This window comes from Motilimonas thetidivivens, from assembly GCF_046452435.1.
In the GTDB taxonomy this organism is placed as follows: Bacteria; Pseudomonadota; Gammaproteobacteria; order Enterobacterales; family CBDFNC01; genus Motilimonas.
On sequence record NZ_JBKFDK010000008.1, the window covers coordinates 1 to 115,343 of the forward strand.

General features: G+C 45.5%; 103 protein-coding genes (1 of these 103 running past the window's edge). 60 read left to right on the top strand and 43 right to left on the bottom strand.

The window, feature by feature from the left end; translation table 11 throughout:
- Positions 1–279: 279 nt before the first annotated feature.
- From ACK8OT_RS07910 to ACK8OT_RS07930, 5 genes are all read right to left on the bottom strand, one after another.
- On the bottom strand, positions 280–567 hold the full coding sequence (locus ACK8OT_RS07910) for a type II toxin-antitoxin system RelE/ParE family toxin (RefSeq protein WP_410195960.1): 288 nt from the start codon (positions 565–567) through the stop codon (positions 280–282).
- A complete protein-coding gene (locus ACK8OT_RS07915; RefSeq protein ID WP_069522155.1) occupies positions 564–845 on the bottom strand; it encodes a type II toxin-antitoxin system Phd/YefM family antitoxin in 282 nt (93 codons plus the stop codon). Before ACK8OT_RS07915 ends, ACK8OT_RS07910 begins: the two co-directional genes overlap by 4 nt.
- Positions 846–1,959: 1,114 nt before the next feature.
- The gene (locus ACK8OT_RS07920; RefSeq protein WP_410195961.1) at positions 1,960–2,172 is read right to left on the bottom strand and encodes a DUF3565 domain-containing protein; all 213 of its coding nucleotides are present in this window, start codon (positions 2,170–2,172) and stop codon (positions 1,960–1,962) included.
- Positions 2,173–2,182: 10 nt separating this feature from the next.
- The gene (locus ACK8OT_RS07925) at positions 2,183–3,052 is read right to left on the bottom strand and encodes a DMT family transporter (protein ID WP_410196084.1); all 870 of its coding nucleotides are present in this window, start codon (positions 3,050–3,052) and stop codon (positions 2,183–2,185) included.
- Positions 3,053–3,139: 87 nt separating this feature from the next.
- Positions 3,140–3,553: a bactofilin family protein gene (locus tag ACK8OT_RS07930; RefSeq protein WP_410195962.1), complete on the bottom strand. Its 414-nt coding sequence runs from the start codon at positions 3,551–3,553 to the stop codon at positions 3,140–3,142.
- 144 nt (positions 3,554–3,697) lie between these two features.
- On the opposite strand from ACK8OT_RS07930, the gene modA reads away from it, so the two are divergent.
- From modA to modC, 3 genes are read left to right on the top strand one after another with little or no spacing between them, the layout of a single operon-like run.
- The gene (gene modA / locus ACK8OT_RS07935) at positions 3,698–4,468 is read left to right on the top strand and encodes a molybdate ABC transporter substrate-binding protein (RefSeq protein WP_410195963.1); all 771 of its coding nucleotides are present in this window, start codon (positions 3,698–3,700) and stop codon (positions 4,466–4,468) included.
- Positions 4,469–4,489: 21 nt separating this feature from the next.
- Complete coding sequence (modB, locus tag ACK8OT_RS07940) at positions 4,490–5,185, top strand: molybdate ABC transporter permease subunit (RefSeq protein ID WP_410195964.1); 696 nt, start codon at positions 4,490–4,492, stop codon at positions 5,183–5,185.
- Positions 5,182–6,288 (top strand): molybdenum ABC transporter ATP-binding protein ModC, encoded by a 1,107-nt coding sequence (gene modC, locus ACK8OT_RS07945; RefSeq protein WP_410195965.1) that lies wholly within the window; start codon positions 5,182–5,184, stop codon positions 6,286–6,288. The genes modB and modC overlap by 4 nt, the downstream gene beginning before the upstream one ends.
- Positions 6,289–6,333: 45 nt before the next feature.
- On the opposite strand, the gene ACK8OT_RS07950 is transcribed toward modC, so the two are convergent.
- Complete coding sequence (locus ACK8OT_RS07950) at positions 6,334–6,768, bottom strand: MAPEG family protein (protein ID WP_410195966.1); 435 nt, start codon at positions 6,766–6,768, stop codon at positions 6,334–6,336.
- Between the two features lie 418 nt (positions 6,769–7,186).
- Between ACK8OT_RS07950 and ACK8OT_RS07955 the strand changes: the two genes are divergently transcribed.
- The 3 genes from ACK8OT_RS07955 to trpB all read left to right on the top strand — a co-directional run bounded on the left by ACK8OT_RS07955 (position 7,187) and on the right by trpB (position 9,355).
- Positions 7,187–7,591: an NUDIX domain-containing protein gene (locus ACK8OT_RS07955; protein WP_410195967.1), complete on the top strand. Its 405-nt coding sequence runs from the start codon at positions 7,187–7,189 to the stop codon at positions 7,589–7,591.
- 73 nt (positions 7,592–7,664) lie between these two features.
- Complete coding sequence (locus ACK8OT_RS07960; RefSeq protein ID WP_410195968.1) at positions 7,665–7,967, top strand: hypothetical protein; 303 nt, start codon at positions 7,665–7,667, stop codon at positions 7,965–7,967.
- A gap of 164 nt (positions 7,968–8,131) precedes the next feature.
- Entirely contained in the window at positions 8,132–9,355 is a 1,224-nt protein-coding gene (trpB, locus tag ACK8OT_RS07965) for a tryptophan synthase subunit beta (RefSeq protein ID WP_410195969.1), read from the top strand.
- A 61-nt stretch (positions 9,356–9,416) separates the two neighbouring features.
- Here the strand turns inward: trpB and ACK8OT_RS07970 are convergent, their stop codons facing one another.
- Together ACK8OT_RS07970 and ACK8OT_RS07975 are read right to left on the bottom strand one after the other, a co-directional pair.
- Complete coding sequence (locus tag ACK8OT_RS07970) at positions 9,417–10,040, bottom strand: HD domain-containing protein (RefSeq protein WP_410195970.1); 624 nt, start codon at positions 10,038–10,040, stop codon at positions 9,417–9,419.
- A 128-nt stretch (positions 10,041–10,168) separates the two neighbouring features.
- Positions 10,169–10,423: a hypothetical protein gene (locus ACK8OT_RS07975; protein ID WP_410195971.1), complete on the bottom strand. Its 255-nt coding sequence runs from the start codon at positions 10,421–10,423 to the stop codon at positions 10,169–10,171.
- Positions 10,424–10,800: 377 nt separating this feature from the next.
- Here ACK8OT_RS07975 and ACK8OT_RS07980 point away from each other — a divergent pair, with 377 nt between their 5' ends.
- Both ACK8OT_RS07980 and ACK8OT_RS07985 read left to right on the top strand, forming a co-directional pair.
- Positions 10,801–11,754 (top strand): AraC family transcriptional regulator, encoded by a 954-nt coding sequence (locus tag ACK8OT_RS07980; protein WP_410195972.1) that lies wholly within the window; start codon positions 10,801–10,803, stop codon positions 11,752–11,754.
- Positions 11,755–11,987: 233 nt separating this feature from the next.
- On the top strand, positions 11,988–12,440 hold the full coding sequence (locus tag ACK8OT_RS07985) for a DoxX family protein (protein ID WP_410195973.1): 453 nt from the start codon (positions 11,988–11,990) through the stop codon (positions 12,438–12,440).
- A 373-nt stretch (positions 12,441–12,813) separates the two neighbouring features.
- Here the strand turns inward: ACK8OT_RS07985 and ACK8OT_RS07990 are convergent, their stop codons facing one another.
- The 4 genes from ACK8OT_RS07990 to ACK8OT_RS08005 all read right to left on the bottom strand — a co-directional run bounded on the left by ACK8OT_RS07990 (position 12,814) and on the right by ACK8OT_RS08005 (position 14,296).
- Positions 12,814–13,152 carry a hypothetical protein gene (locus ACK8OT_RS07990; RefSeq protein WP_410195974.1) on the bottom strand — a complete coding sequence of 113 codons (339 nt, stop codon included), beginning with the start codon at positions 13,150–13,152 and terminating at the stop codon, positions 12,814–12,816.
- A gap of 126 nt (positions 13,153–13,278) precedes the next feature.
- A complete protein-coding gene (locus ACK8OT_RS07995; protein WP_410195975.1) occupies positions 13,279–13,557 on the bottom strand; it encodes an LIM domain-containing protein in 279 nt (92 codons plus the stop codon).
- Positions 13,558–13,672: 115 nt separating this feature from the next.
- Positions 13,673–13,897: a hypothetical protein gene (locus tag ACK8OT_RS08000; RefSeq protein ID WP_410195976.1), complete on the bottom strand. Its 225-nt coding sequence runs from the start codon at positions 13,895–13,897 to the stop codon at positions 13,673–13,675.
- 51 nt (positions 13,898–13,948) lie between these two features.
- The gene (locus tag ACK8OT_RS08005) at positions 13,949–14,296 is read right to left on the bottom strand and encodes a hypothetical protein (RefSeq protein WP_410195977.1); all 348 of its coding nucleotides are present in this window, start codon (positions 14,294–14,296) and stop codon (positions 13,949–13,951) included.
- 611 nt (positions 14,297–14,907) lie between these two features.
- On the opposite strand from ACK8OT_RS08005, the gene ACK8OT_RS08010 reads away from it, so the two are divergent.
- The 3 genes from ACK8OT_RS08010 to ACK8OT_RS08020 all read left to right on the top strand — a co-directional run bounded on the left by ACK8OT_RS08010 (position 14,908) and on the right by ACK8OT_RS08020 (position 16,520).
- The gene (locus tag ACK8OT_RS08010) at positions 14,908–15,264 is read left to right on the top strand and encodes a VanZ family protein (RefSeq protein WP_410195978.1); all 357 of its coding nucleotides are present in this window, start codon (positions 14,908–14,910) and stop codon (positions 15,262–15,264) included.
- A gap of 27 nt (positions 15,265–15,291) precedes the next feature.
- Positions 15,292–15,684, top strand: coding sequence for a GFA family protein (locus ACK8OT_RS08015; protein WP_410195979.1), 393 nt, complete (start codon positions 15,292–15,294; stop codon positions 15,682–15,684).
- Between the two features lie 137 nt (positions 15,685–15,821).
- On the top strand, positions 15,822–16,520 hold the full coding sequence (locus ACK8OT_RS08020; RefSeq protein WP_410195980.1) for a VC0807 family protein: 699 nt from the start codon (positions 15,822–15,824) through the stop codon (positions 16,518–16,520).
- 100 nt (positions 16,521–16,620) lie between these two features.
- On the opposite strand, the gene ACK8OT_RS08025 is transcribed toward ACK8OT_RS08020, so the two are convergent.
- Positions 16,621–17,523 (bottom strand): LysR family transcriptional regulator, encoded by a 903-nt coding sequence (locus tag ACK8OT_RS08025; protein WP_410195981.1) that lies wholly within the window; start codon positions 17,521–17,523, stop codon positions 16,621–16,623.
- A gap of 115 nt (positions 17,524–17,638) precedes the next feature.
- On the opposite strand from ACK8OT_RS08025, the gene ACK8OT_RS08030 reads away from it, so the two are divergent.
- Positions 17,639–17,914 (top strand): DUF1330 domain-containing protein, encoded by a 276-nt coding sequence (locus ACK8OT_RS08030; protein WP_410195982.1) that lies wholly within the window; start codon positions 17,639–17,641, stop codon positions 17,912–17,914.
- Positions 17,915–18,018: 104 nt separating this feature from the next.
- Here the strand turns inward: ACK8OT_RS08030 and ACK8OT_RS08035 are convergent, their stop codons facing one another.
- On the bottom strand, positions 18,019–18,870 hold the full coding sequence (locus ACK8OT_RS08035; RefSeq protein ID WP_410195983.1) for a delta-class carbonic anhydrase: 852 nt from the start codon (positions 18,868–18,870) through the stop codon (positions 18,019–18,021).
- A gap of 295 nt (positions 18,871–19,165) precedes the next feature.
- Here ACK8OT_RS08035 and ACK8OT_RS08040 point away from each other — a divergent pair, with 295 nt between their 5' ends.
- Positions 19,166–21,328 (top strand): exonuclease domain-containing protein, encoded by a 2,163-nt coding sequence (locus ACK8OT_RS08040; protein ID WP_410195984.1) that lies wholly within the window; start codon positions 19,166–19,168, stop codon positions 21,326–21,328.
- Here ACK8OT_RS08040 and ACK8OT_RS08045 read toward each other — a convergent pair.
- A complete protein-coding gene (locus ACK8OT_RS08045; protein ID WP_410195985.1) occupies positions 21,325–21,846 on the bottom strand; it encodes a hypothetical protein in 522 nt (173 codons plus the stop codon). The two genes, ACK8OT_RS08040 and ACK8OT_RS08045, sit on opposite strands and share 4 nt — an antisense overlap.
- A gap of 219 nt (positions 21,847–22,065) precedes the next feature.
- Here ACK8OT_RS08045 and ACK8OT_RS08050 point away from each other — a divergent pair, with 219 nt between their 5' ends.
- Positions 22,066–22,356, top strand: a complete 291-nt coding sequence (locus ACK8OT_RS08050; protein ID WP_410195986.1) for a GNAT family N-acetyltransferase — start codon at positions 22,066–22,068, stop codon at positions 22,354–22,356.
- A gap of 17 nt (positions 22,357–22,373) precedes the next feature.
- Here ACK8OT_RS08050 and ACK8OT_RS08055 read toward each other — a convergent pair whose 3' ends face one another.
- From ACK8OT_RS08055 to ACK8OT_RS08070, 4 genes are all read right to left on the bottom strand, one after another.
- A complete protein-coding gene (locus tag ACK8OT_RS08055) occupies positions 22,374–22,874 on the bottom strand; it encodes a protein disulfide oxidoreductase (RefSeq protein WP_410195987.1) in 501 nt (166 codons plus the stop codon).
- Positions 22,875–22,877: 3 nt separating this feature from the next.
- Positions 22,878–23,630, bottom strand: coding sequence for a DsbA family protein (locus tag ACK8OT_RS08060; protein ID WP_410195988.1), 753 nt, complete (start codon positions 23,628–23,630; stop codon positions 22,878–22,880).
- A gap of 9 nt (positions 23,631–23,639) precedes the next feature.
- Positions 23,640–25,754, bottom strand: coding sequence for a protein-disulfide reductase DsbD family protein (locus ACK8OT_RS08065; RefSeq protein ID WP_410195989.1), 2,115 nt, complete (start codon positions 25,752–25,754; stop codon positions 23,640–23,642).
- 172 nt (positions 25,755–25,926) lie between these two features.
- The gene (locus tag ACK8OT_RS08070) at positions 25,927–29,055 is read right to left on the bottom strand and encodes a response regulator (protein ID WP_410195990.1); all 3,129 of its coding nucleotides are present in this window, start codon (positions 29,053–29,055) and stop codon (positions 25,927–25,929) included.
- A 589-nt stretch (positions 29,056–29,644) separates the two neighbouring features.
- Here ACK8OT_RS08070 and ubiE point away from each other — a divergent pair.
- From ubiE to ACK8OT_RS08110, 8 genes are all read left to right on the top strand, one after another.
- Positions 29,645–30,415 carry a bifunctional demethylmenaquinone methyltransferase/2-methoxy-6-polyprenyl-1,4-benzoquinol methylase UbiE gene (gene ubiE / locus ACK8OT_RS08075; protein WP_410195991.1) on the top strand — a complete coding sequence of 257 codons (771 nt, stop codon included), beginning with the start codon at positions 29,645–29,647 and terminating at the stop codon, positions 30,413–30,415.
- Positions 30,416–30,424: 9 nt separating this feature from the next.
- Entirely contained in the window at positions 30,425–31,039 is a 615-nt protein-coding gene (locus ACK8OT_RS08080) for a ubiquinone biosynthesis accessory factor UbiJ (RefSeq protein ID WP_410195992.1), read from the top strand.
- Positions 31,036–32,673, top strand: coding sequence for a ubiquinone biosynthesis regulatory protein kinase UbiB (gene ubiB / locus ACK8OT_RS08085; RefSeq protein WP_410195993.1), 1,638 nt, complete (start codon positions 31,036–31,038; stop codon positions 32,671–32,673). Before ACK8OT_RS08080 ends, ubiB begins: the two co-directional genes overlap by 4 nt.
- A gap of 99 nt (positions 32,674–32,772) precedes the next feature.
- Positions 32,773–33,018 carry a twin-arginine translocase TatA/TatE family subunit gene (gene tatA / locus ACK8OT_RS08090; protein WP_410195994.1) on the top strand — a complete coding sequence of 82 codons (246 nt, stop codon included), beginning with the start codon at positions 32,773–32,775 and terminating at the stop codon, positions 33,016–33,018.
- Positions 33,019–33,024: 6 nt separating this feature from the next.
- Positions 33,025–33,456 (top strand): Sec-independent protein translocase protein TatB, encoded by a 432-nt coding sequence (tatB, locus tag ACK8OT_RS08095; RefSeq protein WP_410195995.1) that lies wholly within the window; start codon positions 33,025–33,027, stop codon positions 33,454–33,456.
- Complete coding sequence (gene tatC, locus ACK8OT_RS08100; RefSeq protein WP_410195996.1) at positions 33,457–34,215, top strand: twin-arginine translocase subunit TatC; 759 nt, start codon at positions 33,457–33,459, stop codon at positions 34,213–34,215.
- Positions 34,216–34,995, top strand: a complete 780-nt coding sequence (locus ACK8OT_RS08105) for a TatD family hydrolase (protein ID WP_410195997.1) — start codon at positions 34,216–34,218, stop codon at positions 34,993–34,995. It abuts the gene before it with no gap.
- A gap of 16 nt (positions 34,996–35,011) precedes the next feature.
- On the top strand, positions 35,012–35,149 hold the full coding sequence (locus ACK8OT_RS08110) for a hypothetical protein (RefSeq protein ID WP_410195998.1): 138 nt from the start codon (positions 35,012–35,014) through the stop codon (positions 35,147–35,149).
- Positions 35,150–35,378: 229 nt separating this feature from the next.
- Here ACK8OT_RS08110 and ACK8OT_RS08115 read toward each other — a convergent pair whose 3' ends face one another.
- From ACK8OT_RS08115 to ACK8OT_RS08140, 6 genes are all read right to left on the bottom strand, one after another.
- Positions 35,379–39,302: an AsmA family protein gene (locus ACK8OT_RS08115; RefSeq protein WP_410195999.1), complete on the bottom strand. Its 3,924-nt coding sequence runs from the start codon at positions 39,300–39,302 to the stop codon at positions 35,379–35,381.
- Positions 39,303–39,491: 189 nt separating this feature from the next.
- Positions 39,492–39,767 carry a peptidylprolyl isomerase gene (locus tag ACK8OT_RS08120; RefSeq protein WP_410196000.1) on the bottom strand — a complete coding sequence of 92 codons (276 nt, stop codon included), beginning with the start codon at positions 39,765–39,767 and terminating at the stop codon, positions 39,492–39,494.
- 154 nt (positions 39,768–39,921) lie between these two features.
- On the bottom strand, positions 39,922–40,920 hold the full coding sequence (locus tag ACK8OT_RS08125; protein ID WP_410196001.1) for a DUF6929 family protein: 999 nt from the start codon (positions 40,918–40,920) through the stop codon (positions 39,922–39,924).
- Between the two features lie 284 nt (positions 40,921–41,204).
- Positions 41,205–42,866: a L,D-transpeptidase family protein gene (locus ACK8OT_RS08130; RefSeq protein WP_410196002.1), complete on the bottom strand. Its 1,662-nt coding sequence runs from the start codon at positions 42,864–42,866 to the stop codon at positions 41,205–41,207.
- A gap of 42 nt (positions 42,867–42,908) precedes the next feature.
- Entirely contained in the window at positions 42,909–43,175 is a 267-nt protein-coding gene (locus tag ACK8OT_RS08135) for a hypothetical protein (RefSeq protein WP_410196003.1), read from the bottom strand.
- An 89-nt stretch (positions 43,176–43,264) separates the two neighbouring features.
- Positions 43,265–44,107: a hypothetical protein gene (locus tag ACK8OT_RS08140; RefSeq protein WP_410196004.1), complete on the bottom strand. Its 843-nt coding sequence runs from the start codon at positions 44,105–44,107 to the stop codon at positions 43,265–43,267.
- A gap of 236 nt (positions 44,108–44,343) precedes the next feature.
- Here ACK8OT_RS08140 and yjeH point away from each other — a divergent pair, with 236 nt between their 5' ends.
- From yjeH to ACK8OT_RS08160, 4 genes are all read left to right on the top strand, one after another.
- The gene (yjeH, locus tag ACK8OT_RS08145) at positions 44,344–45,597 is read left to right on the top strand and encodes an L-methionine/branched-chain amino acid transporter (protein ID WP_410196005.1); all 1,254 of its coding nucleotides are present in this window, start codon (positions 44,344–44,346) and stop codon (positions 45,595–45,597) included.
- 90 nt (positions 45,598–45,687) lie between these two features.
- The gene (hemB, locus tag ACK8OT_RS08150; RefSeq protein WP_410196006.1) at positions 45,688–46,713 is read left to right on the top strand and encodes a porphobilinogen synthase; all 1,026 of its coding nucleotides are present in this window, start codon (positions 45,688–45,690) and stop codon (positions 46,711–46,713) included.
- A gap of 12 nt (positions 46,714–46,725) precedes the next feature.
- Positions 46,726–47,604, top strand: coding sequence for a LysR family transcriptional regulator (locus tag ACK8OT_RS08155; RefSeq protein WP_410196085.1), 879 nt, complete (start codon positions 46,726–46,728; stop codon positions 47,602–47,604).
- A gap of 345 nt (positions 47,605–47,949) precedes the next feature.
- On the top strand, positions 47,950–48,843 hold the full coding sequence (locus tag ACK8OT_RS08160; RefSeq protein ID WP_410196007.1) for a cation diffusion facilitator family transporter: 894 nt from the start codon (positions 47,950–47,952) through the stop codon (positions 48,841–48,843).
- Between the two features lie 50 nt (positions 48,844–48,893).
- Here ACK8OT_RS08160 and gppA read toward each other — a convergent pair whose 3' ends face one another.
- The gene (gene gppA, locus ACK8OT_RS08165) at positions 48,894–50,387 is read right to left on the bottom strand and encodes a guanosine-5'-triphosphate,3'-diphosphate diphosphatase (protein ID WP_410196008.1); all 1,494 of its coding nucleotides are present in this window, start codon (positions 50,385–50,387) and stop codon (positions 48,894–48,896) included.
- A 76-nt stretch (positions 50,388–50,463) separates the two neighbouring features.
- Complete coding sequence (rhlB, locus tag ACK8OT_RS08170) at positions 50,464–51,741, bottom strand: ATP-dependent RNA helicase RhlB (RefSeq protein ID WP_410196009.1); 1,278 nt, start codon at positions 51,739–51,741, stop codon at positions 50,464–50,466.
- A gap of 110 nt (positions 51,742–51,851) precedes the next feature.
- Between rhlB and trxA the strand changes: the two genes are divergently transcribed.
- The 8 genes from trxA to ACK8OT_RS08210 all read left to right on the top strand — a co-directional run bounded on the left by trxA (position 51,852) and on the right by ACK8OT_RS08210 (position 61,355).
- On the top strand, positions 51,852–52,178 hold the full coding sequence (trxA, locus tag ACK8OT_RS08175) for a thioredoxin TrxA (protein ID WP_410196010.1): 327 nt from the start codon (positions 51,852–51,854) through the stop codon (positions 52,176–52,178).
- 236 nt (positions 52,179–52,414) lie between these two features.
- Positions 52,415–53,680 (top strand): transcription termination factor Rho, encoded by a 1,266-nt coding sequence (rho, locus tag ACK8OT_RS08180; protein WP_410196011.1) that lies wholly within the window; start codon positions 52,415–52,417, stop codon positions 53,678–53,680.
- A gap of 126 nt (positions 53,681–53,806) precedes the next feature.
- Complete coding sequence (locus ACK8OT_RS08185; protein ID WP_410196012.1) at positions 53,807–54,937, top strand: hypothetical protein; 1,131 nt, start codon at positions 53,807–53,809, stop codon at positions 54,935–54,937.
- A gap of 389 nt (positions 54,938–55,326) precedes the next feature.
- Positions 55,327–56,808, top strand: coding sequence for a 4-hydroxy-3-polyprenylbenzoate decarboxylase (gene ubiD, locus ACK8OT_RS08190; protein WP_410196013.1), 1,482 nt, complete (start codon positions 55,327–55,329; stop codon positions 56,806–56,808).
- Between the two features lie 33 nt (positions 56,809–56,841).
- Entirely contained in the window at positions 56,842–57,105 is a 264-nt protein-coding gene (locus ACK8OT_RS08195) for a 2Fe-2S iron-sulfur cluster-binding protein (protein WP_410196014.1), read from the top strand.
- Positions 57,106–57,120: 15 nt separating this feature from the next.
- Positions 57,121–57,816: an NAD(P)H-flavin reductase gene (fre, locus tag ACK8OT_RS08200; RefSeq protein WP_410196015.1), complete on the top strand. Its 696-nt coding sequence runs from the start codon at positions 57,121–57,123 to the stop codon at positions 57,814–57,816.
- 508 nt (positions 57,817–58,324) lie between these two features.
- Entirely contained in the window at positions 58,325–60,118 is a 1,794-nt protein-coding gene (locus ACK8OT_RS08205; protein WP_410196016.1) for a choice-of-anchor I family protein, read from the top strand.
- A 223-nt stretch (positions 60,119–60,341) separates the two neighbouring features.
- Complete coding sequence (locus ACK8OT_RS08210) at positions 60,342–61,355, top strand: FAD-binding oxidoreductase (RefSeq protein WP_410196017.1); 1,014 nt, start codon at positions 60,342–60,344, stop codon at positions 61,353–61,355.
- Between the two features lie 12 nt (positions 61,356–61,367).
- Here ACK8OT_RS08210 and ACK8OT_RS08215 read toward each other — a convergent pair whose 3' ends face one another.
- From ACK8OT_RS08215 to ACK8OT_RS08230, 4 genes are all read right to left on the bottom strand, one after another.
- On the bottom strand, positions 61,368–62,672 hold the full coding sequence (locus ACK8OT_RS08215; protein ID WP_410196018.1) for a hypothetical protein: 1,305 nt from the start codon (positions 62,670–62,672) through the stop codon (positions 61,368–61,370).
- Positions 62,673–62,825: 153 nt separating this feature from the next.
- Positions 62,826–64,274, bottom strand: a complete 1,449-nt coding sequence (locus tag ACK8OT_RS08220; RefSeq protein WP_410196019.1) for a dihydrolipoyl dehydrogenase — start codon at positions 64,272–64,274, stop codon at positions 62,826–62,828.
- Between the two features lie 127 nt (positions 64,275–64,401).
- Positions 64,402–65,130, bottom strand: coding sequence for a glutathione peroxidase (locus tag ACK8OT_RS08225; RefSeq protein WP_410196020.1), 729 nt, complete (start codon positions 65,128–65,130; stop codon positions 64,402–64,404).
- Positions 65,131–65,265: 135 nt separating this feature from the next.
- The gene (locus ACK8OT_RS08230; protein WP_410196021.1) at positions 65,266–68,502 is read right to left on the bottom strand and encodes a transporter substrate-binding domain-containing protein; all 3,237 of its coding nucleotides are present in this window, start codon (positions 68,500–68,502) and stop codon (positions 65,266–65,268) included.
- A 200-nt stretch (positions 68,503–68,702) separates the two neighbouring features.
- Here ACK8OT_RS08230 and epd point away from each other — a divergent pair, with 200 nt between their 5' ends.
- The 4 genes from epd to ACK8OT_RS08250 all read left to right on the top strand — a co-directional run bounded on the left by epd (position 68,703) and on the right by ACK8OT_RS08250 (position 74,026).
- Positions 68,703–69,737, top strand: a complete 1,035-nt coding sequence (epd, locus tag ACK8OT_RS08235) for an erythrose-4-phosphate dehydrogenase (protein ID WP_410196022.1) — start codon at positions 68,703–68,705, stop codon at positions 69,735–69,737.
- A gap of 324 nt (positions 69,738–70,061) precedes the next feature.
- A complete protein-coding gene (locus ACK8OT_RS08240) occupies positions 70,062–70,340 on the top strand; it encodes a hypothetical protein (protein WP_410196023.1) in 279 nt (92 codons plus the stop codon).
- 12 nt (positions 70,341–70,352) lie between these two features.
- Positions 70,353–71,276, top strand: coding sequence for an immunity 49 family protein (locus tag ACK8OT_RS08245; RefSeq protein WP_410196024.1), 924 nt, complete (start codon positions 70,353–70,355; stop codon positions 71,274–71,276).
- A gap of 1,157 nt (positions 71,277–72,433) precedes the next feature.
- The gene (locus tag ACK8OT_RS08250) at positions 72,434–74,026 is read left to right on the top strand and encodes an alkaline phosphatase (RefSeq protein WP_410196025.1); all 1,593 of its coding nucleotides are present in this window, start codon (positions 72,434–72,436) and stop codon (positions 74,024–74,026) included.
- Between the two features lie 126 nt (positions 74,027–74,152).
- Here the strand turns inward: ACK8OT_RS08250 and ACK8OT_RS08255 are convergent, their stop codons facing one another.
- The gene (locus ACK8OT_RS08255) at positions 74,153–76,165 is read right to left on the bottom strand and encodes a methyl-accepting chemotaxis protein (RefSeq protein WP_410196026.1); all 2,013 of its coding nucleotides are present in this window, start codon (positions 76,163–76,165) and stop codon (positions 74,153–74,155) included.
- Between the two features lie 679 nt (positions 76,166–76,844).
- Positions 76,845–77,288, bottom strand: coding sequence for a DUF3010 family protein (locus tag ACK8OT_RS08260; protein WP_410196027.1), 444 nt, complete (start codon positions 77,286–77,288; stop codon positions 76,845–76,847).
- A 949-nt stretch (positions 77,289–78,237) separates the two neighbouring features.
- Between ACK8OT_RS08260 and polA the strand changes: the two genes are divergently transcribed.
- Complete coding sequence (polA, locus tag ACK8OT_RS08265) at positions 78,238–81,000, top strand: DNA polymerase I (protein ID WP_410196028.1); 2,763 nt, start codon at positions 78,238–78,240, stop codon at positions 80,998–81,000.
- A gap of 415 nt (positions 81,001–81,415) precedes the next feature.
- Here the strand turns inward: polA and yihA are convergent, their stop codons facing one another.
- Positions 81,416–82,066: a ribosome biogenesis GTP-binding protein YihA/YsxC gene (gene yihA, locus ACK8OT_RS08270; protein ID WP_410196029.1), complete on the bottom strand. Its 651-nt coding sequence runs from the start codon at positions 82,064–82,066 to the stop codon at positions 81,416–81,418.
- 143 nt (positions 82,067–82,209) lie between these two features.
- Here yihA and ACK8OT_RS08275 point away from each other — a divergent pair, with 143 nt between their 5' ends.
- From ACK8OT_RS08275 to ACK8OT_RS08310, 8 genes are all read left to right on the top strand, one after another.
- Positions 82,210–82,833 (top strand): c-type cytochrome, encoded by a 624-nt coding sequence (locus tag ACK8OT_RS08275; protein WP_410196030.1) that lies wholly within the window; start codon positions 82,210–82,212, stop codon positions 82,831–82,833.
- 125 nt (positions 82,834–82,958) lie between these two features.
- The gene (locus ACK8OT_RS08280; protein WP_410196031.1) at positions 82,959–83,597 is read left to right on the top strand and encodes a class I SAM-dependent methyltransferase; all 639 of its coding nucleotides are present in this window, start codon (positions 82,959–82,961) and stop codon (positions 83,595–83,597) included.
- A gap of 3 nt (positions 83,598–83,600) precedes the next feature.
- Positions 83,601–84,173, top strand: coding sequence for a Der GTPase-activating protein YihI (yihI, locus tag ACK8OT_RS08285; RefSeq protein ID WP_410196032.1), 573 nt, complete (start codon positions 83,601–83,603; stop codon positions 84,171–84,173).
- The gene (locus tag ACK8OT_RS08290) at positions 84,174–84,623 is read left to right on the top strand and encodes a DUF2489 domain-containing protein (protein WP_410196033.1); all 450 of its coding nucleotides are present in this window, start codon (positions 84,174–84,176) and stop codon (positions 84,621–84,623) included.
- 151 nt (positions 84,624–84,774) lie between these two features.
- Positions 84,775–86,142: an oxygen-independent coproporphyrinogen III oxidase gene (gene hemN, locus ACK8OT_RS08295; RefSeq protein ID WP_410196034.1), complete on the top strand. Its 1,368-nt coding sequence runs from the start codon at positions 84,775–84,777 to the stop codon at positions 86,140–86,142.
- A gap of 599 nt (positions 86,143–86,741) precedes the next feature.
- The gene (locus tag ACK8OT_RS08300; RefSeq protein ID WP_410196035.1) at positions 86,742–87,881 is read left to right on the top strand and encodes a sugar efflux transporter; all 1,140 of its coding nucleotides are present in this window, start codon (positions 86,742–86,744) and stop codon (positions 87,879–87,881) included.
- 62 nt (positions 87,882–87,943) lie between these two features.
- Complete coding sequence (gene coaA / locus ACK8OT_RS08305) at positions 87,944–88,900, top strand: type I pantothenate kinase (protein ID WP_410196036.1); 957 nt, start codon at positions 87,944–87,946, stop codon at positions 88,898–88,900.
- Positions 88,901–89,068: 168 nt separating this feature from the next.
- The gene (locus tag ACK8OT_RS08310) at positions 89,069–89,530 is read left to right on the top strand and encodes a DUF4357 domain-containing protein (RefSeq protein ID WP_410196037.1); all 462 of its coding nucleotides are present in this window, start codon (positions 89,069–89,071) and stop codon (positions 89,528–89,530) included.
- A gap of 87 nt (positions 89,531–89,617) precedes the next feature.
- Here the strand turns inward: ACK8OT_RS08310 and ACK8OT_RS08315 are convergent, their stop codons facing one another.
- The 4 genes from ACK8OT_RS08315 to ACK8OT_RS08330 are packed head-to-tail and all read right to left on the bottom strand — an operon-like array spanning position 89,618 to position 92,897.
- Complete coding sequence (locus ACK8OT_RS08315; RefSeq protein WP_410196038.1) at positions 89,618–90,199, bottom strand: TetR/AcrR family transcriptional regulator; 582 nt, start codon at positions 90,197–90,199, stop codon at positions 89,618–89,620.
- Between the two features lie 58 nt (positions 90,200–90,257).
- Positions 90,258–91,649 carry a sensor histidine kinase gene (locus ACK8OT_RS08320; RefSeq protein ID WP_410196039.1) on the bottom strand — a complete coding sequence of 464 codons (1,392 nt, stop codon included), beginning with the start codon at positions 91,647–91,649 and terminating at the stop codon, positions 90,258–90,260.
- Positions 91,630–92,307, bottom strand: a complete 678-nt coding sequence (locus ACK8OT_RS08325; protein ID WP_410196040.1) for a winged helix-turn-helix domain-containing protein — start codon at positions 92,305–92,307, stop codon at positions 91,630–91,632. Before ACK8OT_RS08325 ends, ACK8OT_RS08320 begins: the two co-directional genes overlap by 20 nt.
- 35 nt (positions 92,308–92,342) lie before the next feature.
- On the bottom strand, positions 92,343–92,897 hold the full coding sequence (locus ACK8OT_RS08330; RefSeq protein WP_410196041.1) for a PepSY domain-containing protein: 555 nt from the start codon (positions 92,895–92,897) through the stop codon (positions 92,343–92,345).
- 219 nt (positions 92,898–93,116) lie between these two features.
- Here ACK8OT_RS08330 and ACK8OT_RS08335 point away from each other — a divergent pair, with 219 nt between their 5' ends.
- The gene (locus ACK8OT_RS08335) at positions 93,117–94,988 is read left to right on the top strand and encodes a permease (protein ID WP_410196042.1); all 1,872 of its coding nucleotides are present in this window, start codon (positions 93,117–93,119) and stop codon (positions 94,986–94,988) included.
- On the top strand, positions 94,972–95,478 hold the full coding sequence (locus ACK8OT_RS08340; protein ID WP_410196043.1) for a L,D-transpeptidase family protein: 507 nt from the start codon (positions 94,972–94,974) through the stop codon (positions 95,476–95,478). Before ACK8OT_RS08335 ends, ACK8OT_RS08340 begins: the two co-directional genes overlap by 17 nt.
- Before the next feature lie 31 nt (positions 95,479–95,509).
- On the opposite strand, the gene ACK8OT_RS08345 is transcribed toward ACK8OT_RS08340, so the two are convergent.
- The 3 genes from ACK8OT_RS08345 to ACK8OT_RS08355 all read right to left on the bottom strand — a co-directional run bounded on the left by ACK8OT_RS08345 (position 95,510) and on the right by ACK8OT_RS08355 (position 97,053).
- Complete coding sequence (locus ACK8OT_RS08345) at positions 95,510–95,770, bottom strand: DUF1289 domain-containing protein (RefSeq protein ID WP_410196044.1); 261 nt, start codon at positions 95,768–95,770, stop codon at positions 95,510–95,512.
- Between the two features lie 135 nt (positions 95,771–95,905).
- Positions 95,906–96,484, bottom strand: a complete 579-nt coding sequence (locus ACK8OT_RS08350; RefSeq protein ID WP_410196045.1) for a YceI family protein — start codon at positions 96,482–96,484, stop codon at positions 95,906–95,908.
- A gap of 2 nt (positions 96,485–96,486) precedes the next feature.
- On the bottom strand, positions 96,487–97,053 hold the full coding sequence (locus ACK8OT_RS08355) for a cytochrome b (RefSeq protein WP_410196046.1): 567 nt from the start codon (positions 97,051–97,053) through the stop codon (positions 96,487–96,489).
- A 431-nt stretch (positions 97,054–97,484) separates the two neighbouring features.
- Here ACK8OT_RS08355 and ACK8OT_RS08360 point away from each other — a divergent pair, with 431 nt between their 5' ends.
- From ACK8OT_RS08360 to ACK8OT_RS08370, 3 genes are all read left to right on the top strand, one after another.
- Positions 97,485–98,858, top strand: coding sequence for an OprD family outer membrane porin (locus tag ACK8OT_RS08360; RefSeq protein ID WP_410196047.1), 1,374 nt, complete (start codon positions 97,485–97,487; stop codon positions 98,856–98,858).
- A gap of 170 nt (positions 98,859–99,028) precedes the next feature.
- Complete coding sequence (tnpA, locus tag ACK8OT_RS08365) at positions 99,029–99,463, top strand: IS200/IS605 family transposase (RefSeq protein WP_410195513.1); 435 nt, start codon at positions 99,029–99,031, stop codon at positions 99,461–99,463.
- A gap of 224 nt (positions 99,464–99,687) precedes the next feature.
- Entirely contained in the window at positions 99,688–100,647 is a 960-nt protein-coding gene (locus ACK8OT_RS08370) for a hypothetical protein (protein ID WP_410196048.1), read from the top strand.
- Positions 100,648–100,675: 28 nt separating this feature from the next.
- Here the strand turns inward: ACK8OT_RS08370 and rlmA are convergent, their stop codons facing one another.
- Complete coding sequence (gene rlmA / locus ACK8OT_RS08375) at positions 100,676–101,524, bottom strand: 23S rRNA (guanine(745)-N(1))-methyltransferase (RefSeq protein WP_410196049.1); 849 nt, start codon at positions 101,522–101,524, stop codon at positions 100,676–100,678.
- Between the two features lie 148 nt (positions 101,525–101,672).
- On the opposite strand from rlmA, the gene ACK8OT_RS08380 reads away from it, so the two are divergent.
- From ACK8OT_RS08380 to ACK8OT_RS08400, 5 genes are all read left to right on the top strand, one after another.
- Positions 101,673–102,158 (top strand): GNAT family N-acetyltransferase, encoded by a 486-nt coding sequence (locus tag ACK8OT_RS08380; protein WP_410196050.1) that lies wholly within the window; start codon positions 101,673–101,675, stop codon positions 102,156–102,158.
- A gap of 122 nt (positions 102,159–102,280) precedes the next feature.
- Positions 102,281–103,075, top strand: coding sequence for a LysM peptidoglycan-binding domain-containing protein (locus ACK8OT_RS08385; protein WP_410196051.1), 795 nt, complete (start codon positions 102,281–102,283; stop codon positions 103,073–103,075).
- A 33-nt stretch (positions 103,076–103,108) separates the two neighbouring features.
- On the top strand, positions 103,109–104,581 hold the full coding sequence (locus ACK8OT_RS08390) for a tetratricopeptide repeat protein (protein ID WP_410196052.1): 1,473 nt from the start codon (positions 103,109–103,111) through the stop codon (positions 104,579–104,581).
- Positions 104,568–106,139 carry a GGDEF domain-containing protein gene (locus ACK8OT_RS08395; RefSeq protein WP_410196053.1) on the top strand — a complete coding sequence of 524 codons (1,572 nt, stop codon included), beginning with the start codon at positions 104,568–104,570 and terminating at the stop codon, positions 106,137–106,139. Before ACK8OT_RS08390 ends, ACK8OT_RS08395 begins: the two co-directional genes overlap by 14 nt.
- Positions 106,140–106,572: 433 nt before the next feature.
- Positions 106,573–107,850, top strand: coding sequence for a peptidoglycan DD-metalloendopeptidase family protein (locus tag ACK8OT_RS08400; protein ID WP_410196054.1), 1,278 nt, complete (start codon positions 106,573–106,575; stop codon positions 107,848–107,850).
- Between the two features lie 32 nt (positions 107,851–107,882).
- Here the strand turns inward: ACK8OT_RS08400 and ACK8OT_RS08405 are convergent, their stop codons facing one another.
- The gene (locus tag ACK8OT_RS08405) at positions 107,883–109,079 is read right to left on the bottom strand and encodes a GGDEF/EAL domain-containing response regulator (RefSeq protein WP_410196055.1); all 1,197 of its coding nucleotides are present in this window, start codon (positions 109,077–109,079) and stop codon (positions 107,883–107,885) included.
- Between the two features lie 116 nt (positions 109,080–109,195).
- On the opposite strand from ACK8OT_RS08405, the gene ACK8OT_RS08410 reads away from it, so the two are divergent.
- The 3 genes from ACK8OT_RS08410 to nirD all read left to right on the top strand — a co-directional run.
- Complete coding sequence (locus tag ACK8OT_RS08410; RefSeq protein ID WP_410196056.1) at positions 109,196–112,450, top strand: ATP-binding protein; 3,255 nt, start codon at positions 109,196–109,198, stop codon at positions 112,448–112,450.
- Between the two features lie 234 nt (positions 112,451–112,684).
- Positions 112,685–115,255 carry a nitrite reductase large subunit NirB gene (gene nirB, locus ACK8OT_RS08415; RefSeq protein WP_410196057.1) on the top strand — a complete coding sequence of 857 codons (2,571 nt, stop codon included), beginning with the start codon at positions 112,685–112,687 and terminating at the stop codon, positions 115,253–115,255.
- Positions 115,252–115,343, top strand: the start of a protein-coding gene (nirD, locus tag ACK8OT_RS08420) for a nitrite reductase small subunit NirD (protein WP_410196058.1). The gene runs 244 nt beyond the window's last position; only the first 92 of its 336 coding nucleotides appear in the window; its start codon is at positions 115,252–115,254; the stop codon falls past the right edge of the window. Before nirB ends, nirD begins: the two co-directional genes overlap by 4 nt.

Consider the following 115,343-nt stretch of genomic DNA (forward strand, 5'->3'; position numbering starts at 1 on the left):
TTTAAAACACTAAATGTTGAAATGCTTAGCTTGGAAAGTATGAAAAAAAGGTACACAAGCAATATTGAAAGCTTTTGGCATTTTTTTCATGCTATTGCCACATTGCCAGACAAAAAAGGTTATTCACTTTTTACTACTAATACATAGTCCGCCTTTGCCTTGTATGGCGAATTTATATGCTGTAAACAGAGGTTTAGCTGTCTGCTAAAATATTGATGGGTGTCCGGCCTTTTGTAATGCTTAACTGATTCTCGCCTAACGAACTGTTGTAAAACAGTTTTACACGTCATCTTCCGATAAAATTTGACGACAATTACGAACTGTTAGCACGCGAATTTCGTGACTTAAACTGTAGATAATACGGTAGTGACCAAAGATGATTTCGCGATAATTCGTATGGGGCATTTCAGCAACAAACCGCCCCATTTCAGGCATACTTCCAAGGAGTTCAGTTTTATCAAAAACTTCGTTTACCCACCTCTCTGCCGCAGGTGGATTATCCAAAGAAATAAACTCAGCCGCATCACCTAGTTTCTGAAGTGCTAATGGAGACCACACTACTTTCATTTCTTAATGCGGCCAAGTACTTGAGCGCGCGCATCATCATTGGAAATACCGAGACCAGAAGCTAACTGAGCTTCTGCTGTGCGCATTTCTTCCAGTAGTTCGATTTTCTCTTGCATTGCTTCATACTCAGCAACATCTAGAACAACAGCAACACCTTTACCACGTTGCGTAATAACCAATGGGCGACGAGTCTCATTGATTTGTTTGATGTATGAAGCGACACCGGCACGAAACTCAGACAAAGGCTGAATATCTTGATCGAAATGAATACGACTCATATTGAACTCTCATCAGTACAAAATAACGTACAAATAATAGTTCAACAGGCCCTTTTGAGCAAGAAGTTGATTCTGTGTTATAACGTTGCGCTCAGCCGCAGACAAAAATGGCACTTGTTATAGCTATCAGCTTAACGTCTCTAGACTACGTTTTTGGATATCTAAGCGATGTATATTTAACTTATCTGTTTTTGTAAGGGCGTTAAATCGAACATGCTTACAATCATCTTCAGCACTCTGATATATCCCTTCTGTCCAAGTAATATCACCAGGCTCATTAAATAGCTCGGTAGCTTGATTAGTTTTGATATTGAATATGGTGATCCCACATCCCGCTACAACAACCGAGCTTCCATCACATGATATTACAGCTGAATCTGGATCGCCGTAAACCCAAGCTATGCATAGATCTGCTTCTTCATACTCGATTAGGCTTTTACAAGTAGACTTATCCTTCAAATACACAGACTCGAATATGGAATAGACTTTGTAGTCTTTGCTTTCTGCAAGATATCTAATGGTCAAAATATCCTATCCGTGGCTATAACAGCTGTACTATACGGAATTCCGTTAAGATCCTGCTGAGTAGCTCGCAACACCCCATAATCCCGCATAAATAAATTATTATTACTCAGCCAGTTAATAACACCTTGCCACCCCATAACAAGCCGCACAGAGGAAAGACAAAGCGAGCATGAGTTTAGCGAGCCAAATAGGGCTGGTTAAATTTCTGACTGTACGTTTTTTGCAGTTATATATCAAAGCGTTAGACAGTCGCTGTGAACAAAGCGAGAATTTTTTGAATTATTTAGCGAGCCAAAAAGACTACATGGGGCGGAGCTGTATTTATACAGCGAAACAGCGCGTTAAGGGCTGCTTATTCGCGATTTAAAAATCGCTTCTACTGGAAATCCACATCAGTAGGAGCAGCAGTCATGCTGCGATAAACCCATCGCCACCGGAAATTGCGCATCGGTAGGAGCTGTATTTATACAGCGAAACAGCGAGTTAACGGCTGCTTATTCGCGATTTAAGAATCGCTTCTACTGGAAATAGCACATCGTTAGGAGCAGCAGTCATGCTGCGATAACCCCATCGCCCATGACTGAAGCGTCTATTTGGCTAGCTGGTCTTTCGGTGCGCCTTGGTCGCACTTGATGCAGTTAAGCCTATGCCCCAACATCTTGTTGCGACTGGCTTGGGTTAGCACCCAAGGTCGCATTTGCCACGGCGGATCGTGTCTCACATGCTGAAAATGGCCGCAGCTTAGCTTGGCAACCCAATGCGCTTCTTCATCCAAATGATAACCACAAATAGCTTGTTGCATGGTGTTTTCCTTAGCCTTGAAGCTTTCGATTCAGCCATTGCTGGGTAAGCAGGGCGGTAATGATGAGGCCAAGGCCGACCAAGGTTGAGGCATAGATAGGCTCGCCGATGATCCAGTTAAGTAAAAACAAGGAAGCAAACGGCGAGACAAAAATTAAATTGCTGATGCTGGCGGTGTGTTCGGCGTATTTCATGGCATTAAGCCAGCATACAAAGGCTAAACCCATTTCAAACACGCCAATATAGATGGCGCCCGCCCAGCCTTGCCAAGCACTGAAGTCAAATTCACCGAGATAGCAATTCACCGCGATGATAAAGGGTAAACTCAAGAGAAAGCAGCAGAGTAAGGCCACAATTGGATCGCCATGTTGGCGCGTGTTTAAGATCCAATACAGCGCCCAAAGCAAGGTGCTGGCCAGCGCTAACGCTACGCCCAGCGGGTTATTAAAGTTCAAAGCCAGTAAATCACCTTGAGTGGCAATCACTAACACCCCGCCGTAACCCAATAAGATCGCTAGGCCATCGGCCTTAGTTAGTTTTTGGCCTAATAAGGGCACGGCGAGCAAGGTAAGGCTAATTGCCCAAGTGTAATTAAGGGCTTGCGCCTGTTGGGCGGGTAATAAATCGTATGCCTGAAACAGCAGCAAGTAATAGCACAAGGGGTTTATTAATCCTAGCAGTAGCATCAGCCTGCCTTGTTGCTTAAGTAATGATACAACTTGAGGTAACTTTTTTTGCTGCCAACAAATGCCCGCCAGTAGCACTATGCTGGTCAGGCTTGCCACTAAGATCATCTGAATCGGGCTGAAATAGGCTAGGGTGACTTTAAATGCAGTGGCCACGGTTGACCACATGGCAACGGCTGCTAACGCAAAAAGCACGGACGTTTTTTGATTTTTAATGATTGGAGATGCTGACAAAATAAAAGCCCAACAATAGAACTGTGTTGGGCAGGATATCAGGCTAAATCACGCTTTGGCGACTTTTTTATCTTCTTTGCCATTTTTGTCTTTATTGCTTTGGTCAAACTCGACTACCTTGTGCTCGCCGGCATTTTTTTGTTTACGCACGCCAAAGAACTGGCCGCCTTTGTCGATGCGAATATCGGCACTAAATAATTCGCCGCTGACTATGCCTTTGTTTTCAATGTTTAAAATGTCGCAGTGGATCTCGCCTTCAATGTTGCCAGATACAAACACCTCATTGGCTTTCAGTATGCCCTTAAGAATGCCGTTGCGGCCTAAGGTAACATTGCCCTCGCAGGTTAGATTACCTTCAACCGCACCGTTGATCATCACTTCGCCCTGCAGGTTTAGATCGCCAGCTATGGAGCAATTCTCCGAAATGTAGGTTAAGCCTTCTTCTTTAGTCTTTTTAAACATGTGCTTATTTTCTTTGCTTGATTTGTGAGAGAGGCGACTAGCTTACAAAGTGAGCTAAATTTAGGCAATCGACCAAGTTTAAAAGTGAGGTATAGTTAGGGTTTTACTAATCGCTCGTTCTTGCTTTGATACTAGGTTGCCTAAATGTTGATAAAACAACTGACTAAACAAATGGCTAAAGTGATGTTATTGCTAATTTTCGCTGCTTTTTCAGTTCAAGCAGAGCCGTTAAAAGTACTGGTTGCGGCATCATTACAGCCTGCCATGACGCAACTGATCAGTCTTTATCAACAAGCTAATCCCAAGCAAGAGATAGCCTTGATAGTGGGGGCGTCATCGGCCCTAGCAAGGCAAATAGCGCAAGGTGCACCGGCAGATATTTATGTTTCGGCCAATCAGCGCTGGCTCGATTATTTAAACCAGAACACTGCTCGAGTGCAGCAGCAAGCTAGCCTAGTGGGTAACGAATTGGTGCTGGTGAGTAAAAAAGCACACCCGAACTTTAATATAACGCAGCTATCAGATTGGCAAAGTGCATTAGCGGGTCAGCGTTTAGTTCTGGCCGATCCACAGCATGTGCCAGCGGGGATTTATGCTCAGCAAGGGTTAACTTCTTTGGGGTTGTGGCAGGATTTAAATCAGCAAGTGGCCTACGGTAAACATGTGAGGGCGAGTTTGGCACTGGTAGAGCGAGGCGCCGCTCCGCTAGGTATTGTTTATGCCAGTGATGCGTACTCTTCGGATTTAGTGGAGCAAGTAGCAATATTTCCGGCTGAGTCTCACGAGGCGATTGTTTATCCTGCGGCGCGGTTATCCAATGCGCCTGAGGCGGTGATGTTTTATCAGTATTTATGGTCAGATCAGGCTAAGGCAACTTGGCAAGCGTTTGGTTTTTCTGAGCCAGCTAAACAATAACGAAGCGGGGACGGTACAAGCGTGCTATTAACAGAATTAGAAAGCCAAGCCTTATTACTTAGCCTAAAAGTGGCTGGGGTGGCGGTAATGGCAAGCTTGCCCCTTGGCTTAGTCGTGGCTTGGTTGTTATCTCGTTATCAGTTTTGGGGCAAGCGTTTGCTCGATAGTCTCGTTCACTTGCCCTTAGTGTTGCCGCCCGTGGTGACAGGGTATTTGTTATTGATCAGTTTAAGCCCGCAATCGCCCCTTGGCAGTTGGTTGCAAACCCATTTAGGCTTGAGCTTTGCTTTTAGCTGGCGCGGTGCGGCGTTGGCGGCGGCGGTGGTTGCCTTTCCATTAATGGTGCGCTCGTTGCGGCTGGCCTTTGATCATGTTGACCCCAAATTAGAGCAAGCCGCGAGAACCTTGGGGGCGGGGCCGATAAAAGTGTTTTTTACCATTACCTTGCCCTTGATTTACCCCGGTTTACTGGCCGGTGTTGTGCTGGCATTTGCCCGCAGCTTGGGTGAGTTTGGCGCTACCATTACCTTTGTTGCCAATATTCCCCACGAAACCCAAACCTTACCGTTGGCCATGTATCGTTTTATTGAAACCCCAGGCCAAGAGTTTGCCGCGGCTCGGCTATGTATTTTAGCTGTGGTGCTGGCTTTGCTGGCACTGCTTTGCTCTGAGTGGTTACTGCGGCGCGAGCAAATTAAGCGTGAGGTAGCTGCATGAGCCTAGGTTCACAATTAGTGCTGACCTGTCAAAAGCAGCTCGGTCATTGTCAATTAGCGCTCGATGTATGCCTGCCGCTACAAGGCGTGGTGGGTTTGTTTGGCCTATCGGGCGCGGGTAAAACCAGCGTAATTAACTTAATTGCCGGTTTAATAAAACCCGATGTCGGGCGGATTGAATTTAATGGCCGCGTTTTTGTCGACACCGCGCAAAAGCAGTGGCAGCAACCTGAGCGGCGACGCATTGGCTATGTGTTTCAAGATGCAAGGTTATTTCCCCATTACACGGTGCAAAAGAATCTACTGTACGGCCATAAAACGACGGCCAATAGTGAGCAAAAAATCGCTAAGGTGGTCACGCTATTAGGCATCGAGGCGTTATTAACGCGCTACCCCAGTGAGCTGTCGGGCGGCGAAAAGCAGCGTGTGGCCATCGGTCGCGCCTTGTTGTCCGAGCCTGAGTTGCTGTTAATGGATGAGCCGCTGGCATCGCTCGATGAGCCGCGCAAACAAGAGTTAATGCCTTATCTCAAGGCGTTGTCACAACAGTTTAATTTGCCGATTATTCTGGTTAGCCATAGCCTGAATGAAGTGCTGCAATTGGTTGATCATCTGGTATTAATGGAAAACGGCAAGGTGTTGCAACACGGCCCGCTGGAGCAAGTGTGGAACAGTGAGCAAATGCAACCTTGGTTGGGCGAGCGTGAGCAAAGTGTGTTGCTAAAAGCACAGGTGGCAAAGGTGAGTGATAATCACGGTATGTTGCCTTTAGCACTAGCAACAGCAGCCAATCAGCCGTCGCTGTGTTTGTGGAGCAGTGGTTATCAACTGCCCGCAGGGCAAGAGGTATTAGTTAAGATCCGCGCTGGCGATGTGGCCTTAAGCCGAGAGCGACCCACTTCAACCAGTATGCGAAACGTGTTACCCGTGACCTTAGTTGACAGCTCTCAGCAAAGTCAGCAAGTGGAATGGCGTATGGCGGTAGGCCAGCAAGTGATAAAGGCGCGGATCACCTCGTGGGCGCAGCAAGAAATGCAGCTGCAACCCGGCGAACAGGTGTATGCCTTAATCAAGGCCATCAACTTATTAGGTGTGGCTAAGTAGTTCGCAGCTGAGTGAATATTTCGCTAAAACGCGGTAAATATGTCTTTACAGTAACCGCATCGCAACCAGCACAAATACCGCGATATTACAGACAAAACCTAACATGAAAAAATAGCTACGCGGGCTGGGGTTACGCTCGGTGGCAATGGCGTAATACAGCACCATATGAATAATGCGCGCCACGGCATACAGCCAAACCCAGATCGCCAGCCAAGTGGGATCCACGCCCACAATAATGGCCAGCAGCGCAGGGGCAAACATCAAAAGGGTGTTTTCAAGTGAGTTGTGAAAAGTGCGGTGACTGCGAAATACAAAGGATCCATGGCCCAGACGTTCATCTAACAGCCCGGGGATGTATTTAGCTTGTTTGCGATGGGCAATGGTGGCGATGGTGGATTGCACTAGCACGGTAAATAAAATCAGCCAAAGCCCCCAAAAGCTAAGATGATAGGTGCCCAGCAGCGCCTCTAAAGCTGTCATAAAAAGTCCTTGTTATGAATAATAAAATTTAATAATAGCTAAGTTACGAAGTCGGCATATCATTGGTTCAGTGTGGTGTATCTCTTCCTCTTAGAGATCGCGATTTTTGTAGGACCTGAGCTTGCTCAGGGAATGGGAAATGTTCGCTTGTGGGAGCTGCAGTAATGCAGCGATTAAAAATGACCCCAAATCGCACCATGACTGGTGCTCCTGGGATTAGGGCCTGGGTAGGAGCTGTATTTATACAGCGAAACAGCGCGTTGAAGACAAATTATTCGCGATTTTTGTAGGACCTGAGCTTGCTCAGGGAATTGGAAATGTTCGCTTGTGGGAGCAGCAGTAATGCAGTGATTAAAAATGACCCCAAATCGCACCATGACTGGTGCTCCTACCCATCTTCATTTTAGGAGTTAAGTTAATGCGACAAGATATTTACCCTTGTTCATCTTTTTTACTGATCCAAGATGGCCAAGTCTTGCTGGAAAAACGCAGCGAACATAAGGCATGCGATCCAAATTTAGTCGCTATTCCCGGCGGCCATATTGAACAAGGTGAGTCACCCGAGCAAGCCTTAGTGCGCGAAATTAAAGAAGAATTGGACATCCAAGCGGGGCAATATCAGCATATCTGTTCGCTTTATCATCCTAGCGCCGAGCTACAGCTGATCCATTATTACGCCGTGCTCGCGTGGTCGGGTGAAATCAACGCGTTGGAAGCCGATGCCGTGTATTGGCGCAGCTTTGCCCAAGCCGAGCTAGAGCTGGATACTGCAGCGGATAAACTGGCTTTGGCCGAGTATTTAAGATTACAGCAAACAATTTAGCTTCTATCTAATTGATTTATTATAGATAAGTTAGTATTGGTAAGCTTATTGTTTTCGTTAACTGGTTTAAGTAATGAAAACCCTCTTTGTCTTACTACCCTTATTTGTTGCCGTGTTTTTTTCGGTCGCGGGATTTTTGCTGCATTTTAATGATTTGGGCGAGATTTCCTTTTTAAGTTCAACCGCCGAGGTGGTTGAAGTGGGCTTGATTTGGGGGATTTTTATAGGCTGCTTTTTTGTTCCTGCATTATCGAAATTCAGCAAGGCTGAGCTTCGCTCTCAGCGGCCGATAAAAATGTACGCTCTATTGTTGGTGATGGCGTTGATTTGCTTCTTTTGTAACCCTTGGTTTTTTTATCTGTCGCAGGTCGCTTAGGAAATAACTCTAACTGGCTTTATGGCTGTGGTTCGTGTTTCACTCAGATAAACTGAGAGCATAAAATTATGCTCAAGCTAACAAATTCTCTAAGTAGTCATACTTTTATTGTGGTTTTGTCGCTATAACAAGACATCTCTTTTCAATATAAGGACATGACGAAAATGGAAAATACCTTTCAACATGCAGAGCCTAACGCGCAGGGCTATTTTGGTGAGTTTGGTGGTAGCTTTATTCCTGAAGAGCTACAAAAAATCATGGACCAAATTAGCGCGGCTTATGATGAATGTAAGAATGACCCCGCCTATCGCGCCGAGCTTGCGCGTTTATACAAGCACTTTGTCGGTCGACCTAGCCCGATTTTCCACGCGCAAAATTTGTCACAGAAATACGGCACCGATATCTATCTAAAGCGCGAAGATTTAAACCACACCGGCGCTCATAAAATCAACCATTGTCTCGGCGAAGCATTGCTGGCGAAAAAAATGGGCAAGAAGAAGCTGATTGCCGAAACGGGCGCGGGTCAACATGGTGTGGCATTGGCAACGGCTGCGGCATTAGTGGGGCTGGAATGTGATATTTACATGGGTGAAGTGGATATTAAAAAAGAGCACCCGAACGTAGTGCGAATGCGCATTCTTGGTGCACGAGTGATCCCGGCGACTCATGGCCGTAAAACCCTAAAAGAAGCGGTCGATGCGGCATTTGAAGCGTATATGACCGATCCTATCACCCAAATTTATGCGATTGGCTCAGTGGTTGGGCCGCATCCGTTTCCTGCTATGGTGCGTGATTTCCAATCCATTATCGGTAATGAAGCGCGCGAGCAATTTCAACAAATGACCGGAAAATTACCAGATAACTTAGTGGCTTGTGTCGGTGGTGGTTCAAATGCCATGGGCTTGTTCAGTGCGTTTTTAGCAGATAAAGACGTTACCTTATATGGCGTTGAGCCTTCTGGCCGCAGTTTAGATCCGGGTGAGCATGCCGCTACTTTAACCTTGGGCGAACCGGGCATTATGCATGGCTTTAAGTCTTACATGCTAAAAGACAAAGAAGGTGAGCCGCAGCAGGTTTATTCCGTGGCCAGTGGCTTAGATTACCCTTCGGTTGGGCCGCAACACGCCTTCTTAAAAGAGTCTGGTCGTGCGAATTACGTTCACATCAGTGATAAAGAGGCCATTGATGCTTTTTTTGAGCTGTCACGCATGGAAGGCATTATTCCTGCTATCGAGTCGTCTCATGCCATTGCTCATGCGATCAAGCTAGCGCAGCAAGGTGAGAAGGGCTCTATCTTAGTGAACCTGTCTGGACGGGGCGATAAAGATATCGATTTTGTGGTTGAAAAATACGGCCCGGAATACGGCATTGAATCGTTACTGAGCTAGCTGGATGGGTTTACTAAGGGCACATGACAATGGCAGCCAGATCTGAGCTGCCATGATGGTTTTAGTGCTGATTCGTTTTTAAGCTATCAATGGCGCGGCTAATATTCTCACGAGCTGCGCTTTCATATTGGCTGATGAAGCTGTCTAGTTTGTAAATACTTCCCTGAGCTAAAAAATGTTCGAGGATCTCGGCTCTTTTAGCCCGGTAAATATCTTCGGGCACCATGTGATATTCTCGGCGAATATTTTGTTCAAATTCAGCATAAGTGGCTGGCGATGAGCCGAGGATCGCGAGATCTGTATCAACTATGATGTTGGCGTCGATCAAGCTGGACTTTTCATGCTGTTGGGTTGCCATGATCAGGTCAAAGATACGCTTGGCTCCGGCTTCATCATATTGATTAGTCAGCACGAATTCTTTTGCCCATAGGGCACTATCGAGTTCGTTACGGCTTGACGGAATATTGTAAATAGCGTCGTGAAACCAAATGGCCAATTCAAGCTCGGCGGACTGCTCGGCGAGAAGCTTAACCGAATCAAAATGCTTGAGCATGGCATCGATATGCTTAACCGTATGGTAGTAGCGATGTGGCTGCGAATAGGCCTTCTCAAGCGCCTGATAGCAGCCGATAGAGGGGGGGAATCCCATCGCTTGCATCAGGTTTAGCCATCTTGTTTGATTCATCGGTTTGCCTTAGCGTAAATCGTTTTACGCAGTGGGTGGCTAGAAAGATTCCACTCGGTTTCACCGTGTCTAAAAATATGAATTTCAGTCACACTAAGTTTCCCCCAACTCGGTACAACCCAAGCAGTTTAGGCTGAGGTAAAGCCTAAAATCGCGCCGATCCCGCCAGTAACAAGATGCCAGCCGGCAAAACCAGCAAGCTCCTCTAAGTCAGATGTTTTAAACTTTTCAAATGCTTGCGCTGACGTTTCGGCTTGTACCAAGTCACCGACCAGCTCAAACCCTTGCTCAACTAACTGTGCCTTTTCCTCTGAGTAGTTGGGATCGTCAATATCGAGTGGTAATACTGCATCTTGTTTTACATAGAACTGAAATGTTTTCATTTAAATCTCTAAGTTAAGCTGGAGCTGCCCATTGGGCTTTGGTTGTTATCACAAAACGACGTAACCGCTAGACTAAACCGAATGGCGGCTTATTACATTATCTAAAATCAGTAAAAAAAAAAAACAGTCAAATGTGGGTGTGTAGCTAATCATTATTGCAGGCGACTAAGTGACTAAGGAGTTAGCTCACTATAAAACAGCATAGAGAAATTCCCTCGATTGCTTTGCCGTTAAACCAAGGGAAAGTGGATTCCTCAAGATACCGCTTTGATAAGTTCGGTTCCTGCTTGATATAGCAATGAGAATAACTTTTTGTTGCAGTTTAATCCGCTTTCAGTATCAAATAATCCATATTCTCATCAAATAGTTAGCTAGTTATGCCTTATTCAGATCCCCTCAGTCAGTTTATCCAACGCCTTTCGCCGGGCGTAGAAGTGTTCGCTCAGGTTCAATTGCGTGAGCCTTGGGGGCTGGCGGAGTCGCAGCGAGATCGAGGCAGCTTTAGTTATTTGCGCAGTGGGCGTTGTATGGTTGAGGTGACTGGAGAGCCTAGTTTTCAGTTGCAACAGGGCCAAATGGTGCTGCTGCCTTATGGTGACGCCTATCGAGTTAGCAGTGAACAAGGGGTTGTGTGTCAGTCTGTGGACCAGCTTTTTGTTGATAAATCGGTCGAGCAATTAAGCCAAATGGTGATTGGTGGTGATGGAGCGCATTGCGATTTAATGTGTGGTGCCATCACGTTTGCCATGATCCAACATTGGGGAATGGATGCCAAAATGGTCAAACTGCCCAAGGTCATGGTGGTCGATATTCATCACAGTGAACGATTAAGTCGTTATGTGGAGTGGATTTACCAAGAAAATTTACACAGAACACAGGGCTATGAACTTGCTCTTAGTCATCTGCTCGACTTGATGATGTTGGAAATGATCCGCGGCTTACCGGCTCTGGATATCAACCCGAGTTGGTTATGTGCGATTAACGACAGATACTTAACACCTGCCGTGTTAGCCGTGCAACAAGACTATCAACGTGATTGGCGACTGGAAGATCTGGCTGCGGTGTCCGCCTTATCTCGTTCTGCTTTTGCCGACAGATTTAAGCGCATGACAGGCGCCACGCCACAGCAATACCTGCGCCAGTGGCGCTGCTTTATTGCTGCGCAAAAGCTGGCCGAGACCGAACTTTCTATTCAAGAAATCGCGTTTGCTTGTGGTTTTCAATCGAGTGATGTGCTGATCCGCAATTTCAAACAGTTTCATCAAGTTACCCCTAAGCAGTACCGAATCAAGCATCAACAATTAAGCGCGTCACAGCGTTCTCGTCAATAAATCGATGAATCGTCCAACAGTATCGATGGTCAGTCCTTAGTGCTTTAATCGCTGTTTTCATCTGTTATTCAGTGTTTTAAGGTGAATAAAAACAAGGGGTTTTAGATGAAGACTATCAAGAATGTGTTAGAAATGAGGGCAATTAGGCATGTCGACAAAGCAACAAAGTTGCAATGGCGGATGACTTTTTCCGAACGCAGGTATATGGCACTGCTACTGCGAGGAAATGCCTAATGATCACCCCGCTTATTATTCTAAGTTTGCTTTGTGCCCCATTACTGCTTTCCCACTTGTTAGGTAAGCGAACAAGGCAGGATAGATACCGTTATGCTAGTTATGGCATGGCCATTTGTTTCGCCTTTTTTGCTATTGGTCACTTTGTTCAAACCGCGGGCATGGCCGAAATGTTACCACCTTGGCTGCCGATGCGGGTCACTATTATTTACCTGACTGGCGTGTTCGAATTAGTGATAGCCGTAGGCTTATTGTTTGCTCGCTGGCGCAGGCTGGTCGGCCAAGTTGCTATCGCTACGTTTATCTGTTTTTTTGCTGCGAATGTCTATGCCGCGCTTAACAGTATCGGCTTAGGTGGCCATCAGTGGGGACCGATTTACCTGCTGATCCGCACCCCATTGCAGTTGATACTGATCGCGTGGACGTATTATTTCTGCGTGCGAGGCGAGTAGGGTCGTTTTGTCACAAAAGCCAAGTCGAGCCTGTGTGAGCCGCAGTCATGCAGCGATTTAACTTGCGAATAAACACCTTGTGGGAGCGGTTTTTAAACCGCGAATAACCGGCTTTCGACGCGATATTTCGCGCAATTAATTGCGCTCCGGGTGGATTTTTAAACCGCGAATCATCAGACTCGCTGCGTAACACAGGTTAATTCTTAATAATGAGCTTAATTAACCTCAATTCTGGTTAATGGAGTCGGCCAAAGAATAGCGTATGAATAAGTAGCAAAACTTCGTTTTCAGGGATGAAAACGCAGAGCGTATAGGGATATATTTACCGCGTTTTTGCGGATTATTCATACGATATGGCTATCCAAAGCTCAGCTTAATCAAAACCCTGCGCTCGATACTCAATTATTCCCCTAATTTGCGTTTTCATTTCATCAGAAAGGCGCTCGAACTGCTCAGGTGCGACGAGCTTAGCTTCACACATCAGCATCAGTTGGGTAAATGCTTGGCTTCGAGAGTGGCCATCAAAGGTACGCATAATAAACGCCTGCGCCTCGTTAGTCTTCTCGCGCATGAACTCAAACCTGTCGACAGCAGATGCTGATTTATCCGTGATCCTCTCAATCACCCCGTTTAACGCTTGGTCGCAATACTGCTCAAATGCTTGGCTTTTGATTTCGCAAAAGATGTTCCAGTCTGATTGTTTGATGTTCATGTTGGTTTCTCAACGGTGTGTGTTAGTTAATAAGTGCAGGGCATTAATTTTGGCCGCCAAAAGTGGTGTGTGTCCCAATATTCCGTTGCTTATACAAATGATTTGGTAACTCTGATAGTGCCACAGTTACAGTTCTTTTTTGCATTTACTGCAATGTGATTTGGGAAGATGCCAACCCGAGTAATGCACCGTTTTGTAGATGACAGGCTCACCACATGAGCTGCATTTCAATCGGATCAGATAAAAACAAAAATAGGCAAAATAACCAATACTGAGCCAATAGGTGATAGATATTTTTTCCAAGCCATTTGCAAAAGAGGCATCCGAGCCCAAAATAACATGCAACAGCCAAAGAATGACCATCAAGGCTAAGCGAAGATAAAACCCTGTTACAATCTTTGGCATAGGTTAGCCCCTATATGGTGGGCGCCCCATTGTTTGCCCAGAGCCTCGTAGCTCACGTTTTAAACCAAGAAACTCATTTTAGGAATAAGGTCATAATAATCTAGCGTTTTTAGAACTAAATAAATGATAAGAAGTGCCGTGGATATGTAGGAAAGTGTGTTGTTCCTTTTTGTTGCCTTAAAGGTTTTAAATGCGTTTGTTGAGTTATCTGCTGAACAATCTCTCCAACAGGTATAAAGCCTTGCGACAAGAGTTGTTTTTGTTCTTCTTCAAAGTTTGCGCTGTCCGTGTTAAGGTTTATTGTCGTATCTTGCTTGACAAAAAATTGAAATTTTTTCACTTAAACTCCAAGATAAGTTTGGCGATATTGCCATAAGTTGTGGTAACTGCTCTAGTTACAACTACTTTTGCGAAATTTGAGGGTACCAACGACGGCTTCTAGCGTAAGCGTGTCATTAACCAAACTGATTATTTTGGGTTTCTTGGGGCCGCCGAGTAATAAAAAACCATCTTTGATTTCCCATAGGTCACTTCCTGTGATGCCAATGGGGGTTTTATAGCTATATTCGCCATTTTCTAAGAACGTGTACTCGTCGTTAGATTCCATTGGCTTACCTGAGATCACCACTTCGTAATAACACCAAGTGCCAACGATATCTGCTTTTGTAACCTTGGTATCAGCGGCAAGACAGGATGCTGATAGGAGTAGTAAAGCTATTGAGGTTAAAATATTGCTCATTTTTTGCGCTCTTTATTTTTCAATTAGATAGTTGTTCTGATGATAATCGCGTATCCAACGCTTCTTGGTGAGTTCACAAGCGAACACATAGCATCAGTTTGTTGATTTTTTTGTGATTATATCTTAATGAATTAAGAGTGTGATAGTGAAATAATGTGACTTTTCATTTATTTGCCGTGCTCAAATGGTTATATCGTGCAATGACTCATGAGCTCTATGCATCAACAGATCCTAATTAATTGAACTTGCTTGATGTAAATACCGATGTGCTGCTTACCAATTTATTCCTCAAAGAAGTTAAACCGTGGCATTTGTGTTCTGGTGGATAATTCGCTATAACCTTGGCCCTCGATTGGCAAAGAATGACAGACACAATGAAAACTTCCTCGTCCCATAAACCACGTCCTATGATTGACCTCTTTGAATAATAGGACAGTCATGAATAATAGGACCGTCACTTTTAAATTGGCTTTAAACAGGGCCTGCTTTAAGAGCGAAGAGTTGGGTGGTCCGACTTATTGCCACCTAGTTGGCTAATACGCACATTTTGAGTTATGTTGCCGGTGGTGTTCGCGCTGGATGCGCGCGTTTTGTCATTTTAGGAGCCTGCTTTGAAGCAATGTTTACGTTTTATCCAGTCGTACTGGCTGTGGCTGTCCGCCATTATTCTTGTGCTGATTTCGGTGTTGTCTCTTTATCCCATCGCTAGCCTGCCGCCTGTGCCAGGGACGGATAAAACCCATCATTTTATTGCCTATGCTTTGCTCGCCTTTCCTGTGGCATTGATGCGGCCGCGCAGGTGGTTACTGTTAGTGTTGGGTTATTTGGTTTACAGTGGCTTAATTGAAATAATTCAGCCTTATGTTAATCGCTATGGTGAGTGGTTGGATTTGGCTGCCAATGGGTTAGGGTTAGTGATAGGTGTCTTGCTTGCATCTCTTGCGCGATGTTTGTTAACCAAACTCTAGTTGTCTTTTTAACATTAAGGAAATTCCATGATCACAGGTGCTTGCCACTGTCAGTCGGTTAAATATGAAATTCATGGTGACATTAAAAAAATCGTGAATTGCCACTGTCAATTATGTCGCGGCATGAATGGCGCTGCTTTTTCTACCTATGCGGTGGCTTTGCAGTCGGATTTTAAACTGGTAGCGGGCGAGCTGGCTCATTTTAATGTGACGGACAATGCGACTAAGCATTTTTGTCCTACCTGTGGCACAGCTATTTTCAATCGTAATGCGAAGTTAGCGGGTTTAAATATGCTTTATTTCGGCACCATCCAAGCGGCCACAGCCATGAAGCCAGATGTGAATGTCTTTTGTGAGTCAAAGCTTGACTGGTTAGCGCAAGTGCTTGATGCACCTTGTTTTGAGCAAGGCATAGCTTAACGGTGCGGCATTAAAATTGGGTGCCGTGCTGTGCGAGATCCGGCAATAGAAACCGAATAAGCGCACGGCAATAATTGTGTTATGGTGGATAATTCGTTATAACCTTGGCTCCTTATTGGCAAAGAATGACAGCAACCATGAAAACTTCCTCGTCCCATAAACCGCGTCCTATGATTGACCTCTTGGTCAGTATCATTATTCCTTCTTTTATCTTGATGAAAATGAGTGGTGATGAAAAATTAGGCGCCACGGGCGGCTTGATTGTGGCCTTGGCTTTTCCGCTAGGGTGGGGTCTGTTTGAGTTAATCAAGTACCGTAAATTCAATTTTATTGCGTTACTTGGCTTAGCTAGCGTGGCGCTAACCGGTGGTATTGGCTTGTTTGAGTTAGACACTAAATGGTTGGCGATTAAAGAAGCCGCGATCCCTGCGGTGATAGGAACGGCAGTGTTAATTTCTGCCTTTACGCCTTATCCATTAGTGCGAGCCTTGTTGTTCAATCCCGACGTGATGGATGTTGAGAAGATCAAGCAAAAGCTGGAAGAGCACCACAGTACGGCGGCGTTTGAAAAGCGTTTGCTAAAGGCGACGTATTTGGTGTCGGCTTCTTTTGCTTTCTCGGCGGTGATGAATTATGTGTTGGCCAAATGGTTGGTGACGAGTCCTGCTGGCACCCCTGCATTTAATGAAGAGTTGGGTCAGTTAACCTTATACAGTTATCCCATGATCGCCTTGCCGTCGATGCTGATGATGCTAGGTATCTTTTATTATTTATGGCGCACGATACGCGATCTAACGGGGCTGACGTTAGAAGAAGTGATGTCTCCCAAAAAGTAATATGCACATCAGGTCGCTTTGAGCGGCCTTTTTTTTGCGCTGAAGAGGGGGCTGGTTGTTAGTTTATTCGCCGAGCGAGCTCGGCTGCCACAGGTTGGGGTTAACTATTGCGCTGCTTAAAGTAGTAGCAAATTAGCTGGTAGAAACGCTCAACGTGAGCGGGCTTGTCACCTTGATAAGCATGTAGAAAATAAAACTGCCACGCGCGGCCTTGGTAGTTAGGCAGCACTTGGATCAGCTGTTGATTGGCTAGTTGTTGCTGCGCTAAAAAAGCGGGAAACAGAGCGATGCCCATGTCATTAAGTAGCATTTCTAATACCGTGCTTAGGGTGTTGGTTTTAGCTGCATGATCTAAATTAAGGGTGTGTGCTTGCTTGGTGCTGACTTCAAATAATTGGATCTGTTGCTGTTGCCACGGTGTGGCTAGGTATTGATGCTGGCTAAGCTGGTTTAGTTCAGTGATCTTATTATGTTGTTGTAAATAGCGCGGCGAGGCACAAAAAATTTCTGCTACTTTGCCGATGGGGAGGGCGCGATACTGGCTGTCGCGCAGATTACCGCCAAAAATAGCCGCATCCAGATTGTACTCTCTTAAATCTTGCCATTTCCCGGTAATCACTAACTCAGGTTTCAGTTTTGGGTAGGCTAGGCATAGCTGCTTGAGCGCTGGAATTACGATGTGCTGTTCAAAAAAAGGCGGTACGGCGATTTTAAAGCAGCCGCTTGGCTCGGTTTTAACTTGGTCTAATTCCTTGAGGGTTTGACTTAGGTGCGCGCTAAGCAATTCACTGCGGCTTAACAGACTTTGGCCTACGGCGGTCAAGGCAACGCCGCGGGTATTGCGGGCCAATAATTGCTGGCCGATTTCTTGCTCTAGGCGCTTTATTTGTTGGCTGATGGCCGATTTACTCATACCCAGTTTTTTCGCCGCTGCCGAAAAAGAGCGTTTGTTGGCGACTTCTACAAAAATAAGCAACAGCGGCGCTAGCTTGATAGTGTTCATTATTTTAAACAATCAGTTAATTTTTTGGTTATTGTTGATTTTTGTCTGGTTTTTTATACTAAGTCAATCGATTAGATGAGCTAGTCGAGATGTTTAGCAAAATAGGAGATAGACAATGACAGCTTTAGTGATCGTGGATTCAACGCCACTTGATGCGCAGTTAATGGCGCAATATCGTGAACAAGCCGCGGCTAGTTTAGTGCCTTTTGGCGGTGAGTTTATGAGTAAGGGCGAGCTGCAAGTGCTGCATGGTGAAACGGGTTTTAGCCACAAGGCGGTGCTGCGTTTTGACTCGCACGAATTGGCAAAAGCTTGGTATTACAGTGAGGCTTACCAGGCATTAACAGGTTTGCGTAATCAGGCCATGCGCAGTCAGTTTCATTTGATTTGATAGCAGGAGCTCTTTGCTAAATCGCCGAGCTCGCCTCCCATCTACATGGGGGCGAGTTTGGATATTTATCGCCGCATGACTGCGGCTCCTACTGGGTCTATTGCTTAGTGACCCGCAGAAAGTAGATCTGGGTTGATCACTAGGTTGCGAACACCGTGCGCATGATCTTCGTTGAAGTCGTTGCTTTCTAACCATTTAGCAACGGTTGCTATGTTCACTTTGGCCACTTGTGGGCGCACACTCCAAGTCACTTGGAACGGTGAGCCTTTTTCATTGTAGCTTGGACCTGTGGTTGAGCCCGCGTATTGAATTGGCGTGCCTGTGTTGGTTGGGATGTTAAGGGCTTGGTAGACGCCGTTTTGCTCGGCGTATTCGGTTAGCTTAACAAAGTCTAGCGCCTTGCTGTCATTAACCAATACAAACACTTGGGTTTCAACGCGCAGTTGTGGGTTGCCGATGGCATCACTTAAACATGAGCCTAGCGTTGGGCCCGGTTTCACTTGGGCGCTTGAGTGCACGTAGTGCAATTCAATGGTATCGCCCGATTTTAGCTTATTGTGCTCGCCTTTCCCCACTTCTTGCGCAAATGGAGCAAGTTCAGCTTCGGTTAACTTGCCACTGTAAACGTAACCACTTTCGTAGCCTTTGCCATCGCCGTTACCTGCATATTTGGTAAATTCACCGCCTTTGTGCTCGGCATTTTTGTGAAAGTGAATATTACACAGGTTCATGGCTGTGTAAGCTGGCGCAGCAGAGAAAATACGCTTGTTGTTACCCGCTAAGGTATCGATGTCGCGTGGTGATTGTGGACCGAACCCCTTTCCTTGGGTATTTTCGGCAAGAGCAGCGCGTTGCTGTGCAATCACGTTATCGTCGACGCTGTGATCGCTGGCGGCTTGGCTAGCAAGGGGGAAAAGAGCAATGCTAGTGCAAAGCGCGAGTAGTGTTTTGGTCATAATGTTCTTCCAATTAACAAATGCCTAACGGCACGATGTGATAACGTCGCGCCAATAGAGTGGTATGCCAGTAGGCTCTATTGAGCCTGTAATGCTTGCTGGTCAATACTAAGGAGGCGCAAGAATAGAGGATTTCACTTGCTAAAATTGTGATGTATGTCATCTTTTTATAGCCAGCAATATTAAGTTAAGTTAATGAATTAACTTTGATTTTATGAATTGCAAGATGAAAGATTTTGGCAAAACAACCCAACCTGGGTTATGATTTCTGTATCTACATACAGTGGTCTTTAGTATGAAAACCCTGCCCGAAAAATATTATCTTAGCCACTTTTTTGAGCTGGTGCGTTTTATTGAATCAACCAGCCAGCATTTGCTAACGGTGCAGCAACAACAGCAATTTGCGCAGGTGAAAGGGTTAACCGAGCCCGCCTTGTGTTTACTGGTGCGTATTGTGAATCGTAAAAGTCGCTTTGTGCAGTGGGCACAATTAGATTATGTCGAAATACCCGATCGTGATGCTGCCATTGCTGAGCTAAAGGCACTGCAATTAGTCTCGTCAGCTGCATCCGCCCCTTTATCGGATTTACTACCTGAGCTGAATAAAGCCCAGCTACAAACCATTTGCATGAGTGCAAATGCGCCAGTTACTCCTCCAGCTTCGGCCAAAAAACAACTGTGGTATCAATGCGCTTTAGAACATAGCGGTGTTGTTGATACGACTCAGCATGAGCTTTGTCTGGCTTATTTGCACTCCGACTTTCGGACGTTATTCGAGTACTGTTTATTTCTTTATTTTGGCCACCTAGGTGGCACCTTAGCGCAATTTGCAATGCGTGATCTGGGTGTATTGAAAACGATGGCTAGTTCGTCAGCTCCCCGCTTAAATGCCCATTTTGATCGGCTGGCTGAGGCACAATCTGGCTACCACTACAGCCAACAGCTTAGGTTGTTAAAACAATGGGATGAAGCGGCAAAATGGCAAGCCGCTGAAGGGCTGCTGAGTGCAGAAAAAGTGACACCTGTAGGTAGCTATGCCAACGATAAGTTTGATTTGCTCAGCTATAAACTGGGTTTGCAATTACTCGAGCGCGACCCAGCACAAGGGCTGGCCTTGCTGGCGTTAAGTGGGCATGCCTCGGCGCAAGAAAAGCGCATTCGTATTTTATACCAACAGGGCGAATTGGAACTGTGTCAGCAGTTATTAAATGCTATTTTGGATGACGCTAGCGATGAGCACCTGGTGTTTTTTGCGCAAGATTTCTTACGCTTGAAGTTCTCAGCACAGCGTACCTCAATCTTAACCGAGATGTTACGCAATGCCGCGCCAGCCATAGCCTTAGATGAGGCTTTTGTTGGCTCACCAGAGCAAGGGGTGATTGATTATTATCAGCGCCAAGGTATTACCGCCATTTACGGCGAGAACCAGATTTGGCGAGCCTTATTTTGTTTAACTTTCTGGCCCGAACTTTATCAAGACGAGAAAAGCCAGCTCAGCAATGAATTTTCCTTACTGCCGAAAACCATCAAAGACAATGCCTTTTATGCCACCTTTCGCACTGAAATAGAAACTCGACTCGCTCACCTGCAAACACCTGCTGCGTTCAAGGCTTGGTTGGTACAGCAAGTGGCGCAACATTATGGTAAGCCTAACGGTTTTATGTTTTGGTACGACGATTTATTGCAAGATCTGGCGCTGTTGGTTGACCATGCGCCAAGCTATGCCTTGATCAGTCATTTACGATTAATGAGCCAGCAATATTTAAGCGTAAAGGATGGCTACCCTGACTTAATCGGCGTCAAGGACGGTCAGTTGTTTGCGCAAGAAATCAAAGCGCCCGGTGATAGCTTGCGTCGCAATCAGTGGATCAGGATCCAGCAATTAAGCCAAGCAGGCTTAGCGGTATCGATTCAGCCTGTTGAGTGGCAACTCGATCCGCAGCAGCCTTATGTGATTGTTGATGTGGAAACCACAGGGGGCCATAAAGATTATGATCGCATTACCGAAATTGCCATGGTGAAGGTGGTTGGCGGTAAGGTGGTGGATCAGTTCACTAGCTTAGTGGATCCATTGCGCCATATCCCGCAGCGCATTACCGCGCTGACCGGAATCAGCAATCAAATGGTGGCCGACGCGCCCGAGTTTGCGCAAGTGGCGAAAACGGTTGATAAATTTAGCCAAGGTGCCATTTTTGTTGCCCACAACGTGAATTTTGATATGGGCATGGTGAAAGCCGAATTTACTCGCTGTGGGTTAGCTTATCATCGCGCTAAATTATGTACCGTAGTGTTAGCGCGCAAGTGGTTACCCGGTTATGACTCTTATTCCTTAGCCAATATTTGCGCGGCGCGCGGGATTAATTTACAAGGCCATCACCGTGCTTTAAATGATGCCCTCGCCACGGCCGAGCTGTTTATTGAAATTAACAACCTACGTCACGCTGATAGTGCAGATTAAAGGCCTATTTCACGCACCATAATAAAGGCGATCCCGACCATTTGTAACAACAGGGCGATGTTTTTCATGGTGGCTGCTTGTTGTCGTAGCTGTTGCTCTTGCTCGTTCAGCTCGAGGTTAGCGAGATATAAGTTGTTTACCTTGTCTCTGTCTTGTTGCTGTTGTTGATCAAGCGCTGCGTTGATTTCAGTTAACTGGCTAAGGGATATTTCAGGTAAGGGTTGGCGCAGGTAGTAATAGATTTGCTGATTTAGTGCATTGGCTATATTGGCATCGAGATCACCTTGATTTAGCAAGCTTAATAACAGCTCTCGTTTTCTTTCGAGGTCGGATGCGTGTTGCCAGCGTAGTTGGCTAAGGCGGTTGTTTTGTTGCTGCTTATGCTGAAGTAAGCTGATTTCGTTTTGGTAGTTTTCAACAACGACATGACTCATTAATGCTGCTCCCAGATTCATGGCTAGGCCAAGCGTTAACCAAAACCAAGCTTTTCTTAACCAGTTTGTTAGCGAGAATTGCATCTTTCCTCCGTGCCATGGTTAGGTGACGTCACTTAAGTTTTAGTATGGTTGCATTTCTATTGTTCGACTGAGGTATGTCAGATTATTTAGTGGGTATAGTTTATTTTTCCATGATTGAAGGGCATGAAAGCAGGTGTGCATCGTGGCCGAAGCGCGCAATTATTGCTATAACCAGATAAGAGCAAACAAGAAATAAGCGAACAGTGCTTAGGAGTCATTATGTCGATAGGACACCAACAACAAGCGCAGTCTGGCCGCTTTTATACCGAGCCTGATGGTCCAAATAGTGCTGAGATGACCTACACCCGTGAGGGAGAGGTGATTTATGTCAACAGTACCTTAGTGCCTGAGCAATTCCGAGGGCAGGGAATTGCAATGCAATTGATGGAAGCCATGGTGGCCTTTGCGGCACTTGAGGGGTTACAAGTTGTGCCGCGATGTAGCTATGTGGAGGTGATGTTTAGGCGCCACCCACAGTGGCAACCTTTATTGCACCAGCCGTTGGCATAGCCAACGGCTTGACTGGGTTAAGCAAACATCATCCGCCACCACAGTCCGGGTAGGCTGGTGAAGCCGGTGGTGTAATGTACGATTTGATTATCTTTTACCACCATAATGGTGGGCGTGACCGCTATGTTCCACATTTGGCTAAGTTGACCGCTGGGATCGTTGATAACGTGAAACTGATATTCATGATGTTGGGTATATTGGTTTAGCCTCGCATCATCCCCAGAGCGAATGGCTACACTCAGGGTCGGGTTGTGATTGGCGATGCTATTCACCGCTGGCGTCACGTAATTACACACCTGACACCAAGTTGCCCAAAAGTAGACCAATACGGCTTGGTCTTTACTTAGCTCGGCCAAGTTTACGTTTTCGCCTTGGATGCTGGTGGCGGTTAATGGCGGCAGGTTTTGTTTATCCAAATGACGGCCGCGCCACCAATCCATGGCCATGGTGATGACAGTCAGCATGATGATTAGGTAAAGGGCCTGCTTGGCCCACTTGATTAATTTCGTCTTGGCCATGGCTTATTCCTGCATCGCCAGCGCTTTTTCTACCCCAGCATGTAACTGCTCATAATCCACTAAGCCCGGTACAATTTGGTCGGCGAATACTAGGCTTGGCGTGCCGCGTAGTCCTAATGCCTGCATCAGGTTCATGTTGTTATTGATGATGGTTTGGATGTTGGTATCTGCTTTGCCTAGCCATTGCTCAGTGCCGGTGGCTTTGGCTGCTTGGGCTATGCTAGCGCTGTCTAGGCGGCTTGGTTTAGCCATTAACAGCTTTTTCAGGGGGAGGTACTTTTCCGGCTCATGTTGCCACACGGTTTGGGCAAATCGTACTGCTTCTTTAGAGCTTTCGCCCAGTAATGGCACCATTTTTACGCGAATTTGCAGCTCTGGAAAAGCCTCAACCAACTTGGTTAGATGGGGCTCGATACGTTTACAGTAAGGGCAGTTAAAATCGGTGAAGTAAGTCATCACTAATTTAGGCTCTGCTGCGCCAAACCAAGGGTCGTTGGGGTTGGCAAAGATGGCCTGCGCTTGGCCTTTAAGAAAATCTTGTTGGGCATTTTGTGCTTGCGTTTCTTCATAATCTTGCAGCGCATTGATGGCTTCTTTGAGGATACTAGGATCGTCAACTAGCGCTTGTTTGATCAAGGTTTTAAGTTCCTCGCGCTGGGCATCGCTAAAGCTTGATGAGTCTGCATACACCAGTGGACTTACTAGCGGAGTAGCCAGTAATAAAGCACTAATTGATAGACGGGTTAGAGAGTTCATGGCTAGTTCCTATTGAGTTAACGGAGTACCAGCGCGATTGATGGCATCGAGTACATCATCGCTGCTGAGGATCACAGATAAAGGGATGCCTTGTGGCGCATTAGGGCCAAAGACAATATTAAAAGGGATGCCGTAGCGGCCATATTGTTCTAAAAAGTCACTGATATGAGGCGCTGGCTTAGTCCAATCCCCCTTCATTAAATAAATATGGGGTTGTTGTAATGCATCATAGACCGGCTGCTGCAAAATAACGCCCACCTTGTTGGCCTTACAGGTAATACACCAGTCGGCGGTGACATCAACAAACACGGTATTGCCTTGGGCAACTTGTTGCGCGATATCTTGCTGCTCAAGCATATGCCAAGCGAGATCAGGATTAAGTGGCGAGGCCCAATGTTCACTGGTTAATGCGGCGACAATGCCAATCAAACCTAGGCCGAGAAAGCTGATGCTAATACCGATGAGTGCGATTTTAGCGCCAAATTTACGTTTGACTAATACGCAAATAGCGATGGCCAGTGCGCCGTAAATTACCCATAACCAAGGTCCAATAAAGCTAGATAACAAGCTCAGTAGCCAAACCGTGGTGGCCAGCAACATCAAGGCGAACACCAACTTGATATGGTTCATCCAACGGCCGGGGCGGGGGAGATAATGGGCCAATTGCGGCAGTGCTGCGATTAATAACCAAGGTAATGCCATGCCAATACCGAGCGCGGTAAAAATGACAAACAAGCTGGTATTGTCTGCGGCCAGTGCAAAAGCAACGGCGGTGCCTAAAAAGGGCGCGCTACAGGGAGTGGCAAGTAAGGTAGCAAACATGCCTTGCAAATAATGTCCGCCATAATGCTGGCCCCCAGTGGTGGCTAATTTAGTTTGTAGTGAGCTAGGCAGTTGGATTGAAAATAAGCCCAGCATGTTAAGGGCAAACAAGCCGGTGACGACAACCATAAAGCCGATAAACCAAGGCTGTTGAAATTGAATGCCCCAGCCGATGGTTTGCCCACTTAGTTTTAGTAGCCAAACCGCGCCCGCTAATAACCAAAATGAGCTGATGATACCCAGCGCCGACGCGATAAATTGCAGTCGGGTTTGCCGCTGGGTTTGCGCTTTAGCGGTGAGTATAGAGCTAAGTTTCATGCCCAAAACGGGAAGTACACAAGGCATCACATTTAAAATCAGGCCGCCGGCTAAGGCCAACAGTAGCATACTGAGCCAACTAAACTCCGCGCTAGAGCTGGCTTGGTAATCGGCTAAAGCAAACTGACCCGCTTGGACTGTGCCTGTGACCTCAAGGGCGAGGGGCGGTTGGCTGTGTTCATCGAGTAACACCAGCTTGATGACTTGCTGATCGAGATTAACTTCGCCGAGCCAGCCCGAAACGTTAATCAAACCGCGCAGTTCGCCTTGGCTAAGTTGCAAGGGTTCAATCTTGAAATAGGTGTCTGCGTCGCCAACGACAAAAATTTCGCTGCGGTCGGACAAGCTAATGGCTTGGCTGGGCAATTCAATACTAAAGGCAAGCTGCTGGCTGTCTTGTTGCCAGAGCAAGTGTGTTAGTTGGGCGAGCTTAGGATCTTGAATTGGCACTAATGCCATGGCCTTGCTGTAGGCATACATGGTCTGACTGTTGAGGTTCAACTCGCTAGGATTAAAGTCCAGTTCTAATTGATAGTCGGTGAGCACGCACACCGTGGTGCAGCTGGGTAAGGTTAAGGTGCCATTTAACTGACTGGGTGCATCAAATTGGCTCACTTTAATATGCAGCGGAAAGGTGACTGCTTCTTGATAGCCCAAGGTTTCTAGCCCTAAGGTTTTAAAACGCTGCGGTGCGGGCCAAAGCCACTCGACGCTATCCACATTGGTGGAATCTTGCCAATCGGCGCTGGGGGCAATTCCGCCTTCGCCCGGTGACTGCCAATAGGTTTTCCAATCATCTGCTAACTTGACTTGCAGCACTGCGGCGACGGTTTGGGTTGTTGCATCGGCTTGACCCGTTAGTGCCAATTGTACTTGTAGCGGCGGATGTTGAGGATTGGTTAACCAACCTGTGCTGGTGGCATTGGCCAAGCTTGGTAGCAGGCTTAGGGTTAAGCTGAGCAGCCAAATGAGTCGAACGATCAAGTTATAAGCTCCGTAAATCACAATATCATTGAAGTAGACCGTGCGGATGCTTATTTCTTTCATGATGTTAAAAAAATGATCGCGCAGTTGGTTAAGGATTTGTATTACTGCGCGCAACCAATTACAAGCGAATTGCCTGAAACTTACTTAGTTTTACATTTGCCAAAGTGACCTAGCTCTGTTCTGCTAGCCATCGTTTAATCTGGTTGGCTTGCTGGGTTAGTTCGGCTAATGCTGCTTCGCTGGCAAATTGGGCTTGTTTCGAGCCGGCCAGCTCAAGTTGTTTGTTTAAGTCCGAAAAGGCGGTGAAACCAAAATTGGCACTAGCGGATTTCATGCTATGAACTTCACGAATATAGGCCTGTAGGTCATTGTCTTGGATCTGTTTAGGCAGGTTCGCCTGTTGCTCGTCAAGGCTGGTGACAAAGGCCTCGATTAACATATTAAAGTTTTGTCCCATTGCCTTTTTAAGGTTGTCAAAGGCGTTTCGATCAATAAATTGACTCTCAGGTAGTGCTGAATTGTTCGACTCCATGATTGGCTCCTTGTCGTTAGCGGGCGGCGTGGCTAGCTCTGGAAAAATTTCAGCGGGCGAAGTTGCTGTCTCGTTAATCCCTGCTTGAACCTGTGTGTTGGCTTGTGGTGCTAGCCAGTGCTGCAAAATACGTATTAGGGCTTGTTGTTCAAAAGGTTTAGCCAGAAAATCATTCATGCCAACATCAAAGCAACGAGTTCTATCGGCATCTAGGGCGTTGGCGGTTAAGGCGATGATTGGGATGGGTTTGCCACGTTCTTCGGCGCGGATCCGGGTGGTGGCTTGATAGCCATCCAATACCGGCATTTGACAGTCCATTAGGATCAGATCGTAACCGCCTTGACGCCACTTTTCGAGGGCTTGTTGGCCGTTGTTGGCGATATCGAAAGCTAGGCCTAGTTGCTCTAGCATGGCGCTCGCCACAAGTTGATTGGTGACCACATCTTCGGCTAATAGAATATGGCCTTGCAGTTGTTGCGCTAGGGGCTCGTTATCGTGTTGTGGCGTTGGTGCTTGTTCCGATTGGCATTTTAATAAGTTGTCGATGACCGGATACAAAATAGTGCGGATAATCGGTTTGCTTAATATCTTGGTGGCGCCAGCTTGTTTGAGTTTTTCATGGTCTTGCAATTGGCAGGAAGAAGACAGCACCAAAATTGGCAAGGCTTGGTATTTCGCTATGCTTCGAGTTTGTTGGATGAAACTCGCACCGTCTAGCTCAGGCATGTGGTAGTCGGTGATTAACAGTTGGTAGTCGGTATCTTGTTGTTCTAGGTGAGCCAGTGCCGAAAGTGGATTGTCAATTAAGGTTAAATCCAATTCCAGTGGTGCCAACATACGTTCAAGAATACCAAGATTCAGCGGGTTATCATCAACCACTAAGACCTTGGCTCTGTCGATGGTAAAGCTAGGTTTAAGATCGATAGTTTGATGCAACCCCAAGGGTAAATGCAGGGTAAAACAAGAGCCTTGGCCTAGTTCGCTGCGCAATGAAATACTGCCGCCCATCAGTTCACAAAGTTGCTTACAAATCGCTAAGCCTAAACCTGTTCCGCCATATTTTCGCGTGGTTGAAGAGTCGGCTTGAGTGAATGAGGAAAACAAGTGAGGCTGAATATGACTGGGTATGCCGATGCCTGTGTCTGCAACCGAAATAGCAAACATATTGTGGCCAAACTGGTCTTGCTCTGTGGCTACATTGACTGTGATATGACCTTGGTCGGTAAACTTGATGGCATTACCAATTAAGTTGATAAGAAGTTGGCGAATGCGGTAAGCATCGCCGATCACCATGCTGGGACAATCAAGGCTGTAATCTAGAATGAGTTCAAGCCCTTTTTCGTCTGCTTGCAGAGATAGGGACTGGCAGGTTTCATAACATTCTTTTTCTAAATCAAAGGGCATGTAGTCTAAGTTTAGTTGGCCAGCTTCGATTTTAGAAAAGTCTAAAATGTCATTGATGATGATTAATAACGAGGCACCTGATTGGTAAAGGATGTCGGCATATTCTTTTTGTTGTGGCGTTAGGCCTGAGTTTTGCAGCAGCTGCGCCATGCCCAGCACGCCGTTCATCGGGGTGCGTATTTCATGGCTCATGGCCGCTAAGAATTCACTTTTCGCTTTGGTGCTGGCTTCGGCTTTTTCATTTGCCACTTCTAATTCTTGTGTTCGTGAAAGGATTTTTTCATCTAAGCTTTGCTTTTCTTGCTCAAGCAAATGGCGCGAGTGTTCTAGATTGTGCGCTAAGTGATTAAGGGTGTGGCCCAGATGGCCGAGTTCGTCTTTACCGAGATCGGGTAATTGGTAGCTAAAGTTACCTTGATCAAGTTGCTCGGTGCCTTGCTGTAAGATCTCAATGCGACGAAACAGTTGGCGTTTGAGGCCCCAATATAGTCCCACTAACAACAGCAGTGTCATGAGGAAAACGACAGAGAACAGTAAGGTTTGCGATTTGTCTATGGTGGCATTGAGCTGAGCCTTATCATGAATGATATACATGACCATGTCCTGATCTGCCACCTTCATGCTTTTGCCTATCACCCGAACCTTTTCGCTAGGATTAAACGGGCTGCCTTCTTGGCTCGGATCCGAGCTGACAATGATGATGTTGTTGCTGTCTGTTATCAAGGCATTAAGAATGGGGGTACCATGGTTTTGTTGTTCTTGAGTGAGCTCTAGCAAGGTATTTTCACTGGCAGTTTGCCAATCAAAAGACAACACTACCCAGCCGAGCAAATCGCCCTCTTGCTGGACAGGGGCAACTATCCACTGATGAAGCTTTTGCTCTTGAAGTAAAGGATCTATGTTTGGCTGACTTAATTGCGCTTGCGCGTTAGACAAGCCCGGAAAAAGTGGGTGGTTGTTACTGGTTTTGCCAAGCCAAGTGAAGGTGTTGAGTAACCTGCCTTGGCTGTTGCGATTGCTTGCCGCAAGAATATCGGCATCCAAATCAAGCACCAAGATGTAGGAAAGATAAGGATAGAGTGCGACGATATTGTTTAATTGGTTAGCGATATCTTGAGGTTGGTGGCGCTGCAGCACGTCATGAATGTCTGGATTTTGTGCAGTTACCGTCGCATTGTGAATCAAAAATTCCGCGCGATCATGAAACCGGCTTTCTGTCATCGTGAGGTAACTGTGCAGCAACTGTTGTAATTGCTCATCATCGACCTTTTTTACATTTTGAATAATATAAAAGCCGAGAGTCAGCATAACACCCAATACTATGGTGCTAATTAGCAACAGTAATTTTGATACTAAGGACATAAACACCCAATTAACTAAAGGGAATCAGATGCGTATCTAGTAAGAAAAATCTGATTTAATAAACAGTTAGAATCAGTGTAGTTGAGATTATTATGGCTGTGAAAGCGGTAAGAAATAATTCAGAAATATCTTTGAAGCAGCTCACTTGTCATGATTACATTTTGCTGGAAATTGAATTCGCCCCTTATCCCCATAAGTACGAATTCGTTGTATATCATGAACAAGCAAGCTTTTAGTTGGATGCTCAGAGAGACCGTAAAACTCTCTTCTTTGTACAAAAATTAGTTTAGCCGAAATAAGCTGAACATAAGCTGTATTTTTCTCAGTCTTTCTTAATGCTTTATTGTTAACTTTTTGTATTTTAATGAAATTTAATTTTTACATTAACTATATTTCATACAGTCTTCATGGTTTAGAAAGATCAACCGTAGCGGCTTAGGTCTGCTGTTGGGTTTGGTTGATATATTGAGTGTGCTTTTCGTCCTTGCTAAGTTCCTGCTAAGTTCCTGCTAAGTCCCTTGCTAAGTGCTGGAGTGACAGCGCCCCATCAAGTAAACTAGCGCTCCAGTTAGGATTTTAAGGATGCACCATGACGGAGCAGGTTGACAAAACGATGCATGACGAAACCACCCATTTTGGGTATCAAACTGTTGCCAAAGCAGAAAAAGTTGAAAAAGTTGCAGAAGTGTTTCATTCGGTGGCAACAAAATACGATGTGATGAATGATTTTATGTCATTTGGCATACATCGTATTTGGAAACGTTTTGCGATTGATTGCTCTGGTATTCGTCCCGGCCAAAAAGTGTTAGATCTGGCGGGAGGAACCGGAGATTTAACCGCTAAGTTCTCCCGCGTGGTTGGTGCTCAAGGTCATGTTGTACTTGCTGATATTAATGACTCTATGTTGAAAGTGGGACGCGCTAAGCTGCGCGACCTTGGCATTGAAGGTAATGTTGAATACGTGCAAGCGAACGCAGAAGCCCTGCCTTTCCCTGACAATCATTTTGATTTAATCACCATTGCCTTTGGCTTACGCAATGTGACCGACAAAGACAAGGCGATCCGCTCTATGTTTCGGGTGTTAAAACCCGGTGGTCGCTTATTAGTGTTGGAGTTTTCTAAAACCGAACAACCTATGCTGAGTAAGCTGTATGACTTTTACTCGTTCAACATCTTACCGGCCATGGGCAAAGTTGTAGCTAATGATGCGGAAAGCTACCGCTACTTGGCAGAAAGCATTCGTATGCATCCCGATCAAGACACCTTGAAAGGGATGATGGAAGAGGCCGGTTTTGAGGGCGTTGAGTACTACAATATGACAGGTGGCATTGTCGCATTGCATCGTGGTTATAAATTCTAGGAGTCGGATATGCCTTTATTGAATCTTATTAGCGCTGGTGTAGAAACTGGCATCAATTCGCTGCAACAATGGGATCGACAAGGGCAATTAAGACGCAAGAAATTAGCTGGCAAAGTTTTCTCCATCGAATTAAAAGAGTTACCTAAACCTTTTTATTTTGTCATTAGTGCACAGCAAGTCGACGTGCTAGGGGAATTTGAAGGCACTCCCGATGTACTGGTGAAGTTGTCGATCACGGCATTAGATGAGCTTAAGGACAGTGCTAAAACGACCAGCTTGATCAAACAAGACAAGCTAGAAGTGGAAGGTGATATTCAATTATTACAGCAATTTGCGCAGCTACTCACCGAAATGGAAATTGATTGGGAAGATGAACTATCCCGTTATCTTGGTGATGTGTTGGCACATAAGCTTTGTTACAGCCTTGGCCAAGTAAAACAGCTTGCTGGGCGCCAATTGTGTCGCATTCAGCGTAATGTTGCTGAGGTGATCACCGAAGAATATCGGTTAGCACCTAGCCCATTAGAGGTGGCCTATTTTTGTGACCAAGTTGGCCAGCTAGAGCAACGAAGCGAACAGGTGTTGGCAAGATTAGACAAGTTAGTAGAGCAAGTGGCGAAATGATGAAATTTACCGAGTTTGGCCGCTTGTACGCCATTACTAAAACCTTTTTAAACTACGGTTTAGATGAATTGGTTCCTTACGAGCATCTGCCCATGGGCAGCCGCTTGGCGCGTAAAGCGTTATTTTGGCTGGGTAACGAGCATCAAGATAAGCCGTTGCCCGAGCGCTGTCGCTTAGCGCTGCAGGCGCTGGGTCCGGTTTACATTAAGCTGGGGCAAATGCTGTCAACACGGCGCGATTTATTGCCACCGGAATACGCCGAGCAATTGGCATTGCTACAAGATCAAGTTGAGCCCTTCTGTGGTGAGATTGCTGTGGCGCAAATCGAGCGCCACCTAGGTGCTAAGGTAGAAGCGTTATTTGACAATTTTGATGCGACCCCTTTGGCATCCGCCTCCATTGCTCAAGTGCATACCGCTACCTTAAAACAAGATGCGCGTGAAGTCGTGATCAAGGTGATCCGACCGGGTATCGACAAAGTCATTAAAGCCGACATCCAGTTAATGAAACTGTTAGCTCAAGTGCTCGCCAAATATGCACCTGAAGCAGATCGTTTGCGTCCGGTTGAAGTGGTTGAAGAATACGAAAAAACCATCATAGATGAGTTGGATCTGATGCGTGAAGGCGCAAATGCGATCCAGCTAAGGCGCAACTTCGAAGGCTCTAAAGAGCTGTATGTGCCAGAAATTTATAGTGATTATTGCACCCATCGGGTGTTAGTGATGGAGCGTATTTACGGTATTCCGGTATCGGACATAGCTGCGCTTGAAGCGCAAGGCACTAACATGAAGTTATTGGCTGAACGCGGCGTTGAAACCTTTTTTGCCCAAGTCTTTCGCGATAGCTTTTTCCATGCCGATATGCACCCCGGTAATGTGTTTGTGTCGCGCGAGCATCCCGAAGATCCGATGTGGATAGGTATCGACTGCGGCATCGTCGGCACCTTAAATAAAGAAGATCAGCGCTATTTAGCGGAAAACTTCTTGGCCTTTTTCAATCGTGATTATCGCAAAGTGGCGCAGTTGCATGTTGATTCGGGTTGGGTGCCAATGGATACCAAGGTCGAAGAGTTTGAGTTTGCTATTCGCGCCGTGTGTGAGCCGATTTTTGAAAAGCCATTGGCGCAAATTTCTTTTGGCCACGTATTACTTAACCTGTTTAACACCGCGCGTCGCTTTAATATGAAGGTCCAGCCGCAATTGGTATTACTGCAAAAAACCTTGTTGTATATAGAAGGCTTAGGACGCCAGCTTTATCCACAATTAGATTTGTGGAAAACCGCTAAGCCGTTTCTTGAAAATTGGATGATGCAGCAAGTGGGACCAAAGGCGGTGGTGAATGCGGTTAAAGATAAAGCGCCCTTTTGGGCTGAAAAGCTACCTGAATTTCCAGAATTGATTTACGATGGCTTAAAACAATTTAGAACGCAGCAACAACAGCTTACCCAAATGCAGTTAGCATTCCAGCAACACAGTCGCAATATGGCGAAAAGCCGTTTTTGGGTGATCATTGGGGGGGCCTTACTTGTTGGAGGCGCCGTGCTCTATGGTGAGCAAGATGGTTTAGCCAAAGTGTCAGCTGTGCTGGGCGGGTTAGCCTGTTTAAAAGCGTATTGGCATACCTCAAAAGGGTAAGCTCAATAATAAATTGCGTCGGGTTAAGCATTTTGTCATGCAGTGGCCTTATACTTAATAGAATTAACTAAACAATTAGCATATAAATAGGATGACATTATGGGTGGTATTAGCATTTGGCAATTACTGATTATTGCAGCGATTGTAATTTTACTTTTTGGTACTAAAAAGTTACGCGGCATGGGCGGTGACTTGGGCGGCGCGATCAAGGGCTTCAAAAAAGCCATGAGCGAGAATGATGAAACGAGTGCTAACGAAACCAAAAACTTGGCTGATCCTGCACAGAAAAAGCAAGCCGACTTAGCTGCCAACGACGAGAAAAATAAGCAAAAAGAGCAGGGTTAACCTGCTATGTTTGATATTGGTTTTTGGGAGATAGTATTAATCTCAGTGATCGGCCTCGTTGTGTTAGGGCCCGAGCGATTACCTGTTGCTATTCGCACCGTTATGGGTTGGGTTCGAACCGTAAAGGGAACCGCGAATGCGATGAAAGATGAGTTATCGCAAGAGCTAAAAATCCATGAGATGCATGAAAACTTACGCAAAGCCGAGCAACAAGGCTTAGAGGGATTATCGCCCGAATTACATCAGTCGGTAGAAAGCCTAAAGCAAGCGGCACAATCGGTTACTCGCCCTTACGGCGAAACGTCTAATGAGGCAAATACCGCTAGCCCGGTTGAGTCATCTAAGGTTGCTACTCCCGCATCTGCGGAGCCACCTACGTCAACACCATCATCTGAAGAATCCGCTACTTCGTCAGTTGCGAGCCAGGAAAAAAAGTAAATGTCAGAGCCTCTCCCTGAGCATTCTGCTGCGCCTTTAATTAGTCACCTAATGGAATTAAGAAATCGTTTGCTGCGTGCGGTTATTGCTGTGGCAGTGATTTTTTCCGCTTTGGTGTACTTTGCTAACGATATTTATCACTTTATTGCTGAGCCATTAACCAGTCATCTACCCGCCGGTGCGAGTATGATAGCGACCGATGTGGCAACGCCTTTCTTCACACCAATTAAGCTGGTTATCGTACTAAGTATCTTTGTGGCCATGCCCTATTTGCTCTATCAAGCTTGGGGTTTTATTGCGCCCGGTTTATACCAGCATGAAAAGAAACTGATTGCGCCCTTGGTCTTCTTTAGCGCTTTACTCTTTTATGGCGGTATCGCTTTTGCCTACTACGTGGTGTTCCCGTTAGTGTTTCAGTTTTTTACCTCGGTTGCGCCTGAGGGCGTCACCATAGCAACGGATATCAGTAGTTACCTAGACTTTGTATTAAAGTTGTTTTTTGCCTTTGGCCTAGCGTTTGAAATTCCCATTGCCACGCTATTATTGTGTTGGACGGGTGCGACCACCCCCGAGAAATTAAAAGCGAAGCGGCCTTATATAGTGGTGGCCGCGTTTGTTATTGGCATGCTACTAACGCCGCCGGATATCATTTCGCAAACCATGCTCGCGATCCCTATGTTATTGCTGTTTGAAGTTGGTTTATTGTTCTCACGCTTTTATGTCAAAAAGAGCGAAGATGAGCCAGAGGTGACAGACTAGATGATAGATATCGGCATTAACCTCACCAATGCCCGCTTTGATAAAGACCGCGCCGAGGTGATTGCCGCTGCGCAGCAAGCGGGCGTGACCGCCATGATAGTGACGGGAACCAGTTTACAAGAAAGCCAGCAAGCGGCTCAACTTGCGGCGCAATACCCTGATTATTTGTATGCGACGGCTGGGGTGCATCCTCATGATGCGAAATCAGTGGATCAAGATACCTGGCCAGCCCTGCGCGAGTTATGGGCTCTGCCACAAGTGAAAGCCGTGGGTGAGTGTGGCCTTGATTATAACCGTGACTTTTCACCGCGCCCGATCCAAGACAAGGTCTTTGCAGCACAATTAGAACAGGCGGTAGAGCTGCAACTGCCAGTATTTTTGCATGAGCGCGACGCCAGTGCCCGCTTCATTGAAATTCTTAAACCTTATCGTGACCAGCTTCCAGCCGCTGTGCTGCACTGCTTTACCGGCACGCAGGAAGAGTTGCACGCCTATTTAGATTTAGATTTGCACATCGGCATCACCGGTTGGATCTGCGACGAGCGCCGCGGCCTGCATCTGCATGACGCGGTTAAAGTTATCCCAGATAACCGCCTAATGATAGAAACCGACAGTCCTTATCTTGTACCAAGAAGCTTGCGACCTAAGCCTAAATCCAGCCGTAACCTGCCACAATATTTACCCCACATTGCGCAAACCATCGCCGATATCAAAGGCCAACCCTTAGCAGAGTTGATTGCCAATACCGCTCGCACCAGCCGAGCATTTTTTGCGCTTTAACGGGTAAGCCGCATTTTTGCCGATATCCAGTCGTAACCTGCCGCGATATTTACCCTGTATCGCCGCTCAAACCATCGCTGATATCAAAGGCCAACCCTTGGCAGAGTTGATTGCCAATACCACTCGCACCAGCCGAGCGTTTTTTGCGCTTTAACGGGTGAGCCGCATTCTAAGGTGAAATCCAGTTGTAACCTGCGGCGATATTTAACCTGAGTTTTGGATAAACTATATCGTATGAATAATCCGCAAAAACGCGGTGAATATGTCCCTATACGCTCTGCGTTTTCATCCCTGAAAACGAAGTTTTGCTACTTTTCATACGATATTTATTGGCTGGTTCCAATTGCCAATACCACTCGCATCAGCCGAGCATTTTTTGCGCTTTAATGTTTAATCAGCGTCCCTTGCCAAGCTTGTTGACATTGTGGTTGACCGTTTTTATTAATGGGGGTTTGGATCATCCATTGTAGCGGTGCGACCACGGGACTGGTGATAAAGCGGATGGTGGTGCCGATAAGGCCGCCGGGGGCGATACCAGCCTTAAAATCTTCTATTTTTCCTTTTACTTGAACCGGTGTTTGTAGAGCAAATATTTGCGCTTTTTTCGCTCTAGGTGTGATTTTAATCTCGATATCGCGACTGTTTAAATCAAGCTCCGCTTCGGCGAAGGCTTGCATACGGGTACTGTCGAGTAATACCACTTCCTGCTTTAAATGACCTTGTTTAAGGTTAAAGCGGCCCACCAAACAATTAACCTCAGCATGGGATTCATCGGTGACTTTAGGCAATAAAGCGCTCACTAGACTGACTGCCCACAGATCAAAAATATCGGCTTTAAAGGACTCAGGATTGATAGCAAAGCGTAAGTGGCCATCGGCTGTATTGAGTAGTTGGTTTAGTTTAGGTGCAGATCCTTGGACATTAAGGTCGAGACTAAAGTCGCCTTTAATATGACTGTCAGGTTTAATGCGATTCGCTAACACGCCATAATCTAGCTTGTCTATTTTAGCGTCTATCCAGCTGTTATATAGACCATTGTCAAAGTTAAGACCGGATTTGATCAACACATTGCCACCCGGTATTTCCAGCCGTAATTGTTCTAATTCGGCAGTCCCGTCGTTTAAGCTGAAATCAAGTTGGCCCTGTCCTAAGTTGTCTTCACCTGAAAGTACCTTGTCTACCTTAATGTTGACCTTAGCATCGAGACGTTGAAACGTGGCGGGTGAAATTGGCGCCGATTTGGTTGTTTCGCTGGTGTTTGGCTGTTTACTCGACGAAGCAAATAGCGCCCAGTTTTGATCGCGAAAATCATTGAGTTGGATCTGCGGCGAATGCAGCGATAAATCGAAGTCAGGTTTGCCGGTTTTGCTGTTAGCCAGCAGTGCCATTTGGCCAGACAAATGGCTGTTCGAAAGTTGCAACTTCAGTTGGTCTAGATAGTAGCCGACCTCATCGGTGTGAAATTTCGCACTAAGGTGAACTGGGCCAAAGTGCGGCAAGCTGATAGGCACTAAAGGTTGTATTTCAGCCAAACTGGGACTGTCTAATTGTAATGCTAGTTGGAGTTTATCCGTTGTAACAGGGAAAGACACCTGACTACTGGCTTTCAGTTTGATTTGATTCAGTTGGGCGGTTAAATCGATTGGGATGGGTTGTGTTGACTGATAGCTCGCCCTTAATGAAGGCGCGCGAAGCGAAAGCTGCAGGGGTTGCTTAAGTAGTTTGCCTTGCAGTGTGAGTTGGCTAGCTTTGTCCCTAGCCATGCTAAAGCTGCCTTTGGTTAGCTCTATCTCTGCTGCTTGCCCTTGGTGTTTACTCGGGAGTCGCCAGCGCCCCCCTTCCACCAAAGCATTTAACTTGGCCGACAATAACATGGCTTGAATGCTATCGCCTTTGACGTGGCTGCTAAGGGAAAGTTTGTCGACGTTCAGATCAAGCTCATTACTCAGCTCCAATAAGCGAGCTATTTCGCCGACATCGGTTTGTTGGCTGATCAGCTTAAAGCTGGCTTGTGGCGGAAAGTGGCGCAAATCGACACTGATATCACCGTTAAATCGATTACTTCCTAACGTAACGCCAAAGGGAGCTTGTTTGAGCCAGCCATCGCGAATATTGCCGTTAAGTTGGATGTCGTTGAAGGTTAAGGTTTGGTTATTTAGCCGATCTATTTTGAGTTGCAAGTCGGCATCCATGATTTTAATTTCGCTAGGTAGAATCGGTGCCGACAGGGTGATCCCCGTTTGTTGAGTCACGGTTTTGGGGCGTTGGCTACCAAGGCGGCTTAGTTGAGCTATATTGATCTGCTCGAAATGACTGCTGAGCTTAACGTAAGCGTTATCTTTACCGGGCTGCCAGTATAGGTTGGCACGGCCTTGAGTTTGACCCAGTTTAAGGGAGTCCAAGCTGAGCTCAAAATGGTCGGCAACGCCATTGAGTTGGCCGGCTAAGTAAACGCTGTCTTGGCTGTTGGGATCGCTGGCAAACCAGCTGGCGAGTGCGCCAAACTGTTTGATGTGGGCGTTTAGTGTTAGCTGGCTACCGTCTAGTTGCCCTAGTTTTTGAATGCCCCCTTTGAGGGATAATTGGCTGTGGGGAGCCGTGATGTCAAGTGAGACTTGCCAAGGGTCACCTTGGGCTAGCTGTTGGGTTGGCTCTCCATGGCCTTGGATTTGCACCGGAACGCCCAGTAATTGACCATTAACGGCTAGGGTTGAGGCAATACGCGCGCCAGAAATAAACTCGGCGCTGTCGACCGAGAAGTGCACTGGGTTTGGGCTACCATATTGCAAATGAGCTTGCTTGAGTTGGTAATTTAATTGTGCATTTTGTACTAGGCTAAGCAGGTTGTGGCCATCACTGGTGACTTTTAACACCGATGACTCGACCTGACCTTTGATGGTCGAAACGCCAATAAAAAGATTAGCAAAGTCACCGATTTCGGCATTTTTGGCCTTTAGGTTTACCTTGGCCTTGATGGTGTCGGTTGCTTGCAAGGTAATGCGGCCGCTAAACGGAACTTTAGCTACGGTGACTTTGGCCGGAACGGTGAATTTTCCCTGCTTTAAGCGCACCTTAAGTTTGGCATCTTTGATACTGGTGGCAAGTCCAGTTAACTCATCGAGGGAGAAACTGACGTTCCCTTCTAGTAACGAAAAATAGTAACGTAAGCGATTGAGTAAGACTCGTTGCTCTTGTTGGGCTTGTTGATCTACTTTGGCCTTACTGGGGCTGGCTGGGTTGGTCTTGTTGACGGGCGCATTTGTAGGTGAGCTAGCCGGTGTCTTTGCTTGCAAATCAGTTGATGAATCAGTTGATACATCAGCTGAATTATCTAGCCAATGGCTGAGGTCTATGGTGTCGGCGTGCAATTGACCATTGATGATGGGGAGATCATTTTGCCAATCGATATTGGCTTCGCCGTTTAAGCGGGTGCCTCCGAGACGCATCTCGGTAACCATGAGTTCGGCTTGTTTGGTGGTTCTACTCAAATCTGCGCTAAGCGAGAATGGCAGCAAGGGTTTAATATTGGCGTCTAATAAAGGCGCCAGATATCTATCATCATCTAAGGTTAAACTGAGGTGGCCTTGGGCGTGCTGAGACAGACGATCATATATGCCATGAAATTTGCTCGTGATGCCTGCAACTTCAATAGTGAGTTGATATGGGCTTTGTGGTGATTGAAGATCGGCTGACAGTGTTATCTGATAAGGCAGAGCGGCAAAGCTGCCTGTCGCATCAAGGCGAATATCTTGCGGTTGATTTCCCACAAAGTTCAGTTGTTCAAGGCGATAATCTATAAAAGAGTCAGCATCTCTTTGATGGTTGATGGTGACATCATTAATGGTGATGTGCCCGAGCTGGGCTATACGCCAATCAGCAGGGGCGGTTGAAGCCTCATCTGTAGGCTGCGTGTTGGCTGGTTGGGTGTTGGCTGGTTGAGAGTTGAGCAACCCTTGCCAGTTATTATTCTGCTCATCGCCAAACAGATTCACGGTGAGTCCTGCCACCTTAATGGTGTTGAAGTGAATTTGTTTTGATAGCAAAGGCGTAAGAGCGAGGGCAATTTCGGCTTGTTCCAGAATAGCCAGCTGATTTGGGTAGGGACTAGGATTTGCTATGCTGACTTGATTGACGGTGAGATGGGGGGTTAAGGACAGTTGCAGTAAGGTATCGCCTTGAATACTGATTGGGTTTGCTAGGTGTTGGTTAATGATGGCCGCTAGATTAGGGTTAAAGCGGGATAGATTGATGGTCGGCTGAACTAGCCAGATAAAGGACAACAGCAACGCAAACAGTATGATTATCACTGAGCATGTCAGTCTCAACCAACGCCATCCCTTTCGCTGATTATTGGCAGTCGTGTTTGAGTTGGCTTGGTCTGACATCAATGCTTAGCTCTGAATTAGATTGGTTATCTAAGCATAGATAATTGTGCCGCTAGCGTCACCGAAATAAGTCTGATTCTTTGACTTAACTACTTAATCTTTAAAGTGGTTTTAGCCACGGTATAAGATTTTGATGAGGTGAAAACCAAATTTGGTTTTAACTGGGCCGTGTACCTTGTACAGCTCTTCTTTAAAGACGACGTCATCAAATTGCTTAACCATGCTGCCCTTGCGAAATTCGCCAAGATAGCCACCTTTTTTACCTGATGGGCAGATGGAATGTTGCTTGGCGAGTTTGGCGAAATCAGCGCCTTTTTCCAGTTGTTTTTTGATCTGTTCGCACTTGTCACGTTGTTTGACAAGGATATGGACTGCACTGGCTTTCATTCTAAATCCTAAGGTTGGCTAAGCAAGGAGTATGAAGGCGCTTATAATACCTTAGAGTGCGAAGGAGAAAAAGCTCACCGAAGGGGATAAGGGTAGGGTGAGCTTTGAGAATGGCCCAGCTCAAATTTGGCTAAGCTGGGCAGGGCACGATGGCTTAGTCAAGTTCAAGCTCAAAAGTGAAAAATTCACTGGTGCCGTCATCGTTATCACTGACCAAGGCGCCAGAAATTTCTTCTTCATCACTTTCAACAATCGCGATGGATTCTACCTTAGTGATCAAAGGTTGGCCTTGTTTGTCGAGTAACGGCACAGATGCGCCAGTTAGGTCGATATTTTGTGACGGATCTTTGAATGAATCCAGAGGGATCAGGCCGATAAAGCTGCCCAAGATTTCACCGTCATTGTAGGCATCGCCGGTCGCTTCTACAGAAGCGGTATAAACCAATGATTTGCCTTCTACCCAGAACTCACCACCCGATAGACCCGCTTCAAATCCGGCTACTGTTGGTAAGGTCACAGTATAGGTTGCTAGTTCGGTTACTTGGTCAATTTCACCGACCATGTAATTAACCAACTCGGCTTTATCTAGCATGAAAATGAGGTTGCCGCCTGAGTTACCACGGTTAAAGATAAAGGCTTTATCTTTAGCGATAGCAAGCCCTTCAATATTGAGTTCTTCATCACCACTAAAGCCACCTGCTTGATAAAGCTGGGCATAAAGAGGAGCTAATGAGCGCTCAATTTGTTGCTTGGTATTTTTTGAAATCAGGTAACCCCATTCACGCACTTCCGCCTTACTGCCTGAGCCTAATACTAGGAACCAGTCTTTAAGGTCGTGTTCAACCATGGCCATGGCTTCGTAATCCGGTTTTACCGCTTTAACAATGCGGCCGTCATCTGTCATTGGGTAGTCTTTGATCAGATGCTTTTTCTTAATATCAAACTTTTGGTTTAGCTTAAATAGCCAAGGTGAGTCATCACCTACTGCGTAGAGCGCCTTGCCGTAGGCCACTAGGCCAGAAGCAGAAGAAAGTTCGGTATTTAATACCGATGGGCCGAGCTCGAGATCAAGAGAAACTTGATCCATGTCTTTGGCGTTGGCTTGTACCATGGCACCCGCCGCGAGCATCGCAACAACAATCTTGTTTAGCATTACAACTCCTTGTTTTTAAAATAAAGCATCCGTGAGATTGATCAAATATTACATTTTTATGACAACATGAATGCAGGTGCGAATGTATCTTTGCTAGCACTCATCGGTCAATTTTATTCTGTTGAGAATGGGATCAAATTCAACTAATGATTTGTGCTTAGAAAAGGCTTTCAGCTAAGGCGTAACTAATTGATTTAAATGTTTAGTTATGGAGTTGGGGAGGGTTGCATCGTCATCATATGCCACTATGAGCGGATCCTTAGTGAGCGTTTATGAACGCTTGTTTAGAAGTAAGGCAGTAGCAATGCATCTTTTTGATAGGCATCTTGATGAAAGCTGACGTCGGTGAGTTCGTTGTGGATGCTTGACGTTGCGGCTGTTACCGTCCAATAAAGTAAAAACACATCAATAGGGCGTTGCATGTGCACTCTGGTGCGCTGCTGGCTGTTAACGACTTGCTCGATGCGTTGAGGAGACCATTGAGGCATTGGCTTGAGCAAAAGCTCTGCTAATTTTAAGGGGGTTTCGACGCGAACACAGCCATGACTAAAGTTACGCTGGCTACGGCTAAACAGATGCTTATCGGGTGTATCGTGTAAGAAAATACTGTATTGATTTGGAAAGATAAATTTCACTTGGCCTAGGGCATTTTGTGGCCCCGGTTGCTGCTGTAAAAAGAAGGGGAAATTACGGCCGTTATAGTTTGTCCATTCGCTATCGGCTAGCGCAACACGCTGTCCTTGCTTATCCAATACGTGAAAATTTTGTTGTGATAAATAGCTGGGGTCCTGAGCTATTTTAGGCCACATTTCTCGGACAATACTGCGTGGCACCGACCAGGTGGGGTTAAATTCTAAGTAGGCTAAAGTAGCGCTAAATGCTGGCGTAGCGTGACGTTTTTTGCCAACGATAACCTTGGTTTTCCAAACGGCACTATGCTCGCGATACAAGCCTAGCTGGTAACCAGCAAGGTTAACCAGAATGTATTCATCTTGTTGCAGGTGAGAAGATAACCAGCGCATCCGTTCTAGGTTTATCTTGATTAACTTAACTCGGGTTGCATAGTCGATGTTAAGTGCTGCTAGCGTGGCGGGGCCGATGATGCCATCGGGCTCTAGGCCATGTTGACGCTGAAAAGCTTGGATCGGCTTGATAAGTTCGTTGCCGTAATAGGGTGGAGTAACGTTGGCAGACACATTAATCAAGTGTTGTTGATTTGGCGCTAAGTGGTTCAACTCTCTAAGCCTTTGCTCTATTAATGGAATAGAGGGGCTTGGCATGCTGGGCTTGAGGGATTTCACGTTGAGGATAATGGGCTCAAATGAGGACTGCTGGGCTAAGGCTTGATAGTGGCCAAGTGCCATTTTTAGGGCGCGATATAATTCATGATTAGGCTCTTGTTGCAAGAACAACTCAACCAAGGCTTTAGTTGATATGTGGCTGAGCAGTTGGGCGCTAAATGCCGCTATATCAGGTGCTGGCGTTGGCGGCCAGTGTGGCTCAAAATCCAGCGGGTTAAGCTTGCCTTGACGAAGCTGTAAAGCCAATTTGATAACGGCGGCCGACATTAAAATGTCGAGATCTATTTGGTTTGAAATGCCAAGCTGCTCAAGAGTGCGAAGCCCATCAAGCTGCTGCTCTAAGGTTTCAAGGTAGTAATCGTCAGGGTTTAAACCGTTTTGCTCCGCGTAGTAAAGGGTTGGGATAATTTGAGTTGGGTTATCCCATTGGCTCCAAATGAGCTGAAATTGGTGTTGGCGGTATAGCTCTAGCAAAAAAGGAACATGAGTGAGCTTGTTGCCCATGAGGTAAGGGGTACTACCGAGTGTGATGAGTTTTTGCTCGAGTAGGCGATTGGGCTGATCCGATGGGGTCAAAGTAGCCAAGGCATAAAAGGAAGTTAGCCATAGGGTTAGGAGATAAGTCATTAAGATAGCGCGCTTCATATGTTCCCTATCAAGGTTAAGAGCTCCAAATCTAATTTGAACCTAAAGTAAGCTGGCTATTTTTCGATAAAGGGCGATGGCCTGTTGTTCGGTTAATGATCCTTGCGATTGGCTTTGTCCAGTGGAAGCGCTGACCTTGACCGAGTCAGTTTGGTTCTGATTTTGCTCGGCAAGTTGCTCGGCTTGCCTAGATAGCTTTAAGTACTCTTGTTGTGGTGGCACAAGAGGAACGCTAGCCTGTTTGATGGCCATTGAAGTTGGGCTCTGTGCAGGAGAGCTGGTCAGGTTTTGAGTTGGTTCAATCTGCATGGTTGCTCCCTCCTTCTCATTAGTATAGAACGAAAAGGAGGATCCAGAAATAATCTCAAACAACGCAAGACGCCAGAAACGTTTAGGTGCTAGAAGCGATAGTGCAGCTGGAACATAGGGCCATGGTAATTAAATTTAACTTTAAGATGGGAGCGATCACCTTTGAATTTGGCATCAACATCATAGTAGGCGTATTTAACGCTGGCGCTAAGATTGTCATTAACTAAGTATTCAACACCGCCATTCAGGTCAATCAAACTGCCATCTAGCTGATCTACCGAAAGATAAAAATATTGCGCTTGCCCTAACACAGCCCAATTGGGGGTGATGAGATAGCGGCCTTTAAGACCCACATCGGGAAGCGGCGCGGTGGTGTCCTTAAAAGCATTCGTATTGGGTAAAATAGGCGTCCCAGCGCAAGAATCATTTACACAAGCACCCATTTCGCCATTAAGGCCGATTTCAATCCACATAATGTGCATGCCTAATGTAGCGGCAAGATCCCATTTATCATCTTGATAAAATGAGTAACCATAGCCCAGGGTAGCTATGTCGATATTTAGGGTGGTTTTAATGCGGGCGCCGGCTTGAATGATGTAGGTCGTATCACCGCCAAGATCGGTCTCAAACGGTTCAGTGACTCGTTCTTGTGTGGCGCTGCGATGAAGACGCTTCCAATCAAAATAGACACTGTGTTTGTCGTTGAACTGATAATTGAGGTTGGCATAAGGTAGCCACTTTTCTTCACTTAACTTGAGATCTTTTTCAAAATCCAAGCCAAAATCTTTATCTCCTAATGGTGACTTAACATCCATAGTGGTGTTTGAGGTGGTGTAAAATCCGCCTAAGGACAGGCTCCATTCTCCGGCGAGAGCTGTTGAGCTATGAGCTAAGCAAAGCGCAGCAGCCCCAATAAGTATTTTTGTTTTCATCGGCTTCCCTAATGATGATTGACTATAGCGGATTTACAGTCTTGAATTTTTAGTGTCTCATGCTGCGCTATGCTAGCACTCTGTGACTTGTTTTCCGTTATTAATTAACTTGATTAAAGGTGAGAAGCAAGCGCAAATGTACCTAATTTGGCCTGCGTAAAGCTAATCGTGAAGTCAAATTGACTTATAGGTAATTAGTTTGCATATTGTTTTCTTTTTGATGAATTATCCATGATATGAGCATATCAAAACAGGGCATTTCCGTGTTTCAAGGGGCGGGGATGTTGTTAGCCACTTTACTCGGCTCTGGGGTGTTGTTAGTGCCCGCCATTGTCGCCTCTTATGCGGGCGTTTATTCCTTGTTGGCTTGGGCGTTAATGGCGCTCGCTGTGTTGCCTATTGTGTTTACCTTTGCTGCGTTAGGGCGTGCTCATGCAAACCAAGGGGGAACCGCGCATTTTGTACAGTTGGCATTTGGCCATCGCGCTGCCGCTAGTTTGGCTTGGCTATATGTTTCTATTGCTCCCATTGGCCCTCCTGTGGTGCTGATCACCGGCGCGGCCTATTTTGCGCAGTTGTTTAATATACCTATGGTGATGGCATTGTGGCTTGAGTTACTCATGTTAGGGGCCATTTTTGTGCTTAATGTTTTAAGGTTGACCACTTCGGTGCGCTTGCAAACTTGGCTGAGTTACGGTGTGACGGCCATCATTATCCTAGTTTGTGTGGTAGCGCTTAGTAAAACTGAGGCTAGGTTGCCGCAAGGGCAGTTGCAGTGGGGAGCGATCGGGCAGTCGATGGCGGCCATTTTTTGGTGCTTTGTTGGGATTGAGGCTATTTGCCATGTTGCCAACGAATTTAGACACCCTAAGCAAGACTTTCCTCGTGCCGTGGTGCTGGGTGTGGTCATGGCGGCGGCCATCTATGTGGTATTAAGTATCGCGGTGTTGCAATACGGCGCTTATGGCGATGATGCCACTAATTTACTTTCCGTTATTCAAATTGCGCAGACTGCGTTAGGTCCTTTAGGGGCAAAATTGATTGCGTTGGTGGGATTTGTGGCGTGTTTTTGTGCGGTTAATTTATATGTTTTAAGTTTTGCTCGAATGCTGGCGAGCATGGCCGAGAAAGGTCAAGTGGCAACATGTCTAGCAAAGCAAAATCGCAATCAAAGTCCCATGCTTGCGGTGTTGATTGTAACACTCGCCATCGCCTTGGTATTGGTTCTACGGCATTGCTTTAATTGGTCTTTTGCTCATTTACTGGCATATGCCAACGCGGTTTTTGTGTTGATTTATTTAGCCGCAGGATTGTCTGCCATCAAACTATTGCCGGGCAAACAGCGCTATTTAGCTTGGTTTACGGCGCTGTTTTGCAGCTTAATTGCACTGTTCATGGCTACGGATACGCTTTACGGGGTGGCCGTTTTTGTCTTTGCCTTTGCGGTTTACAGTGTGAAGCAGCAAAAGGAGTTGCCAGAGCAAGCCTAGCGTTATCGACGATGCGAGAGTGCAGATTATTGCAGTGAATTATGATAACTTGCAGGTCACTTTACCCTATTCATTTTAAGGAGAAACAGCGTGTCGATTAATTTTGTAGGTGGTTTTCCGCGCCGTCGTCCTCGCCGTGTACGCAAGCATGATTTTTCTCGTCGTTTGGTGGCCGAACATACGCTAACCGTGAATGATTTGATTTACCCTATGTTTGTTGTTGAGGGCAATAACCGCTGTGAGCCGGTTGAATCTATGCCGGGGGTAAACCGAGTTTCAATTGATTTGTTATTAGAAGAAGCAAAGCAGCTGGTGGCGCTTGGTGTGCCAGCGGTGGCGCTATTTCCGGTGATCCCTGCCGCGTTAAAAAGTGAAATGGCAGAAGAGGCCTATCATGAAAAAGGCCTAGCGCAAAAAGCGGTGCGAGCACTAAAAGCGGTTTATCCAGAGCTTGGCGTGATCACGGATGTTGCGTTAGATCCGTTCACCGTGCATGGTCAAGATGGCATCATAGATGAGGATGGCTACGTGCTTAACGATGTCACTACCGAGGTGTTAATCAAGCAAGCCTTGTCGCATGCCGCTGCCGGTGCAGATGTTGTTGCGCCTTCAGACATGATGGATGGTCGTATCGGTGCGATCCGCGATGCCCTAGAGGAAGCGGGGTTTGTTAATACACAAATCATGGCTTACAGCGCTAAATATGCGTCTCATTATTACGGGCCGTTTCGTGATGCGGTCGGCAGTGCGGGTAATTTGAAAGGCGCGAATAAGTCGACTTATCAAATGGATCCTGCCAACACCAATGAAGCTCTGCAAGAAGTGGCGATGGATCTTCAAGAAGGTGCTGACATGGTGATGGTCAAACCGGGTATGCCCTATCTTGATGTGGTGCAGCGGGTTAAAGCCGAATTTGGCGTGCCTACTTTTGCTTATCAGGTAAGTGGTGAGTATGCGATGCATAAGGCCGCCATTGCTAATGGTTGGTTGAAAGAGCGGGAATGTGTGTTGGAATCCTTATTATGCTTTAAACGGGCTGGCGCTGACGGTATTTTGACCTATTTTGCTAAAGATGTTGCCACTTGGCTTAACGAAGCAAAGCAGGTTAATGAGTAATATTTTTTGTCTATGAATCTCGATCAGGTCGAAATATTTTGCCAAGTGGCTGAATCCGGTTCGATTGCACAAGCGGCGCGGTTACTGGGTAGTAACCGTACGCGCTTGAGTATGGCGATTAAAAGCTTGGAAAATGACCTTGGGGTCGACTTGTTCGTGCGCTCTGGCAATCGCTTGGAGTTGAGTGAAGCAGGCAAAACAATCTTGCGCGATTGTGAGAACTTGGTGTCAACCGCCGATCGCATCCGTAATATGTGCCAAGCCAAGGAAGAAACTTTCGCCGCCGAAATCTGGATTGCGCGAGATGACTCTTTGCCGGGGGATTTTTGGCGCGATACCTCATTGCAGTTAAGCAAAAAGTATCCCGCTACTTCGTTTAGTCTGGTGCAAGCTTCCAGTGGCGACTTGGCGTCAATGATTGAACTTAAGCAGGTAGATTATGCCTTTGGCATCGACTATGTGCTTGATGATATGCCCAGTTTGAAATACCAGCGTTTGGGTAAGATCCGCATGATGTCAGTGTGTCGATCCGAGCATAAGCTGGCTAAAATGCGGCGGGTAGAAGACTTCGATTTACGCCGTGAACTGCAAGTGTGTTTGGCCTATTTGAACCTAAAAGAAAACCCCGAATTAGCGCCGATGGCGAGCCGCTTTATCGGCTTTAACAGCTTTGAGCATATGCTGGATGCCATCTTACGCGAATCGGCTTGGGGAGTGTTGCCCGAGCCATTAATTAAATCCTACCTGCGTGAAGAAAAGCTGGCGGTGATCCGCCACTCCTACGGTTTAGTGCAAGAAGAGTTTTGTTTGTTAACGCCTGATTATTCACATAATCACCCCGCGATGGAATGGTTAGCCGAGCGGGTAACCGAATATCTGTTCTCTTATTAACTCTGTGTTGTGGGAGACCCAGTGACTTGTGGCTGCCCCAGTGATGGGGCGACTTAGTCGGCCTATTTATCGCTGCATGACACCAACTCCCACAGCTGACTGCAGCCTCTACAGTGATTACTTAATTGTCTATTTTTTAGTCGTTCATTGCCTTGCGTCGAACAGGGTTCAAAAAAGCTTTCGCTGAGCGTCAAAATTGTTGACGCTCAAGATTGTGTGTAAGTATTTGTTTTATAAAGATTAAATGAGCTCGCTTCGGTTTGTTATTCCTTTGTCATCTTTCTTCTTTTGATCATTCTTCGTTTTGCGCAGACACTCTTAGCATCTTATGGTTTTGGGGGATTTATGAGTAACAGCGCAAATAAAGAGCGAAGTTTGCTGATTTTATCGGCATGGTTGGCGGCTTTTTTTGCAATCATGTCTATTGTTTTCGGCTTAATGCTGGGGTCTTTGGTTATCGCATTTGATGGCTTCTATTCTCTGGTGAGTGTTGCTTTGACATTATTGTCGGTTTTGGCAGTCAGAATAGTTGACGCTCCTCGCGATCATGTGTTCCCTTTTGGTCGAGCGATTATTGAACCTTTGGTCTTGATCGTGAAAGGCAGTGTTATTTTTCTCCTATGTGGTTACGCTTTTTATGGCGCAATCGTGTCCTTATTTGACGGTGGACGCATCATAGATGTGAACATCTCGTTGTTGATTGGTGTGATTAACACCGTTGGCTGTTTTGTTATTTTCACTTACTTAACGCGAGCAGCGAAAGGCTCTGACTCGAGCCTGTTGCAGGCTGAAAATGCACAGTGGAAAATGGACGGTTACTTAAGTTTAGCGGTATTGATTGGCTTTGTGATTTCGGCTTTATTGCAGTCTTCTCCTTTTGCTGATTGGGCTCGCTACGCTGACCCTGTGATGATGCTGTTGGTGAGCTGTTACTTCTTACGGATGCCGATTGATATGGTGTCGCAAGCGGTGCGTGAAATCTTACACATGAAGGCCGATGAAAGCTTAGAGCAACAGGTTGATAAATGTGTGCACAGCTTAGACGGTAAAAGTCCGGTGCAGTTTCGTTTAGCTGGTTTGACTAAGGTCGGTCGAGAGTTACATATCCAATTAGAATTGGACAATCAAAAAACGCAGCCGGGTTTGCAGTTACAACACATCCAAATGGCGCAGTTAGCTCTTGAAAAGGAATTAAATAGATTGCCGTTTCGAGCGCAATTAAATCTTGCGTTGACCTGATTTGATAGCGTCGCTTCCGGTGGGCAATAACTCCCCCACCGGATTTGCTTTTAATTACTTTCTGTAACCCTTAGTAACAAGCCCGCTTTTTCTTGATATTCAATTTCTTGCATTAACTCAGCAGCGCGTAAAGCATGGCTTTCCAGCCAGCCATTGGGAAGCGTTAAGCTAAGGGTATCGCCTTGTTGCTTGAGGTCCAGCTCAGGAATAGAGCCTTTATTGCGACGCATACAAAGAATAATGGCTAGGCGCAATAAACGACATAACTGCACCGCTTGTTCTACTTCGATGGCATTTTGCTGGCTAAACATATCTAGCTGCAGCTTGCCTCTTTGATTGAATAACAAAGTGGCGAGCAGTTGTTTCTGCGCTGGGGTATAGCCAGGTAAATCTATGTTGTCGATAATATAGGCTGCGTGCTGTGGTGCCTTTTTATATTCAATACAGAGACCTATCTCATATAAAGTGGCCGCGCTGGTGAGCATGGTCAGACAGATTTCATCCTGCTGCGCTTCGCTTACTAAAGTTTGATACAGCAAGCTAGCGGTGCTGCGCACATGAATAGCTTGCTTTTGGTCTAATTGGTAGCGACTAATTAAGCTTCTTAGCGTGCGCTCTTGTACGCCGGGATATTTGGACTCTCCCAACATCGAATATATCAACCCTTCGCGTAAGGCGCCGCCGGCTAGGGTCATGGCATCTATCTCAAAGAATTCAAATATGGCGATTAAGATAGCTAGCCCGCTTGGAAACACAGCTAGCCGTTCGCTTGATAGACCCTGTAACTCCAGCGCATTAATGTTGCCGCAATCTATGCTTTGTTGCTTTAACTCGAGTAGCTTGTCTAGGGTAACTTGCTCGCTCAATCCTTGGGCTTTGAGGATGTTTTGCAGTGACTGGACTGTGCCTGATGCGCCCAAGCAGGTTTGCCAGCCTAGGCTCAGGTATTCTTGGCCTATGGGTTTAAGCTTGGCTTTGGCGGCGTTAATGGCAGCATCAAAGTTATCGTGAGTGAGTGCCTGATCTTTGAAATAGTGTTTAAGCCAAGTGACACAACCCATATCTAGGCTGTTGAGTAATAACGCCTCGGCCGACTTACCGATAACAAGCTCGGTACTGGCACCACCGATATCAATTACTAAGCGATTGCCTTCGCCGCAACTGGTTTGGGCAACGCCATAATAGATGGTTTCGGCTTCTTCAAGCCCAGAAATAATGTTGATCTTGTTTTGTAGGATTTGCTCAGCCTGTTCGATAAACACATCGACATTCTTGGCCAGCCTTAAGGTGGCGGTGCCCACAATGCGTACGTTTTCGGCTGGGACATCTTGTAGTTGCTCGGCGAAGAGACTAAGGCATTGCCAACCTCGAACCATGGCTTCGTGACTTAGCATTAAGTTATCGTCTAAGCCATCGGCAAGGCGTACCTTGCGTTTCACTTTGGCAATGGTGCGAATGGCGTCTTCAACTTCACGTACCACTAGCATGTGAAAGCTATTAGAGCCGAGATCTATGGCTGCGTAGAGGGGGGATTTGCTGCTCACTTTGCTCACCTACAAAAAAGGCTGGCTTAACAACTAAGCCAGCAGTTGGTAAACCAAAGTTGATACTTGGCTTACCTTATGTTCGTCTGTGCTGATTTTGCTTTCTGTTGTGCGATTTGTCTCTAAATTTTTGTGAATTAGGTGACTTCGCTTTATGAATACGTAGCGGCGGGGGTAAGTCATCAAGCAGGGCATCTTCATCAAACTCGCTGACAGGGATTTCTGCTTTGATGTATTCCTCTATCGCAGGGAGGTTAAAAATGTATTCTTCACAGGCAAGGCTAATTGCAATCCCTTTTTCACCAGCACGGCCAGTTCGCCCAATACGGTGCACATAGTCTTCTGCATCATCCGGTAAATCATAATTGAAGACATGGGTAACGGATGGAATATGCAAACCGCGAGCGGCGACGTCGGTTGCCACTAAAAAGTCCAGTTCACCTTTGGTGAATTGTTCGAGAATTTTTAGGCGTTTTTTCTGCGGCACATCACCCGTTAGCAAGCCGGCACGATGACCATCGGCGGCAAGTTGTCCCCAAACCAACTCACATTTGTGTTTGGTGTTGGCAAAAACAATGGCTTTATCCGGCCATTCTTCTTCGACTAGGGTCATGAATAAACGCATTTTGTGATCATTTGACGGGCGGAATAATTCCTGTTTAATCCGCGTACCTGTCATTTGCTCAGCTTCCACTTGAACGTGGATAGGGTCGTTCATATGCTCAAAGGCGAGCTCTTGCACGCGAAATGACAGCGTGGCAGAGAACAACATATTGAGGCGTTGTTTAGCCTCAGGCATGCGCCGGAACAAGTAACGTATGTCTTTAATAAACCCAAGATCAAACATGCGATCGGCTTCATCCAATACCACACATTGGATGGAGTTCAACGAGAAAGCACCTTGTTTGAAGTAATCAATAATTCGGCCTGTGGTGCCAATCAGCACGTCAACACCCGCTTCAAGTTGCTGTCGTTGGCTTTCATAACCTTCGCCACCGTACACAAGCCCCAAGCTAAGCTGACAGCTTTTAGCTATGGTGACCGCGTCGTTGTGGATCTGGATAGCAAGCTCACGTGTCGGCGCCATAATAATCGCACGCGGTTGATTTTGCTTGCGACCCTCTGGAGCTGGGTTTTCTAATAGGTGATGGAAAACGGCCGATAAAAAGGCGATGGTTTTACCCGTTCCGGTTTGTGCTTGGCCAGCAATATCTTTGCCATCCAGCACAACAGGAAGCGTAAGCGCCTGAATCGGAGTACAATTGTGGAAGCCCTTGGCTTCTAATCCAGAAATGACTTCAGCACGTAATGGAAAGTCTGAAAATTTCTGTTCTGTTAAGTGTGTTTTGCTCATATTCGTTAGCATATCAGGTAAAGCTTGCAATAAGAAACAGGATCTATTCAAATAAGGCAACTCTTTATGGATAAAAATCCATCAGAAGCTAAATTTTTTTGGAGTAAAAAATGAGTGACAAAATAGTTCAGCTAACAGATGCAGGCTTTGATGCGGATGTTGTTAATGCCAGTGGACCGGTATTGGTTGATTTTTGGGCAGAGTGGTGTGGCCCATGTAAAATGATTGCACCGATCTTAGACGAAATCGCAGCTGAGTATGAAGGCAGATTGACGGTGGGTAAATTAAACATCGATCAAAACAACGAAACTCCACCTAAGTTTGGTATTCGTGGCATTCCAACACTATTGCTATTCAAAGATGGCGCAGTGGCAGCGACTAAAGTTGGCGCACTATCAAAAACTCAACTAAAAGAGTTTCTTGACGCAAACATCTAATTAGTGAAATTGCAGATAACGGTCAAGCATATTTGTAGTGACAATATGCTGGCCGTTTTTTGACCTATTTTGTGACCGAGTTTAATTGTTTTTGGTGAATTAGTAGACGCCTTGGCGAATTAGTGCTAATTTACTTAGCGACAACCAATTTCCAAACAGCTATTCCTATATAACCTGTTTATTTACTGTTATTTAACCCCTTAATTCAAGTTTCTCACATTGAAAACCCCACAACTATGAATCTTACCGACCTTAAACATACCCCCGTTCCTGAGTTAATTAAACTTGGTGAATCTATGGGGCTAGAAAACCTAGCTCGCTTGCGTAAACAAGACATTATCTTTTCGATCCTCAAAGCTCATGCTAAAAGCGGTGAAGATATTTTTGGCGATGGTGTGTTAGAAATCCTTCAAGATGGCTTTGGTTTCTTACGTAGCGCAGATAGCTCTTATCTCGCTGGCCCAGATGATATTTATGTATCGCCAAGTCAAATTCGCCGTTTCAACCTACGCACAGGTGACACGGTTTCAGGCAAAATCAGACCTCCAAAAGAAGGTGAGCGTTACTTTGCTTTGTTGAAAATCAACCAAGTGAACTACGATAAGCCTGAAAATTCACGCAACAAAGTGCTATTTGAAAACTTAACGCCAATTCACCCGAATGAGCGTTTACGTATGGAGCGTGCCAACGGCAGTACCGAAGACATTACTGCACGTATTCTTGATTTGGCTTCGCCGATAGGTAAAGGACAACGTGGTCTAGTGGTTGCACCGCCAAAAGCGGGTAAAACCATGTTGCTACAAAACATAGCTCAAAGCATTGCCTTCAACCATCCTGATGCGGTACTGATGGTGCTGTTGATTGATGAACGTCCAGAAGAAGTAACCGAAATGCAGCGTCTAGTGCGCGGTGAAGTGGTTGCGTCTACCTTTGATGAACCAGCTAGCCGTCACGTTCAAGTAGCTGAAATGGTTATTGAAAAAGCGAAGCGTCTGGTTGAACATAAGAAAGATGTGATCATCTTACTAGACTCGATTACCCGTCTAGCACGTGCTTACAACACGGTGATCCCAAGTTCAGGTAAAGTATTGACCGGTGGTGTTGATGCAAACGCATTGCATCGTCCTAAGCGCTTCTTTGGCGCAGCGCGTAAAGTTGAAGAAGGTGGTAGCTTAACCATTATCGCAACGGCGCTGATCGATACCGGCTCGAAAATGGATGAAGTTATCTACGAAGAGTTTAAAGGTACCGGTAACTTAGAGTTACATCTAAATCGTAAGATTGCTGAAAAACGTGTTTATCCTGCAATCGACATTACCCGCAGTGGTACTCGTCGTGAAGAGTTGTTAACCACAGCTGACGAGCTACAGAAGATGTGGATATTGCGGAAAATCATCCACCCTATGGGTGAGATCGACGCAATGGAATTCCTCATTGATAAACTGTCTATGACCAAATCTAACGATGAGTTTTTTGATGCGATGAAGCGTCAAAAATCGTAATTGATTGGTGAGGGAGGTCTTTGTGACCTCCCTTTTAAATTAGCTCGCCAAATCTTTCCCCAGTTTGTATTTCTGCTAAATTAAGCGCACACTAAGGTGGTAAATGCCGAATTAGGATGTGTTTTAATGGCCTTCGCCAAAGTTGCTTTCGCCAAATGGACCTGGTCGATTGTTTGGTTGTTTAGCTTGCCAATTTTTGCCCAGACAGCATTATTTAATGATAATCATGGTGATACCTTCATCATTGACGGTTCGCGCGTGGCTGCTATCGAACGCAGCACCCATCTAAAAGACAGATTTAGTTCACTCGTACCACTGCTAGAGCAAGGCGAAGTAGAGCAAGTTGCCAACAACTTAGAAAGCTTGCCGCGCGAACAATATGAATACCTCTTGGTGTTGGTAAGTAAGCAAGCCATGGCGATGGATCATATTGATGATAAGCTACGGCATTGGTTAGTCGAGTTATCCCAATCTCGCCCTCATGTGCTCGTTGAGCAGCAAAATGATGATTTTGTCGTCAGTGAGCCGGCTTTTGATTATCCTGCGTTGGCGCGTGCCGCTTTACGTGGTTGGCGGGTTAACAACCAACACCTGACATATCATCGCCAACTTAGCCAAGGGCAGTTAGACGTTAAAGCCATATTTAATAGTCATAACCCGTATATAGATGACCAACAAGAGTCATTAGTCAAAGTGCTGCCAATGCAAAATCCAAAACGCTTGCAATGGTTAGAGCGAGAACTCGATGATCCCAACATATTTTTCCCTGACAACCTAGTGATAGCCAATATGGCCATGCTTAATGGCAGTGAGGATCTGTACCGCCGTTTATGGCTGCGACCGGTTGATCAACACAGTATGAAAGCGGCATGGTGGGTTAAGCAAAACTACCCTGCTGAACAGGCCTTTGAGTTGCTATGGATTGCCGCGCAAAACCAAGAATTAACCGAGCATGCATGGCAGCTAATGGCGGAATTAAAGCCGATGCCAAAACAAGCCGAAACCTATTTAGTGGCGGCTTTAGACAGTGAAGAAATGGGTGAAGTGGCAGCTCAAGTACTGGCACAGCTCACGGATCATAATATTCTGTCGCGTTTGGTTATCTTGGTGACGGAAGGGGATCCGGCGAAAACGGATACCCAAAATGCCTGGCTTAGTTTGTTCTTAAACACCTCACCGGAAGCGAAACGTTTAATTAAGCAATTGTTTGAACTAGATGACATCCGCAAAAACTACGGTCCGGTACCACAGCGTTAATTTGTTTTTAAGCCATTTCTTTCTATTTAGCGTATTCTCATCGCGTTGGGTTTAGCCCTTCGCAAATTCTGAAATATTCTTAGCTTGGTATATACCCAATCAACCTGGAGATGCTTGATTTCAGCAAGAATTTACAGACGTTTAGACAAGGCATTGATTGCAGGTAATGGCTTCCCCTTATCAAAATCAATAACGCGGCATAAACGGCTGTAAAACTTGCCCTTTGGGAGCGCCACCGTGTTTCCACTACGTTCTTACGCTAATTTAGAAGGCGCTTACATTCCTGCATTAGCGTGCCTAGTATTGAAAACACGGTGGGGCTCTGAAACATACATCTTCAAGTTGATTGGGTATATACTAGCTGCCTTCACAGCACAGGGCTTTCGCACATGAAGTATAAAGATTTACGAGATTTTATTGCTCTGCTGGAGCAGCGCGGTTTGTTGAAACGGATCTCTCAACCTATCGATCCGAATCTAGAAATGACGGAAATTGCTGACCGCACTTTAAAAGGCGGTGGTCCGGCATTGTTGTTTGAAAACCCGATCGGTTATGACATGCCCGTGTTGGCCAATTTATTCGGTACTACCGAGCGTGTGGCGCTGGGCATGGGGCAAAATGATGTGTCTGCATTGCGCGATGTGGGCACTTGGCTGTCATATTTGAAAGAGCCTGAGCCACCGAAAGGGTTAAAGGAGCTATGGGAAAAAATCCCCATCTTCAAGCAAGTGCTGAATATGCCGGTAAAGAAGCTATCAAAAGCGCCGTGTCAGCAAATTGTGCTTAGCGGTGATGATGTTGATTTAACTAAGATCCCGGTGATGCGATGCTGGCCGGGTGATGTTGCACCCTTGGTGACTTGGGGACTGACAATTACCCGTGGGCCAAATAAGAAACGCCAAAACTTAGGTATTTATCGCCAACAGGTGCTGGGTAAAAACAAACTTATCATGCGTTGGCTATCCCACCGTGGTGGCGCGTTGGATTTTCGTGATTTTCAGCAACAAAACCCTGGCCAACCCTATCCGGTTTCTGTTGCCTTAGGCGCGGATCCGGCGACCATTCTTGGTGCTGTCACGCCGGTGCCCGATACCTTAAGTGAATATGCTTTTGCTGGCCTATTGCGTGGCGGTCGTACCGAAGTAGTCAAAAGTATTTCCAATGATTTAGAAGTCCCCGCCAGTGCTGAGATAGTGTTGGAAGGCTTTTTATACCCAGATGAAATGGCACCTGAAGGGCCTTATGGCGATCACACGGGTTACTATAATGAGGTCGATGAATTTCCCGTGTTCACCGTGACGCATGTGACCATGCGCGAAAATCCGATTTATCACAGTACTTATACCGGGCGTCCACCGGATGAGCCGGCTATTTTAGGGGTGGCATTAAACGAAGTGTTTGTGCCGATCATTCAAAAACAGTTCCCTGAAATTGTTGATTTTTACTTGCCGCCTGAAGGCTGCTCTTATCGTATGGCGGTGGTGACGATTAAGAAACAATATCCAGGCCACGCTAAGCGTGTGATGCTGGGAGTTTGGTCTTTCTTACGCCAATTTATGTACACCAAGTTTGTGATTGTTTGTGACGACGACGTTAACGCGCGCGACTGGAATGACGTTATTTGGGCGATCACCACGCGTATGGATCCATCGCGCGACACAACCTTGATCGATCATACGCCAATCGATTACCTCGACTTTGCTTCACCCGTTTCTGGCTTAGGTTCAAAAATGGGCCTAGATGCCACCAACAAGTGGCCAGGTGAAACCAATCGAGAGTGGGGCGAGCCGATCGTGATGGATCCCGACGTGACTAAACGCATCGACGCGATTTGGCACGAGTTGGGGATTGATACTCCGCTTAAGCGCTAAGCTAAATAGTTAAATAATTGAATATAATGTTAAATGTTTAAAGCCAGATTACTACCTGATGGGGTAGAATTTGATATCAATGAAAACGAAACGATTTTGGCTGCGGCGATTCGTCAACAGATCCCGTTTCCTTATCGTTGTCGCAGCGGTGGCTGTCAAAGCTGCTTATGCCAGCGTATTCACGGCGAGGTGGAATACGGTGCCATGGAGCCTTGGTTAACGCAACAAGAGCAAGACCAAGGTTGGACTTATGCGTGCTTAGCTAAGCCATTATCGGATTTGGAAATAAAGCGGTAAGCTTTAGGAAAGGTTATGAAATCATATAGTTGTAAATTAGTTGAACTCTCTCAATTCACGGATTTTGTGTACAAGTTAGTGCTGAAACCTGATCAACGCGCAGAGTTTCTTGCCGGCCAGTATTTAACCGTTGTGATGGGGGAAAAAGACAAACGACCTTTTTCTATTGCCAATAGCCCAACCTCAGATGTTATCGAGCTGCATATAGGCGCTTCTGAGCATAACCCTTATGCAATGGAAGTGATTGAAAAAGTGAAAGCAACGGGCGAGCTGACGGTAGAAATTGCTGCGGGTAAAGCGTTCTACCGTGAAGAATCAAAGCGTCCAGCAATCTTAATTGCAGGAGGCACGGGCTTTTCATACGTTAAATCTATTTTGGATTACAGCCTAACCACGGCAAACAAACAGCCGATTTTTATTTACTGGGGTGTTAAACAGCCGGAGCATCTTTATGCGCATCAAGCGTTAGTTGAGCTGGCTAAACAGCATTCGCATCTCACTTATATCCCAGTGGTTGAAGAAGGCTCAGTTGAAGGCGGTAAAACAGGGCTGGTTCACAAGGCGGTGCTGAGTGATTTTGTCAGCCTAGAAGGCTACGATGTTTACATTGCTGGCCGTTTTGAGATGTCGGGCGCTGCCCGCGAAGATTTTAGAGCCCAAGGTATTGAAGAAGCTCACCTATATGGTGATGCCTTTGAATTTATTAAGTAGCCTGAGTTTGGGATAAGCCTATCGTATGAATATTCCGCAAAAACGCGCTGAATATGTCCGTATACGCTCTGCGTTTTCATCCCTGAAAACGAAGTTTTGCTACTGATTCATACGATATTCATTGGCTGGCTCCATTAACCAGAATTGAGATTAAGTAGTGTAAACTCGCCGCTTAACTCTCATTCTAATTAGTTGAAAATAATATTTATGGGGCATGTGCAAGCATGCTCCTAATTATTCCTGATTATTCGTAATTGTCCCAAATTGCTACTTGTTGCCTCCCTGTCAAACTATCTCATTCCTTCTGCTTATTTAATTTCGTCGCGGTTTAGTTATTTTGACTTAACCTTTATACCTGTTTGCTTTATAAACCCTCACCTTTGTTTATAACTAATTAATTAATAGCGGTTTTTTGTTGTAATCTGGCTGAAACAAAAAGTAAACTTAATGGTAATAAATAATCATTAGCATTAGCTAAATTTTAAAACTATAGCAATTAGGGAAAATAATGAAATTTAAGGGCATTAATACACTGTTAATCAGCAGCATGGCATTGGCTTACCAAGGCTTAGCTGTGGCTGGTAGCGACACTTCTGCTGTTCAAGCTCCGATTCCAACATTAATCGCACGTCATGCAACGGGTGTGTTTGATGAAAGTGCGGCTGAGATTGTTAGCTTTAACAAGCGAACCAAGCAAATTTTTGTGGTGAATGCCAAAAGTGGCGCAATCGATGTGCTAGATGGCAGAAAACTGAAAGCCAAAGTAAAAGTAAATGACCCTCTAAATCTCAACAACTTACCTAAACTAACCACGTTAGACGTGAGAAAAGACGTGGCTGATCCTTTAGTCGGGGCGGCAAACAGTGTTTCGGTTTCGGGTGATCTGTTAGCGGTTGCAATCGAAGCGGGTGACGGCAAGGGCAACAAGCGTCAGGGACGTGGTTACGCTGCATTTTATAAGATAGCGAAGAACGGCAAAATTACCTTTATCAAGGCGGTAAAAGTAGGCTATCTGCCTGATATGATCACTTTTACTCCTGACGGTAACACGGTATTAGTGGCCAATGAAGGTGAGCCATCGGGCGACTACAATGTTGATCCAGAAGGCTCTATTAGCCTGATAAAAATTAATCAAGGCCAACCAAGTGAAGCCATTGAACTGAGCTTTAGTGATTTCAACCAAGGCGGTGCACGCGCGGATGAAGTGCCTGCTGATTTACGTGTGTTTGGTAAGAGCATGGCGGGCGTGGCATCAACCCTGTCGCAAGACGTTGAGCCTGAATACATCACAGTGACAGCCGATAGCAGCACAGCTTTTGTATCGTTACAAGAAAACAATGGTGTTGCCGTGGTTGATGTGGCCAATGGCAAGATCAAACAGCTGATTGCATTGGGCTACAAAGATCACAGCAAGGTAGAGAATGCCCTAGATTTAAATGATCGTGACAATATTGATGGGATTGATGGTCTAGTGCTGGCGAATGGCAAGGCTAAGATTAATATTCGTCCTTGGCAAAATGTGGTGGGCATGTATCAGCCAGATTCTATCGCTAGCTACAGTGTTGATGGTCAGCACTACTTTGTAACGGCTAATGAAGGTGATGCACGTGAATACTTCTTTGATGCCACAGAAGCCGAATGTAATGAGCAAGGCGGATTAGCTTGGGATGAAGATGATGGCTGTTTAGCCTTCAATGAAGAATATCGTGTTGAAGATTTAGTTGATAGCGAAAAATTCAGCAGCGCACTCAATGATAAGACGGGTGAAGAGCAATTAGGTCGATTAAAAATTACCAATACCTTAGGTAAAAATGCTAACGGCGAATATGAAACCCTTTATGCATATGGCGCACGCTCTTTCTCCATTTGGTCTGAATCAGGCGAGTTAGTGTTTGATTCTGGCAGTGATTTTGAACGTATCACAGCGCAGCGCGTAAAAGAAAACTTCAATGCCAGCAATGATCGTCCACAGCAAGATAAGAAAAACGATCGTTCTAGCGCGAAAGGCCCAGAGCCAGAAGCGTTAGCCATCGGTGAGATCGACGGTCGTACTTACGCCTTTATCGGCCTAGAGCGTGTTGGCGGATTTATGATGTACGATGTGACTGTACCAGCAGCGGCAAAATTTGTTAGCTACACAATTAACCGTGATTTTAGCAAGGATCCAGCCAATGAAGCCGCGGGTGATGTAGGACCAGAAGGGATGTTATTTGTAAATCAAAAAGACAGCCCAACAGGCTATCCATTGCTTATTATTGGTAACGAAGTCAGTGGTTCAACCTCGGTTTACCAATTAAAGTAAACTTAACTAAGTGACAGAAAAGTAACAGGGTTGCTCCTGTCTTGGCGAAGCCATCCGTTTGGATGGCTTTTTTTGTGGTATTTATTTGACTCTTTATCGTTAGCTCAAGTCCCGTTTATCTTCTATACCTAAAACACGACTTCACAAATGGACGTGTGTTACTTATCTTGCTTGTATCGCTTCTAGTGCAGGGGGTTAAGTAAACAGTACCAAAGGTTCTGCTATGGCAACTCTGACATTCAATGGCCAGACATTTCCGCTCGATACCAGTAAATCATTACTTGATAACTTACTTGCTGCAGGCATAAAAATACCTTACTCATGTAAAACGGGTTTATGCCAAAGCTGTATTTTACAAAAAGTAGCTGGTGATATAGATGAAGAAGCCCAGCAAGGGCTTCGCGAAACCTTAGCGCTGCAAGATTACTATAAAATGTGCACCGCTTTTTGTGATACTGATGTTGCCTTAACCACAGGAAAGCGAGCTGATTATTTGGGGAGAGGGGTGATTACAGCGAAGCGGATGCTTAATGACAAAGTATGCGTGTTGGAGCTAGAGCCTGCCAACCCTATCTACTACCATGCGGGGCAGTTCCTTAATTTTCGCCGTGACGATGGTGAAACGCGCAGTTATTCCATTGCTAGCTTGCCAGTGCGAGGCGGCGCCTTAGAGTTTCATATTGAGCGCATGAAAAATGGCGTATTAAGTAACTGGCTAATTGATGAAGCCAAGGTAGGTGACTGTATTGACATTCAAGGCCCTTACGGACGGGCATTTTACACCCATACCCCCAGCAACATGAATTTGCTACTGATAGCCAATGACTGTGCGCTTGCACCTGCTTTAGGTGTGGTTCGAGATGCCCTAGACTCAGGTTTTGCGGGAAACATTTACCTGTACCATGGTAGTAAGACCTTAGCGGGGTTGTACTTTCATGATCAGTTGTTGAGTATGGATGAGGCGTTTGATAATTTTCACTATCGCCCTTGTTTAGATGACCAGAGCCAAATTAGGGAAGATTTACCGGCTCAGTATTTTCAGGGCAATATGGCCGAGTTGGCATTGGCTCGGTTTAGCTCTTTAGCGGCATTTAAGGTTTATTTGTTTGGTGATCCTGCCATGGTCAGAAAAACCAAAGAAGCTGTCATTGAGCGAGGGGGAAAGGTCAATAATGTGTTTATTGACCCCTTTGATTACCGCGATTTAAGAAGAGTTAAGCGATCATCTGCCGCTTAACTCTTTAGTCCCTTAGTAGCGAATACGATCTAAGCGAGGATCAAATTGGCTATCGCTTATGCTGCGACTATTAGGATTAATCGATGAGCAATAACCTATTAACGGTAATGTGGTTGGAGAGCCCAAGGTACTGAAGAAGGAATCGATTTCAAGTAACTCGGTACCACTGATGTTAGCTAGCGCTTTTCTCGCTACGGCTTGGGCGCGAGGGCGCACTTCACTTGCCGCAAGTCGGTTGCGTTGCCCCCAGCCAACGATGTAGTCATCACATTTGGTATAGGTCTCTGGAACCTCAAGATACACCACATCACGATCTATGTTGTAGTGGTACTTCATCATGGTTTCTTCGAACAACATGGCAAAATCTTCATAGCCGGTATAGTAAGCATACTGATCATTTGCCCCTTCGCCCTCCAACATTGCGCCTACATCGGCGGCGGTGTAAGCCTTTTGTTCTGCCGTTGGTGTTTCACCTCCATACAGTGCTTGAGATAGGGACTTCATGTTTTTGTTGGTTAAGGCAAAAGTGCTAGTGAATACTTGTTCGTTCATCACTGGAATAGTGCGGCTATTATAGATATCAGATAGCCGTGTGTCGGAGGGAGTCAAGGTATCAAGGAAGGTATGATGATAAGCATCTCGAGCATGGGCTAATTCATGAAACAGCAAGCTTGCTAATACCGGCACGGTAGCAGCTAGGCTACGCTCGGTTTGATCATTTAAGGTGCCCGGCGGAAATGCTCTGGCATTATCTTTAACAAAGCGCTGTGTGGCTTCAAATTGAAATTGGCGGGCGTATTCGGCTCGCTGGTCTTCATCTTTATTGATGGTGGCTTTTTCTGAGTTAGTTAGCCAAATAAAATCGGGATCGATGTAGATTGCTCCCGAGTAAGGGCTAAAAAAAGCGGGGCGGATGTCTTTACTTATCACCACTGCGCGGACACTTTGAAATAAGGGCAGCATGGTGTTGGGCATATTACTCTGTTTGAGCATATCTTCGAAGCGCTTTGCCATCCACTGATCAGATACCACCACGCGGTTCATTATATCTTCTACCGTGGGGTTAGGATTCGCTTGGTAGATGAAGTTAAGCTCATTTAGGGAGCACGCGTTATTGGCCTGTAAGCCGAGTACACATGGGATCAGCTTATCGGCATAGGGGCTATTGCTACGCGCTAAAACCAAACTATCAGCTGGCACTTCAGGAGGATTGCTACCGCCGCCATCATCGGGTTTGCCGGACAAATCAAGGGAGCCGCCGCCACAGCCATTAAGGAGTAAAAGCGCGGCTAACACACCGCATCGTAAAACTGACATTGCCCAACATTCCTTTGAAAATGAGATAGAATTTTACATTTTCAGGATATTTGATTAGCTGTCAACTAAAGGTCATCACTAGCAGGGCGAATGGCATGGTTAATAGTAAAAACAGTGAGCCGCCCGACAAACTAAAGCGAGCGGCTTATAGGTTTAACAACCTGGGCCACATTCCATACACATCTGGGTCATTTCTGGCCCTAGGTGTAATTTGGCGTTGAGGTCACGCAATGCGGTACGAACGCCTTCTTCAATCACCGGATGATAAAAAGGCATATCCAGCATTTGCGCTACGGTCATTTTGTTTTGGTGCGCCCAAGCCAACAGGTGCGCTAAATGTTCCGCATTGGGGCCGGTCATTTCTGCACCTAGGAAGCGGCCAGTGCCGTTTTCGCCATAAACTTTTAGTAGTCCTTTATTGACTAACATGACGCGACTACGGCCTTGGTTTTCAAAACTTACTTCGCCGATGGCAAAACATCCACAGCCACCTAGACGGCGTTCAATATCACGGTAGCTTTCACCTAACATGGCAATTTGTGGGTCACTGAATACTGCCGCGATCGGAGTGCGACGTAGGCCTGCTCGAATGTCGGGATAAATGCCCGCATTGTGACCCGCAATTTTTCCTTGATCGGCCGCTTCATGAAGCAACGGAATTTGGTTGCTTGAATCGCCCGCGATAAAAATATTCGGGATCGACGTTTGCATAGTGAACTTATCTGCAACAGGCACGCCCTTATCATCAAGTTGGATGTCGAGTTGCTCAAGGCCAATTTTATCGACATTAGGGCGACGGCCAGTGGCAGCTACCAAGTAATCAACTAAGGCTTGTTGCTCATTACCTTGTTTATCTGTGTATTGAATCAGTACTTTATCACCTTGGCGCTCGCCCTTACTGACCTTAGCATCGGCATCTAAATAGAATTCCTCGGCAAAGGTTTGATAGGCGTAAGCCATCACATCAGGGTCAGTTAGTGGACCCACTTGACCCCCAACGCCAAACATCAAAACTTTTACGCCTAGGCGATGCAAGGTTTGGCCTAGTTCAAGGCCAATAACACCGGGGCCAAATACCGCAATGGACTCAGGTAAGTCATCCCAGTCGAAGATGTCATCGTTGACCACAAGGCGATCGCCTAACTCATTCCAAGGAGCAGGCCAGCTAGGACGAGAGCCCGTGGCGATAACGATGCGCTTGGCTTGGATCTGCAGATCTTCGCCCACTTGCAGGGTGTTCGCATCGATAAATTTTGCATAACCCGAAATCTTATCTTCACTTGGTATGCCATCAACGGACTCAAGCACAAAGCCAACAAAGCGATCGCGTTCGGCTTTCACTCGAGCCATGACTTGCTTGCCATTGATTTGTGGTTTGCCAAGATGCACACCAAAAGCGGCTGATTTTTTATATTGATGCGCGTTTTCTGCTGCCGCAATGAGTAGTTTACTTGGCATACAACCGACGCGAGCACAGGTTGTGCCGAACGGACCGCCCTCAATGATGGCGACAGAGTTTGTGGTTTCTTTTGCTGCTCGGTAAGCGGCTAAGCCTGCTGTGCCACCGCCAATAATCGCTACGTCTAATTGTTTCACTTTCATAACAACCTCATTAAGGGAGAAATTCACTTGCCTGATCTTACGTTGCCAACATCAGGTAAATAAACTTGATTACAGTCAACTTGATGGGAGGTTAAGGGCAAATGGCTTGCCCTTAACCTGTTGAGTATTAAGCGAAGTACGCGGTTAAGTCATCGCTGCCGCCAATGTGCTTACCACCAATGAATACCTGAGGTACCGTGGTGCGTCCGCTAATGGCACGAAGACTTACGCTGGTTGCATCTTGGCCTAATACGATTTCTTCGTAAGCTAAGCCCTTTTCTTTTAGCAATGCTTTAGCCTTAGCACAGAAAGGACAACCTGGCTTAGTGATAATGCTAATGGCTTCAGGCGCTTTCGCATTTGGGTTAATGTAATTTAGCATGGTATCTGCATCGGACACCTTGAACGGGTCGCCTGGCTCATTTGGCTCGATGAACATTTTTTCGATAACGCCATCTTTTACCAGCATAGAGTAGCGCCAGCTGCGTTTGCCAAAGCCTAGGTCGTCTTTGTCTACTAGCATGCCCATGCCTGCGCTAAATTCGCCGTTACCATCAGGAATAACACGAATGTTGTCAGCTTCTTGGTCTGCCAGCCATGCGTTCATTACAAACGTATCGTTAACACTGATACAAACGATTTCATCCACGCCATTTTGTTTCAATACGCCAGCTAGTTCGTTGTAGCGAGGTAGATGGGTCGATGAACAAGTTGGTGTAAACGCACCTGGAAGTGCAAATACTGCCACGGTTTTACCTTTGAAAATTTCATCTGTAGTGACATCAACCCAAGCATCGTTAGCACGAGTATGGAATGTAACTTGAGGTACTGATTTGCCTTCTCTATTTTCTAACATTTTATTTTCCTTATTTTTTGCAAAAGGTTTGTCGTTTCAATGGGGTCATTATGGTAGAAAATAACGTAATCTTAAAATGGTTTAGATCAATACTACTGATAGTCTAAAGCTATTGATTTTTGCTTTTTGATAGCTCTAATCTTTTTTGTTTGCTAGTAGCACACAGTTACGGTTGTGCTCTTTAGCTTGATAAAGCGCATCATCTGCCTGTTGGTAAATGGCTTCTTGGTCTGTTTCTTGGTCTGGAGTAACAATGTTGACACCAATAGAAATGGTGATGGTATCGTAGGGTTGATTACGGATATGGGTAATATTCAGGGCTTCTATGGCTTCTTTTAATCGATAGGCTGTATCTAACACGTCGTTATCAATCGCCGCGCCAGAGATGATCACGCCAAATTCTTCGCCGCCAAGCCTGAAAACGTAGTCACAAGCGCGGTTTAATTTACTTTGTAAGGCTTTAGCAATATCAATCAATACTTGATCACCTTTGGGGTGGCCGTAGGTATCGTTAAAGGCTTTAAAGTGGTCGACATCGATCAGCATAAAGCCAAACAATTTGCCATCACGCTTGGCGCGAGCCAGTTCCTTGGGAAATATTTCATTGAAATGGCGGCGGTTAAATAGCCCTGTTAATTCATCAATTCGGGTGATGTTTTCAATGCGTTTTTTATCGGTAATATCTTGCTGGATGACACTAAAACCAACGACTTTCTGACCGCGCTTGATCGGGGATAAATAGGTTTCGGTATTGAGCAATTTGCCATTCTTTTTGACATAACTAAACTCGCCCTGCCAATTTTGACATTGATTAATGGCCTGATAGAAGGCGGAATCTATCTCATCATTATTCGCGTCGAGGTAGAGTAAACGGAAATCACTGTTGATCAGTTTGTATTTGGCGATACCTATGGTTTGGCAGAAGGCATCACTGGCATCGATAATGGTTTGATCAAGATCGATTTTCAGGTTCAGGACATGGTGGTCGATAATGTCCAAATAGCTGTTTATTTTTCTGTTCAAACTGCTTAGCTTGCGATTCCAATAAATGAATAAGCTTAGCAGTACTAAAATGGACAAAGCCATCGGCCAAAGTTTGCGATAATCACCTTCATGTAAATACTTAATGTTGATCCAGCGGTTAAAGATTTCATCATGCTCTGTAGGCTTAATATCTCGGGTAGCCGCATCAAAAATTTGCCGCATTAATGGCTCATCACTACGGGTAGCGACCCCCACCGACCATTCTAAACCGGTAGCACCGTTTATTTTTACATTGGTAATTTTGCCTTTTTGGATCACGTGGCTAGCTGATGCAACCGTGCCTAAAAATGCAAACAGCTCGCCGCTGGACACCTTTTCAATGCCTTTTTCAACATTACTGACTTCTTTTATATTGGCATTAGGGTATTGCTGTTTAACCATCTCAACTAATGAATAACCTGCCACGATGCCAATTGGCTTGCCTTCAATTTGGCCTAAGTTACCAATGAAGTAGGGAAGCTCTCGCGTGATCACGACCACGGGTAGTTTCATAAACGGCTCGCCAAAATCAAGGTACTCTTCTCGGCTTGGCGTTTTGGCTGCGGCTGAAATAATATCGCATTCGCGCAGCTTGGCTTTTGATAGGGTTTGGGTCCAGCTTCTTGTTGGTATTAGCTTAAATTCTTTACCCAGCTTTTGTTCGTACAATTTCATGGTATCGGCAACAATCCCTTGATGTTGCTGTTTATCATCTATCCATTCAAAAGGAGCCCAATCGGGGTCAACACACATGGTTATCCATGGCTTATGGCTCAGAAAAGCTTGTTGTTCCAAATTAAAAATGGTGTTGATGGTGTCAATGTTCAGGCCCTCTTTTAGGCTACTTTCAATCAACTGTTCATTGTGTTGTTGTTGATCTAGGCTGAGCCATTGTTTTCTTAAAGCGATGTGCTCTTCGGGAGCGATGCTGGTAAGCGCTTTATTGATAATGCTAGTTAACAGCGGATCTTTATGGCCGATACCGATACTGAAATGGTTTTTGAATGGGGTAAAACCGTGCATTCTAAGGTTAGCTAAGCCTTGCTCTTGGATATGATATAAGCTGACAAATAAGGTGCCGAGCGTGGCGTCAACTTGGCCCTTGGCTGTCGCTTCCAGTGCGCTGGTGACATCATCAAATAGTTTGATTTTGATATCAGGATAGCTCACTCTCACTTCTGTTTCATCACTGTAACCCGCCACCAGTGCTAAGGTTTTTCCCGATAGCTGCTCTAGGGTGTAATAGGGGGTTTGCTGTTGGCTGAGAATGGCCACCGGTGAGCTTAAAAATGGCTGACTGAAATTCAGAAAAGATTGGCGCTCAGGCGTGTTAATTATGCCGGATATCAGGTCGCATTGTCCGTGCTGCGCTTTGTCTATGGTTTCTTGCCAACTTGAGGTTGGATTCAGCGATAGGTTTAATCGTAAACGTTTGGCAATCACGCCTAAGTAATCGGCGAACAAACCTTTGTGCTGGCCATTGCTGTCGATTTGATCATAAGGCATCCAGTCTGGATCAACACATAAGCTTAAGCTGTCTAATTTTTGCAGGTAATCTTGTTCAACTTGGGTCAAATTTAAACTGTTGGCTTGATTGATGCGATTGAATTCGCCTAGCCATTTTTGGCGCAGGGGGATCAGCTCACTCTCTCTGATTTGCGCGATGGCCTTATTGATGATGCTTTGCATTAATGGCCAATCGTCACGTACTGCGATATGTAACAAATCAGATTGCTTGTCGTCCATTTCAACACTGCCTGTCACCGATAGATTACCCATCAGGTGTTTCTCCATTAGGAAATTGACGGTGGCGAGGTTATCGATATACGCATCGGCTTGATCGGTTGCTACCGCGCGTAATGCCGCCAGCGGGGAAGCAACATTGAGCTGTTTGATATTGGGATAATGCTGAGTTAAAAACTTAGTTACGTGGTAGCCAGCGACAACAGCGATGGTTTTGTCTTGTAAGGCAGCGAGATGAGATAAATGCTTGTTTTGTTGGTTACTTACGATGACATTGTGCATCTCAAAGTAAGGCGTTGAAAAAATTAAGAATTTCTCTCGTTCTGGAATTTTCGCAATGGAATGCATTAAATCCAGTTCTTTTGCTTTGGCTTGTTCTAACAACTGGAACCAACTGTAGCCATTGACATAGCTAAACTTAACGCCGATTTTGTCCGCGATTAGGTTTAGATAATCAATAGAATAGCCAGCAGGCTCACCTTTATCTAAGAAATCCAAAGGAGGCCAATCGGTCTCATTTGATACCCGAATGACGGGATGCTCGGTTAAAAAGGCTTCTTCTTCTGCGGTGAGCACTAAATCATTAGCCACACTAGGCTGGTTCACTAAAAAACAGCAAACGAGCAAGGTGAGAACGAAAGAAATGCGCGAGCCAATCAAAAACTAATGCCTTAGATGTAAAGTAAATGTGAATAAGCTTAAATTATTAAATATCATGCCCAGAAATGATATAGCCTAGCTTCACAGTTTATAATGACAGCGATATTAACTGCCTTACCAAAGCAAGGGCTTTTTTGGAGATAAACATGCTAAAAATTGCGATAAATGGATTTGGTCGTATTGGTCGCAGCGTATTACGGGCTATCTACGAAAATGATTATGCCGGGCAGATCCAAGTAGTTGCAATTAATGAACTCGCTACCCCTAAAGCGATGGCGCACTTGTTGCAGTATGATTCAAGCCATGGTCGCTTTAAGCCCGCCGTGCATTTTGATCAGCAGCATCTCTACATTGAACAAGATCGTATTGCCATTTTTCATCAAGGCGAGATTGAAATGCTACCTTGGCATGACTTAGCGGTGGACATAGTGTTGGATTGCACAGGTAAATACGGTAGTCGTGATGATGGTTTGAAGCACCTCCAAGCTGGCGCGGGTAAGGTGCTGTTTTCTCACCCCGGCAGTGCCGATTTAGATCACACCATTATTTATGGCGTAAACCATCAAACCTTAACCCAAGCCCATCAAATTGTGTCTAACGGCTCGTGTACGACTAACTGTATTGTGCCTGTTATTCATCTTTTAAATCAGGAGTTTGGCATTGAATCTGGCACAATCACGACAATCCATTCGGCGATGAACGATCAGCAAGTGATTGATGCTTATCATCAAGATTTGCGTTTGGCACGTGCAGCTAGCACCTCTATCATTCCGGTTAATACCAAACTGGCGCGAGGCATTGAGCGCATCATGCCCGAGTTTGCCAACAAATTTGAAGCCATTGCCGTCAGAGTTCCCACCATTAATGTGACGGCAATGGATTTAAGTGTCAGCCTAAAAACCCAAGTTGATGTTGCTACCGTTAATGCGTTACTAAAACAGCAAACCCAAACTTACTATCAAGGCATAGTCGATTACAGCGAAGCAGAGCTGGTTTCCGTCGACTTCAATCATGATCCCCACAGCGCCATCATTGACGCCAGTCAAACCCGAGTAAGTAATGGTAACCTATTGAAAACATTGGTTTGGTGTGACAACGAATGGGGCTTTGCCAATCGCATGCTCGATACGGCACTGGCGATGCACTTTGCGCCTTTGGCTGTAAATGAAACCATACAGTGACATAGATAAACTAGCCCTGAAAAGCCATCTACTAAGGCACAATATTTATTGAATATAAATAGTGCCTGTCTTGTTAGTCTATTCAATACTCGATAGGGGTTGGTACCAAGGCGAGCGCATGAGTGTACAAAATGCAATCAACCAAGGGAACAAAGTGGAATTTTCTTATACGAAACGCCGTGAAATCATCCTGGCGGCAGATATTCGTTTAAGAAAACACCACTAAACGCTCAAAAAGCATTCATGCGTTTGCCCTGGGGTTGGTACAGGTTGCTCTTGTGGTAATAATAAACAATCGCGAATGGCATATTGAAGGAGTCAGAATTGTTTACTAGGCCGAGAGAAAAAATAATTGCGGATGCGCTGTCTGAAATAAACACTAACTACTGGGATAGAGCTTTCAAAGTGGGTCTTGAGTTAGTTCCATTTGGTATTCGTGAAGCTGAGTTAATGATTTCTGATTCTGAGCTATTCGCTGAGAAAGAACTTGTGCAGGATGTTTCGGTTAGCAATCTACCATTTTCGACGACGAGGGGCCTTTTACGAGCTGAAGAGTGGCAGCACAGGGCAGGTAAGCGGCGCACCCAAGGTCAATATTTATAGAGAGGCAAGTTAATGACACTACACCCCCATCACTACATCGCTATCAAGGCGCAACTGGGACAGACCATTACCAGTGAAACGAAAAAACGCGATTTCAACGAGAAGATTCAAGATTGGCAAGTGGCTTATCAAACCTATACTGGTACCGCCACCGGCAGCTGGTCGATTGACTTTAGAGGTGTGCAATACCTATTGGGTATCGGTCAGTTACTGGATGCGCCGCAGGCCATGCGCCAGCGCGCGTTAATCAATCTAGAGCAAATGGCGTATAACCCCATCTGCATGGTGGCCCATGTTGGCCAGCCCGTTACCGTGACCCTTGAGCACCGTCAGTTTTCCGGCGTAGCTGAAAGCGACGATACCTTAATGTTTAATGATTGGTTGAATGCATTTTCACTGGCGCTGATTTTACGTAACACCGAGCATATGCAAGTATTACATGGCCTAGATGAAGGCGTGTTTGCCAAAAATACCGCTGTATTAGGGCCTCGAGATTTTTATTGTGCGTTTATGCGGTTACTCAAAGGGCTGTTTACCCCAGGGGCAGATTTGGCCCGCCTGCTAGGGGATATGATTACCTATTCGGCGCCGAATTACTTTTATAGTGAAGAGAGTGCCAACGCAGCTTATCACCTATTTTTACCTGTGGTGGAATTACTTGGCGTGGTGCTAAGCAGTGAGCGTGAAACGCGGTATCAAGACGCTTATACCAAGGCGCTGGAAGCCCATAGGGCGTGGTTCACGCGCACTGATATGGATCACTTTTATCCCGAGGGTTGGATCTCACTGCCCATTACTGCCATTGCTTCTTATTGTTACCACCAATATGGCCTGTTGCCGGAATTTGAAACGGACTACACCCCACTGTGGATGATCAAAGGGGAATTTATGCCCGAGTCGGAGCTACCGCCACTGGCCAGCTTTAGTGAAGCATGAGCTAATTATTAGGTAACAATATTTATAGTGGAAATACCGGACAGCCATCTAAATAACCAAGCTATTTGATGGCGCAAAAAGCCAGCGAAAAAGGCTAGATCTGCTTTAAAGATTCGCTGCTGATTCATTAATGGATGCAAGGGTAGGCTAAAATGCTATTCGAAATCCGTAGCTCTGACTGGATGTGTAATTTTTAGGTGTGATCAATCCTGCCTGTTAAGCAAGTTACGCAGTTTGTTTGTGCAGCTGGAAAAAATTTATCCAAATCCACTCAGTCGGTTACATGCTGCTTGCCCACGGGTCCAGCTGTGGCCTGCTCGGATGCTATGTGCTGTGAGGTGCTCCCAGCTGCCTGCAGCGCTGCCAAAACTACGGCTAAAGTGGGAAAATAGGGGGCATCCATTATTCTCTCGATAGCAATGGCTACGTTGAAAAATTTGGGGCTTTTTTCATACAGTTTTGTTGCCAGTCTTTGCGGCTCTTGGCTTATGGAACCCGCAGTAGGTAGGTAAAGAACCATCGTTAGACCATACGCCTCGGTACAAGGTTTTCGTATATCAACACATCGCTCGCAAATAGCCCATTAAGCTTGCTTCGTTCAACAACTCCGCAAGCATGATGAATCGTCAGCTAAGCAAGAGGGTAAAACTGTAATAAAATGACAGCTTCATTATTTCGTTAAGCGCTTGGTTTCGTTATGTCACGCTATGGTTACATTTTATGTCACGGTATGGTTGCATGATTTTCGCAACCTATTGATCTTGCATCTTGGCTTATGACGCAGTTTGGTTTTAATTACATTGGCTGTAACTGAAACCATACAGTGACATAGATAAACTAGCCCTGAAACGCCATCGACTACAAGGTGGTGGGTAAGTTCAGAGGCCTCTACAGTTGCAAGTGGTCGCTATCAGGAATATTTCGAGCGGCAGGAGCAAGGAGAGTATTGACGTTTTGCGCCGCTGGGCATTGCTGGGCCATTAAGTTTGTCTTGAGGATTGCCGCAAATGATCTAACAGCGATCTATTCTGTGGTTATTGTGTGCTTTAGTTCTTTTAATGTTTATTGTTATTAATTTAAGCGTCTTATTCTTGTCATAAAGCGGTTTTAGTATCGCCACTCTAATACTTATTTCATCATTTTTCATAGGAAAACCCATGATACCGATGCACGTGGCAAAAAAATCTGTTCTAGCGCTTTCATTAACCCTAGCGAGTTACGCAAGTTTTGCGCAAACACCCGTAAAGAATGTCATCTTAATGATAGGTGACGGCATGGGGCCTGGCCAAATGGGTTTACTTGAAGAATATGCCCGTAAAGCGCCTAACTCTATCTACCAAGGCCGTGATACGGCGTTAACAACCCTTATTGATAAGGGCGTGCTGGGCATGTCTTTACATAGTCCAGCCGATGCTTTGGTGGTTGACTCTGCATGTTCAGCTTCTCACCTTGCTTCTGGTGTTGATGCGCCTTCTGAAGCGCTTGGCTTGGATATTGATGGCAACCCGGTTGAAAGCGTTTTAGAAATTGCCAAAAAAATGGGTAAAGCCACAGGCCTCGTGTCTGATACGCGTTTAACTCACGCAACCCCTGCGGCTTTTGCGTCGCACCAACCCCATCGTTCATACGAAAATGAAATTGCAGAAGAGATGCTTGAAACGGGCGTTGATGTGATGTTGTCGGGGGGCTTACGTTATTGGATCCCTAAATCGGCTAATGATAAAGGCGAGTTGTATCAGCAGTTGGTTAAGCAAACAGGTGGTGATATTAAAATTAAGTCTAAGCGTAACGATGAAAAAAACCTATTAACTCAAGCCGCGTCAGCAGGTTATAGCGTTGTTCATACTCGTCAGGCTTTAGCGGCGGCGCAAGGGGATAAAGTGCTTGGCCTATTTGCTTATTCAGGCATGCAAGATGGTATTGAATACAGCAATAGTAAAAACGATCCGAAGCGCTCAATGCCGGGGTTGAAAGAAATGACCCAAAAAGCGCTGGATGTACTTGCTCAAGATCCAGATGGTTTTTTCTTGATGGTTGAAGGTGGGCAAATTGACTGGGCTGGACATAATAATGACGCCGGCACCATGTTACATGAAATGCTTAAATTTGATGAAACAGTGCAGTATGTGTATGACTGGGTGAAAGATCGCAACGATACTCTAGTGGTGGTAACGGCAGACCACGAAACCGGTGGTTTTGGCTTTAGTTATTCACGTGCAGGTATCGTTCAACCAGCAAATCGTTCGGGTAGCGCATTTAAAGATCATGCATACCAGCCTAACTTTAACTTTGGTGGTCTAGCTATTCTAGATAAGTTATACGCGCAAAAAACCAGCTTCGCGAACATGCTGATTGAGTTTGATGATGGCGCTGATAAGCAGCCACAAACACTACAAAAAATCGTTAATGCAAACAGCGAGTTTGATATTACATTAGAGCAAGCTAAGGCTATTTTGGAGACTGAACCGAATCACTTTCATGACCCTAAGCATAAGTACCTAAGTGCAAAAACCTTTCCTAAGGTAGATGATTTTGAAGCTTTCTATGTTTACGGAGAAGAAATTCGCAGCGATCTAATTGGTCGTGCGATGGGTGAAGAGCAAAATATTGTTTGGGGTACGGGTACACATACGGATACGCCAGTTGCTGTTATTGCCTACGGTCCAGACGCTGTCACCGCATCGTTTTCACAGCTTTCACACCACACTGATGTGGGCCAGCTGTTAATTAAAGCCGTGAAAGGTAGCTAATAAAAATCCGCTTACCGGTAAATGAACCGAACGGAATAAAGTCATCGCATGCTAAACCCTGTACAGGCGATGCTTAAGCCGGAGTTGGCATGAAAAATACCGACCCCGGCTTGTTAAAAGGGCTAATCAACTAAACTCCACACTTGGTTTGTTAGCTTGATTGGCTCTAAATTTGAAATATTGGGTGGCTGTTTCGAGCTCACTGGCAAGCTGGGCTAGGTTACCACTGGCCTGTGAGGTTTGCGTGGCCCCTTGGCTGCTTTGTTCGGCAGCGACGCCGATATTGGTGATACTGCGGGCAACATCGGCTGTGACTTGTGATTGCTGCTCTGCGGCCACGGCGGTTTGCATTGCGTGTTCGTTTATTTGCTCCATCGTTTTGGCTACTTCATGCAGCGCCTGTTGCATTTCTTTGGCCTTTTCAAAAGTGTGTTCAGATTGGCTGGCACTTGATCGCATCGAGCTTGAAACATGGCTGGCTTGACTATTGAGCTCGCCGATAACCGATTCGATATCTTTGGTTGAAGTTTGTACCTTTTTCGCCAGTTCACGTACTTCATCCGCCACTACAGCAAAACCGCGCCCTTGCTCCCCTGCACGGGCGGCCTCAATAGCGGCATTCAGTGCCAATAAATTGGTTTGCTCGGCAATGGTTTGAATCACTTCCAGTACTTGACCTATTTTTTGGCTGTGTAAGTTAAGGGCTTCCATTTCCGATGCCGTGGTGGTGTTGAGGTTTAGCGCATCAGACATGGATTGCAAGGTGTCGCCTATTGCCCTATCAACATCGCTAAGATGACGGTTAATGTCGTTGATTTCTGATGCGGCCAAATTAGCATGATGGTTGATTTCATTGGCGGCGGCATTCATTTCTTCCATCGCGGTGGCCATCATTTCGATTTCTTTGGTTTGCTCTGCCGCAGAAATGCGGGTTTGATTGGACACCACTGAAGTCTCTTCGGCTTTTTGTGCCATCACTTGGCTGGCACTGGCAATTTTACCGAGTAAATCAGACAAGTTTTGCTGCATTTTGCCCAAGCTAGAGTAGACGCTGCTGTCGTGTGGGTTAAATTCGAAGGGGTAAGTGAGATCGCCACTTGAAATATTACTGGTGAGGCTAAGCATCTCCTTCGGCTCTCCACCTAGGGGTTGCGTGATGCTGCGGGTCGTTAACCAAGCAATCACCAAAATTAGCACGCTTGAAATAGCGATGATGTAATAAGTGATGTTGGTGAGTTTTGCTATTGGTGCTAGGGCTTCTTGCTCATCAATTTCGGCTATCAGCGCCCATTGCACGTCGCCAAATGTTACTGGGCCATAGGCGGATAATACCGGATTGTGGTTATAGTCTTGAATCAAGGCAAAGCCTTGTTCGCCACTAAAGCTGGCTTGAGTGGCTTGAGTATCAACCCCATTGCTACTGATATTGCCAGCAAATGAGGCTTCAATACTGCGATTGACCGGGTCTAAGAAGGAATCGGAACGCATTAAATTATCGCTACCCACTAGGTAGGTTTCGCCTGTTTCTCCCAGGCCTTCGCGTACTTGCATGATGGCGTTGATTTCATCGATGGATAGCTGCAAGGCGATAACATACTGCACATTATTTAGTGTGACTTGTTGACCAATAAAACCAGCTGGAGCACCTTTACTGGGGGTGTAAGGTGCAAAATCAGCAATTTGAAAACCTGATTGTTGGCTGGCTTCTTGAAACACTTCACCTAAGCCTGATTCACGGTAGGGGCCGTTACGCATATTGGTTTGATAATCTGGCTCTTTGGTGACGGAATAAAACACATCACCGGATTGATTAATCACAAACAAGTCATAATAGTTTTTTTGCTCAATAAAGGTAGTAAACAAGGCATGGTAGTTATCTATGTATTGCTCAGCTGACCGGGTGGCGTTCTCCTGCTGCAAATTTAACAACAAGCTATCAAGTACATTTAAGTCACTTTGCTTTTGCGAAAAGTAGTTATCTAGTTGAGTTTGTTTTATTTTCCACAGTCCTGACAGCTGGTCATAAGCTTGTTGAGTCAGGGCCTTGGATGAGATGTTTTCGACAATAAGACTACTAATTATCGCAGGAATTAAGCCAATCAGAACAAATAAGAGTCCGAGTTTATATTTTAGCTGCATTGATTTAGATCACCATAAAGTCACTTAAATCTAATAGTAGTGTTTGTTCTTGGGCCTGCAGATATTTTTTCGATTATTTTAGACTGATACATGAGCTTTTTATTACTAAATGGAATTTCTCATTGAGCGCAATAAATTGGTTGTGAGACATTCGCCATTCATTGCGAGGTTTATCGCTATAATTAGCTGTTGCAATGTCGGTTTTACAACATGAAAAATCGCTAGGGTTATTTTCATCATGTTGTTTTTATTGGTTATTTTTATTTTTGGTGGCGCTGGGGGTGTTGAGGCGAAGTGCTGAAGGTTTTGTTACGGCTATTTTTATCTTGGTTTTCCCCTATTATTACAACTGCAGGAAGCAAATGATGTTTAACAGGAAGTTGAACGTCGTCGTCGAACAGGAAGTTTGGCAATCAAGGAAGATGTAAGGAACGCCGCAGGATGCGGTTAGGGACACCTCCAGGACGGAGATAGAAAGCAAATCAGGATGATTTGTTAGGTTATGGATAACCGAGAAATGCAATCTAAGGATAGGCTGCTACCATAGTCAAAGTGCAGGGAGCACCAAACATCATGGAATAGATGTTGTGACTATCAGGGGCGATGTTGAAAAACATCGCCCCTTTTCTTTTGTCTACTGTTTGGTTGGCTCAAACCGAGCCAAAAATGAAACCAAAGCCTAAGCGTCTTTGTTATACATATCTCGGATCATCGTGGCGTAAGCCGAGCTGAATGCGTGTTCCTGAAATTTTTTCAATCCTGTTGCGGCAAAATCAATCGCTACTGGATTACGTTTAATTTGTTCCTTGATCTCATTGGCAGTGATTATCTCGACAGGCACGTCTTTGATCAGCTGGATTGCCGCTTCCATTTTAAATCCAATCGCACCGCCAGCAAACTTACCTTTGTGAGGTCTTGATTTGATCACGAGCTTTTCAATTTTGTAGTCTTCGACCAGTTTGGCCACGTCAAATTGAAACTTACTGAGCTGAGCTTGGTCGCTATCATCTCTCAAAATAAACTTGCGCGTGCGACATTCTGGTAACTCAAATAGCCCTTTATCAAGTGCTAATAGTGCAATAACGGCCTCGCTGCCTTGGATTTCAATGCCACAAACTCTCATTCTGCTACCTCATTGTTGTTAACTGTCACATTATATACCCAATCAAGCGCAATATGCTCGTCCAGCGAGAATTTGTTGGCCGTTTGGCGCAAGGCTGATTTGAGGATTGTTATTAGATAGAAAATAATCAATAAAACACTTGCAAATGATAATTAATATCATTACTATTTGTTTCGTTGTCCAGATACTCGCAAAGCACATTGCTTTTTGATACATGGCACGACATTGCTCACATTGCTTCCAGTTTACCGACTCTTTTTAGAGTCGGTTTTTTTTTTGGAAAACGGGCTAAGGTGAAGTAAATACTGCTTTACAATGTAAATGATATTTATTATCATTTATTTCGTTGGCGCTAACCCATTGTAATCTGGCATGGTTTTAAATGAGTTAACGCAAGCACGACTTTGCTCACATTGCTTTTTTCTCAGCGTTTCGTTGAATTTGGGGGCTGCTGTTAATTAACTTCTGTCATTCACTATCCAGTTAAGCTAGCAGCGGCACCCAACTCTTTTCTTTTGCGATATTTCCCACCAAAATACTCCGGCTCAGTTAGTTTTTTCCGCTGAATTTCTTGCTAAATATCAAGTGTTGTAAAAAATCAACAAATCTTTTCCACAATCATCACAAATATCGATACCTCTAACAGCATCAAGTCATAGCTTATTTGTCTATATCTATCATAGGCTTACTGTTTGCTTGTGAATGGGTATTACCAAAATGTTACATTTAAGATGTTTTTGTGAACAGAGATATCCACAGGCTAGCGGTGAGTTCTTGTGTATAGGCGGTGTTTAAAGTGAGGCATTGAAAAAACGCTGTCGATAATGCCGATTTCGTCAGATAGGCTGCTCATAACCCTGCAGATTGCGAAAAATCCCGTCATAAACATAGAGCCGATGCGGTTGATATGGCATCCTTACGGCATTCATTCTAATGACAGAACACGACTATGCCACAAATACCCGAAAACCCATTTATTCTTGTTGATGGCTCATCTTATCTCTATCGCGCATTTTTTGCGCCTCCTCACTTAACCAACTCGGCGGGTGAGCCAACCGGTGCCGTGTATGGCGTAGTCAATATGTTGCGTAGCTTGATTAATCAGTTTTCGCCTAGTCATATCGCGGTGGTATTTGATGCTAAAGGCAAAACATTTCGCGATGAAATGTTTCCCGAATACAAGGCGCAGCGTCCATCGATGCCCGATGATTTACGGGTTCAAGTGGCACCCTTACATGACATTATTCGTGCCTTAGGTTTACCCATTATTATTCATGAAGGGGTGGAAGCCGACGATGTGATTGGCACCTTGGCAAGGCAGGCCAGCGCCCAAGGCATCCCGACCTTAATCAGCACTGGCGACAAAGACATGGCCCAGCTGGTGGATGAGAATGTATTACTGATCAACACCATGACTAATACCGTGTTGGATCGCGATGGGGTGGTTGAAAAGTTTGGTGTGGGTCCTGAACTGATCATAGATTATCTCGCCTTGATGGGAGACAAGGTGGACAATATTCCGGGCGTGCCGGGAGTGGGTGAAAAAACTGCCGTCGCTATGCTACAAGGTATTGGCAGCATGGATGAGATTTATGCGCGCCTGGATGAGCTACCAGCCTTAGGCTTTCGCGGTGCTAAAACCATGCCGGAAAAAATGCGTAAGCACGAAGCTGAAGCCAGAATGTCTTATACCTTAGCCACAATTAAAACCGATGTAGAGCTAACCGAAGCTTATGCCGATTTGACCGCTCAGCCGATGGACAAAGACAAGCTGATCGAGCTTTATGGCAAAATGGAGTTTAAGCGTTGGCTTGCTGAGGTGTTAGATGGCGCGACAGTGGCAACGGTGAACTCATCTGAGCCAGCAGAAGACAGTGCGCCGCTGGTGAGTGGGCTAAGCAGTGAAAATTATGAAACCATATTGACCCAAGCCCAGCTTGATACATGGCTACAAAAATTACAGCAAGCGCCATTATTTGCTTTTGATACCGAGACCACCAGTGTTGATTACATGGTGGCCGAGCTGGTTGGCTTTTCTTTTGCGGTGGCGCCCGGTGAGGCCGCCTATTTACCCGTCGCCCATGATTACCCAGATGCGCCCGAGCAGTTAGCCTTGGATGACGTGTTGGCGCAATTAAAACCGATATTAGAAGATAAAACACAAGCTAAGGTACTGCAAAACCTTAAATATGATGCCAGCGTGCTGGCTCGCTATGGGGTGCAATTGTGCGGCGCCCAATTTGATACCATGTTGGAATCTTATGTCTTTAATAGTGTATCGAACCGCCATGACATGGATAGCTTGGCATTAAAATATTTGGGCCATAAAGCCATCAGCTTTGAAGATGTCGCGGGTAAAGGTGCGAAACAGCTCACCTTTAACCAAGTGCCGTTAGAAACTGCTGCCACTTATGCGGCAGAAGATGCCGATGTGACTTTACAACTACATCAAACCTTGTGGCCTAAGCTGGCCAAAGAGCCTACCCTGGAGCAGCTCTATAACGAGATTGAGCATCCTTTGGCTGCGGTACTTTCAAATATTGAGCGCACTGGGGTGTTGATTGATAGCCAGTTGTTACAGGCACAAAGCCAGCAGTTGGGTGAAAAGATAATTGAGCTAGAAAACAAAGCCCATGCCATTGCTGAGCAGCCGTTTAATTTAGGCTCACCTAAACAGCTACAAGAAATTCTGTTTGAAAAGATGAAGTTGCCTGTGGTGAAGAAAACCCCTAAAGGCGCGCCATCAACCGCAGAAGAAGTATTACAAGAGTTGGCTTATGACTATCCATTGCCGGCGGTGATTTTAGAGTACCGCAGTTTAAGTAAGCTTAAATCGACCTATACCGACAAATTGCCGAAAATGGTGAACCCGGCGACGGGGCGGGTACATACCTCGTATCATCAAGCGGTAACGGCGACGGGGCGTTTGTCGTCAAGTGATCCTAACTTACAAAATATTCCGATCCGCAATGAAGAAGGACGTCGTATCCGCGAAGCCTTTATTGCTAAACCGGGCAACAAGATAGTCGCTATCGATTACAGTCAAATTGAACTGCGGATCATGGCGCATTTGTCGCAAGATAAGGGCTTGTTGGATGCCTTTGCTCAAGGCAAAGACATTCACCGTGCCACTGCCGCAGAAGTGTTCGGGGTTGCCCTTGATGCAGTCACCAGTGAGCAACGTCGCAGTGCTAAGGCAATCAACTTTGGCTTGATTTATGGCATGAGTGCATTTGGCTTGGCCAAACAACTGGGCATTGGTCGTCAAGAAGCGCAGCAATACATGGACTTGTATTTTGAGCGCTACCCAGGTGTGCTGCGTTATATGGAGTCCACGCGCGCCGACGCTGAGCAAGACGGTTACGTGCAAACCTTAAAAGGACGCCGCTTACATTTACCCGATATCAAGGCGCGCAATGCGATGCGCAAAAAGGCGGCAGAGCGCGCTGCGATCAACGCGCCCATGCAAGGTACGGCAGCCGATATTATCAAGCTGGCGATGATCAAAGTCGCGGATTGGATTGAACAACAAGCCGACGATAGTATCCAAATGATCATGCAAGTACACGATGAATTGGTGTTTGAAATTGCCGAGTCTAAAGTCGCTGATTATGTGCCGCAATTGCAACAGCTGATGGAGCAAGCCATGACCCTAGATGTGCCCTTAGTAGCCGAAGCGGGAGTGGGTGACAACTGGAACGAAGCACACTAATAATCGCTGTTTACGCTGCTTTGACTTGTATCTTATTTAGTCAAAGTAGCGAGAGGACGGATTTACTGTTTTAGATCAAAAGATGTAAATAAATTACAAATTTACGCTTTATCTAAGCAAAAGCTTTGTCTATAGTTTGTTCTGTAGGGTACAGAGGGAAGGATATTTCTAGACACTCTATCTAGATTTTTATCTTTCAGACCTTTTATTTCACGTATTGAATAAAGCTATTTTAAGCGCCTTGGCAGTTTGCCAAGGCTTTTTTTTGGCTGAAATTTGGCAAGCCAATTTTCTCTTTAGAATGAATTCAAAATACAAATTTGTTGCTTGCTAACAAAATTTGACTTGGGGTGTGTTGTTAAACACCGCTTTTGTCAGCTCATTCGCATTGAGCAAATGAGCTGCTTAATGTGCACTAGGCTTCAGGCTGGCCTTGCGCTTCATCATCTTGGATGTCTTCTTCGCTGTAGTACCAAGCATCTAGTACCGCTCTTAGGCGATCTAGGCCGATGCCTTTGGTTGAAGAAAACGCTTCCACCGTCACATCGCCTTCGAAGGTTTTGGCTTCTTGGCGCATTTTGGTCACCGTGGTTTTACGCAACCCTTGCTTGAGTTTGTCTGCCTTGGTTAATAGGCATAGCACGGGCAGATTGCTGTCCACCGCCCAGTAGATTAAATCTTGGTCGGAATCTTTAAACGGGTGGCGAATATCCATCAATACCACTAAACCTTTAAGAGACTCGCGTTTTTGCAAATATTCGCCAAGGGCTTTTTGCCAGTTTTTCTTCATGTCTTCTGGCACTTTGGCGTAACCATAGCCAGGTAAATCGATAATGCGCTTGTTTTCGGCCAGTTCAAACACGTTGATTAACTGAGTGCGACCCGGCGTCTTACTGGTGCGAGCTAAGGTTTTTTGTCTGGTTAGTGCATTGAGCGCGCTAGACTTACCGGCATTAGAGCGACCTGCAAATGCAACTTCAATACCTGTGTCTTCAGGCATTTGGCGGATATCAGGCGCACTGGTAATAAAGTGAGCCAGGTTGTAATTCATGGTTTGCTTGGTCAAAATGCGGTCTCCAGCGGGAAAGTTTTACGTATTGATTACTTTTTTTTAAAATTGTGTAAAATATGCGAGTTCATAAAAATAACGATTGTAGCATGCGCGGATTCGCATGTGATCTGGAAGCTTAATAATAAAATTGGATAGCCATGAAAAACATAGCGCTAGCTCTAGTAGCAATGATCGGGTTCAGCGGTGCCGCTTTAGCACAAGGTGATGCTGCTGCAGGAGAAACTAAATCAGCAACGTGTGTTGCTTGTCACGGGGCGGATGGTAACTCACCAACCGATATGTACCCTAAATTGGCAGGCCAGCATCCTAAGTACCTAGAAAAGCAACTTAAAGAATTTAAGTTAGCCATGGAAACGGGTGGTGAAAAAGGCCGTAATAACGCCATCATGGGTGGTATGGTTGCCGGCTTAACCGAGCAAGATATGGCCGATTTAGCCGCATATTACGGTAGCAAAGCCATGTCGCCAGCGACGACACCAGCAGACGTTGTAGAAGCAGGTCAAAAGCTATACATGGGCGGAGATGCTGCGCGTGGTATTCCATCTTGTACTGCATGTCACGGACCGCGCGGCGAAGGTACTGAGTTATCTGGTTTTCCAAAAATTTCAAGCCAGTACCCTGCATACATCAAGTCACAGCTTGAGCAATTTCGCAGCGGCGAGCGCAACAATGACATGAATGGCATGATGCGTGATATTGCGAAGAAATTAACAGACGAAGATATTGCTATCTTGTCTAAATACATTGCAGGCTTACACTAGTTACTGATAGGCAGTGAGTTAGGAGTCTACTCCGCCCCCGCTGCTGACTATGAAATGGCTGCAACTAATTGACTGTACTGGCTTTATAGTTAGTACAGTCTTTTGTGTTTCTGGAGGTTGTTAATTTGGACTCCTGTCCATTATGTGCGAGTCATGCGGTACGCTTTTTCTTGGTCGATAAAAAGCGCAACTATTACCGCTGTCAGAATTGTGATTTACGCTTTGCTGATGCAGAACATTTTCTGCACGGCAGTGCCGAGAAAGCCATCTATGACTGCCATGTTAATGATCCACAGGATCTGCGTTATCAAGGTTTTTTGAATCGATTGACGGCCCCATTATTAGCTCAGCTTGCGCCTAAATCGAGTGGCTTGGATTATGGCTGTGGTCCGGGACCAACGCTATCAAACATGTTAGCGGAGCAAGGACATCAGGTCGCACTTTATGACCCGTTTTACTACCCTGAGCGTGCTGCATTAGCTAAGCAATATGATTTTGTGACTTGCACCGAAGTAGTAGAGCACTTTTATCGACCCGCTAAGGATTGGCCGAAATTATTTGCACTATTAAAGCCTCATGGGTGGTTGGCTGTGATGACACAGCTGGCCAGTAGCGATGCGCAATTTCAGCGTTGGTATTACAAGGGCGATCCCACCCATGTTAGTTTTTATAGTCAAACCACGATGAACTGGATTGCGGCGCAATTCAATTGTCAGTTAGCATTTTATGATGCAGACGTTATGCTGTTTCAACGTAGAGAATAAAATATGTCACGTCAGAAGAAGACACGTAAAGTGAATGCCAATGGCCCTAAATTGGGCGAACGCATTAAGGTAAATCAAGAGCAAGCTCGATTACAGAAAAAGCAATCTAAACGTAAGGGCTTAAAAGCGGGCAACCGTAATGCGCAGGAAAAAGTAGAGGTTGAAGTTAGCCAACATCGCGCGCCTAAAGATCCTCGCGCGGGCAGTAAAAAGCCGATCCCATTAACGCCAGAGCAAGCGCAGCAACAAGCGCCCGTTGAGCTGGCTCAATATCAGCCGAAGGCGAAATTAGTTAGCAATAAGCCAAAACCTAAACTGTCTCCAGAAAAAGAATTAGCGCAATTAGAATCCGATGAGCGTTTAGCCTCGTTATTAGATAAGTTGGATGACGGCGAACAGCTTAATGCGAAAGATATGAAGTGGGTTAACCAGCAGATGGCTCGCCATCAAGCTTTGTTAGAACAGTTAGGCTTACTTGAAGAAGATGAAGTCGGTTCGCCGGATGAAGACGCCATGTTCGATGCATTTAGCAATTTAGATAATAGTTGGATGGATAACCTAGATAAGGATAAATAGATGTTGTGGTGGGTGTTGGCCGGAGTGGGCCTAATTGTAATTATGGGATTGTCGGTTTATGCCGGTATCTTGTTGCGCCGAGTTAAAGAGCAGCAGCTTGCGTTGCAAAAGGTGATTAACAAACGCAATGCAACCTTGATGGACAGCATTACCTTGATTGCTAAAGCCATGGTGCAAGGACAGTGTAACTTATCGGAAGGTGCGATTCGCTTAACGGTGTTGCTAAACGAATTAAAATTGGCTAACCCGATTAACTTTGATGAGAAATATCCAAATCTTCACGCCTTATATCAAGTGGTGAAGGATATGCCGACTCACGAAGTGCGTAAGGAACGAAGCAAAAAAGAAATCCGCCAATTAGATGCCGAGCGCGAAAAACACGAACAGCGCTTAGAAGCCAGCATCATAGAAGAAATGAAACAACTGCAAGATTGGCAGTTGCCTGCTTAATCTCTTGCTCGGCAGTGCGTTGGCACTGCCTTTCTCACCTGTTTAAATGCAATTTATCTCGCTTTTTTGTTCTTGCTCAGCTTTGCCCTGCTTCAGCTATGCCATAATTTGTCACAGATTTGCTAATAGGCTGTAACACAAGGTAAAAATAGTGGAAAAAATAGTTTGGGATCAAGGGCTAATTGAAAAGTATAACTACAGTGGGCCTAGGTACACTTCGTATCCGACGGCGCTGGAGTTTGCCGAAGACTTTAGCTACCAAGATTTACTGCATGCGGCGCAACGTTATCCCGATCGCCAGCTGTCGCTATATGTGCACATTCCATTTTGTCACAAGCTTTGTTACTACTGTGGTTGCAACAAGGTGATCACACGCCATCAACATAAAGCGGACCAATACCTTGATTACCTAGAGCAGGAGATCAAGTTACAGGCTAAGCATTTTAAGCATCGTAAAATCAGTCAGCTGCATTGGGGTGGTGGCACGCCGACTTTCTTATCCCCCGCACAAATTACCCGCTTGATGACCTTATTACGCAGTGAATTTAACTTTTTGCCCGATGCGGAATTAAGCATTGAAGTGGATCCGCGCGAGATCGAGTTAACCACCATCGACTTATTAGCCGAGCAGGGCTTTAATCGCTTAAGTTTGGGCATTCAAGATTTTGATAAGCAAGTTCAGCAAGCGGTAAACCGCGAGCAAGACGAAGACTTTATCTTTACCTTATTGGCGCGGGCTAAAGCCCAAGGTTTTCGCTCGACTAACCTTGACCTGATTTATGGCCTGCCGCATCAAACCAAAGCCAGCTTTGCCCGCACGCTAGAAAAAGTGATGGAGATAGCGCCCGCTCGCCTGACGACCTTTAACTATGCCCATTTACCGAGTCGCTTTGCCGCGCAGCGCAAATTAAAAGAAGCCGATATGCCGAGCCCACAACAAAAGCTCGATATACTGCAACATACCATCGAGTATTTAACCGATCAGGGTTATGTGTTTATCGGCATGGATCACTTTGCTAAGCCAGAAGACGAGCTGGCGCGCGCCCAAGCGCAGGGAATATTGCATCGTAACTTTCAGGGCTATACCACCCAAGGTGATACTGATTTATTGGGTTTAGGGGTGTCTTCCATTAGTCAGATTGGCGATTGTTATTCGCAAAACCAGAAAGATTTAAAAGCGTATTATCAGCAAGTTGAGCAATTAGGTCACGCCCAATGGAAAGGGGTAGCCTTAAGTGAAGATGACTTGATCCGACGTGCCGTAATTAAACAATTAATCTGCAATTTCAATTTATCATTTGAAGCCATTGAGCAAGATTTTGATATTGATTTTAAAGCGTATTTTGCGACGGATTTAGCCTTGCTCAAGCCTTTTGTGGACGATCAGTTAGTCAGTATTGATGAGTCAGGTATTCAGGTTGAAGCCAAAGGCATGCTGCTGATCCGAAATATCTGCATGTGTTTTGATGTCTACTTACGTCAACGCGCTCATCAACAACAGTTTTCTCGGGTTATCTAACCTGAGCTTTGGATAAGCTATACCCAAGACACTTCAAGATGCAGGATTCAGAGCCGCTCATTCTGTTCAGTTTGAGGCAAAAAGACGAAGGAATGGCGTTCCCTTTCGAGGCTTTTTAACGACAAAATGGACATAATGAGCGGCTCCCAAAGGGCGAGTTTTGTAGGCTGTTATGCTTTGTTGCTGATTTTCAACGTAGAATGACTATGTCTCAAATCAGCGTCGCGCCTAACGACCTGCGGCCAAGGCCTACAAATTCTCGCTGAACAAGCATCTTGAAGTAACTTGGGTATATATCGTATGAGTAATCTGCAAAAACGCGGTGAATATGTCCCTATACGCTCTGCGTTTTCATCCCTGAAAACGAAGTTTTGCTACTTATCCATACGATATTCATTGGCTGGCTCCATTAACCACAATTGAGGCTGTCTAGTTTTTTTGGCTAGTGCTTAGCCTTAAATTACGCTAATACCGACACATCCACTGCTGCATTTTTTACCTAAAAACCGTAAAATGCAGCTCCCATTTCTTATCTCTTCTCAATTATTGTGATTACTCGTTACTGGCGCTCTCTGTTTCCTAATCAGCAGGTCGACTCTGTGTCGCTGTCGCTCTTGTTTTGCTGTTTTGGTATCGGAGTCGCTGGCTCATTTACCATTCCCACCATGAGCTTGTTTATGAATGACGAAGTGGCCGTGAGGCCTGCTTTGTTAGGAGCTTTTTTTGCGACTCTAGCTATCGCGGGCGTGGTCGTAAGTCAGGTCATTGGTTGGTGGTCAGATAAAGGCATCGACAGGCGCAAACTGATTTTGGCATGTAACATGATGGGGGTGATCGGCTTTACCATTTTTGCCTTTAGTCGTGATTACTGGGTGCTGTTGATTTCTGCGCTTATCTTTATGAGTACCTCATCGGCTGCGCTGCCACAAATGTTTGCTTTGGCACGGGATATTTTAGATAGACGCGGTCAAAACGCGGAAAAATTCAGTTCATTTTTACGGGCTCAGATTGCGCTGGCTTGGGTGGCAGGGCCGCCTCTGGCCTTTTTTATCGCCGATGGTTTTGGCTTTCGCTTTTTGTTTTTATTCGCTGCATTTATGTATGTGGTGTTAGCGATTGTTGCTTTCTTCCATTTGCCTAAATTAGCTCCCGTGGCTCATGTGGCACACAACAATGCTGTGCAAGTGAGCCTTTGGCGGGACAAAGACTTGCTTGCCTTGTCGGCGGCGTTTGTATTGATGTACGCCGCTAATAATATGTATTTGATCAGTATGCCATTGTACATAGCCAATGAGCTAAGTTTGGCACCTGAATTGGCCGGTATGATGATGGGCGGCGCGGCTTTGTTAGAAATCCCTGTGATGTTAATGGCAGGTAGCTATGCCCTACGTTTTGGTAAGCATCGTTTGATCTGTTACTCCATTTTAGCGGGTACCGTGTTTTATATCGGGATGTTGCTGAATCAAACCTTGTGGGGATTTTTAGCGCTGCAGCTATTTAACGGTATTTTTGTTGGCGTGACCTCGGCTTTGGGGATTTCCTATTTTCAAGATTTAAAACCCAATAAAGTAGGGCAGGTGACCACACTTTATTCTAACTCAATCAAAACGGGCGGTATTCTTAGTGGGGTAATGGCCGGTTTTATCGCCGATAGCTTTGGCTTTTATGCGGTGTTTTTTGCTTGCATGCTACTCACCATTTTGGCGTTTGTGACCGTATTAAGGGTGCGAGATGTCTAAAACCCTTGTGATTGAGGCGCACTCTATTGTATGTTGCGCCCTCGCCTGACAGGAAATTTGCCATGCCTATACTCGATAACAAAGAGCTGGTGCACTCAGCTTATTTAGAATTCACCCGCCAAAGCTGGGCTGAGCTGCGCGATAATGTGCCCTTGACCCTGTCGGAGCAAGATCTGGCGAACCTAAAAGGGATTAACGAAGATATCTCATTACAAGAAGTGGTCGAGATTTATTTGCCTTTATCGCGTCTACTGAATTTGTATGTGGAAGCCAGACAAAAACGCAGTACGGTGCAGGGGCAGTTTCTAGGCGTTAAAGATTTTCACGTGCCTTACATTATCGGCATTGCCGGCAGTGTGGCAGTAGGTAAAAGCACCACGGCGCGGATCTTACAGGCGCTGCTGTCTTGTTGGAGCGATCATCCTAAAGTTGCGCTGGTTACCACAGACGGTTTTTTACATCCCAACCGTGAGCTAGAGCAACGTGGTCTAATGGCAAAAAAGGGCTTTCCAGCCAGTTATGATATCCGTAGTCTGGTCAAGTTTGTGTCTGATATTAAATCGGGCAAGCCTAAGGTTAGCGCGCCGGTTTATTCACATTTGCAATATGACATAGTGCCGGATCAATTTCAGGTGGTTGAACAACCCGACATTCTGATCTTAGAAGGCTTGAACGTGCTGCAAAGTGGTATGGATTATCCTGACCAGTTGCATCGTGTTTTTGTCTCTGATTTTGTTGATTTTTCTTTATTTGTTCATGCCGAGCAAAAGCATTTAAAGCAATGGTACATTGAACGCTTCTTAAAATTCAGAAGCGGCGCGTTTACCGATCCTAAGGCTTATTTCCATCATTACGCCAGTTTGTCGGAAACCGAAGCAACCAAAACCGCGAGCCGAATTTGGGACGAGATCAACGGGGTTAACTTGATTGAAAATATCAGTCCAACCCGAGAGCGTGCCAACTTGATCTTAACCAAAGGCGCGGGTCATGAAGTTGAGCGGATCTGGCTAAGAAAATAATGCTAGAGGTTGTGATTTAGCAAGCAATCTCAACATTAGATAAACTTTTTAGCGCACATTTTTGCGCTTTTCTATTTTCCCCTGTGCCCCATTCTTGTTGTAATAGCCGCTTAATTAATCTGTGGCAAGCTGCAACGGCTTGCTTGATTTTGGCTAGGGAAGGTTGATGTGAATAACTCAGTGCAATTTTTAGTTGATGCCAACGGCGTGCGCCAAGCGGTGGTGATCCCAATCGATTTATACAATGAGTTAATCAACTTAAAGCAAGAGATCAGCAGCCTTAAACCGGCGCAACAAGAAAGCTATCAGTTTCAAAGTAAAGAGGCACTCGCAACAGGTTATCCAAAAGGAGACGTGGCTAAGCCGAGCTTTGTGGTGTTGCGCGGCTCTACTGCGAATTATTCTAACGTGGGGTCTTTGCGACCCGCCATTAAACAGTTGCGAGATCAATTGATTGCTGATGGGATAGTTGTTGTACAAGGTGAACTATTGTATTTCAACAAAGAGGTTGAGTTCACCAGTCCGAGCATGGCTGCCTGTTTTGTCGCTGGCAATGCCCGCAGTGGCTTAGATGCTTGGGTTAACAGCCAAGGGAAGTCGTTAAAGCAATCGGGTTACGGTAAAAAGTAACATCCCCTGTAATTGTGGGAGCTGCAGTAATGCAGCGATTAACTATGAGCTCAAATCGCCCCATGACAGGGGCTCCTACACAAAGTGTTAGCTTTTGCTGCTAGCCACTAATTGGCTGAAGGCCAGCTGGAAATGGGCATGGCTTTGCTGTGGCTCGAGCCATTGATACCAGCATGCTCCAAGGTAAAGGCTGTTGAGCCGAAATACAAAATAATCTAAATCAAGATCGGCCTTGAATTGGCCATGATTGATAGCCTGCTGAGCAACTTGTTTAAGCTGATCACACCAGCTTTGTTGTTGCAATTTAAGCTCTTGCGCAACTTCATCGCCGATATCATCAAAATCAATGACCGCACCGATAAAAAAACAGCCGCCACTAAAACGTTGATTCCACTGATACCAGTGTTCGGCAAGTTGGGTTAAGCGCTCGAGAGGATCGGTCAGGTGACGCGTCGGCTTGACCACACGTTCACTGAATACCAATTGCGCATATTGCACCAGATCTAACTGTAACTTTTGCTTGGATTTAAAGTGGGCATACACCCCGCTTTTTGACATGCCTCGCGCCTTAGCTAAATTGCCTATGGTTAAGCTACTTAAACCAATGCGGCTCGCCAGATCGAGCGCTGTGCGTAAAATGGCCATGCGGGTGACCGTGCCTTTTTTCATCGCAGCCTCTTAAATCAACTATTTGGGCAATGTATTAATTAATAGTTCGCTCGTACTATTATTTCAATTGGATGGGTGGCTGTAATACATTTTCTGAGAAGTGAATGTCGATGCGTAAGCCGGGGTGATTATCACTCAGTTCAATTTTGCCTTGATGCAGGCTGATAATGGCTTTAACGATGGATAGTCCCATACCAAAGCCGGCGCTGTTGCGGCTTTTATCCAAGCGATATAGGCGCCTAAATACTCGCTCAAATTCGTGCTCTGGGATCCCATGGCCATTATCCGCTATGGTCACACCGTCATGGTGTAGCTCAATGGTGATCTTGGTTTCAGGCGGGCCATATTTAACCGCGTTATCGACTAGGTTGTAGATGGCTCGAAACAGTAAGTTAGGATCGCCATTAAGTAAGCAAGGGGCATTGTGCTTAAGCTCAATTTGTTGCTCCTTATCTTCGGCGATGGGCTGGATAAGATCTTGCACGTCTTGGCAGATGGCAAGTAAGTCACAGGGTTTGTGCTCTGCGCCCGATACCCCTTTCTCTAACCGTGACAGTTCAAGCATGGCATTGAAGGTATCCATTATATGATCCAGCTCTTGCAGCAAAGAATGGCGCCATTCTAAATCATGCTCATCAAGTTGGGCGTGTTGCAAGGTGTCTTCAACGCGGATGCGCAGGCGGGATAATGGGGTTCTTAGATCGTGGGCAATATTATCGGTGACACTGGATACTGAGCCAATCAGCTCATCTATCTCGTCTAACATCTGATTAATCTGCATGGCGATATGGTCAAATTCATCGGCTTCACTGCTGATAGGTAAACGAGCTTGTAGCCGTCCAGCTTTTACCTCTGAGGTTAAGCGGTTGATTTGTCTCACCCTGTGCAATACCCGAGCATTAAAGATAAAGCCAACCACTAAGGTAAAGATCATGCCCGCGCCCAATGCGCTTAAACTGGCGGTGGTAAAGCTTTGATCTAATGCATCTTGGCTATCATCAATTAAGCCCACCAATAAGGTGCCAAAGGGGGTTTTAAGCCGAGTTGCCATGACTTTTTTCAGTTCCATTTCCCCTAGGTAGTTGGTGGCGAGAATGGGGAAGTGCTGCACGTTTGGATATTGTGGAATATTTTGCGGTAAGTGATTTAGGTTACCATATACCTTGTTATCACGGCGCAGGGCCAGCACCATGTTGTTGGTTTGCGATGCTCGCTCCACCACTGATTGAATAAAGCTTTGCGTGGTCATGCTGTTGGCATTGGCAAGCGAAATAAAGCCTTCGGCGGCAAGGCTTAACCGCTGACTTTGCTCACGTTGTTGGCCGGCGATGGAAAAGTGATAAACCATCGCTAAGATGCCGCCACTGATAAATAGTACCAGTAAGGTAAAGGCCAGTGTAAAGCGCCAAATCGAGGTGCGGGTGAAGATACTAAGGTGTTCTGACAACATAACCAGCACCACGTACGGTATGGATCAGTTGGCTTTCCCCTTCTTCTTCTAGTTTTTTACGTAGCTTAGCGACGTGAACATCGATCACATTGGTTTTCGGATCGAAATGATAGTCCCACACAGATTCAAACAATAAGGTGCGCGATACCACTTGGTCTTGATGTTCAAGCAAGTAACGTAACAGCTGAAATTCTTTCGGTTGTAGGCGGATCTCGCGGCTGCCGCGCGTGACTTTGTGACCCACCAAATCCATCACTAGGTCAGCAATGCTTAACTCGGTGACTTGCTGTGGTTGATGTTGTTTGCGTTGCATTAGAATTTCGGCGCGTACCAATAATTCTTGAAATGAAAACGGTTTGGTGAGGTAGTCATCACTGCCTGCTTTTAGGCCCTTGATGCGCTCATCTACATGGCTGAGTGCGCTTAAAAAGATCACTGGGGTTTGATTGCCAGTGGCACGCAGAGCAGACAGTAATTTAAGGCCATCCATCTTAGGTAACATGCGATCGAGTACAATCAAATCATATTCTTGGGTGGTGGCTAGAAATAAGCCATCGGGGCCTTCGGTTGCCGTGTCAACGGTATGTCCTTGCTCTTGAAAACCTTTTTGAATGTACTCTAAGGTCGTAATATCGTCTTCGATGGTGAGGATTTTCATTTTGTTCCTTGTTATAACCCATAGCTATAGTTGGGTTATTTGCGATAAACCGGAATCAGGTCCTGGGTGGAGATATCAACTAACCAGTTTTGTCTGCCAGACGGTGTCGCTAATTCTATTTCAAATAGGTTGATACCTTTTTTATTATCTAGCTCAGCTTCAACCAAAAAGCCCGGGTGCTGTGCTTGAACCACTTCAAGCGCTTTGATAATTGAAAAGCCATTGGCTTGGATCTGTTCGACCGCTTTGATGTTGTTGTTGTCATTAAACCAGCCAGTAATAGCGACTTGCTTGGCGCTGAGCTGAGCCTTGCTGTGGGCATCAAACACTAAGTTGTGTTTGATATTGTCGCTGAGGTTTATGACTTCAACCTTGTAGATCAGCTGGCCTTCCACATCATCTAGTTCGAAATCAGTGATCACACCTGTATATTGCTCGCTCACTTGCTCCAATATTTGTTTTGGGCCTTGCTGTTGGTGTTGCTCAATTAATTCAGCGACCGCTGCACTTTCATTTGTATCCGCACTGGTGCCTGCACTAAGTAGTAATGCGGGGCCGAGTAAACAGGCTGCAAGCAGGTTGTGTTTCATGGTCGTGCTCTCTTAGGTAACGGCTAACTCTATGGCATTTTAGCTAATTTTCTGTAAACCATGGATATGCTAAGTATTAATCATTGTTCATATTTAGATCTTGGGGCAATTTTTGTGAGATCAAGGGGAAAAAAAACTGGCTAAAAGATTAACAAAAATAATCCAACAGACTCGCTTTTGTTATATTATCACGTTCCAAGTTTTTAGAGTTTGCTGTCCATGTTAGTCATCCTTAGTTTAGTTGCCCTATTTGCAGGGCCGTTAATTTGCCAGTCCATTCAACGCCGTCAGGGTTGGTTTACACTGCTGGATGCGTTTATTTTTGTCACTATCAGTGGCTTGGTGCTGTTTCATATTCTTCCTGAAGCGCTATATCACGGGGGCTTAATCTCTTTGCTGTTTGTGGCATTGGGTTTGTTCGGTCCCGGTTTAGTCGAAAAATACTTTCATGGCATTGCCAATAAAGCCCATAACTATACCTTGCTGTTTGGTGTGGGGGGCTTAGTTTTACATGCCATTACCGACGGGGGCGCCTTGGTTGTGGGTGAATCCCAAACGGCTTGGTTATTGGCCTTAGGGGTTATTTTGCATCGCTTACCCGTTGGTTTAACTGTGTGGTGGCTGCTGCGCCCGCAATATGGTCGTGGACTGCCTCTTGCGGTATTAACGGCGATGTCTTTGGCTACCTTAGCCGGTAGTTATTTTGGTAGTCAGATTATCCCTCATATGAGTAACCAATGGTTGGCTTGGTTTCAAGCTTTAGTAACGGGCTCTATTTTGCATGTGGTGTTTCACCGCCCATATCAAGATAACAATCAGCAGCAAGATGAGCGTCAAGAAAAGCGCATGGCGGGCTGGGGAACCTTGTTTGGTTTAGTCTGTTTAGCGGCGGTGTTATTGCCCCATTGGTTGGGCTATGTCGCTCATAATCATGTGCATATGGATTCGATTTGGGATCGCGCGCAAATGTGGGCACAAGGTGGCGCGCATCATGGCCAAGAGACCGCGCTAGCACTGCAGCGCTTTATTAGTTTGGCATTACATAGCTCACCCGCTTTGTTATTGGCTTATTTTATTACCTACCTGATTAACTATATGCAGGTACCTGCGCGTTGGTTAGCCAGATTGAACCGTAAACAAGGTGCGAGTGATAGTGTTAAAGGGGCATTTTTAGGTCTATCTATGCCCATTTGTGTCCCTGATGCGGCGCGTATGTATCAACAGCTACAAGGGCAAGGTTCAAGCCAAGTGTTTGCCTTATCCTTTTTGCTTGCCGCCCCTATTCTCAGTTTTGATGCCTTGCTGCTTTCTTGGCCTTTGTTAGGCTCTCAGTGGGTTGTGTTGCGCTTGGTGTTGGCTTTGTGTTTGGTTTTATTGATAGGTTTTGTATTAGGACGCTGGATCCAAAAACAAGAAGCACACAATCCTGTGCCCGTTGCGGTGGAATTAAGTCAAGCTCAAGGTTCTCGCTTGATACAGGCTATTCGCCATAGTTTTGAGCATCTGTTAGATCATACCGCGCCTTGGATAATATTAGGCTGGACGGTAGCGGCTACTTTAGCGCCTACGCCGGGCTGGCAAGTGTTTGCTGAGCATTTATGGCTGCAGATTATTTTAGTTATTGTGGTGGCTTTGCCGATGCATTTATGTGCGACGGGATTGACGCCGATAGTGGCTGTGTTGTTATTGATGGGGGTTTCGCCAGGTGCGGTATTAGCTTTGCTGTTGGTTGGACCTACGATCAATGTTGCTTTGTATCGTTTTATTAAAAAGCAGCAAGGACAAGTGGTTGCCTTGGGTTTATTTGCGGGTGTGGTTGGCTTTGCGTTTGTCGCGGGTATGGGGTTAAACCAGTATGCTCAAGTGACCCCTATTCCGTGGCTAGAGCACGATCACAATTGGACTCAGGAGTGGTTGGAATATATTAGTTTAGCGGTAATATGTGCGCTGTTTTCGGTCTCTCTATTTAAGCGTGGCGCCAGGGCGTTTTTAGCGGAATTGATACCGGCAAACCTATTGAAAAAACATCAACACCAGCATGCTCACCATGGTGAGCATCAGCACGGACAGCATCATGGCCATCAGCATTAAGACAATTACGAAACTGCTTTTTTCTTTATTGTTTTTGTTTGTTCATTTACCTTTCGCTCAAGCCAGTAATGTGGATAAGGTACTGGTTATTAAAAGTGCGCGCACTCTGTACCTCTTGGACAACGGTCGAATTTTGCAAAAGTACGATATTTCCTTGGGCAAACGTCCAGAGGGGCATAAAAAATGGCAAGGGGATAAACGTACGCCAGAAGGGCGCTATGTGTTGGATTTTCGCAATCCAGAAAGTAACTTCTTTCGTTCGATCCACATCAACTACCCTAATGAACGAGATCTGGCTTACGCTAAAGAGAAAGGCTATGAACCAGGTGGCGCGATTTACATCCATGGTTTACCCAATGGTAAAGAGCATTTAGAGCACAAATACAAAGGCACCGATTGGACGGATGGCTGTATCGCCGTGCTTAACGATCACATGATGGAAATTTGGAATTTGGTGCAAGATGGCACCGAGATAGAGATTCGACCATAGTGAGCTGAAAATAGTCAGCTAAAACAATGAGCTAAAACAGCTCTTCCTGTTCGGTTAATGGCGGTGTTTGCGGCTGTTCTTGTTGTTGAATTTGTGCTCGTTCTGCTCGCAGTTTTCTGATCATACGTTGACGGCAAAGCCGGATAATATTTCTTTGTTGGCTAGGGGTGAGCTCTAGCCAATTAAATCTTTCTTCTCGACTGCGCATGCAGCCAACACAAAAACCCCGGTTATCTGTACGACAGATTCCGCGACAAGGGCTGGGGATGGCAAAAAATTCTAACTGTTCCATTCTTCCAAAATAGCAGGCTTTGTCGAAAAAATGAACATAACGTAGCTCGGCAAATAAAAAAGGTGCAGCAGCACCTTTTTTATTTTCAGCTCAACACCACCTAATCCAATAGGTGGTTATCATTGGTAATCGGTTCTACTTTTTAATACCTTCAATATGAAGATCAAGTTGTACCGTGGCTGATTGAGGACCTAAATCCATTGGAATACCGTAATCTTTCATAGTGATCGTGGTTGAGCCTTCAAATCCCGCGCGGTAACCACCCCAAGGATCTTGGCCTTCGCCCACTTTAGTGACATCAATCACGATATCTTTAGTCACTCCGCGTAGCGTGAATTGGCCGTGCAATTGGCCAGTTTGACCATCGGTTGTTTCAAATTTAGTGCTAACAAATTTGGCTTCTGGGTATTTATCGACTTCTAAAAAGTCTTTAGTGCGGATGTGCTTGTCACGCTCAGCGTGGTTAGAGTTAACACTCTTAGTGTCAATGGTCACCGCAATTTTGGCATCACTAGGCTTGTTAGCGTCGTAGCTAAACTCACCGCTAAAGGTATCAAAACGGCCGATCACCCAGCTGTAGCCTAAGTGATTAACCTTGAAATTAATCGAGGCGTGGGCACCGCGGGTGTCGATGACATAATCCGCTGCCATAACAGGTGTGGCAGCGGCGAAAAGTCCAGCAGAAAGAATGGCTGCAGTCAGTTGTTTTTTCATTCTTAGTTCCTTTTTGATGTAGAGTTTACCGGCTTTAACATCCGGCTGAGGGTAGTGTCTTTGTCGATAAAATGGTGTTTTAGTGCTGCCATGGCATGGCCTAAGCTAAATAAAATCAAACCCCAAGCTAATAGCTCATGGATGTCACCCGCAATTTCTTCTTGTTGTGGTAGGCCACTGATAATGGCGGGCACGTCAAACCAACCAAACACCGAAATAGGGCGTCCGTCGGCGGTTGAGATTAAATAGCCTGACAGCATTAAAGTGAATATCATTAGGTATAGCAGTATATGGCCCGCTTTGGAGGCCAACTTCTCCCATGCTTTATGATTGTCTAACCCCTTAGGTGTTGGGTTAATAAAGCGCCAAACCAAACGAAATAGCATGATGACAAACAAACAAAGCCCAATGCTCTTATGAAGCATAGGTGCTGTTTGATACCACTCGGAGTAGTAACTGAGATCCACCATCCAAAAGCCTAAGGCAAATAAACCATAAACACTCAACGCCACCAGCCAATGCAGGCAGATAGTGATCAGGCCATAGCCTTGTTCAGAGTTCTTCAGCACTTGCATGTCCTATCTATCAAATAAAAACGATTCTGATTTATATCATGGAGCAATTTTTTTTAGAACAAAAGAAGAATATATGGCATGAATCATTCGAAAAAATAGAATTTTTTGTGAGGCTGAAGTGCTGAAGAAACTTGGGAAAGCTAAAGATGGAAAGAGTCTAGCTAGATGATAAACACAAAAGCTGTACCTGAGCTGAATTGAAATACGAGTTTAGCAAGCAGATTTGGTATTTGCTGAAGCCCCTGCAAAACGCAGTGATGTTGCTTGCTGTGAACCATGAAGTGGATAGAATTTACTTCGAATTAAGCGATTGAAAACTGGTTTTTCAGTGTGATTGCTTTGGAAAGTACTAACCCTGATACCACGGTGGGCAAACCAAAAAGCAACAGGGTTAGCTTTTATCTCACAGAACTAGGAGTACCAAAATGGAAAAAGGTTCAAACTTTTTTAAATTAAATTCAGTAGGCGCAGCGGTCATTGCTGCTGTTGCTGGGCTTGCTATGGTTAATGCACCGGCTGCGCATGCGGAAGGCTTTATTGAAGACTCGAGCCTAAATGGCGGTTTATACCTTTGGGATCGTAACCGTGACCGTCGTGATGCTCCTGATGGTGATTTTAAGACTAACCTATCTCATACAACAGTGAATGCGAATCTAGATTTCACTTCTGGTTATGCTAACGGCATCATCGGTGTTGATTTTGGTGTGTTTTTCGCGGCTGATCTTCGAAACGATGGCGACCCGCACCACGAAATGGCTTTCTTCCCTGGTTCAAATAATCCTTGGGATATAGATTGGAGCCAAACTAAATCAGACTCGGGTGCTTCTATTTACAAAGCTGCTGTGAAAATTAAGGGTGGCCCTGCTTGGGCAAAAGCGGGTTACTTCCAACCGTCTGGTCCTGGTGTTTTAGGGGTTAACTGGTCGTTTATGCCAGGGACATATCTAGGTGGTGAAGCAGGCTTTGCGATGAATGGTTTTGAGTTGGCAGCCGCATATGCATCAGAATATAAAGCCCCATGGTATAAAGATACCTATGGATTCCGTATGAATGACGGTCAAACTAAGGTTGATTACCTCTACTCAGTGGGTGGTCGTTACACCTTTGACTTTGGCACATCGGTTGAAGTGGCTTACGGTGAATCAGAAGATTACCTACGTAACAGTCATGTAAAACTAAAACACGATATGACCGTTCGTGAAAGGGACAGCCTATACATGACTTATCAACTGTATATGATGAGTGATGTAAATAGCCACGATAATGTAAATGAAAACTTTGATGGCACGGCGTATCAGCACTTTGTTGGTGCTCGTTACAACACAGGACCATACACTGTACGTGCAGAGGGCTTATACACTAAAGCACCTCAGAGTAATTCTGACCACAGAGGTTACTTTGCTTATCGTCTAACGAGTGAATACGGTGGCTCTAACGGTGCGTACGAACCTTGGTGGGATGCGCGTTCTGACTGGAACCACGATGAAGAGAAAGCGGTGTTTGTCGGCGTTTGGCGTGACCTTGCAGATTTAGGCGCAACTGGCTGGAGCGTAGGGGCATCTTACGGTTATGGCTGGGGTGGTGAATCAATCGACACGACTGATGAGCTAAAAGAAGAAGCATACAACTTTGACATTGCTTACACAGTACAAGATGGTACGTTCAAAGGCACCACAGCTAAACTGCATTACACTGATTACAATAACAAATCAGATCAGCCAAGTTGGGGCGCATTTAAAAATGCCTTCCAAGATGAGCAAGATCTTAAGTTAATGGTGATCGTGCCATTCTCGCTATAATTCACTTGTTATAGCCGATTTAACAGCCTCGCTTAATGCGGGGCTTTTTGTTTTCAGCCCTAAACCACCTACTTCAGTAGGTGGTTATCATCCATAGGGGGCTTTGCCCGAAGTTCTACTCATGCTAAATGGACTCTCGATTTTTAGCGAAGTCAAAGAGGACAAATAACATGAGTAGATATAACCAAGCTTCCCACGTATTTTGGAGATGTCAATATCACATTGTGTGGACACCAAAGTATCGTTTTCGAATATTGAAAAATAATGTGGGTAAAGAAGTTTATCGGTGCATACAGGTTTACTGTAATCAACTTGGATGTGAAGTCGTTGAATTGAATGTACAAGTTGACCATGTTCACCTAGTGGTAAAGGTACCGCCAAAATTATCAATATCAAGTTTGATGGGTGTTTTGAAAGGTAAAATAGCCTTGAAGTTATTTAGCAAATTCCCATATCTAAGGAAGAACAAGTTATGGGGAAATCATTTTTGGCAAAGGGGCTATTTTGTTGATAGCGTAGGAATCAATGAGGAAATAATACGCCGATACGTAAGGCACCAAGAGAAACAAGAGCGTCAAGAGCAGAGAGAGTTGGCGCTGAACTAAACAAAGGCCCCCTTTTAGGGGGTTAACACAAAGCCACCTTCTTCAGAAGGTGGATTATTTACTTCTTAAGCCCTTTAAACCTATGCTCAATTAACTGAAGGTGATTCTTTATCCCTATACTTGATTGAAAAATAGAGGGTAAGTACAAAAATGAGCACAATCTAAGCTTGGCAGTTTGAGGTTTACTGCTATCTTTAGAGTCAGGCGAAATAAGAGGGAAGGTTATGTCACGGATACTCAACATCACCAATGGCGATTGCGCCGCTGATGCTATGCGCCATGCGGGTATCATAGGCGATTTCTTACCTTGGCGAGATTTGTTGCATGAAGGCCCTGTGCCTCATGGGTTAACACTTGAAGCCTTATCAGGGATCCGCGCCGAATACATAGCACAAATGGGTTGGGGGGATTATGAGCAGGTACTCGATAGCTTTCGCACTCGAGATCAACAGCTGCAACGTTTTGCCTACTACAAAAAAATTATCCTGTGGTTTGAATTTGATTTGTATGATCAACTACAAATGCTACAAATCCTTGACTGGTTTAATAAGCAGCGCTCACTTGATGTTGATATCGGCGTTATTTGTGTCGACAAATATTTGTCGGAATGCAGTGATGTTGAACTCGTATGTATGTTAAACCAAGAACAACCGCTAACCCATCAAATACTCGATGTGGCGAGCTATGCTTGGCAAGTGTTTAGTCAAGACAACCCTCAATTACTCGCTTCGTTACTCAACCTAGATACCAGCCCTTTGCCTTATTTAAATGGTGCGGTTAGGCGTTTATTACAAGAGTACCCATCAATCAACAATGGCTTAGGTTTAGCACAACAAATTGCCCTGACCCATATCGCTCAGGGTGAGCAAGATCCTAAGACGTTGTTTCGTTTATACCAGGTTGAGGAAGCGCGCCGTTTTATGGCGGATACGGTGTTTTTTCAACGCTTAATGTTACTTAATGCGGCGCGCATCATTAGCTGGGGCACTCCGAGCTGGGATAACCCTGTCACCATTACCGAGCTTGGCCAGCAAGTACTGGCTGGTAGGCGACACGCGGTTGATTTGCTGCCGCCAGACTATTGGATTGGCGGCGTGCATCTGACCGCCGATAATGTGTGGTTATGGGATGAGGAGAGCGGCAAGCTCAGTCGTAAAATGACATCACAGCAGCCCAACTTTTAACGCTTAGTTATCCAAGCAACGCAGGTCTTTATACCCCAACTGCCTCGTTTTTACTTGGCTCAAACACTTCAATTTTAAAATCCAGATCGAGTGTCAGCGATTGCTCAGTGAGAGCTTGTTTTTGCTCCGCTGTTAGCTTGTAGGCGAATGGTGTCATGGCTAACAGGTTAGCAATATCTTGCTCTGCGGATAAGGTGAGCTGCTGTTGCAGTTGTTGGCTTTGGCTCAGTTCAAAGCCTGGAATTTGCGATGCTTGTTCCGTATGCAGCTGCGGCGTTTGATAAATCACCTGCTTTAATTGAAATAAGTGTCGTGGCCCTGGACTGACGGAGATTAAGCATCCACTTGGTTTTAGCACTCTTGCTAACTCAGTCGCCGAAGATGGTGCATAAATGCGGGTGATAATATCAAAGCTGTGCTCAGGAAAGGGTAAATCAAAGGCGCTAGCGATACAAAATTGCACGTTTTTGGCGCGCTTTGCGGCGCTGCGGATAGCGGCTTTGGAGATATCAAGTCCATGCCAATTGACTCGGCCAGCGCTTTGCTCGGCAAATAATTGCGTGTAATAGCCTTCACCACAGCCCAAATCTAGGCCCTGTAAAGGTAAGCTTGATACCTGCTGTTGCTGCTCGCTGCGAGCTTGGATCAGTTGACTGACTTGTTTGGCCAGACTCTGATAATGGCCTGCATTGAGAAAATCACGACGCGCCTGCATCATGCTCTTATTATCGCCAGGGTCGATCGAATTCTTTTTTTGCACTGGCAGCAGGTTTAAATAACCTTCTTTAGCAAAATCAAAACAATGGTTACTGGGACAGCGAGCACTGTTATGTTGTGAAGTAAGTGGCAGCTGGCAGATAGGGCATGAAAAAAGCATGTAAAAAAGCCTAAAAGGAAATCATTATATGGGGTGTTTATTGATGAGTCAGCTTTAATCCTCCATAAGGGGTAGATTAATGTGCTGACTGAAATATGAATAATGATATGATAGACAGGGCTTGTAATGAAGTATTTAAGGCGGTGATGTGGCAACAATTTGGTATTTAGAATCATTAAGTCCTGAGCAATTAAAACCGAAACCGGCACCGGATAAGTTAGCCTTGCAACTTATTGAAGTCGAAAGAGCTGAGTATCAATACAATCGTTTTTTATATCAGCTGGTTGGAGGAGCTTGGTCATGGACCGACAAGCTCAACTGGAGCGATCAGCAATGGCAAGAATATGTCAATTCGCCTCAGCTTAGAACTTGGGTGCTGTATCTAGAAGGAACCCCTGCGGGTTACTTTGAGTTACACAAGGAAAATGAACAGGTAGAAATTCGTTATTTTGGTTTAAGTGAGCAGTTTCTTGGCCAAGGTATCGGGGGGTACTTACTTACCGCCGCTATTAAGCAAGCTTGGGCATGGCAAGCAAAGCGAGTCTGGGTTCATACTTGTGATAAAGACCATCCGGGTGCGCTGGCGAATTACCAAGCGCGTGGTTTATGCCTGTATAAAACGGAAATAGAATAAGATACCCCATCAACTTGACGTTGCGAGTAGGCGGTTAGTGAGTGAACTTAGCCAATAGCGAAGCAACTTTTAGTTAAAAGGGGATAGCGACCTGCGCTCTCAACTAAGATAAGGATAATCAATTGTTGCGTATAAGGGACTTACTTTGGGGAATGTGTTGGCTACTTAGTTTAGGGGCACAAGCCAATAATGAGATTACAAAGGCCACTTCATTGTCTCAAGGGGCTTATGTCGATGAAGGGGTTCCCGCGCAAGTCAATGGCTCTGGTTTTATTAGCCTCAATACCATCATCAATACCAAGCCATTTCGAGCGCGAGTGAATTATGTCGGTGATGAGTCATTAGCCATGGAGCTGATGTTTGCCTTGAGTGACGCGATGACAGGGAAAGTCATCTGGTTAGAGCAGCGCCGCACGAGCCAATATATGTTTGAAATATCGCATGCTAGTTTGCACTATGATGCGAAGCGTTATCAGCTAAATGCGTATCAGGTTATTCGGCCAATTTTGCTTGCCGAATTGACGCCTAAAATCACGGCTGCGCCCAGCCAAGCGCCAGTGGAGACCTCCCAGCGTGACGATGATAGGGCAACAAGCCGTGCCCAAGCAGAAGGGCAATGCAGTGTCTCATTGGCCAATGGCGAAACCTTTTGGCAATTAGCTAAACGACATGCCAAGATAGCCAAATTAAATATATACGACAGTGTTGTAAGCCTGTTTTATAGCAACCTGAATGCGTTTAAGGGAGCCAATATTGAACAGCTGAATGCGACTCGATTGCGCTGCCCGTCAGAGCAACAAATTCAATGGTGGCAAAAGAGAGGCGATAGTAGCAAGATATATAGCCAACTGTTACAAGGCGCAAGCTATAACGAGGTAATTAACCTCAATGAAATGCCAAATAGTCAGCTAAGATAATGATTAGCCGTTTGCGGTTTAAGTAGGAAAGTGATGCCCGTTTCTTTTTCACAACAAGACAGCCATATAAAAGCGGAATTGGCCAGCATTGATAGCCTATTAACGCATTCGCCACAGGCGGCGTTGCCTCGTGTGTTACAGCTGGTTGAGGCGGTTAGACAAACCCAAAATGACCAAGGCTATGTTGCCGCCTTGTTGAAAATGGCGGAAGTGTACTGGCATACCATGGATTACCAAGCCGGCTTAAGGGTGTGTCGGCGGGTTGAATCTATCCTAACCCCAGAGCTTGAATATCAGTTTTCTACTCAATTATTTCATCGTATTGCTACTTTAAACTGGGGCTTGGCCCGCTATCGTTCAGCCCAGCATTATTGGAATCAGGCGCTGGAAAAGTCGATCTTACACAATGAATTTGAACTGCAACTTGAAGCCTTAATTGGATTGGGCAATGTGTGGCGTATTACCGCTAATTTAACCCATTCGGAAGCGGCGCTAAGATTTGCTTTAGACACAGCGCTGCTGAGAAACTACGAGTGGATTGCAGGTAAGGCCTCTATTTTATTGGCTTGGACGCTTTTTTTGCAGAAAAAGTATGTTGATATGCTGCCCCTTTTAGAGCGTTGTAATGAACTGTTAAAAGACTGCCCAGATCAAACTTGGCATGCGGAAATTCATGATTTTAGAGGCTTGGCCTTACTGTACTCCGGTAGTATTGATGAGGCTCAACAGGAAATTCAACAAGCATTAAACATTGCGACCGAGCACAATTTAGCATGGATGTCGGCGCATGCTTCAGTTTCAAGCGCGCGGGTGGCCAAAAAGCAAGGTTCACTAAGCCAAGCCAATGACTACTTACAACGGGCGGAAGAACTGGCCAAAGAATTTGACCAAGGCGAACTCTTGTCACAAATTTGTTTAGAGCGCTCAGAGATTTGCCAACGTTTAGGACAAGGTGGCCAAGCTTTACGTCATTATCGAGACTTTCGTCGATATGAACTTAACCTGATCAAAGAGCAATCTATTTCAAAAGGTAACGATGAGTATTTATCTTCTCGTGGGCAATTGGATTTACGATCTAAGCAGTTGATAAAACGTATAAACGTGTCTGACCAAGTGAATCAAATACAGCATTTACCTTATATGCGCCACAAAGGAGCTTGGTTATTTAGCTGTCGTCTTCGAGTCGATGAGCTTAACAGCGTCGTGGTTAAAGTCAGCTTTACCAGTGCTGTACATGCCGAATTTTCGATAGCATTACTGCATAGTTTGTTACGAGGAGAAGATCGTGGAGCGGTATGGGATGCTAACACTTTAGTGTTCAAGCTAACGGTATCCGAATTGGAAAAAGAGCGTATTATTGAAAATATTAAACGGCTTATTGATAATTTCCCTTGGTGGCGCAGCCAGCTTTCCAAGCCATTATTTAATATAGAAATAGTATCTATTGCTGATTTTTTGCAACAAACGCCTGAGCTGGAGAATCAAATAACTAATGGCTCAAACTAACTTACTGAATCTAGCCAGCCAAGCGTTAGCTGAGGGCGATGAAAAGCGAGCAATAGCTAATTGTGAGCAATATATTGACGAGACCACAGAGCAGCCAGAACAGTGTGCCTTGGGCCTGCGTATTTTAGCGGATATCTATTTAGGCTTAGGTAAAATAGATACCTCGATCCATCTGCTGGAAACAGCACAAGCGAAATTGACCGAGCTGCCCGGCACTATCGAGTTGCTTATTGTACAAAACACATTAGCGCAGCGATATGCCGATGACATTCGTTTTGAAGATGCCATGAATACTTGGCTAGCAATGTCAGCCGAAGCGGCTAATTTAGGTAACGTCGACCATTTTGTCGAAGGCTTAATTGGCATCGCATTACTGCTTGAAATTGTCAGCGACCATCAAAGATCCTTGCAATTTTATCATCAGGCTCGCCTCCACTACGACAGCATTAACTCAAAGCAACTTAAGTTAAGGCTGAACCTGTGTGAAGTGTCTTGTATGATTTCACTTACCTTGTATCAAGATGCAAGGCAATTATTGGCGGACTGCGAAACCCAAGCATTGCTTGATAATGGCTTTGCCGATGCCTACCTAGCGGAAATTTACCTTTATCATAGCCAGATTTGTCGCAGTGTTGGTCAGCTTGATATTGCGATGAATTTACTTGAAAAAGCCAAAGCATCGAGCGAGCGCCTCAAGCTTAAATGGATCACCAATAAAATCAGTGTTGAAGTTAGCCTGTGTTTGATTGAACAAGGTCAACCACAACAAGCAATCACCCTGCTAATACAAACCTTTGATTCGATTCAAGGCTATAGCCTGCCGTTATTGAAGTGCGAAATAAACGAGGCGCTCAGCCAAGCTTATGATGCCGATCAAGATTATGAAAAGGCATTAGAATGCGAAAAATCGGCTCATCTGATTGCGGTTGAATTACTTAGTCGCGTTCCTGTCAGTGAACTTGGCCAGCATTGTTTGCGCCGCTTTAAACGTTGGGAGCCAAAACTTGACATGGAAAAGACGCGGTTAGAAAACGCCGCGCTAAAAAATCAAGCCATTAGCCAACAAGAAGTGGTCAGTAAGCTGGAGCGAGATGCGTATCGTGATCCCTTAACCCGCCTTTACAATCGACGTTGGTTAGACAAATCCTTTGCTCAGCGCGCAGATAGTTACGCCATTATCTTAATTGATGCTGACCATTTTAAAATGGTCAATGATAACTACAGTCACCAAGTGGGCGATCAAGTACTGCAAGAGCTCGCCTTTATCTTACAGCAAAGTATTCGCAGTGGTGATTATGTTGCCCGTTATGGCGGGGAAGAATTTATTATTTTATTAGCTGAAACCGAGTTGGATAAAGTAGTCAATACAGCTGAGCGTATTCGACAGATGGTGGCTCAGCACCACTGGCAAGACATTATGCCGGGTCGGGATATGACCATTAGTCTAGGCGTTGCTATTAAGCATGGCGATGTTGATGCGAAATTGGCGTTTGAGTTGGCTGATAAAGCGTTGTACCAGTCGAAAAATGACGGTAGAAATCGGGTGACGTTAGCCTAGTTGAGTTAAATTGCTGTGAGAAAAAAAGATGGGACCTAGAAGGTTTGGTCCCATATGACAAAAGGATGCAAAGGGTTGAGTGAGTAAGCGAAACACTGCCCGCTTGCTCAGGTGCATTTATAATCTGACAAACACTTCGGCACAACTCGTGAATTACAATAACATATATCGTATTTTCCGAGCTTATATTGAATGTATATGAAAAACATATATATAGCTTGAGTTAGTATTTACCTTGCTTTTGATGCTTAAGTAAATAATGTGAGATAGGTGTGTTTCTACCGAGATGTTTTTCTCACTACGATGGCATTGATACCTAATCCAGTTCAAATTATGGATTTTGACTTGTTACATAGCGCTATATTCTCGCCGGAAATTCTTATAAACTGAGCGTTTTTGTTACTCTATAACACTTACTGTGAGTATGCTTTCAATGTTGTCTCGACTGCCTCGTTTTCATGTATTAGCAATTATCACCATTGCACTTGTTTCATTGTTATTTCTATTCATTTTCCCAAGTCAGGATTCGCTAACCGAAAAGCCAGTGACGCGTGAGCTACCTCTGGATATAGATAAAATCATTGAGCAGCAATCGCAGCAAGCCATGCCTGATCCCAACGAAGTGCTACGTGCCCATGCTGACTTTCCCGATATGTCTGGCGCGTCTGAGCATTTTATTACCTTACAGGTCGGCGATACGGTGGGTAAATATTTAAGTCAGCTCAATGTATACAGTGCTCTTCCAGATCTACTGGTGGCCGATGAAAAAGACCTACGTCTAGGTAACGTATTACCAGGGCAAACGTTAAACATTACGCTCAACGCTGAAGGTAAACTGTCTAAACTCGTGCTAGGGATTGATATTGCCAACCAGCTAACCTTTACCCTAACCGATGATGGTTATAGCGCTGAGCTATTTACCGAGCAAGGCGAGTGGCAAGAAAAAGTAGTTGCTGGAGAGATACATGGCTCATTTAATGTCAGTGCCAATAGTAATGAACTCAGTATGAGCAGCATAGCCCATATCGCCAAATTGCTGGAAAACAGGCTGAAGTTTAAAAATCTGCGCGCGGGTGATAAATATTATGTCTTAGTCAACCAGCAAACCATCAAGGGCGAATACTATCAAGAAGAAGTGTTAGGCGTGGTGATTAAAAGTCGTGGCACCACTTATAGTGCATTTCTTCACGATGACGGCAACTACTATGATCAAAACGGCACTGGCTTAAGTAAGGCATATCGTAAAAGCCCTCTCAATGGCAAATACCGCCTTAGCTCGCATTTTAATTTAAAACGACGTCACCCTGTCACCGGTAAAATTCGCCCTCACTATGGTACTGACTGGGCCACACCGATAGGCACCCCGGTTTATTCCATCGGTGATGGCGTGGTTGAACGGGTCGAAAATCACCCTTTGGCAGGGCGTTACCTTGTCTTAAAACACGGTCGTCGCTATGTAACCCGATACCTGCATTTAAGTAAAATACTCGTGCGTAAGGGTGAGCGTGTATCGATGGGGCAAATGGTAGCTAAAACCGGAAATACGGGCCGCTCTACTGGACCTCACTTGCATTTTGAATTTCATATTGACGGTCGCCGTGTTAATCCGCTCAAGGTGAAGTTACCTTTTGCGACTGAAATGTCGAAACAGCGATTGGCTATATACAAGGCCAAAGTGGCTGAAATGAAAGCCAAAATGGGCGCTTCTTAAGCCAAAGACTAACAGTCAAGCCCGCGGCTGTGTTACCGCGGGTATTGGCTTAACCAGCTACACAAGTCATCCATCGGCATCGGCTTAGCGAATAGATAGCCTTGGATCCGATGGCAGCCGAGTTGTTTAACAAACTCCAAGTCTTCCTGATCTTCAACCCCCTCTGCCACTGTGGTGATATCGAGTTTTTGCGCTAGGTTTAAGCTTGATTCCAGTATCGCGCTGCTAACGTGATTATGGGTTGCGCCATGAACAAACGATTGATCAATTTTTAACTCATTAAAGGGAATCCGCTTAAGCTGCTCCATCGTGGAAAAGCCGGTACCAAAATCATCAATCGATAAACCAAGCCCCTTCAATCTTAATCGCGTTAGTATATCTAAGCTGGTGGCTAAGTCTTTGTTTAGTAAGGATTCTGTCACTTCGATGGTGAGATATTTAGGGGGGATATTATGCTGTTTTAAGGTCTGTTGGATCCGCTCTGGCACATCAAGCCAAACCAAGCACTGGGCAGAGAAGTTCACCGAAAGCTGCAGCTGACAGCCTTGCTGGTGAATGGCTCCTAAATCGGCAATGGCTTGCTGATACATCAGCTCAGTAACCTCATTGATTAGCGACAACTGCTCAGCCAAGGGAATAAACACGTTAGGAGGAATGAGACCTCGTTCTGGGTGGTGCCAGCGAGCCAGTGCTTCTAGTCCTACAACTTTTAAGGTTTGTGCACATACTTGAGGTTGGTAATAAGGAACAATCTGACGACTTTTAATGGCTTTGCGTAATTCCTTAGCCAAATCGGAGCTGGCGACCTCTCTGGATTGTACGGTTTTGGTCAGCTCAGGACTGGTCAAAATAGTCAATAATTGCGAAGAGTTAATGGGTTTGGTTAGGGCTCCCAGCACGTCAATCGCGCGCTCTTTAGCAATACTTTCTGCCGTGGCTAAAATCCGTTTATCTTCCCCGCTGATCAAAACTAAGGAAACTTGACGAGGTAAATCACTGATGTAGCGAATTAATTCAATGCCATCTATGTCAGGCATATTTAAGTCGGAGATTAAGATATCAACCGGCTCTAATCGCGAGCTAAGAAACTTCAATGCGTGGCTCGAAATATCGGTGCAAATCAGCTTACTTACCCCTGCCTTTAATAAGATCCGTTCCAGGGCTTTCAATGTAAATGCGTCGTCGTCAACCACCAGAATACGCATGTCTTGCAGATTTTTTTCAGGCATAAGTTTGCTTCTGTATAAATTCATTATTTAGCCACAATTAATTATAACTATAGCTATATTTAACTGAGTTGTAGTATCGAATTATGAAAACTAATCGAGATCTAACAGGACTGATTATGGAAGCAAAAAAACATGGCCTTTTTTCATTAAATACCATAGGTGGGAAGGTCGCACTGGCCATGTTTGCCATCAGTTTACTCGTGATCATTCAAGCCAGCTCCAGCTATTTTTTAAATACTCGGGTACAAGCTGACACCACTATAGTGGGGCGATCCGATATTCCCGAAGCGTTATCGTCAATTAATATGCTGGATGAATTAGGGGATCTAAATTCGAATATTTTGGAGTACACCTTAGGTGAGTCAGACGAGAAGGAAGATTTTGATCTTAATGTGACTTCTTTTCGTGAGTACTTGCAGCAATTGCGCCGAGCAAATGATGCCGAAATTGCTCAAGGGGGAAAAGTTAACACTCGTCTTGATGAAATCGAGACGCTATTTGCGGAATACCAAACTCGAGCGCGCGCCGAAGTGCTCAATATATATGATCCTGAGTTAGAGTTCTGGGCTAATCAAAGGTTAGAAGGGCTGATTGAGGTAACGGGCGCAGAGTTAGAAAAGCTACTTGATGATCTTAAAAACAGTGAGCTTGCAGATGCTGGTAGTAGTAGTGAGGGAGCGGAAAAAGACTATTTAGAGGTGTTACAAGATGATTTACCTGGGGTGCAATATTACCTCGAAATTCGTGATGCGGCAGGCGACATGGTGAGCAGCCTAAATGATTACGTTGATGGTGATGGTAATGCCAAAAAAGTGTTTATTAAAAGCAGCCAAAATTTTGAATTTTATTTTAATAAGCTCAAGCCATTAGAACAAAAGGATGCAGAGGTTGAAGACCTCTCGAAAGTCAATGCATTATATGTTGTATTGCGTGACGGTGGTTTGGAAATATTCGCCCGATATGATTCGACGCAGAAAAAACGCGCCATCGTAGCGATTGATGTGCTTGAGCATCAAGTTTTTTCGCGTTTGGAGACTATCTTAGATCACTTAGCGGTCGAAGCAGACCAAAATGCACGAAATTCACTGGAGGGCTTGCGCTCACTGACTGCCTCGAACCAGTACTTTCTCAGTATTTCTTTAGTTCTGGTATTACTCTGCTGCTTTGCCATTATTTATTTTTCCTATCGCACTATCAGCCGGCCTATCGCCAGTTTAAATCACACCATGCGTGAATTAGCTCGCGGTAACACAGAGGTTGACATCACCTATCAAGACCGCGAAGACGAAGTGGGCGATATGGCCAAGTCGTTAGAGGTGTTTAAGCAAAACATCATCGAGCGAGACAGAGTAGAGCAAGAGCTGGTGAGCGCCCGAGATAATGCCGAAGCGGCTTCTAAAGCCAAGGCTAACTTCTTAGCCACCATGAGCCATGAAATTCGCACCCCGATGAATGGCATCATAGGCATGATTGACCTGTTGATGACCACCAAGATGACCCGCGAACAGCAAGACATGAACACGACCATTCGCGACTCTTCTTTTTCTCTGCTCAATATCATTAACGATATTTTGGACTTTTCTAAGGTGGAAGCGGGCAAGCTTGAACTGGAAGAAATTGACTTTTCATTAACCGAAGTGCTTGAAGGCGTATTAGATACCTTAGTGCCGGGGGCAGAAGCGAAACAAGTACAAATGCAGCTGTATACTGATCCCCATATTCCGCCTTCCGTCATTGGCGATCCGGTACGGATCCGTCAGGTCATGTTTAATCTACTTGGCAACGCGGTGAAATTTTCCAGCGGCTTAGAGCGCAAAGGCCAAGTGATTGTCAGTGCTAAGGTGAGACCCAGCCATGATGAGCGCAAGCTCAATGTCGATATTGCCATTAAAGATAATGGTATCGGCATTAAAGAAGCGGATATTGCGGATCTATTCCAACCTTTTACCCAAGCTGAGTCTTCAACCACAAGGCGCTACGGCGGTACGGGGCTGGGATTGGCGATTTGTCATAACTTGGTGCAGTTAATGGGCGGGGACATTCAGGTTGAAAGCGAAGTTGGGGCCGGCTCCACCTTTCGGATCTCCTTGTGCTTCCCCATTTCCTTCAGTGGTAATAGCAAGCAATTGGATTTAAGTGATGTTTGTGTTTTTTCATTTATTTCAAATGATTGGGCAGCACGCTATGTACCTGAATATTTAATTGCGGCCAACGCCCAGTTTATCGATTGCACTTACCAAGACATAGCGGGGCATTTAAATACGCGCAATAGTCAATTCTTCATTGTGGTGACCGATAACTACGAAGACTGTATGGCAAAAGTAGAGCGTTTTGTGCCCGCGTCGATTGCGTTACGGTTACGCTTTTTAGTGTTGTCTTTGACCTCACGCGGTGAAGGTATTATTAATCAGCAAGCATTTTCGATTGGTGCTCGGCCGCTGAAAAGAAGTACCTTGTATCACGGCATCAATGTGGCTGTTGGCCGTGAAAGTCCGGTTGATTCATTTCAAGATACCCGTTTTGAAGTTACCCGCGCTGAATTATCGGTTGAAGATGCGGAAGCGGCTGGGCAGCTGATTTTGGTTGCGGAAGACAACCAAACCAATCAGCAGGTGATCCGCAAGCAATTGCGCAAAATTGGCTTTACCTGCGTGATGGCACAAGATGGCGTTGAAGCCGAGAAATTATACGACAAGCATAACATTGCCCTAGTGTTAACCGATTGCCATATGCCAAACCGTGATGGCTATGAATTGGCTCGGATATTAAAGGTTAAGCAGCGCCAGCAAGATACCAGTGTGCCTATTATCGCCATTACGGCTAATGCCTTGCTGGGGGAGGCTGAAAAATGCTTGGCTGCTGGCATGGATGATTATTTAGCTAAACCGGTTGAGCTGAGCAAATTGCAAAGCATGGTACATAAATGGTTAAAAATACGTCATGCGGATCAAATTGCTTCGCCAGCTCTGCCGCCTACCAGTGACGCACCTGAGCCCCTATTACAACAAGCAGCAGGGCAAGGAGATAATTTACTCAACCCCAGTGTGATCAGTGAAATTTTTGCTGATGATCTAGAGGACTATTATGACTCCCTTGAAGATTTTCAGCAGCTAAGTTTGCCGCAGTTGAAAGTGATAGCGAATATGCAACAGCAAGACTTTGACCTTGAGACAATGCAAAATCTCGCCCATAAGTTAAAGTCTTCCGCCTTTACCATGGGCATTAATCAGCTTGGGGATCTTTGCCAGCAAATTGAACAAGCCTGTAAAGATCAGCAAGCTGAAGTGGTGCAACAAGGCTTAACTGGTCTTGATGCTTTAATCACAGAGGTTGAAGACGCAGTTAACCGAACCTTAGCGCAGCGCAGCTAGTTGGATTTTCTGGTTGTCAAAGGTGCTGATTAAAGCCAAAAATCGCCCCAAGGCAAGTGTTGCCAAATTGTTTTATTGGCTTTTTATTTGATACATTTGGGTCATTTTTGCTTATTTAATTTAACAGCTTATCTACCCCTAAAGAGATGTTTAAATAGCCAGTTGATGTAAATCAACTGGCTATTCTTTTTTGCTTTTACATTGCCGCCATAAGCATAAAAAACTGAGGCAGCAATGAATAAAATGAGACTCGCAATAATTGGCAATGGCATGGTCGGGCACCGTGTGATTGAAGAGCTTATCGACAAATCGCCAGCATCCCAATTTGACATCACGGTACTGTGTGAAGAGCCGCGCGTGGCGTATGACAGAGTGCACTTGTCATCGTATTTTTCTCATCATACTGCCGAAGAGTTATCGCTGGTTAAACAAGGCTACTATGAAAAGCACAACATTAATGTGCTGATTGGTGAGCGTGCTATCACCATTAACCGCGCTGAAAAAGTTATTCATACCCAGACGGGTCGCGCGGTTTATTACGATAAATTGATCATGGCAACGGGCTCATACCCATTTGTGCCGCCGATCAAAGGCCATGAAAGCAAAGACTGTTTTGTTTACCGCACCATTGAAGATTTAAAAGCCATTGAAGCCTGTGCCCGTCGCAGTAAAAGCGGTGTGGTTATCGGTGGTGGCTTACTTGGCCTAGAAGCGGCAGGTGCCCTTAAGGCCCTAGGTGTCGCAACCCATGTGATTGAGTTTGCGCCAGTATTGATGGCGGAGCAGCTTGATGGCCAAGGCGGCAACATGCTGCGCCGTAAAATTGAAAGCTTAGGCGTACAAGTTCATACCAGCAAAAATACCCTTGAAATCATCCCCCAAGGTGAGCAAGCGCGCAACACCCTAACCTTTGCTGATGGCACATCGTTAGAAGTGGATTTTGTGGTGTTCAGCGCCGGTATTCGCCCGCAAGACAAACTCGCAAAACAGTGTGGCCTCGCCACCGGTCGTCGTGGCGGTATCGTCATTGACAACCAATGTATGACCTCTGATCCCGATGTGTTTGCTATTGGCGAATGTGCCTCATGGCAAGAGCAGTTTTTTGGCCTTGTTGCACCGGGTTATAAAATGGCCCAAGTCACCGCTGATACCCTGTTAGGCAATGACAATGCCTTTTTAGGGGCGGACATGAGCGCCAAGCTAAAGCTGCTAGGTGTGGATGTAGGCAGCATTGGTGATGCGAATGGCCGCACACCGGGTTGTCGTAGTTATGTCTATAGTGATGAAAGCCAAGATTTATATAAACGCATTGTGGTGTCAGAAGACGGCAAGCGCTTACTGGGTGCAGTGCTGGTGGGTGATGCTTCCGACTACAGTAACTTACTGCAATACAAGCTCAATGATATTGAACTGCCAGAGCACCCTGATAGCCTGATCCTACCGGATCGCGGTGGCTGCGGCGGCGCTAAATTGGGCGTGGATGCGCTACCTGATGCGGCTCAAGTGTGTTCTTGTTTTGATGTGACTAAAGGCGATATCGCCAACGCCGTGGCGCAAGGTCATACCACCATGTCAGCCATTAAGCAGGAAACCAAAGCGGGTACAGGTTGTGGCGGTTGTGTGCCATTAATCTCGCAAGTGTTGAATGCGGAATTAGCCAAGCAAGGCATCGAAGTTAAAAACCATTTATGTGAGCACTTTGAATACTCGCGCCAAGAGTTGTTCCACCTGATTAAGGTGGAAGGCATTAAAACCTTTGACGCCTTGCTAGCCAAATACGGCAAAGGTTACGGCTGTGAAGTGTGTAAACCCACAGTTGGCTCGCTATTAGCATCTTGCTGGAATGATTACGTGTTAGCTCCGCAACATAACGGTTTGCAAGACACCAACGATATCTTCCTTGGCAACATGCAAAAAGACGGCACTTACTCGGTGATCCCACGTATGGCCGCAGGTGAAGTGACGCCGCAAGCCCTCGGCGTATTGGCGCAAGTGGCGCAAGATTTTGAGTTATATACCAAGGTAACCGGTGCGCAGCGTATCGGCTTATTTGGCGCGCGCAAAGAAGACCTACCGAGCATTTGGCAGCGTTTGTTAGACGCGGGCTTTGAAACAGGACAAGCCTACGCCAAAGCACTGCGCATGGTGAAAACCTGTGTCGGCAGCACTTGGTGCCGTTTTGGCGTGCAAGACAGCGTGGGCTTAGGGGCAATCCTTGAGAATCGCTACAAAGGCATTCGCACCCCACACAAGATGAAGTTTGGCGTGTCGGGTTGTACCCGTGAGTGCGCCGAAGCTCAAGGTAAAGACCTAGGGATTATCGCCACCGACGCGGGCTGGAACATGTATGTGTGTGGTAACGGCGGTATGAAGCCACAACATGCGGTGCTGTTAGCGGCGGATTTGGATCAAGCTACCCTAATGCAATACGTCGACCGCTTTATCATGTTCTACATTCGCACCGCCGATAAATTAACCCGTACTTCGGTTTGGTTAAATAACCTGGAAGGCGGCATTGATTATCTGCGTGACGTGATAGTGAACGACAAGCTTGAGATTAACGACCAGCTAGAGCAAGACATGCAGGGCTTAATCGACAGCTATCAGTGTGAATGGGCTGCGACCCTATCTGATCAAGAGCAATTACAACGCTTTGCACACTTTATTAACTCAGATTTAGGTGATGACAACGTGCAGTTTGTGCCTGAGCGTGGCCAGAAGCGCCCGGCGTTTGCCAGTGAAAAGGTGCCTACATATCGGATTGAACTTGGCGATGCTAAGCAAAAACAGGAGGAGCCAGCATGAGTAAGCAACAACTATGGGTAACGGTTTGTGACATCGACCAGATCACCCCAGCAACCGGTGTTTGCGCGCTAGTGTCGGGTCATCAGGT

Coding starts and splice junctions, on each gene's coding strand:
- ACK8OT_RS07910 (WP_410195960.1), bottom strand. CDS start 567: ATGAAAGTAGTGTGGTCTCCATTAGCACTTCAGAAACTAGGTGATGCG.
- ACK8OT_RS07915 (WP_069522155.1), bottom strand. CDS start 845: ATGAGTCGTATTCATTTCGATCAAGATATTCAGCCTTTGTCTGAGTTT.
- ACK8OT_RS07920 (WP_410195961.1), bottom strand. CDS start 2,172: ATGCAACAAGCTATTTGTGGTTATCATTTGGATGAAGAAGCGCATTGG.
- ACK8OT_RS07930 (WP_410195962.1), bottom strand. CDS start 3,553: ATGTTTAAAAAGACTAAAGAAGAAGGCTTAACCTACATTTCGGAGAAT.
- modA (WP_410195963.1), top strand. CDS start 3,698: ATGTTGATAAAACAACTGACTAAACAAATGGCTAAAGTGATGTTATTG.
- modC (WP_410195965.1), top strand. CDS start 5,182: ATGAGCCTAGGTTCACAATTAGTGCTGACCTGTCAAAAGCAGCTCGGT.
- ACK8OT_RS07950 (WP_410195966.1), bottom strand. CDS start 6,768: ATGACAGCTTTAGAGGCGCTGCTGGGCACCTATCATCTTAGCTTTTGG.
- ACK8OT_RS07955 (WP_410195967.1), top strand. CDS start 7,187: ATGCGACAAGATATTTACCCTTGTTCATCTTTTTTACTGATCCAAGAT.
- ACK8OT_RS07960 (WP_410195968.1), top strand. CDS start 7,665: ATGAAAACCCTCTTTGTCTTACTACCCTTATTTGTTGCCGTGTTTTTT.
- trpB (WP_410195969.1), top strand. CDS start 8,132: ATGGAAAATACCTTTCAACATGCAGAGCCTAACGCGCAGGGCTATTTT.
- ACK8OT_RS07970 (WP_410195970.1), bottom strand. CDS start 10,040: ATGAATCAAACAAGATGGCTAAACCTGATGCAAGCGATGGGATTCCCC.
- ACK8OT_RS07975 (WP_410195971.1), bottom strand. CDS start 10,423: ATGAAAACATTTCAGTTCTATGTAAAACAAGATGCAGTATTACCACTC.
- ACK8OT_RS07980 (WP_410195972.1), top strand. CDS start 10,801: ATGCCTTATTCAGATCCCCTCAGTCAGTTTATCCAACGCCTTTCGCCG.
- ACK8OT_RS07985 (WP_410195973.1), top strand. CDS start 11,988: ATGATCACCCCGCTTATTATTCTAAGTTTGCTTTGTGCCCCATTACTG.
- ACK8OT_RS07990 (WP_410195974.1), bottom strand. CDS start 13,152: ATGAACATCAAACAATCAGACTGGAACATCTTTTGCGAAATCAAAAGC.
- ACK8OT_RS07995 (WP_410195975.1), bottom strand. CDS start 13,557: ATGCCAAAGATTGTAACAGGGTTTTATCTTCGCTTAGCCTTGATGGTC.
- ACK8OT_RS08005 (WP_410195977.1), bottom strand. CDS start 14,296: ATGAGCAATATTTTAACCTCAATAGCTTTACTACTCCTATCAGCATCC.
- ACK8OT_RS08015 (WP_410195979.1), top strand. CDS start 15,292: ATGATCACAGGTGCTTGCCACTGTCAGTCGGTTAAATATGAAATTCAT.
- ACK8OT_RS08020 (WP_410195980.1), top strand. CDS start 15,822: ATGAAAACTTCCTCGTCCCATAAACCGCGTCCTATGATTGACCTCTTG.
- ACK8OT_RS08025 (WP_410195981.1), bottom strand. CDS start 17,523: ATGAACACTATCAAGCTAGCGCCGCTGTTGCTTATTTTTGTAGAAGTC.
- ACK8OT_RS08030 (WP_410195982.1), top strand. CDS start 17,639: ATGACAGCTTTAGTGATCGTGGATTCAACGCCACTTGATGCGCAGTTA.
- ACK8OT_RS08035 (WP_410195983.1), bottom strand. CDS start 18,870: ATGACCAAAACACTACTCGCGCTTTGCACTAGCATTGCTCTTTTCCCC.
- ACK8OT_RS08040 (WP_410195984.1), top strand. CDS start 19,166: ATGAAAACCCTGCCCGAAAAATATTATCTTAGCCACTTTTTTGAGCTG.
- ACK8OT_RS08045 (WP_410195985.1), bottom strand. CDS start 21,846: ATGCAATTCTCGCTAACAAACTGGTTAAGAAAAGCTTGGTTTTGGTTA.
- ACK8OT_RS08050 (WP_410195986.1), top strand. CDS start 22,066: ATGTCGATAGGACACCAACAACAAGCGCAGTCTGGCCGCTTTTATACC.
- ACK8OT_RS08055 (WP_410195987.1), bottom strand. CDS start 22,874: ATGGCCAAGACGAAATTAATCAAGTGGGCCAAGCAGGCCCTTTACCTA.
- ACK8OT_RS08060 (WP_410195988.1), bottom strand. CDS start 23,630: ATGAACTCTCTAACCCGTCTATCAATTAGTGCTTTATTACTGGCTACT.
- ACK8OT_RS08070 (WP_410195990.1), bottom strand. CDS start 29,055: ATGTCCTTAGTATCAAAATTACTGTTGCTAATTAGCACCATAGTATTG.
- ubiE (WP_410195991.1), top strand. CDS start 29,645: ATGACGGAGCAGGTTGACAAAACGATGCATGACGAAACCACCCATTTT.
- ACK8OT_RS08080 (WP_410195992.1), top strand. CDS start 30,425: ATGCCTTTATTGAATCTTATTAGCGCTGGTGTAGAAACTGGCATCAAT.
- ubiB (WP_410195993.1), top strand. CDS start 31,036: ATGATGAAATTTACCGAGTTTGGCCGCTTGTACGCCATTACTAAAACC.
- tatA (WP_410195994.1), top strand. CDS start 32,773: ATGGGTGGTATTAGCATTTGGCAATTACTGATTATTGCAGCGATTGTA.
- tatB (WP_410195995.1), top strand. CDS start 33,025: ATGTTTGATATTGGTTTTTGGGAGATAGTATTAATCTCAGTGATCGGC.
- tatC (WP_410195996.1), top strand. CDS start 33,457: ATGTCAGAGCCTCTCCCTGAGCATTCTGCTGCGCCTTTAATTAGTCAC.
- ACK8OT_RS08105 (WP_410195997.1), top strand. CDS start 34,216: ATGATAGATATCGGCATTAACCTCACCAATGCCCGCTTTGATAAAGAC.
- ACK8OT_RS08120 (WP_410196000.1), bottom strand. CDS start 39,767: ATGAAAGCCAGTGCAGTCCATATCCTTGTCAAACAACGTGACAAGTGC.
- ACK8OT_RS08125 (WP_410196001.1), bottom strand. CDS start 40,920: ATGCTAAACAAGATTGTTGTTGCGATGCTCGCGGCGGGTGCCATGGTA.
- ACK8OT_RS08130 (WP_410196002.1), bottom strand. CDS start 42,866: ATGAAGCGCGCTATCTTAATGACTTATCTCCTAACCCTATGGCTAACT.
- ACK8OT_RS08135 (WP_410196003.1), bottom strand. CDS start 43,175: ATGCAGATTGAACCAACTCAAAACCTGACCAGCTCTCCTGCACAGAGC.
- ACK8OT_RS08140 (WP_410196004.1), bottom strand. CDS start 44,107: ATGAAAACAAAAATACTTATTGGGGCTGCTGCGCTTTGCTTAGCTCAT.
- yjeH (WP_410196005.1), top strand. CDS start 44,344: ATGAGCATATCAAAACAGGGCATTTCCGTGTTTCAAGGGGCGGGGATG.
- ACK8OT_RS08155 (WP_410196085.1), top strand. CDS start 46,726: ATGAATCTCGATCAGGTCGAAATATTTTGCCAAGTGGCTGAATCCGGT.
- ACK8OT_RS08160 (WP_410196007.1), top strand. CDS start 47,950: ATGAGTAACAGCGCAAATAAAGAGCGAAGTTTGCTGATTTTATCGGCA.
- rhlB (WP_410196009.1), bottom strand. CDS start 51,741: ATGAGCAAAACACACTTAACAGAACAGAAATTTTCAGACTTTCCATTA.
- trxA (WP_410196010.1), top strand. CDS start 51,852: ATGAGTGACAAAATAGTTCAGCTAACAGATGCAGGCTTTGATGCGGAT.
- rho (WP_410196011.1), top strand. CDS start 52,415: ATGAATCTTACCGACCTTAAACATACCCCCGTTCCTGAGTTAATTAAA.
- ACK8OT_RS08185 (WP_410196012.1), top strand. CDS start 53,807: ATGGCCTTCGCCAAAGTTGCTTTCGCCAAATGGACCTGGTCGATTGTT.
- ubiD (WP_410196013.1), top strand. CDS start 55,327: ATGAAGTATAAAGATTTACGAGATTTTATTGCTCTGCTGGAGCAGCGC.
- ACK8OT_RS08195 (WP_410196014.1), top strand. CDS start 56,842: ATGTTTAAAGCCAGATTACTACCTGATGGGGTAGAATTTGATATCAAT.
- fre (WP_410196015.1), top strand. CDS start 57,121: ATGAAATCATATAGTTGTAAATTAGTTGAACTCTCTCAATTCACGGAT.
- ACK8OT_RS08205 (WP_410196016.1), top strand. CDS start 58,325: ATGAAATTTAAGGGCATTAATACACTGTTAATCAGCAGCATGGCATTG.
- ACK8OT_RS08210 (WP_410196017.1), top strand. CDS start 60,342: ATGGCAACTCTGACATTCAATGGCCAGACATTTCCGCTCGATACCAGT.
- ACK8OT_RS08215 (WP_410196018.1), bottom strand. CDS start 62,672: ATGTCAGTTTTACGATGCGGTGTGTTAGCCGCGCTTTTACTCCTTAAT.
- ACK8OT_RS08220 (WP_410196019.1), bottom strand. CDS start 64,274: ATGAAAGTGAAACAATTAGACGTAGCGATTATTGGCGGTGGCACAGCA.
- ACK8OT_RS08225 (WP_410196020.1), bottom strand. CDS start 65,130: ATGTTAGAAAATAGAGAAGGCAAATCAGTACCTCAAGTTACATTCCAT.
- epd (WP_410196022.1), top strand. CDS start 68,703: ATGCTAAAAATTGCGATAAATGGATTTGGTCGTATTGGTCGCAGCGTA.
- ACK8OT_RS08245 (WP_410196024.1), top strand. CDS start 70,353: ATGACACTACACCCCCATCACTACATCGCTATCAAGGCGCAACTGGGA.
- ACK8OT_RS08250 (WP_410196025.1), top strand. CDS start 72,434: ATGATACCGATGCACGTGGCAAAAAAATCTGTTCTAGCGCTTTCATTA.
- ACK8OT_RS08255 (WP_410196026.1), bottom strand. CDS start 76,165: ATGCAGCTAAAATATAAACTCGGACTCTTATTTGTTCTGATTGGCTTA.
- ACK8OT_RS08260 (WP_410196027.1), bottom strand. CDS start 77,288: ATGAGAGTTTGTGGCATTGAAATCCAAGGCAGCGAGGCCGTTATTGCA.
- polA (WP_410196028.1), top strand. CDS start 78,238: ATGCCACAAATACCCGAAAACCCATTTATTCTTGTTGATGGCTCATCT.
- ACK8OT_RS08275 (WP_410196030.1), top strand. CDS start 82,210: ATGAAAAACATAGCGCTAGCTCTAGTAGCAATGATCGGGTTCAGCGGT.
- yihI (WP_410196032.1), top strand. CDS start 83,601: ATGTCACGTCAGAAGAAGACACGTAAAGTGAATGCCAATGGCCCTAAA.
- ACK8OT_RS08290 (WP_410196033.1), top strand. CDS start 84,174: ATGTTGTGGTGGGTGTTGGCCGGAGTGGGCCTAATTGTAATTATGGGA.
- coaA (WP_410196036.1), top strand. CDS start 87,944: ATGCCTATACTCGATAACAAAGAGCTGGTGCACTCAGCTTATTTAGAA.
- ACK8OT_RS08315 (WP_410196038.1), bottom strand. CDS start 90,199: ATGAAAAAAGGCACGGTCACCCGCATGGCCATTTTACGCACAGCGCTC.
- ACK8OT_RS08320 (WP_410196039.1), bottom strand. CDS start 91,649: ATGTTGTCAGAACACCTTAGTATCTTCACCCGCACCTCGATTTGGCGC.
- ACK8OT_RS08325 (WP_410196040.1), bottom strand. CDS start 92,307: ATGAAAATCCTCACCATCGAAGACGATATTACGACCTTAGAGTACATT.
- ACK8OT_RS08330 (WP_410196041.1), bottom strand. CDS start 92,897: ATGAAACACAACCTGCTTGCAGCCTGTTTACTCGGCCCCGCATTACTA.
- ACK8OT_RS08335 (WP_410196042.1), top strand. CDS start 93,117: ATGTTAGTCATCCTTAGTTTAGTTGCCCTATTTGCAGGGCCGTTAATT.
- ACK8OT_RS08340 (WP_410196043.1), top strand. CDS start 94,972: ATGGCCATCAGCATTAAGACAATTACGAAACTGCTTTTTTCTTTATTG.
- ACK8OT_RS08345 (WP_410196044.1), bottom strand. CDS start 95,770: ATGGAACAGTTAGAATTTTTTGCCATCCCCAGCCCTTGTCGCGGAATC.
- ACK8OT_RS08350 (WP_410196045.1), bottom strand. CDS start 96,484: ATGAAAAAACAACTGACTGCAGCCATTCTTTCTGCTGGACTTTTCGCC.
- ACK8OT_RS08360 (WP_410196047.1), top strand. CDS start 97,485: ATGGAAAAAGGTTCAAACTTTTTTAAATTAAATTCAGTAGGCGCAGCG.
- tnpA (WP_410195513.1), top strand. CDS start 99,029: ATGAGTAGATATAACCAAGCTTCCCACGTATTTTGGAGATGTCAATAT.
- ACK8OT_RS08370 (WP_410196048.1), top strand. CDS start 99,688: ATGTCACGGATACTCAACATCACCAATGGCGATTGCGCCGCTGATGCT.
- rlmA (WP_410196049.1), bottom strand. CDS start 101,524: ATGCTTTTTTCATGCCCTATCTGCCAGCTGCCACTTACTTCACAACAT.
- ACK8OT_RS08390 (WP_410196052.1), top strand. CDS start 103,109: ATGCCCGTTTCTTTTTCACAACAAGACAGCCATATAAAAGCGGAATTG.
- ACK8OT_RS08395 (WP_410196053.1), top strand. CDS start 104,568: ATGGCTCAAACTAACTTACTGAATCTAGCCAGCCAAGCGTTAGCTGAG.
- ACK8OT_RS08400 (WP_410196054.1), top strand. CDS start 106,573: ATGTTGTCTCGACTGCCTCGTTTTCATGTATTAGCAATTATCACCATT.
- ACK8OT_RS08405 (WP_410196055.1), bottom strand. CDS start 109,079: ATGCCTGAAAAAAATCTGCAAGACATGCGTATTCTGGTGGTTGACGAC.
- ACK8OT_RS08410 (WP_410196056.1), top strand. CDS start 109,196: ATGGAAGCAAAAAAACATGGCCTTTTTTCATTAAATACCATAGGTGGG.
- nirB (WP_410196057.1), top strand. CDS start 112,685: ATGAATAAAATGAGACTCGCAATAATTGGCAATGGCATGGTCGGGCAC.